This window comes from Aerococcus sanguinicola (assembly GCF_008726925.1).
Classification (GTDB): domain Bacteria; phylum Bacillota; class Bacilli; order Lactobacillales; family Aerococcaceae; genus Aerococcus.
Map to the genome: position 1 here is coordinate 115,343 of NZ_VYWO01000003.1, position 115,343 is coordinate 230,685.

A 115,343-nucleotide genomic window follows, 5' to 3' on the forward strand; every position below is an offset into this window, starting at 1 on the left:
GAATGCATAAAGTGAATGGAAGAGTCGGCCTTGGGGCTGGCTCTTTTTGTTTTGGGATTGGATTGGGGGAGTGGTGCTGGTGAGCATGCGTTCCGTCTTGAAAGTGATCGTTAAAGAGCCATGGCACCGGTTCGGGCCAAGGTCCCTCACCTAGCGAGCTTCAAAGGGCTCGTAACGGCTTACGCCGACGATCCCTAATTCACATCGCTTGCTTGTTCATGGCTAACGATCACTTTCAAGCTCCACTCCTGCTCACGAGTGAATTGCTGCCAAATCAAAAATTGGGTTTAAGTTGGGAGATGAATAAGTGAAAGAGTGCTAGGGAGATGCGTTTAATTTTTTTCTTTTCCTTCAAGATAATAGTTCTAGTTTATATATATATATATATATATATAAATTCAGTTTATTTTAATATAAATAAATACTATATTTGTTGACATGGGACTTTGAAACGTTTACAGTAAGTTTATAAGTTGAAGAGACGATGTGTTTCCGAGGCTTGTGACTAGTCTGAGGAGGAGTTTTATGAAAGATAATTTTGGACTCTGGCTAGGTTTGGCGTTTATCGTCGGGGTGATCCTGGGGCAGACGGTTGACAATATGCCGCTTGGGATTGGCCTGAGTCTTGCAATTGGTACTGGCATCGGAATGGGATTCGAGTCTTACGATAAGAGGGATGATTAAGTTAGCGTTGATTTAGAAAAAGGAGGCCCTATATGAAGGACCAAACGATGAAGGGGAAATTGAGCTTGAAATATGGTTTTTATGCCTATTTCATTATCTTTGCGATTACTATTATTGTAGATGGGATTTGGGAAGTTTCAGTATGTGCTGGACAGTTCTGCCAGTCATATTGTGGTCTTTGTCCTACAGAAGTTTTTGACTTACAATTTAATCGCTATCCTTCCCGCAGTGATCATTGCCCTGACTTTTTACTTTTTTATATTGAGAGACTGTGACTATTGATCCTTAGCGAAAAAGACAGTCAAAATTTGAAGAATCATTCAATTTAAGGAGGCACTATGAAGAAATTTATACTCGATGTGGTAATCCTTGCCCTAGCCTTTATTATTCAAAGTGTGCTAGGAAATTGGATAAATTTAGACAATCTTTTGGTCGATTTCCTTTCATTTGTGATCATCTTTGTAATTATTCGAATCTTGATGTCTAAAGCCTACGATTAAGAGCTTATCCTTATTTAATTACTATAAAATAAAAGCAGGCCTCCCAACGCATACCGTTAGGAGGCCTGTATAGCTATTAAGAATTAATATTCTCCTCTTTGACACTTAAATTAAGAAATCACTCAATCATGACATTTGAAAGCGCTTTTGTTTATTGCTATACTAAGTTTGTAAGATAGGAACAAGCAATGGTTGTTCTCAAGTCGCCTTGCTGTGTTACTAAGAACCGCTTATGGCGCTCACTGACTAGTCACTAACTAAGAAGGGGTGTAAGCTATGAAAAATCAAACCAAAAAGAATATTTACACGGGACTTCTTATGACGATGCTAGCAATATTGATTGCACATTCTACGGGTCCCAGCTATATAGCCGATAATGTGTATCTGGTTATCAAGTACATTATATTGGCTATTGGGCTCTATATGCTGGTCGAGCTTAGGAAGTTATGAGTCCTACTAATGTTAAGCGAAATAAACTCAGGAAAATTTGACGTCTTAATCCTATAATGTGGAGGTGTTAGTGAATTCGACAGGAATTTACTAGCATCTTTTTTGTGTATTAAACCTTATTATTAACAAAGCCCCCAAAAGCTGGTCAGTGCCGGGCTTTTGGGGGCTCTATTCATTGATAATGCTAGATGGACTTATTTCGCGCCATCAATAATCCCAGTGAAGCTGTCTACTTCAAGACTGGCGCCACCAACGAGAACACCGTTGATGTTGTCTTGGGAGAGGATTTCTTTGGCGTTAGCGGCTTTAACGGAACCGCCGTAGAGGATGCTGGCTTCTTTAGCCACATCTTCAGAGGTCAATTCAGCAATGACTTGACGGATTTCAGCACAAACTTCTTCAGCATCTTGGGCAGAAGCTGTTTTGCCAGTACCGATGGCCCAGATAGGTTCGTAGGCGAAGACAACGTGTGAGATGTCGTTAGCGTCTAGGCCTTTGAGGGCAGCCTTTAATTGTTCGGTGATGAAGGCAATGTATTCGTTGGCTTCACGTTGTTCCAAGCTTTCACCCACACAGAGGATAGGGGTCAACTTGTTGTCGAGGGCAGCTTTGACCTTGGCGTTGATATCTTCGTCAGTTTCTTTGAAGATTTCGCGGCGTTCGGAGTGGCCGAGCACCACATAGTCCACGCCTAAGTCGCTCAAGGCAGCAGGGCTGGTTTCACCTGTGTAGGCACCGCTATCTTCAGAGTAGCAGTTTTGAGCCCCAACTTTAAGGGCAGAACCTTGAGTACGTTCCACAGCATCAGCAACGAAGAGGGCAGGTGGGATAACCACAACGTCAGCGTCCACACTTCCGTCGACTTGAGCTTTCAAGTCATCGATGAAGCTTTTGGCTTCCCCTGCAGTTTTATTTAATTTCCAGTTTCCGGCAATAATTGTCTTAACCAATTTAAAATCTCCCTTCAGAAATTAAGTACACCTGTATTTTACCATTTTTGTCATGAAAACACTATGATAAAGTGAAAAAATTCTCATAGGGTGTGAGAGGATGCGGGAGAAAGGGACCTCTGGAGCAAAAGGACAGAGAGGGCTGAAAGCCTTCGACGGACTTTTGTGAAGAGGAGCCCTTTCTGCATCCTCGAGCCCGACTTGGATAGGGTGTGAGCAAAGGCCCTTAGAAAGGGATGACTGGAGGCAAAGCGGATAAGAGCGGCTTGAGCCGATCGTTCCACTTTGCTGAAGTCACTCCTTTTCTGCCTTTGCGAACCCGACTAGACAGGGGGTGAAGGAAAGCTGCCAGACCGAACCCGACTAGTAAGCAACAGAAATTTCGACCAAGCGAAATTTATGACGCCTAGTCTAAATTTTTTCTCATTCCGGTCTTCCTAGCAGGAAGTGTGATAGAATAGGGGAGATATGACCATTAGGGAGCGATAGAGAAGGAGAGCTTATGCTGAAGAACTTTATTTTTGATATCGATGACACCCTCTATGACCAGATGGACCCCTTCCGCCGGGCCTTGACCGAGGTCTTTCCCGACTTGGACCAGGACCGGGCACCAATCTGGTATAAAAAGAGCCGCTATATTTCGGATACGGAATTCCCCGGCCTGGCCTTCGACCCCGAGGGCATCAAGCAGATGCAGATCAAGCGGATCCAAGCGCCCCTGGCCGATGATGGGATTGCTATTTCCAGTGAAGAAGGCTGGGCCTTCCAAGAGGCCTACCAACGCTACCAAAAAGACCTGACCCTGCAGGCGGATATGCGCCAAGTCCTCGATTTAATTCAGGCAGCTGGCCAGCCCATGGGCGTTATTACCAATGGGGAGACCGCCAAGCAGTGGGCCAAGGTCGAGACCATGGGCTTAACGGCCTGGATTCCAGCAGACTATATCCTGGTGTCAGAAGAAGTGGGCGTGGCCAAACCGGAAGGCGAAATCTTTGATATGATTTGCCAGCGGATGGGGATTCAAGCCGAAGAGAGTGTTTACTTCGGGGATAACTTCAAGCATGACATGGTGGCCGCTAAGGAAGCGGGTTTCCACACCGTCTGGCTCAACCACCGGGACCGAGACTTCGATGGGGTAGCCAGCTATGTCGACCAGGAGTGTGCCGACTTCTCAGAAGTCCTCACTTGGGTCCAAAAAAATCTCAACTAAACCTTTACAAGCTCAGTCTAATCTGTTAAAATACGTACTTGTGAGTTATTGTCACGTATCAAACGATATTCCGCTAGCAGGTCTGCCTGCTATGAGTGTTTGTTGGAAGGAGAAAAAACATGAGTAAATTAATTGAAGCTATCACAAACGAACAATTACGTTCTGACATCCCAGACTTCCGTCCTGGTGACACCGTTCGTGTCCACGCTAAGGTTGTCGAAGGTGACCGCGAACGTATTCAGATCTTTGAAGGTGTTGTTATCAAACGCCGTGGCCAAGGCATCAGCGAAACTTACACTGTTCGTAAGATTTCAAGTGGTGTTGGCGTGGAACGGACTTTCCCAGTTCACACCCCACGTGTTGACCAAATCGAAGTGATCCGTCAAGGTAAAGTTCGTCGTGCGAAATTATACTACTTACGTGATCGTCACGGTAAGGCTGCTCGTATTCCAGAACGCCGTCGTAAATAGATCGATTGAATTGAAAGCAGTGGGCTTGTCCTGCTGCTTTTTTTGTCTCTGTTATTACTTGTAAAATGATCATCCTTGCGCTGGTGAACGGCTTGACCAAGAAGCAAAGCCCTCTCTTTGTAAGGCTTTTCCTTTTCAATTGAGTTGGGCTTTTGGCCTATGCTACAATGGAGGCAAAGGAGGTTGCGACAATGACTGAAGAATATACGACGACCAGTAATGAAGAGAAGGGTTGGGGTCACCGCTTCTTGGATATCTTGAAATGGCTTGGCCTGATGATCTGGGGGACCCTGCCCATGGGCTTAATGCTTGTGGTTAATGGTAATTCCCATAGATTTTCCTGGCCTGTGGTGGCTGGCTTGACCCTCTTAGTTTTGGCCTTTGCTTATGTGACCTATCGTTTTCTCTATAACTTCTATTACAAGCGTGCCCAGGGCAAGGATAACTTCGACCGCTTGGGCTGGAAGGACGTGGGGATTGTCTTCCTTTATTATATTGGGGTCCGCCTGGCAGTGGTGGTCTTGACCATGGCCAATCAAGCTGTCTATGAGACCGGGGTATCGGCCAATGACCAGATGCTCTTCTCAGGCGATCCAGACCTAATCTCTCCTATCTCTAACATTGCCTTCTTTATTATGATGGGCTTTGCGGTGCCTTTCTTAGAAGAATTGGTTTTCCGGGGCATCTTCCAGCACCTCTTCTTCAAGGCAGAAAGTTTCTGGTGGCCCCTGGTCTTGAGTTCGTTGATCTTCGGTCTCAACCACTTGTCCAGTAACATCATCGAGGCCCTCATGTATATCATCATAGGGGTCGCCCTCTACCTGGCCTATCGCCGGCGGAGGAATCTCAAGGATGCGATCCTTCTCCATATGATGAATAATGGTTTTGCGGCTATTATTCTCTTAGGCACTTACCTCTTCCAAGTCTTCGGCTAAGTGTCCAGCTCCCAGTCTGATCCGGCTGGGGGCTTTTTGCTTTCTTTATCAAATTGTACTAGTGGGCATCCGTTCCGTCTTGAGTTTGATCATCCGCTAGGCTCAAGTCCCCCCTTAATAAAGAAGCAAAGAATAGAAAAGAAAGCGCTTTTGTGGTAAATTAGAAGGGACAAGAATGTGTGCCTAATGAAAGAAAGGAAAGATCGCTTATGAAAAAGATTATCAACCAAGCGTCGGATGTGGTCGATGAGATGCTTTCGGGCATGGTCTGGGCCAATCCTAACTTAGAGCGGATTGAAGGAACGGGGGTGCTCCTGGCTAAGGACCGGGGCGACCAAGTTTCGGTGATCAGTGGGGGAGGCAGCGGCCACGAACCCAGTCATGCGGGCTTTATCGGGGATGGCATGCTGGCTGGGGCAGTCTGCGGTCAGGTCTTCACCTCTCCGACCTCCGACCAGGTCTACCGGGCCATCCAGGAAGCCAACCAGGGCCAGGGGGTCATGCTGGTGATCAAGAACTATTCCGGCGATATTATGAACTTCGAGATGGCCATGGAGATGGCTGAGATGGAGGATATTCCGGTGGGCAAGGTGGTTGTGGATGATGACATTGCCGTGGAAGATTCCGACTTCACCCAGGGCAAGCGCGGGGTAGCCGGGACAGTCTTGGTCCACAAGATCCTCGGCGCAGCAGCCCGGTCAGGCGCGAGCTTAGACGACTTGGTAGGCCTGGGTCAGGAAGTGGTTGACCATCTCTCTTCTATCGGCCTAGCCTTGTCCGGCGCCACTGTTCCAGAATCCGGCAAGCAGGGCTTCAACCTGGCCGATGACGAGATCGAATTCGGCGTGGGCATCCACGGTGAACCTGGCTATAAGCGTGAAAAACTCCAGCCCTCCCGCGCCATGGCCCAGGAAATGTTGGAGAAGTTGAAGGCCTACAATAACTGGCAGGCCGGCGACCGCTATGCCCTCCTCGTGAACGGCATGGGGGCGACCCCACTGATGGAGCAGTATATCTTCTTAAACGATGTCATGGACCTTCTAGCCGATGAGGGCCTAGACATTGCCTTCACCAAGGTCGGTAACCTGATGACCTCGATTGATATGGCCGGCATTTCCCTCACTTTTTTGAAGTTAGAAGATGGCTGGCTGGACTTACTTGAAGCTGATGTTGACGTGGAAGGATGGTAGACGAATGAGCCAAGAACAAGCTGTGCGTGAAGCCTTAGAACTTTTTAGCCAAAAAATTACAGAGAACAAAGACTATCTGTCTGAACTGGATACGCCGATCGGGGACGGGGACCATGGCGGTAACATGAAGCGGGGCGTGGATGGCCTCCAAGAGATGTTAGCGGGAAAGGAAGAGGCTTCTGTTGTTGACCTCTTAAAGACCGCCGCTATGGCCATGATGTCCAAGGTGGGTGGTGCTTCGGGCCCGCTCTACGGGACAGCCTTCTTAGAGATGTCCAAGGCCCTGCAAAGCCAAGAAGGTGACTGGGCAGGGGCTATCCAGGCAGCAGCGGATGGGATTGCCAAGCGCGGCCACGCCCAGGCCGGGGATAAGACCATGTTGGATGTCTGGCTGCCCGCGGCGGAAGCCCTCCAAGAGGGGGACTTGACCGCTGACCAGATTGATGGCTGGGTCCAAGCGACCGAGGACATGCAGGCGCGCAAAGGTCGGGCCTCCTATGTGGGGGAACGGTCAGTCGGTCATATCGACCCGGGAGCCATGTCCACATCTTACTGGCTCAAGGCCTTAGTGGAAGCAGGTGTTGGCCATGACTAGTGCAATCCTCTTAGTCTCCCATGTGGCAGACCTGGCCCAAGGTGTGGCAGCCCTCTTAGGGGAAGTGGCCCAGGATGTGGAAATCATCCAAGCAGCCGGTCTTGAAGACGGCGGGATTGGGACCTCTTTTGAACGGATCCAAGCCGCTATCGACCAGACTGAGGCCGACCAGATCTATGCCTTCTATGACCTGGGTTCGGCCAAGATGAACCTGGAGATGGTCCAGGAGATGACCGATAAGCCGATCACCATCTACGACACTGCTTTCGTCGAAGGTGCCTACAATGCTGCTGCCCTGACCCAGGCCGGCTTGAACCAGGAAGAAATGGAGAAGCAGCTGAAGGATTTAGTGGTGAAATAGAAATTTCCTGGAAATAGATGGTGCTAGTGAGCATCCGTTTCGTTTTTGAATTTGGTCCTTGAAGAGCCATGGCACCGGCTCGAGCCTCGGTCTCTCGCCTAGCAAATCTCAAACGGACCGTACGGCTGACGCCTACGCTCCGTAATTCGCTTTACTTGCTTTTTCATGGCTAAGGACCAACTTCAAAACTCCACTCCTGCTCACAAACCTAAAGTAAATTATTATTGTATAGCAGTTAGCTATTTCAAGTGTAATGAATGGAGAGGCTGCTCAAAAATGAATTGATAAAGATCAGGTAATTGTGCCTGGTTTTTATTGTGCATTTGCTTTGGGTGAGGAGCTGTTCGTTTTTGAATTTGGTCCTTGAATGCTTAGGCGTTCGAGCACGGCTGGTGCCGTCTCGTACTTTATCCGTACATCGCTTTGCTCCTACGGCTAAACACCACCGGTTCGGGCAGCTTCAGCTCTTGGAGCGAAGCGACTTAGAGATGAAGTTCAAGGCTGCGGCAGCAGCGTTGCTACATCCTTCTCACCTAGCAAATCTCAAACGGACCGTACGGCTGACGCCTACGCTCCGTAATTCGCTTTACTTGCTTTTTAAATGGACTTTTAGGAAGCTGTGGCTAGGTCTCAACTTTAAAGCTTCCCTCCTGCGCATCAGAACCTTACCAAGACGATCGCTTTAATCACGAGCTTGTAGTGAAAAGTAAAAAAGTGTCGCCCCTCTCGCTAAGAAGAGAAGGCGGCACTTTTTCTTGTTTCATTAAAGGCAAACGCGGGCTAAGAGGTCATCGAATTCGCGGACATCTACCTTGCGGCCCAGGCTGATCTTGATATGGCCAGCTCTGGTCCAGAGTTCGATTTCAGAAGTTAAGTCCAGCCGTCCCGCATTTTCTGTGGACCACATGGTGATGGACCGGTAGGGAAGGCTGTAGATTTCAATCTTTTTGCCGGTCAAGCCTTGGCTGTCGCGGACAATCAAACGCTTGTTAGTAAAGATCGCAATATCGCGGATGGTCTTAAAGGCGCGAAAGGCTTCTTCACCGGGCACGAGCATGCCTTGAATATCAGCTGGAACAGGCACTTCTTCGTTAAAAATCCAGGATGCCACTTCATTAATTTCAGACATAGGATCCTCCTTTTTTTTGCTTAAGTGTAACAAATTGTAAGCAAAAAAGCTAGGCAGGTCGCCTAGCTTTAATTGTCTAAGTGATGGGAGCTGAGAGGGCTCCCTCACACCCTATAGTCGGGTTCGAGGATGCAGAAAGGGCTCCTCTTCGCAAAAGCCCGTCGAAGGCTTTTAGCCTTCTCTGGTCTTTTACTCCAGAGGTCCCTTTCTACCGCATCCTCTCACACCCTTTTTTAGAATAGTTGCTTGTCGCTACCGAAGCGTTGGCCGAGGGCTTCTTGGGCCACTTGGTTGAGGTAGTTCCAAGTGTTGTCGTATTCGGGTTGGAAGAAGAAGTCGGCTAAGGCGAGGTCTTCTAGGGTCCAACCGGCGGAGATGGCAACGGATAGGGTGTTGATGTCACGAGCTAAGTTGATGGTGGACATGATTTGTGCCCCGACTAACTTGTGGTCATCCTTGCGGTAATGGATCTTCATGAAGACATCTTGGTCGTCATTCATAAACTTAGGTAGGACAGGGATTTGTAGGAATTTGCTTTCTACTTCGCCGTCTACCTCTGCCTTGTCGCAATCCTTAACTCCAGTTGCCGCAAAGTGGTAGTCGAAGAGGGCTAAGCCGCTGGTCCCGTTAACGCTAGGGGACTTGAATTTGTTTTCCCCAGCGATAATGTTTTGCGCAGCCATTACTGCTTGACGGCGGGCATTGCTGGCGAGAGCGATAGCCTTGCCTTTACCAGTTGGGGTGAATGGGATTTCGGTGGCATCCCCGGCAACATAGATGTCTTTAACAGATGATTCCAGGTATTCATTAACTTTCACGAAGCCCTTGTCATCTAATTCTAAAGTACCCTTGAGCCATTCGGTGTTTGGTTTCACGCCAACAGCGAAGAGAACTGTATCGGCAGGGTATTCGCCCTTGTCGGTGATGACTTTGGCAACTTGGCCATCTTTTCCTTCGATGGATTGGACGCATTCGCCGCCGTGGAAGTCAAGGCCTTTGTCAGCAGCATGGGCTTCGAGGACGTCAGTGAATTCCTTATCTAAGTAGGTCGGCAAGATGCGGTCTTGGCTATCGATCACTGTGGTCTTGATGCCAGCCTTGGTGAAGGCTTCAGCCGCTTCAATCCCGATATAACCGCCCCCAACGACAACGGCTTCTTTAGCATCCGCCATGCGTTCTTTCACACGGTCTGCCCAGTCACGGCCGCGGAGATAGTAAACATGGTCAAGGTCGGTACCTTCGATGGGCAGTTCAACGGGCACAGCCCCTGGACTTAAGAAAAGCTTGTCGTAGCTAACTTGGTGGTCACCTTGGTCATCTTTAACCGTAACTTCCTTGGCATCACTATCAATGGCAACCACTTGGCTATTGGTATAAGCATTGACTCCTTGTTTCTTGTAAGAGTCTTCGGTCGCATAGTGGAGGTCATCCAGATGGTCGGACTTGCCTTCTAAGTAAGACTGGATCCCACAAGAGAGGAAGGACATGGTGCTTCCGCTTTCATAGAGATCAATTTCGATGTCTTGGTCTGCCTTGAGCAGGGTTTGAACCATTTCGTAACCCGCATGGGATGTCCCAACAACAACAACTTTCATGATAACTCCTCCTTAAATTTTATTCTAAGTCCATGCTAGTACAAAAGGAAAAAATTCACAAGCAAAAGGCTTTCATTTGGAAGGGAATTTTCTTATTAATTCTAGACTTTTCGCTAAAAAAAGAAGGCCAAGCTATGCTAAGATAGGTGTAAGTGAACAAGCCATCAAAGGAGGAGCTTATGAACCATTTCCTGGAATACCTCAACAGTGACCAACTCGATTCTGAACTCTTTATTGAAAAGGCCCTTTATTCACTCGCCGCTATTCTCCTCGCCTTTGCCTTGATGAAAGGCCTCAAGTGGGCCTTGCCCAAGCTGGTAGATAGTGAGAATTTAGTTCAGCGAATTAGTCGTTTTAGCCGGATAGTGATTGTTTTACTGGCCTTTATTTTCATTCTTAGCCTCTGGTTCTCCCAGGCCAAGCTCTTGGGCATTATTATCCTGATTATCTTGGCCTTCCTGACCCTGGCCTCCCGGGATGTGATTGTGGACCTGGTAGCCTATCTCTATATTATCTTGCGCTCGCCCCTGGAAGTGGGCAGCGTCATTGATATCAATGGGGTCTCGGGGGAGGTGGTCGACCTGGACTTCCTCCAGATTAACCTGGCCGAAGTGGGGACCATGACCAAGGCGCGCACCCACACCGGCCGCTATATCTCGGTCCCCAACCGCTGGATCTTCGAACATGCTATCTACAACTACAACCACGATAGCCCCTATGTGGTGGTCGATGTCATGGTGCCCATTGATTACGGCCAAGATTTGGAAAAGGTGAAGAAAATTACCGCCAAGGTGGCCTATGAGAAGTACGAGGGCTTCCTCGAACAGTGCACCGAAGAAGAATTGGCCCTCTTCAAACGCAAGATGGACGGCTTGGAGGCCTCAACCAAGCCCCAAATCCGGATCGAATACGGTAACCGGTCCATGAATGTCTATATTCAATTCTTCACCCCCTATGATAAGATTGCCGTCAATAAGATGATCATGCAGAATGCCCTCTACTTCGACCTCCGCAGCCGGGGCATCCAAGTCACCAGCATGCAAGTTGTTAAATTTGAAGAATAGAGTGCGACAAAAGTCGTTCAGGTCTGAATCATTGGAAGACAAAGAAGCCGGCAGTAGCCGGCTTTTTCCAATGGGGAGGCCAGGGGCGGCAACCCACACTCGCCGGCCTCAATGGTGCCTTGGGCCTCCGGAAGATCCACATTATAAGTCCGTGTACTTTTTATTCTGCCCCCGGCTCTTGTCGATGGGGTATTTGATGGCATTTTTGGCGAGCTTGCGGGGGATGAGCTCGTTAACGTCGAGGTCCAGGTTGTCCGCCAGCATGAGGGCGTAGATGAGGACATCGGCGAGTTCATCTTTGATGGCCTCGATGTTTTGATTGCCTTCCTCCGCACTCTTCCATTGATAGATTTCCAGGAGTTCACTCGCTTCGAGCACCAAGGACAGGGCCAGGTCCTTCTCATTGTGGAACTGCCGCCAGTCCCGCGCATCACGGAAAGCGTTGATTTGGTCAATTAGAGTCATTGAAATCATCCTTTCTTTCTTCTATTATATGCAATTTCCTCAGCCGGGAAAAGTGAGGCCCTATTTTTAGGCAGGCAATTGCCAAGTCCTTAGCATTACTGGTAGAATAGGGGTACTCAAGCCTTTTGAATAAGGCAGCGCAGCAATTTGAAGGAGTGGGAGTGTCAAATCATGGATGAATTAATGGAAGAAATTTTAGTTTCTGAGGAAGACTTGCAGGTTCGGATTAAGGAATTAGCGGGTGAAATTGCAAAGGACTACCGGGATAAGAACCCGCTCTTGGTCTGTGTCCTCAAGGGGGGCATGCCCTTTATGGCAGACCTCATGAAGGCCATGGATATCCTCCTAGAGATTGATTTTATGGATGTGTCGAGTTATGGGGATGGCTTCGAATCGAGCGGGGAGGTCAAGATTGTAAAAGACCTCTCCCAGCCGGTTAAGGACCGCCATGTGATCTTTGTTGAGGACATTATCGATACCGGGCGGACCCTAACCTATCTCTACCAGGTCTTAGAAAGTCGCCAGGCTGCCTCCATTAAGACCGTGGCCCTCTTGGACAAGCCTGCTCGCCGGACCAAGGCCTTCGAAGCGGACTGGATCGGCTTTGAAATTCCGGATAAGTTTGTGGTCGGCTACGGCCTGGACTTCAAGGGCCAATTGCGCAACTACCCTCAGATCGCTGTCCTCAAGGAAGAAGTTTATAGCTAAAAATGTTAGCACCGGGTGAGTGGCCTGGTGCTTTTTTTTGCGTTAAAAGTTTATTTCTCTCGCGAGTCTTCGCACCCTATAGTCGGGTTCGGTCGCGCAGCTTCCTTGTCACTTCACAAGTCTCCGCCGCAGTCTTGCAGACTGCTCTGGTGACTTGCTCCAGTGAAAGGAAGCTAACCGCGCGTCCTCACACCCTGAAGTCGGGTTCGCAAAGGCAGAAAGGGAGTGACTTCAGCAAAGTGGAACGATCGGCTGAAAGCCGCTCTTATCCCTTTTACCTCCAGTCATCCCTTTCTAAACGCCTTTGCTCACACCCTATAGTCGGGTTCGACTTGGCATTTTTGATATAATTCTACAACTCTCAGTCTAGGTGAAATCATTTGATCTTTTGTTTTTCCAAACTGTCAGCTAATAATGCAAGCGAATTTTAGCCAGAAGCTTAATATTTTTTTATTAACAGGTCAATCATATTATTTTGGTGATACAGTTCTGAGCAGGAATGGAGCTTTGGATGTGACCATTAGCCATGAACTAGCAAGCGATGTGAATTACGTATAGTAGGCGTCAGCCGTACTATACGTTTGAAGCTCGCTAGGCGAGAGACCTTGGCTCGAGCCGATGCTGCTTTAGCCGTAGGAGCAAAGCGACATACGGATAAAGTACGAGACGGCCAACCGTCCTCGAACCTCTAAATATTTAATGGTCACATTCAAAGGCGAAATGGATGCTCATCGCTATTCAACCTTAACCCCGCATCCTCTCACACCCTGGTGCTTTTTGTTTGGTAGCGCTGTTTTTTTGGACTATAATAAAAGAAAAAAGAAGGGACGTGTGTGCAATGGGTTTATTTGATCAGGCAGGCGGTTTACTGGGAATGTTGACGGGTCAGGGGGACCAATCCAATGATTCCTTGGCCAAGCAAGCTAATGTGTCGTCAGGGGACTTTGGCAAGATTATGACCCTGGGCCTTCCGATGATTATGAAGGCGATTAACCGCAACAGTCAGGATAAGTCGGGGGTGGATTCCCTCAACCAGGCCCTCAATGACCACGATAAGGCTGACCAGTTCGACTCGATCGACCAAGCAGTTGAGCAGGTGGACCATGAAGATGGGGACAAGATCCTCAACCATGTCTTCAAGGACCAGAATGAAAAAGAAGGGATCATTGATAAGATCGCCCAGGCCTTGAATATGGACACTGCTTCGGTGAAACGGACACTGGTGGTTCTAGCGCCAATGGTTCTGATGTACTTGGCCCACCGCCGGAAATCCAATAATGTATCGGCTGAAGACATGGGCCAGGAAGCCGACCGCGCCTCGCGTGAAGTTGAAGGCCAGGCCCGGCAGGAAGGGGGCAGCCTCCTGGAGCGCGTTCTCGATGCTGTCACGGTGGATGAGAACCAGACAGAAGATGACAGCCTCTTGGGCAAGGTCATCGACAATGTGACGGTTGATGAAGGCGGCCAGGATAAGCAAGCGAAGCCATCAGAGGAAGAGGACGGTGGCCTCTTGGGTGGTTTGTTCGATAAGTTAACGAAGTAAAATAATCCTTATCCGAAAAAGCAGGCCCTATCGTCTGCTTTTTCTTTATTTTCAAAGCATAATCTGCCACAATAAGACTAGGTAGATGCTTTAGAGAGGGGGAGATGGATGGCCGAATTAAAGATTGAAGCGGTGCCTCTTGACGACGCCGCAGGCTTGTCCGAGCTGAGCCGGCTGTGTTATCTGGCGACCTTTGAGGGGACCTGTTCAGAGGCGGATATGTTGGCCTATTTAGACTCGGCCTACGCTCCTGAACGTCTGGGTCAGGAATTAGCCGAAGAGGATTCTCACTTTTATTATTTAAAGGAGGGGCCCGAGGTCTTGGGCTATCTCAAGCTCAACCAAAAAGACCAGCAGTCGGAAGTCCAGCCCCGAAACTGGCTAGAAATCGAACGCCTCTATATCCGCCCGGGACAGCAAGGGCATGGGCTCGGTTCTGTGCTTATGGACTTTGCCTTAAGCAAGGCAGAAGAGTGGGATTGCCCTTATATTTGGCTGGGAGTTTGGGAGCATAATCTTAAAGCCCAAGCCTTCTACAAGAAGTATGGTTTTGAACGGTTTTCCGAGCACGCTTTTGTGATGGGGGAGACGGTCCAGTGCGATTGGCTCCTCAAGCGTCCACTCGTGCTTGGTCAAGAGAAGGAGGAAGATGACAAATGAAAGTTGGATTTATTGGTTTAGGTGTGATGGGCCGGTCCATGGCTCGACATGTCCTCGACGGAGGCTATGACCTCTTTGTCTACAACCGGACCAAGGCCAAGGCGGATGACCTTGTCGCTGCTGGGGCCCACTGGTGCGACTCGCCCCAAGCCCTAGCTGGTCAAGTGGACCTGGTCTTAAGCATTGTGGGTTACCCGGATGATGTGCGTGATGTCTATCTCGGTGACCAGGGGCTTTTTGCGGGAGCGCATGAGGGCCAGATCTTTGTGGATATGACCACGTCAACCCCGGGCCTGGCCCAAGAATTAGCTCAATTTGGTCAAGACAAGGGCATCCAGGTTCTGGACGGGCCCGTGACGGGTGGCGATGTCGGGGCGCGCGAGGGCCGCTTGACTTGTCTTTTGGCCGGAGACCAGGCCGCTGCTGAGACCATCCGTCCGGTCCTCGATACTTTCTGCGCGGCTGTCCAGTACTTCGGCCAGGCGGGAGCCGGCCAGCATGCCAAGATGGCCAACCAGATTATGATTGCTTCGACCATGCTGGGAGTTATGGAAACCCTCGTCTATGCGAAGACAGCCGGACTGGATGTCCAGCAAGTCATTGATACCCTGTCCTCTGGGGCAGCAGGCAACTTCTCCCTGACCTCCTATGGCCCACGGATCCTCAAGGGCGATTACACGCCTGGCTTCTTCGTCAAACACTTCATCAAGGACCTTGGCATTGCCCTCGCCGAAGCCGACCGCATGGGCATCGACCTTCCCGCCTGCCAGATGGCCTATGACTTCTACCAACGCCTAGCCGACAAAGGCTATCAAGACGCCGGCACCCAGGCTTTAATCAAACTTTGGGAATAAGGGTGTGAGGGCGCGCGGTTAGAATTGGACCTCTGGAGCAAAAATCCAGAGAAGACTGCAAGTCTTCGACGGATCTTTGCGAAGAGGAGCCACTTCTGCGCGACCGAACCCGACTTCAGGGTGTGAGGGCGCGCGGTTAGAAAGGCATACCAAGTACCCGACAAGTCTAACAGAAGTGAAAGGTTGAGCTTTTGCCTCAGCCTTTTTTGTCATTATTCTATATTTTCAACTTTAATCTTTATCGCATGCAGCCTGCCATGCATTTATTAGGCTGAGCCGTGCCTAAATTTTCCCTTCCAGGCCCAAGTTCAAAAGCGAAAGGGATGCTGATTAGAGCTATTATAAAATAAAGATTAAAATCATTTCAAAAAAACTTAATTTTTCCGGCGAAATAGTTTGACAATTCGATCAGATTAGATTAAGATTAAAACATGAATTAAGAAATCACAGAAAGGGAGTAAGAGAAATGGACTTTATGACTTCGCAAAATAACATGCCAATGACCAGCAACTATCCTTGTTGTAACGATTTCCGTCATCTTGCTCTCTTATTATTATGCTAGCAGGCGCATATGTGGTTCTTAAACTAACATCTGCGTCCTATTTGCGTACAACAAAGGGAGCAGGTGGCAGGCACCTTGTTCCGTAACAAGGTGCCTTTTCTTTTGAAGTGATGAATTCCAAAAATGTGGAAAGGAAGAGACGAATGAAACAGATTGATTTTTTTGATACAACTCTCCGTGATGGGGAACAGACGCCTGGCGTGAACTTCAATACCCAGGAGAAAGTTCGTATCGCTAAACAATTAGAAGAATGGGGCATTGATGCCATTGAAGCCGGCTTCCCGATTTCGAGTCCTGGAGACTTCGAAGCGGTGAAGGCAATTGCCGATAGCTTAGAGACCACCACCACAGTTGGTCTAGCCCGCTGTCGGGAGAAGGATATTGAGGCGGTCCGTGATGCTTTAGTGAATGCCAAGTCCCCTTCGATCCACGTCTTCCTTGCCACGAGCCCTATCCACCGCGAGTTCAAGTTGAAGATGACCAAGGAAGAGGTCTTAGAGAACATTGACCACCATGTCCGCTATGCCAAGCAATACTTCGATAGCGTGCAATTCTCACCCGAAGATGCGACGCGGACGGAGCTGGACTTCCTAGCTGAAGCGGTCAACTGCGCCATTGAAGCCGGGGCAACCATTATTAATATCCCGGATACTACCGGTTACACCAACCCCAAGGAAATGGCCCAAATCTTCCAGCACTTACAAAAAGCTTGTCCTAAATTCAATGAGGTCATGTTCTCCTGCCACTGCCACAATGACCTAGGCATGGCAACGGCCAACGCTTTGGCTGCCATTGAGAACGGGGCCACCCGGGTGGAAGGCACCATCAATGGGATCGGTGAACGGGCAGGGAATACGGCCTTAGAAGAAGTGGCTACGTCCTTGAGAATCCGGGAAGACCACTACCAATGCACCACCCATATTAACCTTGAACAAACCAAACGCTTGTCTGACCTGGTTTCCCACTTGTCCGGGATGCCTGTGCCACGGAACAAGCCGATTATTGGGGACAATGCCTTCGCCCATGAATCGGGCATCCATCAAGATGGGGTCCTCAAGAATGCTTCAACTTATGAAATCATTACCCCTCAAATGGTGGGCGTTCAAACCAATGCCTTGCCACTGGGTAAACTCTCCGGCCGCCATGCCTTCAGCAAGCGCCTAGAGGACTTGGGCTTCGACTTATCCGAAGAAGATATCAAGTCGGCCTTCGCTAAGTTCAAGGTCTTGGCTGATAAGAAGAAACAGGTATCGAATGAAGATATCCGCTACCTGGTGCTCGGCCATGAAGACGAACAAGCGGCCGACTACAAGTTAGTTAGCCTCCAATTGATGACGGGGACTAATGGTATTCCATCGACTGTGATCCAAATTAAGGAGAACAAGGAAGATGCCGAAATCGTCACAGGCCAAGGGATGGGCAAGGGCCCAATCGAAGCGATCTTCAATACCGTGGACGATATCATGCAGGCTAATTCCCACTTGACCGACTACCGCTTGGAAGCCTTGACTGGTGGGATCGATGCCCAGGCTGAAGTCCATGTGGCGGTAGCCGACGAAAACGGCACCCAATACAACGGGAGCGGGATTGACTACGATGTGGTCACAGCCTCTGCCATGGCCTATGTCCAAGCTTGCGGCAAATTGAAGGCTGACCAAGCAACAAAGGAGGCCTAGCCCATGACGGATACGAAAAAAATTGTCGTCCTCGCTGGGGACGGGATCGGTGAAGAGATTATGGCCAGCGGCTTGGCCGTTCTGGATGCAGTGGCTGACCGCTACGGCTACCACTTTGACCTGGACCCTCAACCCTTTGGTGGGGCCGGGATTGATGCCAGCGGCCACCCTTATCCCAAGGCCACCCAGGAAGCCCTCCACCAAGCGGATGCCATCCTCTTAGGGGCAATCGGGGCCCCCCAGTACGAAAACTGCGAGGTGACTCCTGAAGCGGGACTCTTAGCTATGCGTAAGGACTTGGGCCTCTTTGCCAACTACCGGCCAGTCAAGGTGGGGGCTTCCCTAGCGGACCTCTCGCCCCTCAAGGCCGACCGGGTGAGGGGAGCAGACTTCGTGGTTGTTAGAGAATTAACCGGCGGGGCCTACTTCGGGGACAAGGTGGAGGGGACAGACTATGCTTCTGACCTCATGCCTTACCGCCGCGAGGAAGTGGAGCGGATTGCCCGCAAGGCTTTCGAACTGGCCCAGAGCCGGCGCAAGCACTTAACCAGTGTAGACAAGGCAAATGTCCTGGCCTCCAGCCGCTTATGGCGGCATACGGTGGAAGCCATCAAGGATGACTATCCAGAGGTGACGGTCAACCATCTCTATGTCGATGCGGCAGCCATGAAGATTGTCACCCAACCCCAGGCCTTCGATGTGATCTTAACTGAGAACCTCTTCGGCGATATCTTATCCGACGAAGCCTCGGTTCTCTCGGGATCTCTGGGCATGCAAGCTTCGGCTAGCCACGGGACAGTTGGCCCCTCGCTCTATGAACCCATCCACGGCTCAGCACCTGATATTGCGGGCCAAAATATTGCCAACCCCATGTCCATGATCCTCAGTGTGACGATGATGCTCAGACAGAGCTTTGGCTACAATGAAGCAGCTGACTTTGTGGAAGCATGTGCTGAAGACTTAATGGCCAAAGGAATAAAAACCAAGGATTTAGGGGGTGAAGCCAGCACGACAGCCTTTACCCAAGCCTTGTTAGACTTGATGAAAGGAGCTAAATAAAAAATGGGAAAAACACTCTTTGATAAAGTTTGGGACCGCCACGTCCTAGCCGGCGAAGAAGGCGGCTCCCAACTCCTCTACGTGGACTTGCACTTGATTCACGAGGTGACCACGCCTCAAGGTTTTGAGTCCTTGCGTGAACAGGGGCGGCCCGTTAGACGGCCGGACCGGATCATCGCAACCATCGACCACAATGTGCCAACCAAGGATGTCTTTAATATTCAAGATGAAATCAGCCGCCAGCAGATCGAAGCCCTGCGCAAGAACTGCGAGGACTTCGGGATTGAACTGAACGATATCGGGTCAGACGGCCAGGGGATTGTTCACATGATTGGACCGGAACTGGGAGCCAGCCAACCCGGTCGGACCATTGTCTGCGGGGACTCCCACACGGCAACCCACGGGGCTTTTGGTGCCCTGGCTTTCGGGATCGGGTCTTCAGAAGTCGAACACGTCCTTGCCACCCAGAGTATCTGGCAGACCAAGCCCAAGAAAATGGGGGTTGAAATCACCGGGAAGCTGCCCCATGGCACCTATGCTAAAGATATTATTTTGAAATTAATTGCCAGCTATGGGTCAGGCTTCGGGACGGGTTATGCGGTGGAATATTTTGGGGAAACCATTGAGAACCTGACCATGGAGTCCCGGATGACCATCTGTAATATGAGTATTGAATTCGGCGCCAAGATGGGCATGATTGCCCCTGACCAAACCACCTTCGATTGGGTGACAGGCCGGCCCGAAGCTCCCGAAAATATGGAAGCAGCCATTGCGGACTGGAAGGAACTGAAGACTGATCCCGATGCCCAATATGACGCCTATATCTCCCTCGATGTGTCGGACCTCAAGCCTTATGTGACCTGGGGGACCAACCCTGAGATGGGCGTGGCCATCGATGAGCCCTATCCTGAAAGCAATGGGAATGCGGACTATAAGCGGGCCTATGCCTATATGGATGAGAAACCTGGCATGTACCACCAAGATGTCCCGCTCCAACATATCTTCATCGGGTCGTGTACCAATTCCCGTCTGGCTGACCTGGTGGAAGCTGCCAAATACCTCAAGGGCCATAAGGTAGCCGATAATATTTCAGGTATTGTGGTGCCCGGATCCAAGCGGGTCAAGCATGCCGCAGAGAAGTTGGGGATTGACAAGATCTTTATCGATGCGGGCTTGGAATGGCGCGAACCTGGATGTTCCGCCTGCCTGGGCATGAACCCGGACAGCTACCCAGCCTATGAGCATGTTCTGTCGACGACTAACCGGAACTATGAGCACCGGATGGGGCAGAATGCTAGAACCCATTTGGCCAGTCCCGCAACCGTAGCAGCTTCGGCTGTTGCGGGTAAGATCGTTGACGTTCGCCAGATTGAACCTGCAGAAATCGAGGTGCCCGATGGAGCCTATTAGACAGCACACCGGCCGTGTCGTGCCGATGATGAAAGATAATATTGATACCGACCAGATCATGCCGAAAGCCTTTATCAAACGGATTTCCAAGTTTGGTTACGAGGACTTCATCTTCTTTGAACAGCGCTATCTGGATAAAGAAATGACAGAGAACCCGGCTTTTATCCTCAACCAAGAGGAATATGAAGGAGCCAGCATCCTCGTAGCTGGCGATAACTTTGGCTGTGGATCCTCGCGTGAACACGCGGTTTGGGGCCTCAGCCAGTACGGCTTCAAGGTCGTCATTGCTGGGAGTTTCTCGGATATCTTCTATATGAACTGCACCAAGAACTCCCTCCTGCCGGTGGTCATTGAAGACGATGCCTACCGCCAAGGCCTGGCTGAGCTCGACCCTGAGACAGCTATTGAAGTGGACCTGGAAGCCCAAGTCATTCATTCACCTTTAGGGGACAAACCTTTTGAAATTGATGAACAAATCAAGGACAAGTTCCTCCAAGGTCTGGACGACATTACCGAAACCCTGAAACACGAAGACGCTATTGCCACCTATGAGGCTGCAAACGACCATAAATACGACGTTTAACTAATAGAAAGAAGGATTACTATGACAGAGACAAAGAAAGTACATTGGGATGGCCAAACGAACCAGGAAGCTGTTGATATTCTTTTGGGTGAGGGTGGCATGATTGTTTCCCCAACCAAGGTGGGCTATATTATCGGGACCAGCGACAAGGAAGGCTTGGAACGTAAATTCGCCGTCAAACATCGGAAACGGAACAAACCAGGCGTTACCCTCTGTGGGTCTATGGAACAATTGAAGAGCTTGGCTAAGATGACCCCTGAAATCGAAGCCTTCTACCAACAATGCTGGGATGAAGACATCTTGATGGGCTGCATCCTCCCTTGGCAAGAAGAAGCTAAGGCTAAATACATGCCACAGGACGGGGCTGAAGAATTAGCCACCGACGTACGTGGGACCAGCTGCTTCGTTATCCGCTTCGGTGTCCCTGGTGAACAAATCGCCCATGAACTCTGGGAACGTGAAGGCCGTTTGATGTTCGCTTCCTCTGCCAACCCTTCAGGTAAAGGGAACCGCGGCGTGGTTGAAGGCATCGGCGAAGAAATTGAACAAGAAGCTGACCTGATCATCGAAGCCGATGACTACGTGGCGTCCATCCAACCGAACAAGGATGAAAACACCCGCTATGAACAAGGCGTGATGGTCTCCTTCGTTGAAGACGAATCCGGTGAACTCGTGCCAGAACAACATGGCGAACGTGACGTCACCCCAGCCCCAATCCTCATCCGCAAAGGCGTCTACAACGACCGCATCCTCCAAATCTTAGCCGACCACTTCAACAGCTGGGACTACCGCCACGGACATTATTATTAAAAAAGGGTGTGAGCAAGAGCGCTTAGAAAGGGATGACTGGAGGCAAAAGGGATAAGGCCGGCTCTAGCCGGTCGTTCCCTTTTGCTGAAGTCACTCCCTTTCTGCTCTTGCGAACCCGACTAGGAAGGGTGTGAGACTTGGCGGTTAGACTCGGATGATTGGAGCAAGTCAGAATAAGAGCGAAGCAGTCGCTCGTTTCTGACTTGTGAAATCACTCCGAGTCTGCCAAGTTGAACCCGACTAGACAGGGTGTGAAGGCTAGCGGGAGAAATAGACCTCTGGAGCAAAGAGCCAGAGAAGACTGCAAGTCTTCGGCGGATCTTTGTGAAGAGGAGCTATTTCTGCTAGCCTGAACCCAACTAGGAAGGGTGTGAGGGCGCGCGGGAGCTTCCTTTCACTGGAGCAAGTCACCAAAGCAGTCTAAAAGACTGCGGCGGCGACTTGTGAAGTGACAAGGAAGCTGCGCGACCGAACCCAACTAAGCCGATAAGTTCTTATTTTGAAAACAAAGCTGGGGTTAAGCTCCAGCTTTTTTAATTGTCCATGCTGAGTGTGTGCTCTGCTTTTAAAATGTCTTGATATTCGCGCTCGAACTTGCTAACGAGGGGCTACTTAGCAAGTCGCACAGTCCCAACTTTCTAACAAGAGCTCTATTAGCAAGTCGCACAGCCCTAACTTGCTAACGGAAGCTTACTTAGCAAGTCGCCGCCCCTCAACTCGCTAACAGGGGCCGACTTAGGACTAGAATCCTTATTCCAACATTTTTCTGGCCCTCTTCCCATAGAAATGTTATAATGAAAACGCTAACATTATTTTTAGAGGAGTGATGGGATGAAAACAATGGCATTATTAATTAATCCGATTGCCGGTATGGGGGGTCGGGCTGGCTTGAAGGGGACGGATGGGGCCGATATCTTACAGCGGGCCCTAGATCTGGGCGCCCAACCGGAAGCGGGGCTCAAGGCAGGCAAGGCCCTCGACCACTTGGCTGAAGTTGACGCGCCTGTTAAGCTCCTAGTGGCGGCCGGCGCCATGGGGGAGGATGCGGCGAAAGCGGCAGGACTAGATTATGACGTGATCTATGAACCAAGCGCTAAGGAGGCCCTAGAGACCCAGAAGGCCGATAGTGAAGCCTTCCTGGACGCAGCTAAGGCAGCCCAGCCAGACCTTCTTGTCTTTGTCGGCGGGGACGGGACAGCCCGGGATGTCTGCCGGAAGATTGGCTTGGACATTCCAGCCTTGGGTGTACCAGCCGGGGTTAAGATTTACTCCGCGGTCTATGCCAATTCCCCTGAGAGCGCCGGCCGTTTGTTGGCGGAATGGGCCCAGGACAGCCCCATGGATTATCACGAAACCGAGGTCCTGGACCTGGACGAAGCGGGTTTCCGCCAGGATGAGGTCGATATCCAGGTCTTCGGCTACCTCCGCGTGCCCCAGCACAGCCAGTTCATGCAGAACCTCAAGTCAGCCAGTCCCCAGTCGGATGAAGCTGCCCAGGAATCCATTGCCCTCGAAGTTCTCGACCACATGGATGACAATGCTATCTACCTGGTGGGCTCAGGTACCTCCACCCGCCATATTATGGACGAACTCGGCCTAGATGTGACGGTCCTGGGGGTTGATATCATCAAGAACCGCCAGCTCCTGGTCAAGGATGCCAATGAGCAGGAGATCCTGGATACCATCGAGGGTGAGGAAGATGTCCGTCTGATCGTAACTCCCATGGGCGGCCAGGGCTATATCCTCGGCCGGGGCAACCAGCAGCTCTCCAAGCGGGTCCTGGCCCATATTGACAAGGACAAGCTCACCATCGTAGCCACCCCCAGCAAGATCATGACCATCGGCACCAACCCCTTCCTCATCTACACCATGGACGACGCTATCGATGAGAAGTTCACCGGCTACTACAAGGTCATCACCGGCTACGGCCAATATTCCATGCACAAGGTTGAAGCCATAAAATAAAGAAAGATTAAGCTAATAAAGAAGCCTCTCTTCCCAATTCGACAAGTTCACTTGTCGAGATAAGGGGGAGGGGCTTTTTCTACGCTTAAAAATTAAGAAAGAATGAATCAAATAAAAAATGGCTAATATAATATGAATATAGACAAAATGATTTGAAAGCGTTTATTTACTTTGTTAAGTTTAAATCATATAGAATCCAAGAATATGAGAATATGGAGGACTTACTATGCTAAATAAAATCCATCAAAGCCTTTATCATTTACCTCGCTTTGCCAAATATTTCTATCTTATGGTATTGAGCGCAGCTGCAGTTAATTTCTTTATCGATGGCAAACAAAGCCTTATCAGCATACTAGCAGTGGGCATCTTAGCCTTTTTCAATTATTGCATATTATTTAAAGCAAAAGAATGATCTTGGATTCGCCAATTGCTAGCCTGGCACTTTAATTCATCGGCCATTAATCGATGGACGAGGGGATACCATGAGGCTACGGTTTGTGTTAGGATGAATAGAGAGAAAGATGCGTGAACACTTGTTAAGGAGGTATCCCAATGAACCCCAGAGAATTACTCGATACGCTATCCGTAGCGGCCAGATTAAAGGACACGACCCGACACTGTTATACAGAGGGAGGCCGGCATGAGAGCGTGGCTGAACACTCCTGGATGATGACTCTGATCGCCTTTCTTCTGATGGAGGAATTTTCGGGAGCGGACATGAACAAGGTGGTTCAGATGTGCCTCATCCATGACCTGGGCGAGTGCTTCACGGGAGACATTCCGACCTTTGACAAGGGGGAAGCGGACGAGGTCAAGGAGCAAGACTTGCTGAAGAATTGGGTGAATTCCCTTCCTGCTGCCACCGCGCAAGAAATGACGGCCTTATACCGTGAGATGGAAGAGCGCACCAGCCTTGAAGCCAAGATCTATAAAGCCATCGACAGTCAAGAAGCCCTGATCCAGCACAACCTATCTGACTTAGACACCTGGACGGACTTTGAGAAGTCCTTCAACTTAAGCTATGCCGATGACAAGGTTCAGTTCTCTGACTACATGACCCAGCTTCGGGAAGAAATCCGCAAAGACACCCTGGCTAAGCTAGGGGAGTGAGATATTTTAGCGTCAAGCCATGCTTGAGGAGGCAGCTATATGTCCAGAGAAATTTTAAGATCATTTTTACTTACCTTGCTGCATGCAAGTTTTTATCTTTCTCCTTTGCGCAGCAATTGAGAAGCTTCTTTCTATAGACATACCGTATATCCTCCAACTTATTCTTGCGAGTCTATATGTGTTCTGGCGATTGAAGCGAAGCCGTCTCGACCAGTCCAAAGAATAAGCCATCAATAAAAGGTGTTGGCCCGTCTTCAATGGAGACAGGCCGACACCTTTTTGAGTGCATGGTCTAATAGCTTTCAAAAGTTTTCGGAATGGCTTGGGGAGGGGTTTTTGCACGCTTAAAAAGTTAAGAAAGAATGAATCAAATAAAAAATGGCTAATATAAGTGGCATATAGACAAAATGATTTAAAAGCGCTTATTATTTATGTTAAGTTTAAAATGTAAAGTGTAACTTTGGAACCGAAAGGAGAAGAATATGTTAAAGAAGAAACTTTTAGTCTCAACTGCGGTTGCCGTTTTACTTTCACCAATTGCTGTAGGGAGCGCCACTAGTGTTCAAACTTATGCCAGTACAGTGGCTGAGGAACAAAATTATGGCCAAGTTACCTATTACAGTAACCAGCAGCTATTTGACGCCTTAGAAGCTGAAGGCTATGACTTGCGTGACATTTACACGGAAGAAGAGATCCAATTAGCTAAGGCTGAAGACATGTCACGTGCTGGTGTGACACAAGTCGTTTCAACAGGGCAATATACTTGGGATCTGTATCTATCGTCAGCTTATACAAAAGCTATTGCAGTAAGTGGTGATGTGGCAAGTACTGTTTTAGGCTTTTTAGGATTTGGAAAAGCTGGAGCAATTCTTGAATTAGGCACTTTACCATTGAATTCATTAGATACCAGCAAAGGTATTTACCTTAATTTAAAAAATGTAAACATCCCAGGTGGACAGCCAACGGTCACTATTACTGGATGGGGCTACCAATAAGAGGTGCAATAAATGAATAAATTGCATAAAAATTTGTATCAATTACCAGAATGGGTTAAATTAACAATTGTAATTCTTTTGTTTTTAATGAGTTACTTTTGGATATTAGAGCATAATCCATTTAGCAGTCGTATAATAGTTTCAATACTTGCTTTTGTTCTGGCTAATATATTAGGGATGATTTTTAGAAAACCAAGAGGTTAATTAATAAATGTGAGTAGGATTTTTTCTGAGAATAAAGTCCTACTCGCTATTTCTTATTATAATCATTTTTTCAATTCTTTGCTGAGCGAATGATTAGTTTTTTGGGAGGAGCATACCACTATTCTAAGTATTTTTTTGAAGATAGCTATCCAGCCAAAGCATTGGAGGACTTACTATGCTAAATAAAATCCATCAAAGCCTTTATCATTTACCTCGCTTTGCCAAATATTTCTATCTCAAGGTATTGAGCGCAGCTGCAGTTAATTTTTTTGTCGATGGCAAACAAAGCCCTATGAGCATACTAGCAGTGGGCATCTTAGCTCTCTTCAATTATTGCATATTATTTAAAGGAAAAGAATGATCTTGGCTTCGCCAATAGCTAGCCTGGCACTTTAATTCATCGGCCATTAATCGATGAACAAGGGGATACCATGAGGCTACGGCTTGTGTTAAGAAGCGATAAGAAAGATAAAAAATGGCTAATATAAGTGGAATATAGACAAAATGATTTGAAAGCGCTTATTATTTATGCTAAGTTTAAAATGTAAAGTGTAACTTTGGAAGCGAAAGGAGAAGAGGAATCTTTTAGCTTATATTTCCAAACGTTTAACTGATGATCTAATGAACAATATGTCTATCGTAGCTACCGGATCTATCGAAGGAGCTCCTGCTGAATACGGCCCACTGGTTAGCCCACTCAGCATTCGCTCACAGTAAGAAAGGACTGTTGACATGGTTAACTGGTTCAGCATACTTTTCTTTGTCCTCTCTGCTTCATTAACTTTCGCTTTTATTGAGTGGATTAAGAAGAAATATCTGTACAAAGATAAGGACCAAGACCAAAGACCAGACAATCAGGAAAAAGAAGATCAATAAAAAATACAAATAGATTAAGTTTAGCTCGAAGGTCATTCGATGGTTCGACCTTCGAGCGATTTTTATTTTTGTTGCAATGACGGAGCCGTTTCGACCAGTCAAGTGAATAATCCATTAATAAAAGAAAGATGGGATAAAAGTTCCGGCCTCTATATAGAATACGAACTATTCTTTAAAAACGTGCTCCAAAAGTCAGCCCTGACATCCACTTCACGAATTATGGAAGATCCTTTGACAAGGTTCTTCCATAATTCGCGGACAGTTGCTATAGCTGTTCGAAGCGAAGCGAGTTACAGATATAGTATGCGCTAGCTGATTCAGGGCTAATCGACTTTTGTCACACTCTCCTTTTTGACTGCATAATCTAATACTTTTCAAAAGCTTCCCGAATGGCTTGGGGGTCTTGGGTCTGGGTCAGGACAAGGCTCAGCAGGATCTTAGCCTTGCTTGGGGGGAGGCTGCCGGAAGGGATGAAGGGCATGCCCTCGTCGACGCTGGCTTCGTAGAGGGTCAGGCCGTTGCCGACCCGGGAGCTGCGGACGATAGGGGGGAGTTGGCCTTCATGGGACTTGATGTAGCTAGCCCAGTCCTGGCTGATATTGCCAGTGCCCACCCCAGCGAGGACGATGCCGTCTGACCGGTCCTTGAAGAAGTCTAGGATATCGGCTGAGGCCCCCACATGGTAGTAGGCGATGTCCACCCGGGGGAGTCGGGCCACTCCTGACAAGTCGAACTGGGGGCTGGCCTTAGTCGGGCCTTGGAGGAAGTAGGCCTGGTCTTCCCGCAGATAGCCCAAGCAGCCCAGGTCTCGGCTGTCGAAGGCTTGGGGACGGAAGTTGCTGGTCTTTTGGACCTCACGGCCGGCATAGATGCCATCGGAGAAGACGACCAGGGCTCCCATGCCCACCGCTTGTTCACTGGCAGCCAGGCAGATGGCCTGGTAGAGGTTCATGGGCCCGTCTGCGCTGCTAGCTGTGGCAGGGCGCATGGCCCCGGTTAGGACGAGGGTCTTGTCTGAAGGCGCGGTTAGATGAAGGAAGTAGGCCGTCTCTTCCAGGGTGTCTGTCCCGTGGCTGACTACGACCCCATCTACGGCGTCATCGGCCAAGATTTCTTGGACGCGCTGGCCCAGTTGGAGGAGCTGGGCATTGGTCAGGGACTCGCTGGCTACGGAGAAGATTTGTTCATAGGTTAAGTCAGCGATCCCATCCAGGGGCGGCAGGCCCTCCAGTAATTGGCTGGCGTCGAAGGCACCGGCCTGGTAGGAGGTGGTCTTGCCCGAGTCTCCAGCCGCTGAGATGGTGCCACCGGTTCCGATCACGTGAATGTGTTTTGTCATGATAAGCTCCTTTCGTCACGCTTTTTCTTCATTAAAGGCCATGGCCAGGGAAATGTCAAGTCGGCGGGCTGAAGGGCAGAAGAATAAAGCGGTAAATCGGTGGAAAAGCCTTATTTTTTGCCTTGGAGATGCTATAATAGCCCTGATGAATGAATGGAGGAGGATGGCTTGATGGGCGAACTGACCAAAGAAATTGAATTTTATCGCTTGCGGAAGGCGGAAGGGGACGAGGACCGGGCCAAGTCCTTGGAGAGTGTGGAGTGGGCCCGGGCTGTCTTGTCGGATCTGCCGCGCCACTACTATCTGGAACATGCCTTGGAGCTCTGGCCCCAGAATTTAGACGCCTTGGTCGCTCGCTTGGAAGGGGTGCCCCTGTCTTCGCGCTTTATTTATTTGGAGGCCCTGGTCAAGGAACATGCCCCCACTTATTTGAAGGGCCAAGACTTGACCTATGCGAACCTGGCCCAGCGTCCCTATCTCCGCCTCCTCCATGAACTGGCCGTGACCTATGCCGGCATGGGCCGCTATCATCTGGCGGCTGGCCTCTATGACCTCCTGCTCCAGGCGGGGCTTCTTGAGTGCTTTGAATTCAAGCGGGAGCTCTTGATGGTCTACTATCATACGGGAGACTGGGAGGGCCTGGCGCAAGTTTACCCGCATTTTGAGGCGGATGAAATCCATGAAGTCATCCTCCTGCCCTGCCTCTTGTTGGCCTATCGGACCGATCATTTGCTCTGGGCGGATTATTTCTGGCAGGAACTCGACCGGCTCAACTCAGACCTGGACGAATTCTTCAGCCAGGAGACCTGGCCCATTGAAGACATCATCGACCAACCGATGGGGACCGGCAAGTTGGTCAGCTACCTGACCAAGCACGACTACCAGACGCTGATTTTGGCCGCTAACCCCATCCTGCCTAGTCTTTTGACCGATGACTACAGCTATCATTACTTCAGGGACAAGGTCCAAGCTGACCAGGGGCCAAGCTTAAGCCTGGCTGACCTGGCGGAGGACCAGAACCTGGTCGAGGCTCTTGCAAGCTACCGCTGGGAACATGGGGGCAGCGACGAAGAGGAGGACTTCTGGGATTTTGTCGATTCCCAGGCTAGCCTGGAAGATCAGCCAAAAAGAGAGCCCAACCTAGAAACTCGGCAGCTCAAGCAAGCTGTCGGTGAGAAGCGCTATGCCTTGCTGGCAGAGGCGGGTTATAGGACTTGCGAAGACCTGGCCCAGGCAGAAGCCAGTGACCTGCTCGCCATCAAGGGGATTGGCCCCGGAACCCTTAACCGGCTCAGGGAGATGGGGCTGGATATCTAATGGGGAAGGAAAGGGCTGTTTTTAAATCGATTCACCGAGACCCTCTTGCCTGCAGGGTCTTTTTTGTTAACTGCTCGCACAGAAAGTTTAAGATAATGTAAAATCTTGTTTACTTTGGACGGGGCATTTGCTATGATTAGAATACAGTGGGGAAAATTAAAAAAAACTCATATTTCCACCCCGGTGGTTTTTTATTTTTAGGAGGATTGCTTATGACAAGTGAGCAGAAAAAGAAAAAATTAGGCCTTGTGCCGCGACTGATTATTGCTATTATTTTAGGGATTATTGCCGGCCAACTATCCTTTATTCCGGAATGGTTCCTAAGTGTCTTTGTTACCTTCTCCGCCATTTTTAGTAGTTTCCTGAACTTCGTCATTCCTTTTATGATCCTAGGTTTAGTGATCAAGGGGATTGCCGACTTGAGCGATGGGGCTGGGCGCCTGTTAGGGATCACTGCACTGACTTCCTACATTTCAACCTTAATCGCGGGTTCGATTGCCTATACCACCGCTATTACCCTCTTCCCCCACTTCATCACGGACTCCCTAGTCCAGAAGCTGAGTGAGGCAGGGGAGGGGCTGACCCCAATCTTTGAAATTCCCCTAGAACCTTTCTTCGATGTGACAGGCGCCATTATCTTCGCCTTCATGATGGGGCTAGGTATTTCTTGGTTACGGCAAAAAGGCCAGGGGGAAGCCCTCTATGAAGTCTTCAGTGACTTTGGCGAGGTGATTACCCAGGTCCTTGCTAAGGTTGTGATTCCCTTGCTTCCTATTTATATCTTCGGGAATTTCGCTAACCTCTCTTATACGGGATCGGTCTTCACCATTCTAAGTGTCTTCTGGAAAGTCTTCATTGTGGTGATTATCCTCCACCTGCTCTATATCAGTGCCATGTTTGTGGTGGCTGGTCTCTATGCAGGGAAGAACCCTATCCAGTTGATCAAGAACCAAATCCCAGGCTATATCACAGCTGTTGGGACCCAGTCTTCAGCTGCTACCATTCCCGTCAATATTGAATGTGCGGAGAAGAATGGGGTCTCCGAGGATATCCGGAACTTTGTGGTGCCGCTCTGTGCGACCATCCACTTGGCCGGCTCGATGATTACTATCACCTGCTGCTCCATGACCCTCTTGTTGATGTATGATATGCCCCATCCCTTCAGTATGATGCTCGGCTTTATCATGATGCTAGGGGTAGCCATGGTCGCAGCGCCAGGCGCACCAGGTGGGGCCATCATGTCGGCTCTGCCCTTCCTGCCCATGGTGGGGATTGTCTCAGATACTATGCAGCAGCTGATGATCTCCCTCTATATTACCCAAGATAGTTTCGGGACCGCTGCTAACGTGTCAGGCGACAACGCTATTGCCGTCTTTATTGACAAATTACACCAAGATAAGAAGTAACATAATTTCCCTACTGAAGAGTTCGCTTAGGCGGGCTCTTTTTTTGATTGCAATTTGGGAACATATGTTCTAGAATGGAGGGGAACACCTGTTCTATAGGAGGGAGTATTATGGAAGTTCATGATGATTATGTTTTTGACTATGAGAAAGAACCCAGCCGAGACATTCTCTGCATTGATTGCAAGTCCTTTTATGCTTCTGTGGAGGCGGTGGACCGGGGCTTGGATCCCCTGAAGGCCAAATTAGTGGTCATGTCCTATCCGCCAGATGGCCCGAGGAAGCGGGCTTCAGGCTTGATCCTGGCCTCTTCGCCAGCAGCCAAGCGGGCTTATGGGATCTCCAATGTATCCCGGGCGGGGGACCTGCCTTATCCCTATCCCGCTGACCTCTATATCGTGCCCCCACGTATGCGCTATTATATGAAGAAAAACCAAGAAATTAACCAGATCTACCAATCCTTTGTCGCAGCGGAGGACCATGCTGTCTACAGTATCGATGAGAGCTTCATGGACATCACGTCCTCTATGCGGCTCTTCAAGCAAAAGACAGCGGAGGACTTTGCGGCTATGGTCCAGCGGGCAGTTTTTGAACAGACGGGGATCTATGTCACCGTCGGCATTGGGGACAACCCCTTGCTGGCTAAGCTGGCCTTGGACAATGCGGCCAAGCACCGGGCGACGATGCGGGCAGAGTGGCGCTATGCGGATGTGCCCCAGACCCTCTGGCAGATCGATTGCCTGACGGACTTTTGGGGGATTGGCAAGCGGATGGCCCGCCATCTCCAGGCCCTGGGGATCCAGACCATTCGCGACCTGGCCCACAGCAACCCCTATCTTTTGCGGGATAAATTTGGCCGGCTGGGGGAGCAGCTCTATGCCCATAGCTGGGGGATCGACCGGTCTTTTATCGAACCCCTCCAGGCGCCAGCCAGCAAGAGTCTGGGCAACCATCAGATCCTCCCGCGAGACTATGACCAAGCCAGCGAAATCTTAACCGTCGTCAAGGAGATGGGCGAACAAGTCGCCACTCGTCTGCGGCGGGAGGGCTATAAGGCCCAGGGCTTGACCCTGGTTCTGGCTTATTCTAAGGCCTATTCTGCGCCGGACGGCAGGACCTTCCGCAGGGCTTCGGGACGTCTCTTAGCGAGCCAGCGCCGGGGTGAGATCCTGGACGTCCTCCAAGCCTTGTTTGATCAAATTTATGAGGGACAGCTGGTCCGCAGCTTGGGGGTGACCGCCTTTGACCTGGTAGAAGTAGAGTGTGAGCAGCTGTCGCTTTTTTCAGCTGCCCCAGAGACGGATGCCCTAGAAGCTGTCATCGATAAGATCCGTCAGAAGTATGGCTTCAAGAGCCTGGTGCCCGCTACCTCACTCTGTTCGGGTGCGTGTGCCATCGCCCGGTCCCAGTTAGTCGGCGGCCATGCAGGGGGCCTAGCTGGGATTGAGGATGTGGCAGCTGATGGTTAGGTCAGGCAAGCACTTTACGGACTACAATGCCTACCACGACCGCGGTTTCCAGTTGAAGTGGCGGACGGCCTTTGCCTTGGATGAACTCGTTCAAAGCATTGAGGGGAACATCGAAGAAGATCAAAAAAAGAATCCCAAAGAAGCCCAAATGTCCCCTGAAGCCATCAGCGCCGTCCTCTATGAGGCCTACTTCTACCACCGCCCCTTGGAAGTCCAACTGAACCGCTATGACCACTTGGGCCGGCTCTGGGACAAGCGCCAGGCTTACTTTAATGGTTGCTGGAATGCCTCCGGGCTCTGGCTCGGCGAGGACTTCTACCCCTGGGAGGCTATCCGCCACCTGCGCATCCTGCCGGCATCCAAATGGTCAAAATAAAGGTCAAAAAATGTCAATTAAAAGCTTGACCTTCTCTGACCAATAGGCTATAATAAGAGTATGCAAAGGAGTGATAAGATGAATAATATGGAAATGACAACGGCCATGCAAGAAGCCTTAGCTAATGCCCAACAAATTGCTAAGACGCGCCAACACCAAGAAATAACCGTTGCACATTTATTCAAAGCCATGGTAGAGCCAGGCAACTTCGCATACAATTTCTATCAACGTTTAAACATCGACATGAATGCCTTAGATGCAGAATTAGACCGTGAACTCGATAAAATTGCTAGCGTGAGTGGGGGGAATGTCCAATACGGGCAAGCTATCTCCAGGGGACTGGCAGAATTGATCCAGAAGGCCCAAGACTTAGCCGCTGAACGAGGAGATGACTACCTCGCAACGGAGATGGTGCTCTATGCGATCTTTGATTTGACTTATTTAGAGCTCAGCCAGTGGCTCAACCGCGTATCCAGTAAAGAGGCTGCCCAAGCCTTGATCGATGACTTAAGAAAGGGTGATCGTGTGACTTCCAAGAATGCAGAAGCTAATTATGAAGCTTTAGAAAAATATGGGGCTGACCTGACCCAACTCGCCCGTGAAGGCAAGATGGATCCTATTATCGGTCGGAACGAAGAAATCCGTGATGTGATCCGTATCCTATCCCGTAAGACCAAGAACAATCCCGTTCTTATCGGGGAACCAGGGGTCGGTAAGACGGCCATTATTGAAGGTTTGGCCCAAAGAATTGTGAAAGGGGACGTCCCTAGCAACTTAAAGGACAAGAAGCTGATCTCCCTCGATATGGGGGCGCTGATTGCTGGGGCCAAGTACCGGGGTGAATTCGAAGAACGGCTCAAGGCTGTCTTGAATGATGTGAAAGCCTCCGATGGGGAAATTATCCTCTTCATCGACGAAATCCATATGATTGTAGGGGCGGGTAAGACAGAAGGGTCCATGGACGCTGGTAACTTGCTCAAACCGATGTTAGCCCGGGGCGAATTGCACTGCATCGGGGCGACGACCCTGGATGAATACCGGGAATACATGGAAACCGACAAGGCCCTGGAACGCCGCTTCCAAAGAGTCCTGGTTAAGGAACCGACTGTGGAAGACACCATCTCCATCCTGCGTGGTTTGAGCGAAAGCTTTGAAAACCACCACCATGTCAAGGTCCATGACCAAGCCCTTGTTGCAGCTGCCCAATTATCGGACCGCTACATCACCGACCGCTACCTGCCAGACAAGGCCATTGACTTAGTGGACGAAGCCTGTGCGGAGATCCGGGTGGAAATGAACTCCATTCCAACCGAATTGGATATGCAACGCCGCCGCTTGCTCCAACTGGAAATCGAAGAAGAAGCCCTCAAGGAAGAAGAGGACGACTTTTCTAAACAACGCTTGGCTGAATTACAAGAAGAACTAGCCGAAGTCCGGGAAAAAACCAACCAATTAACCATGGAATGGGAAAATGAAAAAGCAGGGCTCAAGAAGATCCAAGACAAACGTCAAGAACTAGACGATGCCAAGCGGCAATTGGACCTAGCCCAACAAAACTATGACCTGGAAAAGGCGGCTACCCTCCAACACGGGACCATCCCAGCCTTGGAAAAAGAATTGAAGCAAATGGAAGAGGACTATGCCCAAGACATGGAAGGCCGGTCTAGCTTGGTTCAAGAAGCTGTGACCGAAGAACAAATTTCAGAGGTTGTCTCCCGTCAAACGGGAATTCCAGTCTCTAAATTAGCTGAAAGTGAACGGCAAAAACTCCTCGACCTCGATGACCGCCTCCACCAACGTGTGATCGGCCAAGATGAAGCCGTGGATACCGTCAGCAATGCGGTCCTCCGTTCGCGGGCTGGCATCCAAGACCCAGACCGTCCACTCGGTTCCTTCCTCTTCCTCGGACCAACCGGGGTCGGGAAGACCGAATTAGCCAAGGCCTTAGCGGAACAAATGTTTGACAGTGAAGACAATATTGTCCGGATCGACATGAGTGAATACATGGAGAAGGCGAATGTCTCCCGCTTGGTCGGTGCTGCCCCAGGCTATATCGGCTACGAAGAAGGTGGGCAATTAACGGAAGCTGTCCGCCGCCATCCTTATTCCGTCGTCTTGCTGGATGAAATCGAAAAGGCCCATCCCGATGTCTACAATATCCTCTTACAGATCCTCGATGATGGGCGTCTAACCGATGGCCAAGGCCGGACCGTTGACTTCAAGAACACCATTATCATTATGACCTCCAACCTAGGATCGGATATCCTCTTGGAAGACAGCGAATCAGGCCGTGATGAGATTTCGGAAGAAGCCCGTGACCAGGTCAAAGACCGGCTCCACAGCTACTTCAAGCCTGAGTTCTTGAACCGGATTGATGACATTATCTTCTTCAGCCCATTGTCCAAGGCAAATATGTCAGGGATTGTGGCTAAACTCTTGGACCAATTGAACCAACGTTTAGCTGACCAAAACATCCACCTCGACTACAGCCAAGACCTCTTACAATGGATTGCCGATGAAGCCTATGAACCCCAATTCGGGGCCCGTCCACTGCGTCGCTTCATCACCAACCATATTGAAACCCCACTAGCTCGGGCCATTATTGCCGGTGATGTCCAAGCAGGACAAGAAGTAGAAATCAAAGAAGCTAATGGCCAAGTCAGCTTTGAAGTAGAATAAAAACTAAGAGCGTGTGACAAAAGGCGTTGAGGCCTGGATCACTGGAATTGTTTTTAAGAGAACATGCTAACAGTCAATATTGACTGCTGGCATGTTCTTTTTTTATATTACCACCTGTTTGATTTATTAAGGATTTCCAGACGAAATACGCCTCAGTGTTCCAGGGTCAGGTCCCTTTCTCCCGCATCCTCTCACACCCTATCTAGTCGGGTTCGACTTGGCAGACTTGGAGTGATTTCACAAGTCTGAAACGAGCGATTACTTCGCTCTTATTCTGACTTGCTCCAATCATCCAAGCCTGACCGCCAAGTCTCACACCCTATAGTCGGGTTCAGGCTAGCAGAAAAAGCTCCTCTTCAGCAAAATCCGCCGAAAACTTTCAGTCTTCTCTGGCTTTTGCCTCCAGAGGTCTATTTCTCCCGCTAGCCTTCGCACCCTTGCTAAAGTGCTATTTGTTTTGTTTTCAAGGGCTTACTGGTAAGATAGGGTTAAAGGGATATTCTATATTTGAGAGAGGTGGTTTCTATGAAGAAGCAATTTTTAATTGATGAAGTCAGACAATTGCGAAAACAAGTTCAGGAAGAGGGGCAGGCCCTCTATGAGAGTTGGGAGCCCCAGACGATGCGGGAGGATTTTCGAGCTAGCGCCCAAAATTTAGCGGCCTATGCGGTCATGCGGCAGAGGGACTTGCGCCAGCTCCAGGAGAGCTTTGATAGGGTCGGCTACCAGGGGTTTCGCGGGATTGAGGCCAATGTGTTGCCAGGACTTGACCACTTAGTCCACCTGCTCCAAGATGAACCTATAGCCAATGAAGAAGCCTACTGGACGGACCTGGACCAGGAGCAGATGCATACCTATCAAGTCTTTGGCCTCCAAGCTGGCAAGCGGGCGCAGAACTTGGTCACCCTGCCGACCGAGGCTGGCCGTGATCCCCACTATGTCAGGGACTTAAGTCAATCAGGCATGGACCTGGCCCGGATTAATTGTGCCCATGACCAAGCGAAGACTTGGCAAGCTATGGCTGACCATATCCGCGCTGCCGAGCAAGCTAGGGGGCGGGCTCACCCGATTTACTGCGATCTGGCTGGCCCCAAAGTCCGAATCGAAGCCCTCTATACCAAGCAGCAGAATCCCCGGGTCTACCAGGGCGATCGTTTCTTTATTAGTCACGTCAAAGCTTTGGAAGATTTTCAAGGGCAGGATTTGGTTCTCTACACCTCCCACCAAGAGATCATTCAGTCCCTAGCCATCGGGGACCCGTTGGTGATGTATGATGGTGACCTCCTAGGCCATGTGGTTTCCCAACATGACCAGGGCCTAGTGGTAGAGGTTGACCGTGTACGCAAGGCCAAGGGACAAAAAATTAAGGCCAGCAAGGGAATAAATTTCCCTGGCCGGGATAGCCAGCTGCCTATCTTAACGCCGGCCGACTGCCAAGCCATGGCCCAGGTCAAGGACTTTGCCCGGGGCTACAACTTCTCCTTCGTCCGCCAGGTGGAGGATATTGTAGCCATTAAGCAGCAATTGGCTGAGGTCTATGGTGAAGCTGTCAGCCAGCACCCGCCTTTCTTTATCAAGGTGGAGACCCAGTCTATCCTAGAAAATCTCTTCCAGGTCTTGGTGGAAGCCAACCGCAGCCACCACGCCGGCTTGATGATTGCCCGGGGCGACTTGGCGGCTGAACTCGGCTTCCTCCGTTTGGCCAGTGTCCAAGAAGACCTGGTCGCTATCGCTCGAGCCGCTCGCATTCCCGTGATTTGGGCGACCCAAGTCCTAGAAAACATGGTCAAGACAGGCATTCCGACCCGGGCGGAAATGGCCGATGTCATGTTGGCTGGCCGCTGTGACCTCGTGATGCTCAACAAAGGGGACCATATCCAGGAAGGCATCCAACTCCTCAACCAGGTCCTGGACCAGTCCCGCCAGTATATGCCGGTGACCCCTTCACCTCTTCGTCCCCTTGACTTGACCCCTTAGCTCTTTTTACTTGCGGGCGCACCCGTGCTATACTAGGGGAGAAAAAAGGAAAAAAGAGGCGGTATGGGATGAAAACTTTATATTTAATGCGACATGGACAGACTCAGTATAATGTGGAAGGCCGGATTCAGGGCTGGTGCGACTCGCCCCTAACAGAGGAAGGGCGCGACCGGGCCAGCCAGGTCAAGGCCTATCTCCGGGATAAGGGCCTAAGGGACTGGGCTTATTTAGCGAGCTCTGACCTCAAACGGGCCCAGGATACCCTAAGCCTGGCCCAGGAGCCAAGAGGGGATTTCCACCAATTATCAGGTTTGCGGGAGGCCTGCTTTGGCCAGTATGAGAAGCAGTCCCGCGATAACTTGCCCCGGGAAGACTTTAACCGGCAGATCAAAGCTGCAGGCGGGGAGACCATTCCAGAAGTCCAGGAGCGCCTGATCCGCACCTGCTCTTATATCATGGACCAGATTGAAGATGGGGAGAAGGCTTTTGCGGTTGCCCATGGCCGTTGCATTCGACTCTTTGCGGATTATTGGCAGGCTAAGGAAGGCCGGCCTAAAGTAGGGGAGATTGCGAATTGCTCGCTTCTGGTCTTTAACTATGATGGCCAGGCCTTCACTCTCGAGGAGATTCTCGTCCCTTAAATTCTCTAGGCCTAGCCCTCGGCCTTCAAAATGCCTGAAGACCTATGTTATACTTAGGCTAAGAAATAAACGGAGGACGTGCCATGTTAAAAAAATTCCAACCGACCTGGATGTTGGATACGATTCTACAGATTAGTCCGGACCAGGCCCACAAGCACCACATCAAGGCCATCATCACGGACTTAGATAATACACTGATTCCATGGAATTCTGCCCAGGTTCCGGAATACTTGAAACAGTGGGCGGAGGAAATGACCAGTGCCGGCATTGAGATCTTGATCTTGTCCAACAACAACGGGCTCCGGGTAGCGGATGTGGCCAAGCAATTGGGTGTCCAGTACCTGGCACCTGCCTATAAGCCCCGGGCCTCTGGTTACTATTCTGCTCTCAAGGTCTTGGACTTGACCAAGGAAGAGGTGGCCTTTGTCGGCGACCAACTCCTGACTGATGTCTTTGGGGCCAACCGGGTGGGGATACGAACCATCCTGGTCAAGCCCGTGGTCAAGACGGATGGCATGTGGACCCGGGTCAACCGCGGCGTAGAGAAACCTTTGAAATATTTATTAGATAAATTCCATAAGAATTGGGAATGGAGGAATCAATTAGATGACAGATGAGTCATTGAAATGTATCGGATGCGGCGCTAGCATACAGACAGTTGATAAGAACCAGCGAGGTTATACACCCCAGTCTGCCTATGAGGCAGGTCTTGAGACCGGTGAACTGTACTGCCAGCGCTGTTTTAAATTGCGCCATTACAACGAGTTACAGGGGGTCACCATGAGCCATGATGACTTCCTCACTATCCTCAACAGTATTAGCGATGAGGATGCCTTGGTGGTCAATGTGGTCGACCTCTTTGATATCTCAGGCAGCCTGATCCCTGGCCTCAAGCGTTTTGTGGGAGATAATGAGGTCTTATTGGTCGCCAATAAATTAGACCTCCTCCCCAGTTCGGTGAAGGAAAGTCGCTTGAAGCACTGGGTCAAGACCTATGCCCGGTCCCAGGGTCTCGTTGTGGAAGAGGTGCTATTGACCAGTGGCCAGACCCTCTACCATGTCGATGAGCTCTTGGAAGCCATCGAAGAGAGACGCCAGGGCCGCAATGTCTATGTGGTCGGCGTCAGCAATGTGGGCAAGTCGACACTGATCAATAGTATCCTCAAGGCCACAGGGATTGCGGGGGACTTGATTACGACCAGTGTCTTCCCTGGAACGACCCTGGACTTGGTCGAGATTCCTTTTGACGAGAGGTCGTATTTAATTGATACGCCAGGTATTATGGAAGATGGCCAGCTGACCTCCCAGCTCTCGGCTGAGGGGCTCAAGCAAGTCATGCCCAAGAAACGGGTGAAGGCTCGGACCTACCAAGTTAATCCTGAGCAGAGCTTCTTTATTGGGGGCTTGGTTCAGGTCGACTACTTGGCAGGGGACCGCAACAGTTTCACCTTCTACCTGAGCAATGCCCTCAAGATTCACCGGCGGAAGCTGGAGGGGGCTCAGGCCTTCTATGACGACCATGTGGGTGAACTCCTGACCCCTAGCTTGCCGGAGGAAGTCGGCCGGGTGCGCCGTGAGTTCCAGCTCCAGGCCGGTCAAGACCTTGTTATTTCTGGTCTGGGTTGGCTCACCGTATCAGAGGATGCCCAAGTAGCCGTTTACAGTCCGAAGGGAATTGACGTTCTCGTCCGGGAAGCCCTCATTTAAGTTAAGGAGCGTGCAAGATGTTAAATAATAAGGAAAAGAAATACCTCAAAAAGATTGCCCAAAAAGAAAAAGCAATCTTCCAAATTGGTAAGAATGGCTTGACAGATGAATTGATCAAGCAGGTGGACCAGGCCCTGGAGAAGCGGGAATTAGTGAAGCTGAATATCCTCCAGAACTCCAGCGCGGAGGTCGATGAGGCCGCTCGCGAATTGGCCGCTGGCTTGCGGGCTGATATTGTTCAGACTATTGGTAAGACCCTGGTCCTTTACCGGCCGTCACAAGAAGGCAAAAACCAAAAAGTATCCGCCGATCTTAAGGCGTTGAAATAGGGGGCGAGCATATGGGAGAGCGTGACCAAGGCCTTGGCCTCGCACTAGAGCCACGCTTAGAAGAAGAGACAAGCAAGCGACGGCGGGTAGGGATCCTGGGCGGAAGCTTTAATCCCGTCCACCAGGGCCACTTAGTTATCGCCGACCAGGTCTATGACAAATTGTGCTTGGACCAGGTCTACCTGATGCCTAACTACCAGGCCCCTCATGTGGACCCCAAGGCCTTCCTGGATGCCGACAAGCGTTTGGCTATGTTAAACTTAGCCATTGCGGGCAATGACCACCTGGCTATTGAGACCCTTGAACTCGAACGCAAGGGCAAGTCCTATAGCTACGACACCATGGATATCTTGACCAAGCTCCATCCCGATACGGATTATTATTTTATTATCGGGGCGGACATGGTGGAATATCTGCCAACCTGGTATCGGATTGATGACTTGGTTGATATGGTGCAATTTGTTGGCGTCCAACGGCCAGGCTATGACTTGGCAACGGATTATCCGGTCCTCTATGTGGATGTGCCCGAAATGGCGATTTCATCGACCCAGATCCGCCAGGCTGTGGGACAAGGCCACAGTATCCGCTATCTCTTACCTGAAGCTGTGAGACATTATATTGAAGAGGAGGGCTTGTATCTTGAACCATGAAGAAATAAGCTATAAAGAAAACCTTATTCAAGTGAGCCGGGAAGAGCTCTTAGACCGAGCCCAAGCGCGCTTGTCTAAGAAGCGCTTCCGCCACCTAGTCGGGGTGGAAGAGACGGCTGTCCACCTGGCTGACCGCTATGGGGAAGACAAAGAGCGAGCCAGTATCGCGGCCTTGCTCCACGACTATGCCAAGGAGGCTAGCCCAGAAGAGCTCCAAGCCTTTGCTGACCATCCAGACTATGATCCCGACTGGCCAGAAGCAGGAAACGCCATCTGGCATGGCCCCTTGGCTGTTTTGATGGCCAAGCGCGACCTAGGCCTAGATGACCATCTGATTGAGCAGGCGGTCTGGAACCACACCCTGGGCAGTTTGGCTTGGACCCGCTTGGATAAGATTTTGTACATTGCGGACTATATTGAACCCAACCGCGACTTTCCAGGTGTTAAAGAAGCCCGGAAAGCCGCCGAAAAGTCTTTAGACCGTGCTGTGGATTATAAGATCCGGCATAGTCTAATGCATTTATTGGAAAGACGCCAAACAATCCACCCACAAACCATTGCCGTGTATAACCAGTGGGTAGACGCACATGAGGAGGATGCCTTTTAATGACAGCACAGAATACAGAATTACTAGAATGCGTGGTAAGAGCGGCGGATGACCGTTTAGCTAAGGACATTGTGGCTTTAGATATGGCGGGCTTAACGACCCTGGCGGATTATTTTGTGATTGCTACAGCCAATAATGAACGCCAAGTTAATGCCATAGCGGATGCGGTGGAGGAAGCGGTTTACAAGCATGGCTTCGATGTAAAACAGATTGAAGGCCGGCAAGCGGGTAAGTGGGTCCTGATTGATTGCCACGATGTCATTGTCCATATTTTCCAGGCGGATGAGCGGGAACGCTACAACTTGGAGAAACTCTGGCATGAAGCCCCTCTCTTGAACCTGAACGACTGGTTGAGCTAAGATGGCCGATAAGAACTACCAAGTCTTCCAGGAGGTCTATGACCTACTCTTTGATAAGTCCCTCTATCCGGCTTGGGCGGACTTCTGCCAGGAGGCCTTAGACCGCTACCTGCCTGACCAAACTTCCTATCGACTCATGGATGTGGCCTGCGGGGACGGGGAGTTTGCCCTGGAGATGTTGGAGCGAGGCTTTGATGTCACAGGCTATGACCTGTCCGAAGAGATGGTAAGCCGGGCCCAGGAGCGCTTGGAGGAAGCAGGTTATCCCGGTCGGATCTACCAGGGCAATATGTTAGAAGACCAGGCAGTCAGTGGCTTTGACCTGGTGACCCTCTTTTGCGACAGCCTCTGCTACTTGGAAAGTCCAGAAGAGCTGGCTCAGTGCTTTGCGGCCCAGGCAAGCCTTTTACAAGCAGGCGGCCTCTTTATCTTTGATATTCATTCGGCTTATCAGATGAACCAAGTCTACCCAGGCTACCAGTATATTGAAGAATGGGACGATGCGGTCTTTACCTGGCGGAGCGAACAGCTTCGGGGGGAGGGGACCATCGACCATGTCTTGAATATTTTTGTGGAAGATCCCCAAACGGGCAGCTATGACCGCCATGAGGAGCTCCACCGGGAACAAATTTTTCCTTTATCAGTCTACCAAGACCTGCTCCAAGCGGCGGGCTTTGTTGATGTGAAGCTTACGGCGGACTTCGCCTTTGAAGCGCCTGGGCCTGAGAGTCAGCGGCTCTTCTTTACTTGTGTGAAGGGGGAATAGGATGCGTGCGTGTGGCGTGATTGCAGAGTGGAATCCATTCCACAATGGCCATGCCTACCTCTTGCAGGAGGCACGAAGGCAGAGCCAGGCCGACCTGGTCGTGGCCGTGATGAGCGGCAACTACTGCCAGCGGGGGGAGCCAGCCATTGCCTCCAAGTGGGACCGGGCCTATGCTGCCCTAGCCAATGGGGCCGACCTGGTCGTGGAACTCCCGGTTTGGTGGGCCAGCCAGTCCGCTAATTATTTTTCCCAGGCCGCCCTCGCTTATCTCAGGGCCCTGGGCTGCCAGGACCTAGCCTTCGGGGTAGAAACAGCCGATTTTGAGCCCTATCTTTACTTTGCTTCTTGGCTGGCCCAGCACCCAGAAGCCCTAGACCAGGCTCGGCAAGCGGTGAGCCAGGCCAAGGCCAGTCATGCGGACCAAGAACTGACCGCTTGGGCCTATTTACTGGACCAGGAGGAAGACCTAGCAGGAATCCACTTAGACTTCGAGGGCCAGAGCAATAGCCTCCTCGCCATGGTCTATGCCTTGACCATTTACCGGGAGGACTTGCCTCTGACCCCCCATCCCATTCAAAGGCAGGGGGATGGCCACCGGCAGGACCAAGCGGTGGACCAACACTTTGTCTCTGGGACCTATTTAAGGCAGGCCCTCCAAGCCGGGGCGGTGGACGACTTAGCCGCCTATATGCCGGAAGAGATGCTGTCAGCCTTGGCCGGGCAGGCACACTGGCCCCGCCTTGAGGGCCTCTACCCCTATATTCGCTATTTACTTCTGGTCCAGGACCGGGAGACTTTAGCTCGAATCCATCTGATGGCAGGCGGGATCGAGGGGCGCTTGCAAGACTTGGCGCACAAGCACAAGAATTTGACGGATTTCCTAGCCAGTGCCCAGACCCGGTCCTGGCCGGTCTTGCGGCTCCAGCGCCTGCTCCTTATGTTGGCCCTGCAAGTTTCCAAAGCCCAGATCCAAAGCCTCCACCAGGGTCCCCAGCCCCTTTTCTTATTGGCTGCCAACCAGGCAGGCCGCGCCTATTGCCGGGAGATGAAGAAGCACTTACCCGCTAACTTTCGCTGGATTGGGCGAGTGGACCGAAAAGTGGCTCAGACCTGGCCCGAGTGGCTGGCAGCTGACCGCATCTACAGCGACTACTTACTCCAGACAGACCGGGACGAGAACTTTGGGCGCTGGCCCCTCAGTCTTTAAAAAATAATCATAGAAAGGGAGCAAGAAGAAAAAAATGACTTGTCAAGGAAATATCATTGACAAATGTCTGATGAGTCGGTATAATTTTTCTTGTTGCTTAATGGTGGTCAATCATGAAATGGTCATTTCAAGAATTACGAATTCAGGCGCAAGACCCTCTAGCTATCCATACTAGCATCGAAATCTCCGATGAGATGCAGGAACGTAGCGATGAGATCCTAGCCATGTCGCCCGTTAAGGTTGACGGCTTCGTGATTTATGAAGAGGCAACTGTATTGGCACAATTGCAAATAGCATTAGATGTGACGCTACCATCTTCACGATCCTTAGAGCCTGTCAATGTGTCGATGGCCTTTCCCATTAATGAGCGTTACTTGCCTAAGGGCATGGAAACAGATATCATTGATGAAGAGGCGGTTCTACAAATTGAAGTTGAAGGGAATTCAGTCGATCTCACACGAGCGATTGAAGACAACATCTTGCTCCATTTGCCGCAACAGCGCTTAACAGCGGAAGAAGCAGAGGAGCAAGAGCTTCCAATGGGCAAGGACTGGGATATGATGACGGAGGATTCTTACCGCTCAAGTCTTAAGGGCGAGGAAAAAATCGATCCGCGCCTTGCAAAGCTGAAGGACTTGTTTGCTGATGAAGCGTCTGAAGATTAAATGACGATATAGGAGGTGTGAATGATGGCAGTACCAAAGCGTAAAACATCAAAAGCAAAGAAACGTTCACGTCGTACACATTATAAATTAAACGTACCTGGCATGAACGAATGCCCTAACTGCGGCGAATTACGTAAATCACATCACGTATGCCCAGCATGCGGTTACTACAACGGTAAAGATGTGATGACTGAAGAAGCAGCTGAATAAGTTGATGAGAAAGGTTGGGACCCCCAACCTTTTTTTTGTTAGGGTGAGAGGGCGCGCGGTTAGTTTCCTTTCACTGGAGCAAGTCACCAGAGCAGTCAGAAGGACTGCGGCGGAGACTTGTGAAGTGACAAGGAAGCTGCGCGACCAAACCCGACTAGATAGGGTGTGAGCAAGAACGCTTAGAAAGGGATGACTGGAGGCAAAGGGGAAAAGAGCGGCTGTAAGTCGATCATTCCACTTTGCTGAAGTCACTCCCTTTCTGCTCTTGCGAACCCGACTACAGGGTGTGAGAGGATGCGGGAGAAAGGGACCTCTGGAGTAAAGGGCTAGAGAAGGCTGAGGGCCTTCGAAAGCCCTTTGCGAAGAGGAGCCCTTTCTGCATCCTCGAACCCAACTACAGGGTGTGAGGGTTAGCGGCCAACTATCCAACACTCAAACAGAAGCCCCAAGTGTGGCTTCACCCCGCGCAAGCCCCAAACACAGTCCCCACGTGTGGCTTTACAAGGCGAGCTTATGAGCAAGCCTCCGGACTAAGGAAGCCAATCGCATAAAAGGGCTGACAGACTTTTGCCACATTCCTTAGGAAAAGTATGCTAAAATAAAAGAAAAAAGACGGGGTGTTGCTAATGGAAGCTTTTACTTGGTTTGAAATTATACTCTATATCCTTCCCATCCTTACCATTATTCTGGTGGCTAAATATGGGAAGCCTTATTTGACGGATGGCAAGCACATTAACTTAGTAGTGATCGATGTGGTCCATCCTATTCTCTGGCTCTGCTTCCACCTCGTTTCCCAATTGGTCCTGCACTGGTCCTTCCTACCCATCGTCTTAGCCATTGTTTCCGTGCTAGCCCTGGCAATTCTCGCTATCCAGTTTCGGGACAATTTGCCTTTTACACCGGGACGTTTTCTCCGTCGCCTGTCGAATTTGAGCTTTATTATCGTTTTTTTACTTTATTACGGCTTTGTCTTCTACCGCATCTTTGCCTTGATCTTTGCCTAGACCCATCAGTTTAAAAGCTCATCTCAACAAGTAAATATAATCCTCACTAGTCTCCGACCAAGTAGCTCAAATGCTGCTCGGTCGGGGGCTTTTTTTGTTTCTTGCCCCTCAAACTTTAAACTTTTGTTTAGTCTCTTCCCTAAAGGGGAAAAATTGTGGAGAATTGTGGTGCAAAGTGGTAGATTATGGTAAACTTAACTTACTTTAGAAGTTAAATGGCTGAGAAGAGGCTTTAAAAAATGGGCTGAGGCTAAGGGTGACGATAAGATGTTAATGGGCGAGTACAAACATAATATCGATAGCAAGGGTCGTCTAATTATTCCAGCGAAATTGCGGGAAGAATTAGGGGAGCTTTTTGTGCTTACCCGGGGCCTGGATGCCTGTATCTTCGCCTATCCCTTAGCCAGTTGGGAACAGATCCAGGCTAAATTAAAGGACCTGCCCCTAGTCAAACGCCAAGCCCGGGCCTTCACTCGCTTCTTCTATTCTGCAGCGGTGGAAGTGTCTGTCGACAAGCAGGGCCGGGTCAACATTCCCCAGGTCTTGCTCGACCATGCCCAGATTGATAAGGCCTGCCAAATTGTTGGCGTGATGGACCGGGTGGAAATTTGGTCGGCTGAAACCTGGCAGGCCTACCAGGATGACCTGGATGATAGCTTTGAAGATATTGCTGAAGAATTATTTGACTTAGGTTTATAGAAGGAGGTCCTAGGGTGACAGAAGACTTTAAACATATTACCGTGCTCCGTGAAGAAAGCGTGGAGGCCCTGCAAGTGAAGGCAGATGGCATCTATGTGGATTGTACCTTGGGCGGTGGGGGCCATAGCCAGCTCATCTTGGACCGCTTGTCTGACCAGGGGCGACTCTATGCCTTTGACCAAGACCTGACTGCTATCCAGCATGCAGAAGATCGTTTCGCTGAGGAGATTGCCCAGGGCAAGCTCCACTTGATCCACCGCAATTTCCGCTATATCAAGGAAGAATTGGCGGACTTAGGTGTTCATGGTGTGGATGGGGTCCTCTATGACCTGGGCGTGTCCTCGCCCCAGTTGGACCAAGTCGACCGGGGCTTTAGCTACCACCAGAATGCGCCCCTGGATATGCGGATGGACCAGACAGCTGACTTGACGGCCGAAGAGGTGGTCAATGATTGGTCTTATGACCAGCTGGTTAAGATCTTCTACCGCTATGGTGAGGAGAAATTCGCCAAGCAGATTGCCCGCCAGATTGAGCATCGCCGCCAGGACCACCGGATCAAGGAGACGGCGGAGTTGGTCGAACTGATCAAAGAAGGCATTCCCGCTCCCGCCCGGCGCAAGGGGGGGCACCCGGCCAAACGGGTCTTCCAAGCCATCCGGATTGCGGTGAATGATGAACTTGGGGCGGTAGAAGATTCCCTAGAGGCGGCCTTGGACTTGCTCAAGCTTGGCGGCCGTATTTCCTGCATTAGCTTCCAATCCCTAGAGGACCGGATCGCTAAGCAGCTCTTCAAGGACGCTTCTACCGTTGACCAACCCCCAGCTAATATCCCCATCCTCGCCCAAGACCTAGAAGAAGCCTCTTACCGCTTAATTACCCGCAAGCCCATCTATCCTTCTAAGGAAGAATTGGCCCATAATTCGCGGGCCCAGAGCGCTAAATTGCGCGTTATCGAAAGAATCCATAACTAATCACACTCGTGAAGGGAGAAAAACAATGGGACTCTTCGCACTAGACCCAGAACAAGTACATACCGCCTATGCCATGCCAGCTGAGAAGGCAGCCCCCTTAAAAGACCAACCCGCTACCAGTCAGGGCCAGGTCCACTTGCTAGAGAAAACAAAACCGCAAGCCCAGAAAGGCTTCCTGACGACAGCTGATTGGATCAAGCTCGGCACCATGTTTTTGGTCACGGCTGCCTGCCTGATTTTTTTGGTCGGTAGCAAGGCCCAGTACATGCAGGCTGACCAGGAACTCAAGGGCATCCAAGCCCAAATTTCCGATGTGCAAAACAATAAAAATAATATCCAACAAAAGGTCAATGAACTCGGTAACTATGACCGCGTGATGGAGGTTGCTAAAGACCAGGGTTTGACCATGGATGAAGATAATATAAGGAATGTGGAAGAATGAGAACTAGTAAAGAGCAGAGAAAGCAGCGCCAGCAGTTTCTACATTGGATGCTCATTGCTGTGGCCGTCCTCTTCGCTAGCTTGATCTTGAGATTTGCCTTCGTGATGCTAGGCGGCCATGTGAACGGGGTTGACCTAGAGAAGAGCGCTCAAGCCATGTATCAACGAAGTAGTATCTTAACGGCTAAGCGGGGAACCATCTATGATATCGGTGGGAATCCCCTAGCCTTGGATGCTACTTCTTATTCATTGTATGCCGTCTTAACAGAAGCCTGGCAGGATGCGGAGCATGTGACGGACGAGACCCGGGACCACACGGCTGAGGTTTTGAGCCAGCATTTGGACCTGGACAAGGAAGAAATCTTAAAGATTCTCTCGACCAAGAATGTCAACCAGGTTGAATTCGGGAATGCCGGTTCTGACCTCTCCTATGCCCAGATGGATGCCATCCGCCAGGAAAATTTACCCGGTATTGAATTCCAAGAAACGCCCAGCCGCTCCTATCCTAATGGGGTCTTTGCCTCCCACTTGATTGGCTATGCCCAGTTCAAGCAAGCAGAGAATGCCATGGATGACCGCTTGGTGGGACAATTGGGCTTAGAGAAGAATAAGGACCAGGAACTCCAGGGCAAGAACGGCTATGTCAGCTTCAGTAAGGACAAGGAGACTGACCAAGAGAAGGAAGCAGCGGATGCCCAGATTGCGCCAGTCGATGGGCAGAACCTCTATACCACGCTGGATTCGCGCTTACAGACTTATTTAGAAACCCTGGTTAGCCAGGTGGATGAGACCTATAAGCCGGAGAATTTGACGGCCATGCTGGTCGATCCCAAGACGGGGAAGATTGCAGCAGCAACTCAGCGGCCGACCTTTAACCCGCAGACCCGGGAAGGCCTGGATACCATGTGGAAGAACCTGCTGGTGGAAGAATCCTTTGAACCGGGTTCAACTATGAAGGTGCTCACCCTGGCAGCCGCCATTGAAGAAGGGGTCTTTGATCCCAATGCTCCCTACATGTCCGGTGCTATCAGCGTAGATGGCGGGGTCATTCGCGACTACAACCATGTCGGCTGGGGTGTGATTAGCCAGCTAGATGGGGTGGCCCGGTCTTCCAATGTCCTCTTCGTCCAATTGGTGGGGGACATGGGCTATGACCGTTGGAAGGAATACATGTACGAATTTGGGCTCATGCAGAAACCGAATTCTGTCTTCAAGGAAGAAGTTCCCGGCTCGATGTCCTATAATTATGAGATTGAGAAGGCCTCGACCAGCTTTGGCCAAGGGCTCCGTGTCACGCCTTGGCAAATGGTCCAAGCCTTCACGGCGATTGCCAATGGGGGCGAGATGATGCGTCTCCAAGTCATTGACCGGATGGAGAACAGCCAGGGCGACTTGGAAGTAGTTCAACCTGAGAAGATTGCAGCTCCTGTCTCTAAAGAAACCGCCCAAAGGACCCTCCAATACCTCCGCCGAGTGGTCGAAGACCCTCAAGGAACGGGTCAGATCTACGCGGTGGAAGGGACAGAGATTGCCGCGAAGACAGGGACCGCTGAAATTTATGACACCGACAAACAAGCCTATCTGAGTGGCGGCTTTAACTACCTCTATTCAGTGGTTGGTTTTGCGCCGGCTGACAACCCGCAATACATCCTCTACCTCACCATTAAGAAACCGAAGATGGCCGGGGATGGCAAGCAACCCGCAGCCATGCTAGCGGATATCTTTGTTCCCCTATTAACACGGGCCTTGGATTATGCTAAGCTAGCTGAGACAGGAGGTTACGACCAGGCTGAGATGCTAGATGTGACTGGGAAGAATCCAGGCGCTGCCCAACAAGCCCTAGAGAGCCAAGGCTTCCTCAAGGTGGAGGTCCTAGGCAAGGGTAAGCAGGTGATCGACCAGTTCCCTAAAGCAGGAAGCAACTATTCCATGGCTAAGAAGGTCTACCTCTTAACCGATGACGATGTGCGCCTGCCTGACTTTACGGGATTGAGCCGCAATGAGAGCGAAGCCTTAGCCCAGCTCCTCGGCATCCCCGTTCGGATTGAAGGCGAAGGCCTCGTCGTCGGTCAGAGTGTCGATGTTAACACGCCAATCGAAGCGGTTGACCAAGTCCTCCTCCAACTCCAACAACCTTAAGTGATACTAAATGAAAGGATTTCGACATGCTATTAAGTTTCATTTTCTGCTATGCCATTACCACCCTAGCCATGCCTTTCTTCATCAAGTACATGCATAAGAAGCAATTTGGCCAGGCGATTCGTGAAGAAGGCCCGGCCTGGCACCAGGCTAAGTCTGGGACCCCTGCCATGGGCGGCCTGGTCTTCCTAGGGGCTAGCGTGCTGACGATTTTAATGATGAGTATTGTCCAACAGCATTGGTCTAATAGCGCCTGGGCCCTGGTGATTGCCCTGCTCTTCTTTGGCGGGATCGGCTTTGCGGATGACTTTTTGAAGATTTTCAAGAAACAAAACGAAGGCTTGTCCTCCAAGCAAAAGTTTGTCCTCCAGCTCCTGGGCTCAGCCCTCATGTCTTTTATCTTTGTGCTCTTCGGCCTGGAAGTAGAGCTTCCTATCTTCAACCTAGCCAGCTTGAGCCATCCTATCTTGATTTTTCTCTTTTTACTCTTTTGGATTACGGGCTTCTCTAATGCCTTTAACCTAACAGATGGTTTGGATGGCCTGTCATCGGGCTGTGGGATTATTTCCTTTATGGCTTACTTGGTTATGGCCCTTCAAGCAGGAGAGCAGGGGATCGCGCTCTTCTGCGTGACCATGATTGCGGCCCTGCTCGGCTTTATCCTCTTCAATGTGAAGCCAGCCAAGATCTTTATGGGGGATGTCGGCTCCCTCGCCCTAGGTGCCGTCCTAGCCGTCCTCTCTCTATTGATTGGGAACCCTTGGACCTTACTCTTTGCAGGCATTATTTATGTGGCCGAAACAGCCAGCGTGATCTTGCAGGTGGCTTCCTTTAAACTGACAGGCAAGCGGATCTTTAAGATGAGCCCCATCCACCATCATTTTGAGATGCTGGGTTGGTCAGAGTGGAAGGTTGACCTGGTCTTCTGGGCTGTCCAACTTATCGGTGCTTTGATCGCCATTGCGATCTTCTAGGAGGAAATTATGAACGAAACACGAGCAATTAGTCGAGAATCACTCCGAAACAAAAAAATCCTGGTCTTGGGACTCGCCATGACTGGGATGAGTGTGGTGCGCCACTTGAGGGACTTGGGCGCCTTTGTCACGGTTAATGATATCAAGCCCCTGGATGAGAACAAGGAAGCCCAGACCCTGATTGAAGAGAATGTCCGTGTCATTGCAGGTTCCCATCCGGTGGAATTACTGGAAGAAGACTTCGCCTTCATGGTTAAAAATCCCGGGATTCCTTACAGCAATCCCATGGTCCAAGCAGCCCAAGCCAAGGGCCTGCCGGTCTATACGGATATCGAACTTGTTGGCCAATTGACCGCGGCTGAAATCATCGGCATCACGGGCTCTAACGGGAAGACCACAACGGCTTCTTTGACCTATCAAATCCTAGAGGCAGCAACCGACCTGCCTGGAAAGAATTACCTGGCAGGTAATATCGGACTAGCAGCCCTGGATGTGGCCTTAGATGCCCAGGCCAGCGACCGCTTGGTGCTTGAACTGTCAAGTTTCCAACTGATGGGGACTTACCAGTTCAAGCCCAAGATTGCGGCCATTAGTAACCTCTACCCCACCCACTTAGACTACCATGGGAGCCTGGAAGCCTATTTAGAGGCCAAATGGCAGATTACAGCCCAGCAGGAGGCTTCGGATTACCTCATCTTGAATGCCGACCAGGAGATGCTTTGGGAGAAAAGACAGGAGACCCGGGCCCAAGTTATTCCGGTTTCCTTAACTGGCCAGTCGCAGGAGGGGGCTTGGTATGACCGAGAAGGCCAGCGTTTGATGTGGCGAAAAGAAGCTGTTTTGGACCGGGACCAAGTCTTTATTCCAGGGGACCACAATGTTCAGAATGCCTTGATCGCCATTGCCATCGCCAAACTCCTTGGGGTTTCGAATGCAGCTATCCAGGAGGCCTGCCAAGCTTTCCACGGGGTGGCCTACCGAATGCAATTTGTTTTAGACTGTGAGGGACGTCGCTTCTACAACGATTCTAAGGCAACTAATAATGATGCAGCTAAGACCGCTCTACGCAGCTTCCAAGCCCCCATTGTTTGGATTGCAGGCGGCTTAGACCGGGGCTTAGCTCTGGATGATCTCAAGGCTGAAGTCGGTCAGGTCAAGGCCATGGTGGTCATGGGTGAGACAGCAGATCGTTTTGCAGACCTGGCCAAAGACATGGAGATTCCTTATTTTTATGCCAAAAATATTGAAGAAGCAACGGACCTGGCCTTTGCCCAGAGCCAAGCTGGCGATGTGATTCTCCTCTCACCGGCTTGCGCTTCTTGGGACCAATACCTTAACTTCGAAATGCGTGGCGACCGCTTTGTCCAAGCGGCCAAGCGTTTAGCCCAATCACGACCAAAACAGTAAATTAGGAAGGATGGAAAGCATGCGCGTTGTCTTATCTGGTGGCGGAACGGGAGGCCATATCTATCCCGCTCTGGCCCTCAAGAAGAATATTTCAGCCCATTATCCCGAAGCAGAATTTCTCTATATCGGGACAGCTCAGGGCATGGAAGCCAAAATTGTGCCCGAACAGGGGATTCCCTTCAAGACTGTCAGGATCCAGGGGCTCAGGCGGTCACTCTCTATGGATAATATAAAAACGGCCTTTTACATGCTCCAGAGCGTCTCAGCTGCCCGCAAACTTTTGAAAGAATTCCAACCGGATGTTGTGGTCGGGACGGGGGGCTATGTCTGTGCCCCAGTACTTTACGCCGCATCTCATTTGGGCATTCCAACCGTTATCCACGAGCAGAATTCGGTGGCCGGGATTACCAATAAATTTTTGAGCCGCTATGTGGATAAGATCGCGATTTGTTTTGACCGGGTCAAGGCAGACTTCAGCCGCTATGCCCATAAAGTTGTCTATACTGGCAATCCACGGGCCCAGGAAGTCGCAGCGATTCAAGGCCGGGTCGACCTGACGGACTATGGTCTGGCCAATAACCGACCGACTCTGCTTATCTTTGGGGGGAGTCGGGGGGCCCAACGGATCAATGATGCGGTCATGGCCTCGCTTGAAGCCTTCACCAAGCGGCCATACCAGGTGCTCATTGCGTCTGGTGAAATCTATTATGAAGACTACCAGAGAGAATTTGACCACTTAGACCATCTGACTAATGTGAAGGTCGTGCCCTATATCAAAAATATGCCCCAGCTCTTTAATACCGTGGACCTGGTAGTCTGCCGGTCGGGGGCAACGACTTTAACTGAATTAACGGCCTTGGGCACACCCAGTCTGCTGATTCCGAGTCCCAATGTGACCGGTAACCACCAGCAGCGCAATGCCGAGTCTTTGGTCGATCACCGGGCAGCCAAGATGCTCTTAGAAGAAGACCTCAACAATGAACTCTTCCTCGAGACCATCGATGAACTGATGGCGGACGATATCCAACGGGTACAGATGAGCCAACAAGCCCGACTTCTGGGCGTGCCAGACGCTGCAGACCGTCTCCGCCGCGTCCTGGAGGCAGCCATTGAAGAAAAATAAAGCATAAAAAGGGGGAGAAGCATGGACTGGGAGAAAGAAAGACGACGTTATCAAAAGAAAGCACACCCCTCAAGGTCCCAGGTCAGAAGCCGGGGGCGCGAGGAGGGCCAAGACGCGCCGGCTGCTTCCCGCCAGTCCCAGGCTGATTCTGACAAGCAAGCGACCAAGGCGACTAGGCCCAACCAGCCAGGTCAGCCCAAGCCCCAAGCGAAAAAGAAGCAGGGCCGGCGGATTAAACTCTGGCGTTCGGCCAAAGATCAATTGGGCAAGCCGAGCCAAGCCAAGGCCAGGCCGCCCAGAAAGAAGCAGGCAGCCAAGGTCCCAGCTAAGACCCGCTGGACTTACTATGGCATCTTTATCTTCCTCTTATTCGTCGCCATCTACCTTGCTTCACCCCTTAACCATGTCCAAGGGATCCAGGTTCGGGGGAACCGGCAGATTAAGGAAGAGGACCTGGTCCGGGTATCAGGTCTCCATCCCAGCATGAGCCTCGGCCGAGTCGATGCCCTCCAAGAAACAGCCATGCAGCGGATTAACGCAGCCTATCCCCAGGTCCAGAGCGTCAATATCCAAGTTGATGACCAGCGCAATGTGCTTATCAATATCCAAGAGCACCGGGTCGTGGGTTATGTGAAGAAGAAAGACTTCTACTATCCGGTCTTAGAGAACCAGATTATCCTGGACAAGGCCATGGCTGAACCCGATAAAGAGCTGCCCCTTTTTGAGGGCTTTGACGATGGGCAAGTCTTAAAGCTGGCTGAGCAGCTCGGTCAATTACCAGACCGTATCCTCCAGCAGATTGTTTCCATCCATAACACCTCGACAGCTGATTATCCTAACCACCTGTCACTCAAGATGCGGGATGGGAATATCGTGACAGGCTTTATGCTGAAATTTGTGGACTATCTCCAATACTATGACCAGGTCTTAGAGATTCTGGACGGGCAGAAGGGCCTCTTGGATATGGACCTGGGCATCTTCTTTACGGAATTGACCCCTGCCAATAACCCCTTCGCTAGCGCGGAAGAGAAGGAAGCTTATGAAGCGGCCCATCCATCAGCGAGCCAGGCCGACCGTCAAGAAATTGAGGTCAAGGACAAGGAGGCGCCAGCAGAGTCTGGAAGCCAAGCGGACCAGTCTTCCAGCCAAAGCGGGCAAGGCTCAGCTGCTGGCACAAGCTCGTCGGCTTCTTCAGAGCCTAGTCCGACTCAAGCCGACCAAGCGCCAGCCCCTAACCAAGCGCCAGCAGCCAGTCAAGCGAGCGGGACCCCAAGCAGTAGCCAGCCTTCAAGTCAAAGCCAATAAGGGTGTGTTAAGCGTCACCTGTCCAGCGGTAGGAGCTAGTCTCCCGCCGCTTTTTTCTTGACAATGATCTGCTTTTCCCCTGGGGCGACTGCTTGTGATTGCTATCGATATTTCTGTATGGTAAACTTGATTATGATCTGATATCTATAGCTTCTATATGAAGAGAGCTTGCGAGCGGCTAGCTTTCTTTTCTTTCATTGATTTAGGAAAAGTTTACTGCTTTTGCTCCTTCATTTATGTTAAAATAGAAGCGATATAGACATATCTTGATTATTGATTAAAGAATTTGGAGGTTTCAATTACATGGTGCAACCAAAAGTTTATGCGAGTCTCGATATTGGAACCACTTCAGTAAAAGTTGTTGTTGCCGAATATGTGAACCAGCACCTGAATGTGATTGGTGTTGGAAGTGAGCGTTCAGAAGGTTTGAGCCGGGGTGTGATTGTGGATATCGACAAGACCGTCGAAGCCATTAAGCGTGCCGTTCAGCAAGCTGAGCGCAAGTCAAACTGTGAAATTAAGAACGTTATTGTTGGCGTACCATGTAATCAAGTGAACATAGAGCCTTGTTATGGGATGATTGCTGTGGCCAATGAGAACCGTGAAATTACGGACAAAGATGTCAACAATGTCTTATCTGCAGCTAAGGTACGCGCTGTTCCACCAGAACGGGAGATCATCTCTGTGATCCCGGAAGAATTCGTGGTGGATGGCTTTGATGGCATCCGTGATCCACGTGGGATGATTGGCGTTCGTCTAGAGCTCTATGCGAGCATGATTACAGGGACTAAGACCATTATTCACAATATTCGCCGTTGCGTTGAGAATGCGGGCTTGAATATTGCCGACTTGGTCGTTCAACCCCTAGCAACGGCAGCCGCAGCCCTATCTGAAGGTGAAAGAGATTTCGGAACGATTATTATCGATATGGGCGGTGGCCAGACCAGTGCGAGCGTAATCCATGACAACCAGCTAAAATTTGCTTATATTGACCAAGAGGGTGGCGAATATATCACCAAGGATATTTCCACAGTCTTAAATACAACCTTGGAAAATGCCGAGCAGATTAAGTTAGAATACGGCTATGCCGATTCCCGTCATACCAGTGAGAATGAATTCTTCCCGGTTGAGATTATCGGCAAGAAAGAACCTGCTAAGGTAGACGAACACTATCTTTCTGAAATTATTGAAGCACGCGTGATGCAAATTTTGGAAACGATTAAACGCGCTTTAGACCAAGTGGAAGCCTTTGATCTTCCTGGTGGCGTGGTGGTAACTGGTGGGGCAGCTGCCCTCCCTGGCGTGATTGAGCTCGCTTCAGAATATTTTGAAACAGAAGTCCGTTTCTATATTCCAGAGCATGTGGGCCTACGCAATCCGATGTTTGCCACTGCAGTCGGCCTGGTTGAATATGCTTCGGGCTTAGAGGAAATTTACCATGTCGCCCAAGGTTATAACTTCGATAACCGGACCCGGGATGCAGCTAAGCGGGAAGACCAAAGCTATACCCGCCCTCAAGTCCGCGCCCATGAGCCGGAAGTCGACCACCATGAGCCTCAAGCAGAGAGCGTTCCTGAAGCGCCTTATGCTGGCTATGAAGAAGAGGACCATGAAGTCGAAGTCAGAGGCACTCGCCAAGCAGCCGACAGCTCGGCTAAAGAAGGCAACGAAGGCTTCGCTGATAAAGTGAAGAGCTTTTTTGAAGATATCTTTAACTAAGACGAGTATTGATTCAGGAGGATAAAAGATGGATTTAGAATTTGACAATTTACAAGATTTTGAACGCGGCGCTAATATCAAGGTTATTGGTGTTGGTGGTGGCGGTAATAACGCAGTCAACCGCATGATCCAAGAAAACGTACGTGGGGTTGAGTTCATTGTAGCCAATACCGATACCCAGGCCTTAGCCCATTCCAGTGCAGATGTTAAGATTCACTTAGGGCCTAAGATTGCCCGGGGACTTGGTGCTGGCGCCCAACCAGAAGTAGGCCGCAAAGCAGCTGAAGAGAGTGAAGACCAAATCCGGGAAGCCCTCCAAGGCGCTGACCTGATCTTCATCACTGCTGGTATGGGTGGGGGGACCGGTACCGGTGCCGCACCAATCGTTGCTCAGATCGCCAAAGAAGAACTGGGCGCTTTGACGGTAGGGGTTGTGACCCGTCCTTTCACCTTTGAAGGACCTAAACGTGGCCGTTCTGCTGCGGAAGGGATTGCCAAGATGAAGGAACATGTGGATACCTTGGTGACCATCTCCAACAACCGCTTGCTCGAAATTGTAGACAAGAAGACTCCAATGCGTGAAGCTTTTGGCGAAGCAGACAATGTCTTACGCCAAGGGGTTCAAGGGATTTCTGACCTGATTACGTCACCAGGCTATGTGAACTTGGACTTCGCGGACGTACGTACCGTGATGCAAGACCAAGGGACCGCCTTAATGGGTATCGGTTCTGGTCAAGGTGAAAACCGTACAGCAGATGCTACTAAGAAGGCCATTTCTTCGCCATTACTTGAAGTGTCTATCGATGGGGCAGAACAAATCCTCTTGAATATTGCAGGTGGGGAAGACCTGACCCTCTTCGAAGCTCAAGATGCAGCTGATATTGTTTCCGCCGCTTCTTCTTCTGAAGTGAACATTATCTTCGGGACCACCATCAATGAAGACTTGGATGATGAAGTCATTGTGACTGTTATTGCGACTGGGATTGACGAAGAACGTCGCCATGAAGAAAAGAAGGCCAGCCGTCAAAGTTCTGCCTTTAAGACAGGAGCACAAACGACACCTAGCCGCGACTATGGCAACCGTCCAGAACAATTCGAACAGAAACAAACGCCAAGTCGTCCTGCTCGTCCAAGCCGTCAAGACAGCTATGATGCTTGGGAAGCGCCACGCGATAACCACCGTCCAGCTGCTGATGACTACAATACTTACAATGCGCCAAATGAAAGCTATGGCAATGAGTTAGGGGAAGATGAACTCGATACCCCACCATTCTTTAGAAAGCGTCGTCGGTAAGCATGACCTATCAAGATAATGTACAGGCCGTCCGGGAACGGATTCAAGCTGTGCAGCAGGAATCAGCCTTGTCCTCTAAGGATGTGAGGCTGATTTGTGTTTCTAAGTACCATTCGGTAGAAGAAAGCCTAGGCCTCTACCAAGTGGGCCTAAGAGATTACGCAGAGAATTATGTCGACGGTCTATTAGAGAAGAAGGCAGCCATGCCCGACGACTGCACCTGGCATTTGATCGGTCCCTTGCAATCGCGTAAGGTCAAGGACGTGATTAATGAAGTGGACTACTTCCATGCCTTAGACCGCTTAAAGATTGCCAAGGAAATCCAAAAACGGGCAGACCATGTCATCAAGTGTTTCGTTCAAGTGAATGTGTCGGGAGAAGCTAGCAAGTCAGGTCTAGCCCCTTCAGAATTGGAGGGCTTTATTAAGGACCTGGCTGCCTATGACAAGATAGAAATTGTGGGCTTGATGACCATGGCCCCTCACGATGCCAGTGATGAAGCCATTCGATCTTATTTTGGGGGCCTGCGTGACCTAGGCCAGGCTGTTCAAGCCCTGGACCTCGCCTATGCACCCTGCTTGGAACTGAGCATGGGAATGAGCTCCGACTATCCTTTAGCGGTGGCTGAAGGGGCAACATGTGTCCGCATTGGCTCAGCCTTGTATCAAGAATAAACGGGGGATTTATGGCATTTAAAGATTTTGTCCAATCAATTTTTATTAATGAAGACCAGGATGTATACGATAGCTATGACGAGGACCTGGCGTCAGATCCAGAAGGGGCTGCCCCCTTGGCTAGAGAAGAGACCAAGCCTGAGGAGGATGTAGAGATGGCTGACCAAGCAAAGAAGACCAATCAAAAATTAATTCGTATGGACGGAGGCCGGCAAGCCAAGCAGCAGACCATCCAAATCTTCCTGCCGCGGATTTTTGGCGAAGCCGAACGGATTGGCGACCTACTCTTAGAGGGTAAGGGTGTCATCTTAAACTTTGACCGCATGGAAGAAGCTGATGCCCGGCGCTTCATCGATTATATCGCTGGCGTTGTCTTTGCAATCCATGGCGATATGCAGCGGATTGGCCAGGATGTCTTCCTAGCTGTTCCAGCCAGTATCGATATCCAGGGGGTCTACGAAGATCAAATCGACCCGAGTCACTACCGTTATGCGTCCGACCGCCGTTATGATCCATTCAAGGAGGAAGAAGACATCCATGACTAATATCATTTGGTTACTACAAGAACTCATCCGCCTGTACAGCTTTGTTCTGATTATCTATGCCCTCCTCTCCTGGTTTCCAGGGGCAAGGGACAGCAAGCTGGGGCAGCTGATCAACAGCCTAGCCGAGCCTTATATCTCCTTCTTTGACTCCTTTATCCCTTCTCTTGGAGGGATTAGTTTCAATGTGGTGATTGGCCTGCTCGTGCTCCAACTCGCCCAGCGCGGTCTAACGATTTTTTACTAGCATCAAGCGGCCTGTCCTCATTCTTAGTGCTTAGGGCAGGCCTTTTTACTAGGGTTAGGCGTCAATTTTTTGCTGGAGCAATTATTATTCCGGCTAATTTTTAGCGATTTCTTTCCCCTGGGCTCAGTCTTAGTGTAGAATAAAAGAAAGACTGAAGAAAGGAGGGCTCCAATTTGTCTGGAGACCTATTCCAACATTTTCCAGCTGAAGAGAAATTATTCGTCGAACAAGTGCTGGACTGGCAGGGCCAGGTGCTTGACCAATACCGGCCTGTCTTGTCTGACTTTCTCGACCCAAGGGAGCAAGCGATTGCCCAAACGGTCCTTGGCCAAGACCATCCAGACTATGCCTATGCTTTATGGGGAGGCTATGACCGGGCGGAGCGCCAGCGCCTCCTCATCTATCCCACTTATCTGGAGCCAGAGCGGGCAGATTATGAGCTGGTCCTGGTTGAAGTAAACTATGCCAAGAAATTCAACCAGTTGAGCCACCGGCAAATCTTAGGTTCTCTCTTGGGCCAAGGGATTGATCGCAAGGCCTTGGGGGATATCCTCACAGATGGTGACCGCTGGCAGTTCATTACTAGCCAAGAACTCTTGCCCTTCTTTGTCCAGGAAGTTGACCGGGTAGGGCGGGCTAAAGTCGCCCTCAAGCAGACCGCCTGGACAGACCGGGTCATTAGCCAGGAGCACTGGCAGGAGCGAACTATCAGTGCGGCTTCCCTGCGCCTGGACCTGGTAGTGGCGGAGGCCCTTAAGCTCTCCCGGTCTAAGGCTAAGGACTTGGTCCAAGCCAAGGCCATTAAGCAGAACTGGCAGGTCCAAGACCGCGTCGACCGGGAAGTAGCAGTCGGCGATACCCTCAGCGTCCGCGGTTACGGCCGGCTCTATATCGACCAAATCCTAGGCCAGTCCAAGAAGGGCAAGGTCCGTTTGGCCATTCAGTACCTAGCAAATCAATGAAAAGAGGTTGATGAGAATGAATGCAAGTGATTTAAAAGATAAGACCTTCAAGAGTAAGTTATCAGGTTATGATAAGCAAGAGGTGGATAGCTTCCTCCAAGAGGTTCGCCACGCCATGGATAATCTAGAAACCCTGAACCAGTACATGCAGCAGGAAATCTTCGAGAAAAATGCCCAATTGGATGAATTCCGGGGCAAGGAGTCGGCCCTCAACCGGTCCATCGTAGTGGCCCAGGAAGCCGCAGATAAATTACGGGAAGAAGCCCTCAACGAAGCAGAATTGATTGTCAGCCGGGCGGAAGAATCGGCTAAGGAGCTCTTGACAGAGGCCGGGGAACGCGCTGTGGCAGTAGACACGGAGACCACTTACCTCCAACAACACGGTCAGGTGCTCAGAGGTCAGCTCATGGGACTCATTCACAACAGCCAACAGAGCTTAGAAGATGAACGTTGGGATAAGATCTTTACGGCGCGCGAAGAAGCCCGGGGCCAGTGCCCGAACTTGGAAGACTTGATTGCGGACTTGGACCTGCCTGTCCGCAATGACAAGGCAGCGGAAATCTTCGACCTGGCCAATGCCCAGGTGGACGAAGCCAAGCAGAAGGAAGAATTCTTCAACAATGACCAAGTGGCGGTCATGCCAGAGGAGGTCAAGGAAGTGCTCGAACCTGAAGATGTCCAGCATCTCACCCAGGGCCAAGCTCCTCAAGAAGAGCCTGCCAATTCGGAAGTAGATAGCTCAGAGTCCGATCAAGGCCAAGAATTCGTCTTTAAGAATGCGGATGAACCAGATTATTAAGCGGTCTGGGCTTGAAAGATGAGAAAAATTTTAGTATCATTAGCCATGTATATAAAACGAACGGAACAGGGTCTTAAGGGGCGCTTATCAGAGAATCTGCGGTAGCTGTGAAGCAGACTAAGCTAAGCTTAAGATCATCATCCGAATGAGGCTCTGCTGAAAGGAAGTAGGCAGAGACGTTAGCGGCGTTAACGCTTTGAGAGTTGCTTGCAACTAAATTTGGGTGGTACCACGATTGCTTCGTCCCTTGCGGATGAGGCTTTTTTTATGTACGGATATGGATCAAAGAAAGCGGGGAAAACACATGAAGATGAAAGAAACCCTTAATTTAGGGAAAACTAAGTTCCCAATGCGTGGGAATTTACCAGTTAAAGAAGTTGAACGACAAAAAGAATGGGAAGAACAGGATATTTACGGCAAGCGCCAAGCCTTAAACAAGGACAAGACACCCTTTGTCCTCCACGATGGCCCTCCCTATGCGAATGGGGCGATCCACATTGGCCATGCCATGAATAAGATTGCTAAGGATATTATTGTCCGCTCCAAGTCTATGTCCGGTTACCGGGCGCCTTATGTACCAGGCTGGGATACCCACGGCCTACCGATTGAACAAGCGGTAACGAATTCCGGGGTTGACCGCAAGGCCCTGTCCACTGCCGAATTCCGTAAGATCTGCGAAGACTATGCCTGGAAGCAAATTGAAGGCCAGAAGGAAGACTTCAAACGTTTAGGTGTTGCCGGGGAATGGGACCATCCCTATGTGACCTTGGATCCTAAATTCGAAGAAGAACAAATCCGTGTCTTCGGTAAGATGGCGGCTAAGGGCTTGATCTACAAAGGCAAGCGTCCGGTTTATTGGTCACCTTCTAGTGAGTCGACCCTAGCTGAAGCGGAAGTAGAGTACCGGGATGTGGAATCCCCAAGTATTTATGTAGCCTTTAAGTTAAAGGACGGCCAAGGAAAGTTACCTGAAGACAGCGAATTAGTGATTTGGACCACGACACCATGGACCCTGCCAGCTAACCTGGGGATCTCTGTCCACCCTGACTTTATCTATTCCGTGGTTGAAGTTGATGGCCATCATTTCGTCATTGCTAAGGAACTCTTAGAAGATGTGGCGGAAACTTTAGGCTGGGAAGACTACCGCGAAGTGGATGAAATCAAGGGGGCTGACATGGACCGCATGGTGGCCCAGCATCCTTTCTACGACCGTGATTCCTTAGTAATGGTAGGGACCCACGTGACTGCTGATTCTGGTACGGGGCTTGTCCATACCGCACCTGGCCACGGGGAAGACGACTTCTACATTGGCCAAGCTTACGGCCTAGATGCCCTCTCACCTATCGACGACCAAGGCCGCTACACAGACGAAGCCCCTGGCCTGGAAGGCATCTTCTATGAAGACGGCAATGAGAAAGTCCTCGACAAGTTAAAAGAAGTTGGCGCCTTGCTCCATGTTTCTTACTTTACCCATAGCTATCCTCATGACTGGCGGACTAAGAAACCTGTCATCTACCGGGCTACCCCTCAATGGTTCTGCTCGGTGGATAAGATCCGCGACCGCTCGCTTGAAGCTATTGAGAATGAAGTGGACTGGCTCCATCCTTCAGGTGAAAAACGCATCTACAACATGATTCGTGACCGCGGGGACTGGGTCATCTCCCGTCAACGGGTATGGGGCGTCCCACTGCCTATCTTCTATGCTGAAGACGGCCAAGAAATCATCACTGAAGAGACCATTAACCATGTGGCCGAACTCGTTGGGGAACACGGCTCCAATGTCTGGTTCGAAAGGGAGGCCAAAGACTTACTCCCTGAAGGCTTCAGCCATCCCGGTTCACCTAACGGACAATTCACCAAGGAAATGGATATCATGGATGTTTGGTTTGACTCTGGGTCGACCCATGCTGGGGTCTTAGGCACACGGGATAATTTAACCTTCCCAGCCGACCTTTACCTCGAAGGCTCTGACCAATACCGGGGTTGGTTTAACTCAAGCCTCTTGACCTCAGTTGCCGTTAACGACCAGGCACCTTACCGGGCTGTGCTCTCCCAAGGTTTCGTTAACGATGGGGAAGGCCGCAAGATGAGTAAGTCGCTCGGCAATACGGTGTCACCGAATGATGTCTGCAAGCAACGCGGGGCCGATATCCTCAGACTCTGGGTAACGTCTGCGGATACCCTCTATGATGTGCGGATTTCTGATGATATCCTGGGCCAAGTCTCCGAAGCCTACCGTAAGATTCGGAACACCATCCGCTTTATGTTAGGCAACCTGACTGACTTCAAACCTAGCGAAAATGGGGTCAGCTATGACAACTTGGATCCAATCGACCAATTTATGCTCAACAAGCTCAATGAATTGGTTAAAGCGGTCGAAGAAGCCTATGAGCGTTATGATTTCATGGCTATTTACCAAGGTATTCTCAACTTCCTCACGACAGAAATGTCCAGCTTCTACTTGGATTACTCTAAGGATGTCACCTATATTGAGCTCGCTGATAGTCCTGCCCGTCGGAAGATGCAGACCGTGATGTACCAAGTGGTTAGGGACTTAACCCTCCTCCTCACCCCTGTGATCCCTCATACGACGGAAGAAATTTGGCTCTACTTGGAAGAAGAGGCAGATTATGCCCAGTTAGCTGAATTCCCTGAAGTCAAAGACTACAGCAATAGCCAAGAATTATTAGACTTCTGGAATGCCTTCCTTGCCTTCCGTGACGATGTCAATAAGAGCTTGGAAGAAGCCAGAAATGCTAAATTAATTGGGAAGTCACTCGAAGCGGACCTCATCATCTATGCAGATGCGGACACCCAAGCCAAACTGGCCCAAGTAGGCGACCAACTCCGTACCTACTTGATTGTGTCACAAGTTGAAATCAAGCCGCTCGAAGAGAAGTCTGACCAAGCCCATGATTATGGCCACTATGCCTTGGAAGTCGGTCAAGCCGATGGCGAAGTTTGCCAACGCTGCCGGGGTGTTTACCCAAGTGTGGGTCAAATCCCGGAAGCACCAACACTCTGCCAACGCTGCTATGACATTGTCAGCGAACACTTCCCTCAAGCCTTAGTTCAAGAAGAGGAGTAGAGCCATGTACCAGGGAATTGTAAAATCTTATTCAGCCGATAAAGGTTACGGCTTCATCGACTTGCCACAGAATCCAGAAGAAGACAGCCTCTTCTTCCATGCCTCTGCCCTCCAAGGGGCCTTTAGCCAAGACCTACGACCCGGCCAAAAGCTCCGCTTTGAAATTGCGGAAGGGGAACGTGGCCCTCAAGCTGTCAATATCCAGCTTGCTTAAGTATAGGAAATAAAAGACTGCGCGAATCATAAAAGGTTCGCGCAGTTTTGTTGTGTAGAGTAAAAGTTTAAGCTGCTAGGTGAAAGCTAGATGCCCTTATCCTTGGTATAAGTGTTTGTGGATGGAGAGGCCTTAACCCACACTCGCAGGATTTGTTTGTGGGTTGGAACTTGTTAACCCACACTCGCAGCTTCTGTTTGAGTGTTAGATATCTATAGGCAGCTAAGCGCGCATCTTCTCACACCCTGTAGTTGGGTTCAGGCTAGCAGAAATAGCTCCTCTTCAGCAAAATCCTGCCTTGATAGAATCATTTGCTCTTCTGATTTTCCAAGCTGCTAGCTACTAAAACAAGCACGTTTTAGTCATAACTTTAAAAGCATTTACATTTGGCATTTTTACTAGCTTCTCAATCATACTGTTTCGGCGATATAGCTCTGAGCAGGAATGCAGCTTTGAATTTGACCATTAGCCATGAATTAGCAAGCGAAGCGAATTATGGATCGTAGGCGTCAGCCGTACGAGCCCAAACCTGTTCCAGAAGTCAGCTCTGACTCCACTTCACAAAGGTTGGCTGAACCTTTGACAAGGTTCTTCCAGCCTTTGCTCCAGTGGTTCAGAGCTTAACGACTTCTGTCACACTCTAACTTTGAGTCTCGCTAGGTGAGAGACCTTGGCTCGAGCCGGTGCTGCTTTAGCCGTAGGAGCAAAGCGACGTACGGTTAAAGTACGAGACGGCACTAGCCGTCCTCGAACTGCTAACCATTTAATGGTCAAATTCAAAAGCGAAATGGATGCTCATCGCTCTTCAGGTCTAAGCGCGTCCCTCACACCCTATAGTCGGGTTCGGTTGCGCAGCTTCCTTGTCACTTCACAAGTCTCCGCCGCAGTCTGTGAGACTGCTCTGGTGACTTGCTCCAGTGAAAGGAAGCTAACCGCGCGCCCTCACACCCTTTTTAGTCGGGTTCGAGGATGCAGAAAGGGCTCCTCTTCGTAAAAGTCCGTCGAAGGCTTTCAGCCTTCTCTGGCCTCTTACTCCAGAGGTCCCTTTCTCCCGCATCCTCTCGCACCCTTTATAGTCGGGTTCGCAAAGGCAGAAAGGGAGTGACTTCAGCAAAAGGGAACGACCGGCTGTTAGCCGCTCTTATCCCTTTTGCCTCCAGTCATCCCTTTCTGAACGCTTTTGCTCACACCCTTTGTAGTCGGGTTCGGTTGCGCAGAAGTGGCTCCTCTTCACAAAGCTCCGTCGAAGACTTTCAGTCTTCTCTGGATCTTTGCTCCAGAGGTCCACTTCTCCCGCGCGCCCTCGCACCCTTACAAAAAAAGGCCATGCCCTCGAGGCACGGCCTTCTCTTTTCTTAGCTTGTCCGCTTGCTTAAGCGAAGCGACGCATGAGCCAAGAAACTAAGATGACTAAGATAACGGCGCCGATGATGGATGGAATAATCGCAATTCCTCCCCAAACTGGACCGAAGACTGGTAGCAATTTACCACCAATCCAGCTGCCGATTAAACCAGCAACAATGTTACCAATAATTCCAAATGGGATATCTTTACCGGCAATCCATCCTGCGATTGCACCAACGATACCGCCCCAGATAAGTGTCCAAAGCATATGATTCATTCCTTTCCTTTTTTTATATCTTAATTATAATACATTCGTGTATTAGAGGCAATTTATAGGACTGGACCTAGGCCCGGCGCCGGTCCATGTCCTTGAGCAGGCTTTCTTTGAGCCGGTCTTCCATGGTGATGAGCCGGCCTTCTGCTTCTTGCCGCTTCTTCCGTCCTTCTTGTTGGATTTGGAAGGTTTCTTCGATGGTGTGGACCAGGCTCTTTTGCACATGTTCCAGTGTTTCGATATCGACGATTCCACGCTCATTTTCCCGGCTGATTTCCAAGCTTGATTGTTCCAGCATATCCGCATTCTGGCGGAGGAGTTGGTTGGTCGTGTCAGACACTGCTTGTTGGGCCTTGAGGGCGTCAGTCTGCCGCTGGAGGGAGAGCTGGATCGCCATTTGGTTCTTCCAGAGGGGGATGGCGGTGTGGACCGAGGACTGGATCTTCTCAGCCAAGGCCTGGTTGGTATTTTGGATCAGGCGGATCTGAGGGGCTTGTTGGATAGAAACCTGGCGGGTGAGCTTGAGGTCGTAGATCCGCTTCTCTAGCCGACTGGCAAATTGGCGGAGGTCAGCGAGTTCCTGGGCGACCATCTGATTATCCGCTGCCTGAGCTTCCTGGATCTTTGCTGGGATGATTTCTTCTTCCAACTCTTGGTACTTGAGCTGGGCTGCTGCGATATAGATATTGAGAACCTTGAAGAATTCATAGTTCTCATCGTAGAGGCCGTCGAGGTCCTGGTTATCCTTGAGCAGTTGGGCTTGGTGCTGGTCCAATTGGGTCGCAATTTGATCGACTTGGACGGCAACCTGTTGGAACTTCGCATTGGCCTCATAGAGAGAAAGTTTCGACCGATTAAAGAAGCGCTTGATAGGGTTACTTTCTTTCTGTTGGAGCTTGTTCAATTCGCTCTCATTTAAGCGGTCCATGAGTTGGCGCAAGCTGACTCCAATTTCGCCGGTATCCTTATTTCGCACTTGGTCAATCATGGCGTGGGAGAATTGGTTGAGTTTAGACTGGGCCTTGCTGCCGTAAGCGGTCAAGCCGGATAAGTTCTTTTCATCGATCATCTTGGCCATGGCCTGGGCTTGTTGCTTTTCTTTGTCGGATAGGCGGTCGAAGAGGCTGGCTTCTTGCTTGTGGGGACTTGCTTCGAGGCTATTGTCTTCTTGGTCAAGGGCAAAGGGCTGGGCCAATAAATCGTCGAAATCATTGGAAAAATTATTCTGAGTCATTAACAACACTCCTTCTATATACTGAGTTTGAGAAAGTCTTGGTAGGATGCTTTAATTTCCTGGTTGACCTGGTCGAGTCTGTCCCGGCTGGCCGCTCGTTCATCGGCGTCTTCCCCAGCAGAGTCTAAGGCTTGGTAGTGGCGGAGTTCTTTCTCCAAGTGGGGGAGAAGCTGATAGCGAAAGTCTGCTGAATCAGCTAGCAAGTGGGGCTGTTGCTGGATGGCATGGAAGTAGGCTTTAATCTGTTTGGAGTTAACCTGGTCTTGGGCCCGGTAGCGTCTGCTGTCCCTAGTCACCATGAGGGGGAGGATCCGTTCAATTTGATCCAGGCAAGCGGCCATCTCTTGGCGGAAGTAGTGGATGTCTTGGTCGCTAAGACCGTGGTCCTTATAGTGTTGGTAGTTCTTGCGCGAGATACGAGGGGCGCGTTTTTTAGCTTCTAGGTAGTAGCAGATGGCAAAGTTAACCAACAGAATACTGGCTAGGGTCGGCCAGAACTTGAGCTCTAAGCCCCAAGCCGCTAGAATGAGGAAGACATTGAAGGGACTGTAGAGGACCTGGTCCCAGGCTCTTTTGCATATTTTCTTCATTGAATCGCCTTCTTTACTAATTTTAATGGTATTATAACAAGGAATAGCCGCTAGCCCATCCGTCTTAGGGATGACTTTGCCTAGGGAAGGGAAGAGTGGATTTAGAAGAATTTTTATAATTTTCCATGTATAATATAAAGTGATATTTTTGTGAAAGGATGGTCGGTCATGGAATTCGGTGAAAAGACAGTAAGCAGTGAGGTCATTTATGAGGGCAGCTTGTTGACCCTGGAGAAGCAGGAAGTGGAGATCTTCAATGGTGAAAAAGCCAATCGCGAAATTATCCACCATGCACCAGCCGTTGGAGTCATTGCGGTGGATGAGGACCAGCGCTTGGTATTGGTCAAACAATTCCGCAAGGCCATTGAGCGTCCCATTCTTGAAATTCCAGCCGGCTTAGTAGACCCTGGTGAAGACTTCTTAGCTGCCGCCAAGCGGGAACTGGAAGAGGAGACCCAACTGCAAGCTGACAACTGGCAGACACTAGATAAGTTCTATGTGTCTCCCGGTTATTTAGATGAATACTTGCAGATCTATAGCTGCCAGGACTTGACCCCAGTCAGCAATCCCCGCCCCCAAGATGACGATGAACATATCGAAGTCTTCCGCATGAGCCTAGAGGAAGCCAAGGTAGCTCAGGCTAGTGGGGACATCTGTGATATGAAGACCATCTATGCCCTCCAATACTTAGAAAATAAAATCTTAAAGGAAGGAAAACATGGCTAAAGATCCTTTAATTACCCGACAGTCTTACCGCAAATACCAGAAGAAGAAAAGAGAAAAGGCCCTAGCAGAAGCCAAGCAGGAGGCGGGCCAAAGCTCCAAGCAAGCGCAGCAGAAGCCGCAAGCTAGGGAGGAAAAGCCGAGAAAAAAAGCCCAGCCGTCTTCCCAGACCAATAAGCGGCCTCAAACTAAGGCCAAGGCCAAAGCTGCCCAGTCCTCAGACCGGGGCAAGAGCTGGCACTGGCGTCAGGGTCAAGCTGCCCAGCAGCTAGATGATTCGACGACTGAAGAAGTGGAGCCCCGGCCGATTGACGACTACCTGAACTGGGGAATTGGGCTTAGCCTCTTAGGGATTGTCATTGTCACTCTAATTGCCTTATTTGTATAGGAGGTTCTAAAGAAATGAAAATTGCCATTGTTGCCGCCTTGTCGAAAGAAATTAGCTACTATTTGGATGCTATTCCAGACCTCGAAGCCTCTGAACGGGCAGGGGTTCATCTCTGGCACGGCCACTACCAAGGCCATGACCTGGCTATCGCCCAATGTGGCATAGGCAAAGTCAACGCGGCCTTAGCGACGACCTTAGTCGCCATGGAAGAGCCAGACCTGATTATCAATAATGGGTCAGCAGGGGCAGTAGCCAAGGACCTAGCTGTCGGCGACTTGGTCTTAGCCCAGGAAGCCGCCTACCATGATGTCGATATGACAGCTTTTGACCAGGCTTATGGTCAGATTGAAGGCCTGCCTGCTCGTTTCCAAGCAGATTCTCATTATCTCGCCCGCTTTGAGCAATGCTTGGCTGACCAGGGCGAAGCTGTCCGCCGGGGCCTCGTGGTCTCAGGGGATCGTTTCGTTGCTAGCCCTGCTATAGTGGAGGATATTGCCTCTAAGTTACCCGGCGCTCTCTGTACAGAGATGGAAGGGGCAGCCATTGCCCATGTGGCCCACCAGTTCGGCCGGCCCTTCCTCATTGCGCGCGTGATGTCGGATACGGCGGCGCAGGATGCAGCCATTGATTTTGATCAGTTTATCAGTGAAGTGGGCCCTAAGAGTGCCCGTCTCACTCTCGATTTTATCGGCAACTATTTAGAAGATTAGCCTTGACATTCTATTGAAAGATTGATAAGATAGCTTTTGTGTAAAATAATGCAGCACAGTTGAAGCAAGCTCGTCAACAGTCCTCCCACAATGGTGAAGCAAGTATCCGCGGCTGCAATAGGAGAAAGCCAAGGAGCGGACTGCACGAATGCGATCAACTGAATGACTTATTTTACTCCAATAATTAATTTATATGGAGGAATTCATCAATGTCACGTTATACAGGACCAACATGGAAAGTTTCCCGTCGTTTAGGGATCTCATTATCAGGTACAGGTAAAGAATTAAGCCGTCGCCCTTACGCACCAGGCCAACACGGACCTAACCAACGTCGTAAGAGCCTTTCTGAATACGGTTTACAATTACAAGAAAAACAAAAATTACGTTATATCTATGGGATGACTGAAAAACAATTCCATAACTTATTCGTTAAAGCTGGTAAAATTAAAGAAGGTAAGCTCGGGGTTAACTTCATGATCTTACTTGAACGCCGTTTAGACAACATGGTTTACCGCTTAGGTTTGGCTTCAACTCGTCGCCAAGCTCGCCAATTGGTTACCCACGGCCACATCTTAGTTGATGGCAAGCGCGTGGATATCCCTTCTTACTTAGTGGATGTTGACCAAGTAATCGGCGTTCGCGAAAAATCTAAAGAAATCCAAGTGATCAAGGATTCTGTTGAAGGTTTATACGGCCACGTCCCTTATGTATCATTCGATGAAGAGAAATTCGAAGGCTCATTAACACGTTATCCAGAACGTGATGAAATGAACCCAGATATCGATGAATCACTCGTCGTTGAATACTACAACCAATTATCTTAATTTTAAGCTTAATCGCTATAAAGGAGCTAGCCTGGCTGGCTCCTTTTTTGTCGGATAAAATCTTTCCAAGCGAGAAAGAAGAGGAGACCTGGGCCTTTTTATGGACTCTCCCTAGGCTTAGGGGCTTTTTTCTGCTATAATTTATGAGTATAAGAATGTAAGACATGATAAATTATTAATGAATTGGAGGAGCGAATGTGGAGCTATTAATCGCATTGCTCGTCGTGATTCTGATTGTGCTCATCGGCTATGGGATACTGTATTATTTAAGTAAGAAGCAGACCAAGACCAATCAGGAACTGGATGAGCAGAAGCAAGAAATCATGGCGATTCCGGTTGCTGACAAACTCTATACGATCAAGAATAAGAATGTAACAGGTAAAACCGGACGGGCGCTCGAGAATGAACAGGCCAACTGGCAAACCATCACCCAGTATAAGCTGCCAGAAATTGAAGCGGTTCTTGTCTCAGCCCAAGACGCGACAGATAAATTGTTCTCAAAAATCAAAGCTCGTCAAATGTCGGATAAGGCCGAAGACCTCATCCAGGAAGCGCGGACGGAAGTTGAGGGGATTAACCAACGTTTGGAGAAACTCCTAGACCAGGAAGCGGCCAATGCGACCTATCATGAAGAGCTCTATGACCGTTATGCTAAGATTCGCAAGCAATTGCTTGCCCATAGCTATGCTTACGGACCTTCCCAGGAAACTTTAGAGAAGAATTTATCTTATATCGAGTTAGATTTCACCAAATATAATGAACTAATGAATGATGGGGACTTCATCGGGGCCCATGAGATCCTCGAGCAGATCCAAGCGGACATTGAGTCCTTAGAGGGAATGATGGAAGAGATTCCAAGCCTCTTGACCCGGATCGATGAGGAATATATGGCCCAGTATGAAGACTTAAACCAAGGTTACAAGGCCATGCTCGAAGAGGATTACCGCTTCCCCATGGATGTGGATATTCCTGAAGAGATCAACCAAGTGGACAAGGTCATCACGAATGCCAAGGAAGCGATTGCCCGGGCTGATCTGGATGAAGCCCAAGCCATTATGGAACGAGCTGAAGTGCAGATTGACCGGACCTATGAGCTAATGGAAGCGGAACTTCGCGCCAAGCAGTATATTGGCGCCAACCAGGGGGCCATGCAGCAAGCCCTGACCAAGGTCCACCAGTCCAACCGCTACGCGATCTTAGAGATTGACCGGGTAGCGCAGAACTACCAACTCTCTGGTAGCGAAATGTCCCAGATGCGGGACTATGCCGACCAGATTGACCGCCTGCAAGAAACCATCGACTATAGCAACCAACAGGAAGGCAACCATACCATTGCCTATACCGATATGGAGACCCGCTACCGGGATAGCTACGACACCCTGTCTGAGATCGAGAAGGGCCAGTCAAAGATTGTTTCTTCACTCGCTGGACTCAAGCAACAGGAACGGGAAGCCCGCGACCAGCTCTACCTCTATGAGTTAGAACTCCGCAATATCAAGCGTAAGGTTAGCCAATACCACCTACCAGGTCTAGACGCTAGCTACTTGGACCGCTTCTTTGCCTGTGAGGATACCCTGGATGCTATGCGATCCAAACTCAACCGGGTCAAGCTGGATATGGATGAGATTAACCGTTTAAATCAAATAATTGCTGAGGATATTGAGTTTTTGGATACGGAAATCGAGAAAACACTCGACTATGTGCGCTTGACCGAAACCGCCATCCAATATGCCAACCGTTACCGGGCTAGTCATCCTGAGATTAACGATGCCGTGGACTACTCCCACTACCTCTTCAATGAGCGCTATGACTACCAAGGAGCCTACCAGGCGATTGTGGATGGTGTGTCGAAATTCGACAGCCAAGCCCAAAGCGAAATTGAAAAAATTTACCGCGCAGATAAGGCCAAGTATAATTATTAGAATCGTCAAGTTCCCTCTCCCGATCGGCGACATCTGGAGAGGGTTCACTGTTTTAAGAGAAAGGAAGCTAATGTCATGTCAAAAACGATTTATTTTGACAACAGTGCCACCACTAAGATTTTTCCAGAAGCAGCTGAATCCATGCTGAAGACTATGCAGACTTACTATGCCAACCCCTCCAGCCTCCATGCCTTGGGTAATCAAGCCCACCGCCTCCTGGAATCCGCCCGTAAGCAGGCGGCGACTATCCTAGGCTGCACACCAGAAGAAGTCTTCTTCACGGGTTCAGGCACAGAATCCGATAATTGGGCGGTCAAAGGGACCGCTTTGGAGAAGGCAGGGGCTGGCAAGCACTTGATCACGAGCCAAGTCGAACACCCGGCCATTATGAATACCATGCACGCCTTAGAGAAACAGGGCTTTGATGTGACCTATTTACCGGTGGACCAAACGGGCAAAATTAACCCAGAAGACTTGAAGTCGGCCATCCGTCCCGATACCACTCTAGTTTCGATCATGGCCATCAATAACGAAATTGGCAGCCAGCAGCCCATTAGCCAGCTTGCTGAAGTATTAGAAGACTATCCCAGCATCCACTTCCATGTCGACGGGGTGCAGAGTTTCATGAAGACACCACGTCCTTTGATCCACGACCGGGTCGATTTAATGAGTTTTTCAGCACATAAGTTCAATGGGCCCAGGGGATGTGGTATCCTATATAAGAAAGCTAACCGGCAGATCCTCCCCTTACTCGATGGTGGGGGACAAGAGCACTTGCTCAGAAGCTCGACGGAGAACCTGCCCGCTATTGTAGCGACGGTTAAGGCCATGCGCTTGACCCAGGAAGGAGCAGCTGAGGAGAAGCTTAGACACCAAAGCTTCCAAGACCGTCTCCGTCAATTCTTGGCCGAAGAAGCCGACCAAGTCACTGTCTTCAGTCCCGAGGATGGGGCAGCCCATATCTTGTGCTTTGCCCTCAAAGGTGTCCGCGGAGAGGTGATGGTCCATGCCTTGGAAGAAGAGGGGATCTATGTATCAACGACCAGCGCCTGCTCTAGCCGGAAGAGCCAACAGGGGTCGTCCACCCTAGCGGCCATGCCGGTCGATCCAAGTCTTGCCCGCTGTGCCATCCGTCTGAGCTTCGGCCAGGATAACCGGATGGACGAAATCGAAAGCTTTATTGCCGTCTACCGTCGTTTGCTTCACAAATTCGCCAAAATTCAATAGGAGGTCCTATGAAAAAAATTATTATGATCCGTTATGGGGAATTGTCCATCAAGGGCAAGAACAAGCGCCGCTTCATCCGCATACTATCGGATAATATCAAGCGTGCCCTCTATGACTATCCCCAAGTCAAAGTGAGCCAACAACATGATTTTATGTTTCTTCACCTGGATGATGCCCCCCAAGAGCTCGTCCTTGAACGCCTGCAGGACGTCTTCGGCATCCAATCCTATAGCCCGGCTTTGTCTATCGAACGCGACTTTGACAAGCTAAAGGAAGTTGCCCTTGACGTAGTTGCCCAGGAAATGGCCAAGTCAGAAATTAAGACCTTTAAGATTGCTACGTCGCGCTCGGACCATTCTTATCGCTTAGATACCAATGCCATTAACCGGGAACTCGGCGCTCATGTGGGGGCAGCCTATCCCGAGCTCAAGGTCCAATTAAAGCAACCTGATCTAAGCTTAAGAGTGAAGGTGCGCGAACAGGACTTCCTCCTGTCAACGGACTGGCTGCCTGGACTGGGTGGCCTGCCAGTGGGTTCGAGTGCCAAAGCTGTGCTCATGCTATCGGGGGGGATTGATTCGCCAGTAGCCGGTTACCTAGCCATGAAGCGGGGCATCCGGGTGACGGCCCTCCACTTTGCGTCGCCTCCCTATACCAGCCCCCAAGCCCTGGAGAAGGCTAAGAAGTTAGCGGGCAAGCTCAGCCGCTTCTCTGCTTGGATTAACTTCTTAGAGGTACCTTTTACCGAAATCCAGGAAGAAATTAAAGAAAAAATCCCTAAAGAATATCTGATGACGGTAACCCGGCGGATGATGTACCGGGTAGCGGATGCCTTGCGCGACCAATATGACGGCTTAGCCATTGTTAATGGGGAATCGGTAGGGCAAGTGGCTTCTCAAACTTTGGAGAGTATGTACACCATCAATGACGTCACATCGACGCCTATCCTCCGCCCCTTAGTGACCATGGATAAGCTTGAAATCATTGATATTGCTGAAAAGATCGATACTTATGATCTGTCTATCCTACCTTACGAAGATTGCTGTACGGTTTTTGCCCCTCCATCTCCTAAGACCAAGCCCCACTTGGACGAGGTGGAATACTTGGAGCAGCGTTTGGCCATTGATGAGCTCGTTCAAGCAGCTGTTGACCAGACGAAGTTTGAACGGATTGAGTGGCAGGACCAGGTGCGAGAAGCTGAGCATTTTGCAGATGAATTTGAAGATTTGTTGTAAAATAGGAGTAGACTAAGAGAGTGTGACAAAAGTCGGGAACAAAAAAAGACTGGGATCTTCCCAGTCCTTGTGTGTTAGTTAGGTTCGTAAAGGCAGAAAGGGAGTGACTTCAGAAAAGTGGAACGATCGGCTTGTAGCCGCTCTTATCCGCTTTGCCTCCAGTCATCCCTTTCTAGGCGCCTTTACTCGCACCCTTTAGTTGGGTTCGCAAGAGCAGACTTGAAGTGCTTTCGCAAGTTGGGAACGTGCAAGCGTGGCTTGCCCTTATCCCAACTTACTCCAAGCATCCAAGTCTAAACGCTCTTGCTCACACCCTTTAGTTGGGTTCGGGCTAGCAGAAATAGCTCCTCTTCACAAAGATCCGCCGAAGACTTGCAGTCTTCTCTGGCTCTTTGCTCCAGAGGTCTATTTCTCCCGCTAGCCCTCACACCCTTACCTTTACCCGGCGTAGTAGCCGTAGAGTGCCATGGCGGTGGCGAAGACCACGGAGCCGATGATCGCAATGAGTCCGATCCAGATTAAAATTTGGCCGCGACGTTTTTTCTTCTTTTTCTTATCGTACATTTTTGATTTTGGCATGTGCTGTGGCATAAGAAACCTCGCTTTCTCTTGTAAGCTGTACGCTTTTTATTATAGCATAGGGATATATGAATTGCTTAAGGAATATTTTTCACAAAAACTAAATACTATGGAGATGGAGTGTGAATGGAATGAGTGAAGAAGCAACACGCGTATTAATTATTGAAGATGAGAAGAATTTGGCTCGCTTCATTGAATTGGAGTTGAAGTATGAAGGTTATGAAGTCCAAACTTGCTACAATGGCCGCACGGGGCTCAAGGCTGCTCTAGAAGAAGACTGGGACATTATCTTACTGGATCTGATGCTGCCAGAGATCAATGGGGTGGAAGTTTGCCGCCGCTTGCGCCATGAGAAGACAACCCCTGTCATTATGATGACGGCCCGCGATTCGATTATCGACCGGGTTTCAGGCTTGGACCAAGGGGCAGATGACTATATTGTTAAGCCTTTCGCGATTGAAGAGCTCCTCGCTCGGATGCGGGCCTTACTCCGTCGCATCAACATTGCGGAGAGTGAATTCCAAGTGAAACAAACCAAGCTGACCTTCAAGGATATCACAGTGGAAAAAGAGAACCGGATTGTCCACCGGGGGGACGACATTATCGACTTGACCAAGCGCGAATATGAGCTCCTGGTCACCCTGATGGAGAACGTAAATGTCGTCCTCTCCCGCCAGGAACTCCTCAACAAGGTTTGGAATTATGAAACCGAAATTGAAACCAATGTCGTGGATGTTTATATCCGTTACTTGCGCAATAAGATTGACCGCGAAGACCAACCTTCTTATATCCAGACAGTACGCGGCACGGGCTATGTCATGAGGACGGAACAATGAGATTAGATAATCAACCTGATGACCAAAAGAAGAAAAAGCGAATTTCACTTTTTTGGAAATGGGGGCTCTGCCTATCAGGGATTATCTGGCTCATCGCCATGTTGGTACCAATTGCCATTGTGATCTTAAGTCCAGGTGAATTGGTGGTTTCTTTTGGCTTTATAGCCTTTTTCCTCCTCTTTGCTTCGGGGGTTGCCGGTTTCCTGACGGCGTCTTGGATGCTCCAACCGATTCGCGATATTAAATTTACTCTGGATCAAATCAGCTTTAAGAGCATAGCGGATACCCGGGTCCTTATTCGTGACAGCCAGGATGAGCTGACCGATATTTCCTTGGGGATCAACCAACTTCTGGATCGGATGACCCATTACATTGACCAGCAAGTTCATTTTGTCGAGGATGCTTCCCATGAGCTGCGGACGCCAGTGGCTATTGTCCAGGGCCATTTGAAGATGCTCAACCGCTGGGGCAAGGATGACCCGGAAATCTTACAGGAATCCATCCAGTCAGCCTTGAGTGAGATTGAGCGGATGCGCGGCTTGGTCCAAGAGATGCTTGACTTATCACGGGCCGGCCAGGTCGAGATCCACTACCAGGATGAGGCGGTGGATGCCGGTATGGTCGTGGAGGAGGTCTATGAGAACTTTAAGATGCTCCACCCTGATTTTACCTTTATCTTGAATAATGAGCTCTCTAAGCCCTATTATGTGGCCATTAACCGCCATCATTTAGAGCAATGTCTGATTATCTTGATGGACAATGCGGTCAAGTATTCAACGGATACGCCCTTGATCCACCTGACCGTTTCGACCGATGTTGTTCGTTATGTGGAAATCGCTGTCCAAGACTTTGGGGAAGGGCTCTCTAAGGAAGACCAAGATAAGATCTTTAACCGCTTCTACCGGGTTGACAAGGCCCGGTCCCGCGAAAGAGGGGGCAATGGCCTCGGCCTCCCGATTGCCCAGCAGTTGATTGAAGGTTACAAGGGCCAGCTCTTTGTAGAATCCTCCTTGAATAGTGGGTCCATCTTCCATATTCGCCTGCCCTTGGCTGAAGAAGTAGACGACAAGGTGCGGACGGAGGATAGTGAGCTATCAGCCCCTGGCGAAGACTAATCGTTAAAACAAAAATGCCTTAAAGCAGCTTACTAGGTCTGCTTTAAGGCATTTCATTTTAGCTTGATTTAAGCTTTATTGACGTTTTTGCTTGCCGGCGTTCCGTTGTTTTTTCGGACGGTCGCTGACTTGGCGTGGCTGGTCTGCCTTGGCACTTTGGGTAACGTCCTTAGCTTGAGGTCTTGGACTGGACTTCACCTTAATTGGGTTCTCCTTCATCTCTGCTTCAATCCGTGCGGTAATCCGCGGCCGGTAAACGAAGTTGGTGTAGAGGGACTGGAGGACACCCCAGAGCGCTGACACAATGAAATAGAGGGTCAGACCGGCAGGGGCGCTGAAGACAATGAAGCCCATCATCACTGGCATCATAAACATAGACATCTTCATTTGGGCCCGTTGCTCTTCTGGAATCCCTTGGAGGGAAACCCAGGACTGTAGGGCATAGAGGGCAATCGTGATGATAGCGAAGAGTAGGCTAGGCTCTCCCAGTGGAATCCCGAAGAAGGTATAGGCCTTGATTTCAGGACTGGTGCGGATTGCCGCATAGAGGCCTGAGAAGATCGGCAATTGGATAAGGAGAGGCAGGCAGCCCTTCATCCCACCGAGCATGGAAATGTTGTTTTCCTTGAGAAATTCTTGCTGCTCCATGGCCAGGCGCATCCGCTCTTCGTCACTTGCGGCGTTCTTTTGCCGCTCCTGCATTTCCTTCATATAGGGTTGGAATTCCTTCATCCGTACCGAGTGTTCCATGGTGGAATTCAGCTGGCGCATGGTGAGTGGCAAGAGGACCAAGCGTACCAAAATGGTCATGGTGATAATGGCCAGGCCATAATTGCCATTAAAGATATCAGCAAACCAATTGAGTAAGCGGTTGATCGGCATGGCGAACCAACGGAAGCCAAAACCGTCCGGATTATTCGGGTTGGCACAGCCAGCTAGTAAAAGCGTACTAGTTAGCGTCAAGGCAAGCAGCTTGGCCCGCTTGCCTGTCAATGAGTTAAACAATATGTCACGTCCTTTAAACTTTGATAAAAAACTTACCCTATTATTCTATCGAAACTAGCTAGTGATTTCAATAAAGCGTTTCAAAAGAATCTTTAAAATCTAAGTCTTCTTCTGCGATAAGGTCGACCTGGTCAATCCGGGCATAGGGATTGGCTTCCTCAAGGGCTTGGAGGAAGTCTTCCCGGGTCTGGGCATCGGCTTGGAGGACCAAGCTCACACTACCGTCTGCTTCATTTTTTACCGAGCCGCCTAAGTCCCACTGGCGGGCTAATTGGCTGCAATGGAAGCGGAAGCCGACCCCTTGGACCCGGCCGCTGATACGAAGTTTACTGGTTAACATCTTCTAACCTCCTTTCTTTAATCATAGCATGCTTCCTGTGCGAGGGGGAATAGGAGAGACGGAAAACTTTCTTGCTAGAATTAATCCTGGCTCAGAGGCTGCGTAAAGCTTCAAAATTGTATATAATATATGGTGTACCATCGTCGAAGCGACGACTTTAGAAAGGATGTTGTCAGAAGTCAATGGCAAAAAGAAGAAGGAAAAAAACAAAAAAACGTCCATTTAAACGTGAAGCCATTGCGCTGGGGCTTCTCGTGCTTACTTTATTCGGTATCTTCCGCTTAGGCTTTGTGGGCCGGCTCCTAGCCCAGCTTATGCGCTTGTTGGTCGGCGAACTCTATTTGCCTGTATTTGTCGGCCTGGCTTTGGCTATGGCTTGGCTGATCGTAAGCGGTAAGGGCCTAGAAGTGCGCAACCGCCTAGCCCAAGCCTGTCTCTGGCTCCTTCCCTTGTTAGCTCTTATCCTACATTCCTGGTATTTCTCAGCCTTTGCTGCCCAGGGCCAGTCTTTGATTAATGTGACTTGGGCTCTGGGAACGGAGGCTCTAAGCCAGGACAGCTTCAGTCAGAGCCTAGGGGGCGGGATGCTCGGCGCCCTGCTCTACACGGTCTCTTACTTCACCCTGGGCCAGATCGGCACTTATGTCTTGATTTTCATTGCCATCTTGGTCTTGCTCTGCTATGTGATGAATATTACTTGGCAGGAATTTTTGGAAGGCATCCAGATGCTGTGGAGTGTCTTTACAGACTGGTTTTCCCGCTTCCTAGCCGACAGCAAGGAAAGCCTACAGAAGCAGTCTGAAAGGCGGCAGACCAAGGCCCAGACAGAGGCCAAGCAAAGGAGCGACAAGCCAGCTAAGAACCGCATCCGCCCGAAAAAAGACCGTGCCGACCAAGCGACCCAGCCGGCAAGTCGGGAACCAGTAGAAATTGTCGGCCTGTCTTCTCCTAAAGACCAGGAATCTAAGGCAAGAAGCAAGCCCGCCAAACAGGAAGCTGGGGGCCAAAGTCCCGCTCCCCCTCAAAACATTCCCCTAAAGTTCGACTTTGAGGAGGAAGAAGAGGATGACCATGAGGACTTGAACCACATGCAGATGGAAGCAGAGGAGGAGAACCCCAATTACCGCTTGCCCCAGCCCGAGCTCTTGAATGACCGTGAAGAGACGGACCAATCTGGTGAGTACAGTGTCATCCAGCACAATATTGAGAAGCTAGAAGAAACCTTTGAGAGCTTCAATGTCGACGCCAAGGTGGTCAAAGCCAATCTTGGCCCTGCTGTCACCAAGTTTGAAATCCAGCCGGCTATTGGGACAAAGGTAAGTAAGATTACCAATTTGGCTGACGATATTGCCTTGGCTTTAGCAGCTAAGGATATTCGGATTGAAGCCCCAATTCCAGGCAAATCAGCAATCGGGATTGAAGTGCCTAACCAACAAGTCAGTCTGGTTTCCTTGCGTGATAGCCTGGAGCATGCGCCGAAGTCTTCCAAGCTCTTGGAAGTGCCCTTGGGACGGAGCATTGCCGGTTCAATCCAGATGGCGGACCTGGCTAAGATGCCCCACCTCTTGGTCGCTGGCTCTACCGGGTCAGGGAAGTCGGTCTGTATCAACGGGGTGATCATCTCCATCTTGATGAAGGCCAAACCCCATGAAGTTAAATTAATGATGATCGACCCTAAGAAGGTGGAATTGAATGTGTATAATGGGATCCCCCACCTCCTGACCCCAGTGGTAACCAACCCCCGCAAGGCAGCCCAGGCCCTCAATAAGATTGTGGCTGAGATGGAGCGGCGCTATGAACTTTTTGCCGAAACAGGGGCCCGCAATATGAAGGGCTATAACCAACACATTCGCGAAAAGAACCGGGAAGAGGGGACTGAGGACCCCTGCCTGCCCTATATTGTTGTGATTGTCGATGAGCTGGCTGACCTGATGATGGTCGCTTCCAAGGAAGTTGAAGCAGCGATTATCCGCCTAGCTCAGATGGCCCGGGCGGCAGGTATCCATATGATCCTCGCCACGCAAAGGCCTTCTGTGGATGTCATCACAGGGATTATCAAGGCTAATGTGCCCTCGCGGATTGCCTTCGCTGTGTCGAGCGGGACCGATTCGCGGACCATTATTGACCAGAACGGGGCGGAGAAGTTGCTAGGACGCGGGGACATGCTCTTTATGCCCATGGGTGAAGGTAAGCCGATCCGGGTCCAAGGGGCCTTTATTGATGATGATGAAGTGGAACGCGTCGTTGACTTTGTTAAGTCCCAGCAAGAAGCCAATTATGTGGAAGCCATGATGCCAAGTGAGCCTAGCGAAGATAATCCGGCTGATGAGCTCGATGAGATGTGGCCGGAAGCCCTGGAATTTGTCAAGACTCGGGAAACGGTCTCGACGTCTATGATGCAGCGCCGTTTCCGCATCGGTTATAACCGGGCGGCCCGGCTCATTGATGATATGGAACAGCGCGGGATCGTGGGTCCAGCTAATGGGTCGAAGCCGAGGATTGTGAATATATCCGAAAGCAGTGAAGCGCCTTCGGAAGCTGATTAAAGGAGATAAGCCATGAATTTACCCAATAAATTAACTATATTTCGTATTCTATTGATTCCCGTATTCCTGGTCTTAGTGGAATTGCCCTTGGACTGGGGAACTTGGCATTTTTTAGGCAGTCAGATTGACCCGCATTTGTTTCTAGCGGCCCTGGTCTTTATCTTCGCCAGTTTTACCGACTGGCTGGACGGCTACATTGCCCGCCGTGACCATTTAATTACCAATTTCGGTAAGTTTGCCGATCCCATTGCAGACAAGATGCTGGTCGCTACGGCCCTGATTGAGCTGGTGAGCCTGGGGAGAGCGCCTGGCTGGGTAGTCAGTCTCATCTTGATGCGGGAACTGGCAGTATCTGGCCTGCGTTTGATCTTGGTCCAGGAAGGGGAGGTGATGGCGGCGAAATTTATCGGTAAGGTGAAAACCATGACCCAGATGTTCTCTGTGATCTTCCTCTTGGTTGATGATGCGCCCTTTGGCTTCTTACCTTTCTCCCTAGGCCAGGTCTTACTCTATCTTGCCCTCTTCTTTACCCTCTACTCAGGCTTTGACTATTTCGTAAAGAACAAAAAAGTATTTAGCGATGGCCTCTAAGCCTTCCCTATAAAAAATAAAAAGTGATTAGGTCAAGCTCCTAGTCACTTTTTTATCCCTTGAGGTCGTTTAAGCTAAGCTTATTAAGAAAATTTGTTAGAATAAAAGTGAATTTTTAAATCGATGGTTTATATATGATTGAGGAGGAAAAAAATGAAAGCGGAAATTATTGCCATTGGGACCGAAATTTTAATGGGACAAATTGTTAATACCAATGCCCAATTTTTGGCCCAGCAGCTGACCGAACTGGGGGTGGGACACTATATCCAAACGGCGATTGGTGACAATCCGGACCGCTTGGCAGCCGTTACCAAGCAGGCTGAAGAGCGGTCAGATATTATTATTTATTGTGGCGGTATCGGCCCTACCCGTGATGACTTGACCAAGCAAGCCCTGTCTGCTTACTTGGACGAGCCCTTGGTCTATGATGAAGCCAACCTAGACCGGGTCCGTCAAGACTTTAGCCGACGCCAGGCGCCTATGTCGGACTTGAACAAGCGGATGTCCTTGTATTTTAGCGGGGGGAGAAGCCTCAAGAACCCTGTTGGCCAAGCTGTGGGCACAGCCCTCCTCAAAGCGGGCAAGCTCTACCTGGTGCTGCCTGGTTTTCCTAAGGAGATGCGGGCGATGTTCCTGGAAGAGGCCAAGCCCTTACTTGTAGACTTTACTGCTGGGGAGAGGCGGCAAGTCCTGAGCTCACGGTATTTGAATTACTATGGTTTAGGTGAATCGCAACTGGCGGAGCTCTTGGATGACCTCATTCAAAAGCAGGCAAATCCTACGATTGGGACCTATTCCAAGAACAATGTCCTCACCCTGCGCTTGACTGCTAGCGGTCCCGATGAGTCAACAACCGAGGCCTTATTAGATGACCTAGAAGCAGCAATCAACGACCGGATCGGGGCCTATTACTATGGCCAAGGTCTGGATTATATGCCCAGCCAGGCCTTGGTCCAAGCGCTCAAGGACCACCAGCAAAGCCTATCCCTTGCTGAGAGCCTGACCGGCGGCATGGCGGCAGCAGCGATTGTGGATAGCCCGGGTGCCTCTGAAATCTTTGAAGGGGGCGTGGTGACTTATAGCCTCCAAGCCAAGCGTGATGTCCTGGGTGTGCCCGCAGAGCTCTTAGAGAAAGAGGGAATGGTCAGCCAAGCCTGTGCCCAGGCCATGGCTGAGAAATGCCGCCAGCTCTTCCAAACAGACTATGCCTTAAGCTTTACGGGGGTTGCCGGTCCCGACCAAATGGAAGGCCAGGACGTGGGAACCGTCTTTATCGGTCTAGCGGGGCCTGGGGGCTGCCAAGTCCACCGCCTTCATTTGTCCGGTCAACGTGAGAATATCCGCCGGTCTGCGGTTCACGCCGCCTGCCTCGCCCTGATTAAGCACTTAGATTAGAACAACTGTTCGCTTTTTGCTTGCTATTTGAGCAGAAGCCCGCTACAATATAGCTAGAGTAAATGTACGACAAGGAGGAAGTACTGTGAGTAAATCCAACAACGATTCCAACCGTCAAAAAGCCCTTGACGAAGCCCTCAAAAAAATCGAAAGAAATTTTGGTAAAGGGGCCATTATGAAGTTAGGTGACACCGCCGACCAGAGAATTTCAACCGTGCCGAGCGGGTCCTTGACCCTAGACATCGCCTTAGGAGTGGGCGGTTATCCTCGGGGCCGGATTGTCGAAGTCTACGGCCCAGAATCTTCAGGGAAAACAACCGTTGCCCTGCACGCTGTGGCTGAAGTCCAAAAACGTGGAGGTATTGCGGCCTTTATCGATGCGGAGAATGCCTTGGATCCTGAATATGCCAAGCACTTGGGGGTAAATATTGATGAATTACTCCTGTCTCAACCGGATACGGGTGAACAGGGTCTGGAGATTGCCGATGCCTTGATTTCATCTGGGGCCATCGATATTGTTGTCGTTGACTCCGTGGCCGCACTCGTACCGCGGGCTGAAATTGAAGGGGAGATGGGGGATGCCCATGTGGGACTCCAAGCCCGTCTCATGTCCCAAGCCCTGCGTAAATTATCAGGGACGATTAATAAGACCAAGACCATTGCCATCTTTATCAACCAGATTCGCGAGAAGGTAGGGGTCATGTTCGGTAACCCTGAAACAACACCAGGCGGACGGGCTCTGAAGTTCTATTCCACCATCCGCTTAGAAGTCCGTCGCGGCGAACAATTGAAAGCCGCCGGGGACGTGATCGGTAACCGAACTAAGATTAAAATTGTCAAGAATAAGGTAGCCCCACCTTTCCGGGTGGCAGAGGTCGACATCATGTACGGCCAAGGAATTTCCCAAGCTGGCGAATTGGTTGACCTAGCGGCTGACCTGGATATTATCCAAAAATCTGGCTCTTGGTATTCTTACGGCGAAGACCGGATCGGTCAGGGCCGGGAGAATGCTAAGAATTTCTTGCTTGAAAATCCTGACATCTTCCAAACAATTGACCAGCAAGTCCGGGCCCATTACGGCTTCGGCGCTGAAGCTTCAGAAGCTGACTCAGAGCAAGAAGAAGCTAGTGGCCAAGCGGCTTTAGATGTTGACGACGAAAGCAGCAAAGAATAAGCGACGAAACGTCTGGGTCCAAGAGCCTGGGCGTTTTTGCTTGGTCAAGGCTAAGTCAAAGAATAATTGACAGATTAGAAACAAAAATATACAATATATATTAGGTGTAAAAGTTTACACTGAGTAAAAATATTTAAAGTATTTAAGACTACAATTAAATAGAAACGGAGGTGAACTATGCAGTTTACAGGAATAGCCTTCGTTATCGTTGCTTTAATTGTTGGCCTTTTAGTCGGGAACTATGTTGGAGACAAGAGACGCAAAGAACGGATGGAAGCCGAATTAGCTGAAGCCGAACGCTCAGCCCAGGATATCCTCCGCCGTGCGGAACGTGAAGCCAAATCCCAACATAAAGAAATGATTGTCGAAGCGAAGGAAGAAGCCCAAACTTATCGAACGGAAGCTGAAAAAGATTTAAAAGCTGATCGTGATGAACTTAAACAACGTGAGAATCGTCTCAACCAGCGGGAAGAAAGTTTAACCCGCCGCGAAAGCTCGCTCAATAATAAAGAGGATCAGCTGAACTCCAAAGAACAATCCTTGCGTGACCGCATGACCAATCTTGAAGAGAAAGAAGCCCATGCGGACCAATTGATCCAAGAACGTGAAGAAGAAGTTCAACGAGTATCAGGTTTAAGCCAAGAAGATGCCAAAAACTTGATTTTATCTGAAACAGAACGTGAATTAAGCAATGAAGTTGCGATTAAAATTCGTGATGCGGAACAGGAAGCCCGTGAAAAAGCTGATAAGATCGCCAAATCGATTATCCTTCAAGCCATTGAAACCAGTGGGGCGGATACTGTATCTGAAAGTTCAGTAACAGTTGTCCACTTACCTAATGATGATATGAAGGGTCGGATTATCGGTAAAGAAGGGCGGAACATCAAGACACTGGAATCCTTGACGGGGATTGACTTAATCGTTGATGATACCCCAGAAGCCGTCGTCTTGAGTGGTTTTGACCCAGTTCGCCGAGAAATTGCTAAGATTGCCCTTGATGCACTGATTGCAGATGGCCGCATCCATCCTGCTCGAATTGAAGAAGCAGTGGAAAAAGCCCGCAAAGAAATGGATACCCGTATCCGAACCATTGGGGAGGATACTGTCTTTGACTTAGGGATCCATGACATGCACCCTGACCTGATTAAGTTGGTCGGGCGCTTGAATTATCGGACCAGTTATGGGCAAAGTGTCCTAAGCCACAGTATTGAAGTGGCTAAATTAGCCGGAACCCTGGCTGGGGAACTCGGCTTGGATGAAGCCTGTGCCAAGCGTGCCGGTCTCTTGCATGATATCGGCAAGGCCGTGGACCATGAAATTGAAGGGACCCACGTTGAGATAGGGGTCGAACTGGCCCAACGTTACCATGAAAGTGACTTAGTAATCAATGCGATTGCTAGTCACCATGGCGATGTTGAAGCTGTTTCACCAATCTCAGTCCTCGTTGCTGTGGCAGATGCCTTATCGGCAGCGCGACCAGGCGCTCGGTCGGAATCGCTGGAAAATTATATCCAGCGCTTGCGTAGCTTGGAAGATATTGCCAACCGTGTTGATGGTGTCAGCAAGTCCTATGCCATTCAAGCAGGTCGTGAAATCCGCGTGATGGTCCAACCTGACCAAGTGGATGACCTTGCAGCAGTGAAACTTTCACATGACTTAGCGAAGCAAATCGAAAAAGAACTTGACTATCCAGGTCAAATTAAAGTAACGGTAATCCGTGAAAAGCGTGCCGTAGACTACGCACGTTAGGTTGTATTACCCCTTAATTTGCAGCAAAAAGAGCTTGGGATTTTCCAAGCTCTTTTTCAATTTTTATATTGGATTGATTTAATAAATTATGATAGTGGGGTATCCCTTTCTGGGCGCCTTTGCTTACACCCTTTAGTTGGGTTCGGTCGCGCAGCTTCCTTGTCACTTCACAAGTCTCCGCCGCAGTCTGGTAGACTGCTCTGGTGACTTGCTCCAGTGAAAGGAAGCTAACCGCGCACCCTTACACCCTTTAGTCGGGTTCAGGCTAGGCAGAAATAGCTCCTCTTCACAAAAGGCCGTCGAAGGCTTTCAGCCTTCTCTGGTCTTTTGCTCCAGAGGTCTATTTCTCCCGCTAGCCCTCACACCCTGTGTAGTCGGGTTCGAGGATGCAGAAAGGGCTCCTCTTCGCAAAAGGCTGCCGAAGCTCTCCGAGCTTCTCTAGCCTTTTACTCCAGAGGTCCCTTTCTCCCGCATCCTCTCGCACCCTCACACCCTTAACCTTCTGCTTCTTCCATTTCAGCGGTCAGGTTGTTGTAGTCAATATCGTTGTCCATAAAGTCGGCATAGTTTGTCGCAAAATGTTGTTCCAAGCTTTCGATGGTTTGGATTTGGACCTTGGCATCGGTCACAATATAGTCGAGAATGTGGCCGCCAAAATCACGGGCATCATTAATGAAATGGCAGTGGAAACCGCCCTTGGCTACGCCATCATACAGGTAGGGCGTATAGATACCAACTGCTGTTCCCATGACATCGTAGCGTTCAAACTCCGGTTGGACCCGGGTGGCCTCGACTAAGCGAGGATAAGGTTTCTCTTGCTTGGGCACGGCACGGGTATGGACATAGTCAAAGTGGCCGTCAATCCGAATGACAGAGAAGACATTGCGGCTTTGGACCATTTGCCCAATTTCTGTCCGCATCTTCTTAAGCGTGGTTGGTCGCTTAATCTCTTCGAAAGCATTGGGTTCAAAAAAAGTCACCGCAGCATAGGGACTCGTCAGCTCTTCTTCAACCTCGACCACTTGCCCAGAGGATTGGATCTGGTAGGCCTGGCCGTCGACCATGATGAATTCACCATCGAAGGCATGGAAGGTGCCTAGGCCGGTATCGCCATGCTCGAGGAGCTCGCCGAAGCGGATGCTGCCGTCAAAGAGCCCCGCCATCAAATCACCGAGGCTCTGGTGTTGGAATAATTTAGACATATAGACTCCTTTCATTAAATGGGGCGGAAGCCAGAGAAGACGAGTTTCTTGTAGCCTAAGAAGCGGAAGAGGCCAATCTCCCAGTCGCCCCGGTCAGAGAGACGGATGGACCGGTGGAGGAAGATGGTGACGGGCCCCGCTTGATAGCTCTTATAGTTTTCCGGATGGTCGGGCTGGCCGCGCTTGACCTCTGGCTCGAAGTTACTGGCTTCACAGCAAGAATTGAATACAGACTGGGGGTATTCCACCCGTAAAGCACGGATCCCCTCAGCTTCTAAATAAGCTTGGGCTGGCTTGGAAATCATCGCATCCTCCTTTATTTTCCTTAGTCATTTAGGCTTATTTTAGCACAAGGGACGAAGCCATGGCAAAAAAATGGAGGCCCAGAAGTCTTATTCTAGGGCCCCGTAAATTTTGTCTATTTGTTGAGGAAGCTAGTGCTTAAAATTTAATATCAATGGCTTGGGTTTTAATCATTGGATCCACGGCAGCTACATCCATCGTCCTAGCAGTGGTCATTTGTAAGGAAAAGCCCTCAAAGTCTTCAGTTGCTAGGACAACTCGCATGACTTGGTCAGAAGGATTTTCAATTCTCCCACTTTTGTTAGTTCTTCAGGCTTGTTTTCTTTACTTTCTTCCTGCCTGGCGCTTTCTTAGCTTGATCTCCACAAGAAAAAATTTTACTTTTCTTGTGCAAAAGATTTGCTTTTTTTTTTGGCTCATATGTTGAAATAAAAGTGCAAAAGCTGACTTGTTTAATGTTTAACTTATAGTCATTACTCGGAAAATATAAAGGAAGAGTGATTGAAATGCCTCATCGTCTACTACACTTCTTATATGTACTCTTCGTGGCTTTTGTAACCTTAGCATGGTTCTATTTCTGTAAACACCTAACTTTAAAAGGCTTTTGGTCACAGTTCTTCAAAGTAAGAGATGACGATGATAATGACTCTGACGATTAAGTGGCCTTGTCTTCTTTTGATAGGGATAGTTGGATTAGATGGATGAAAACAAAAGCAGCCTGGCAGATTGACCTGCTGGGCTGCTTTTTTATGGATTCTATTGATCTCTTAATTTAGCTAGCTAAATTAAAAAAAGTTATAGAAATTCGAGTAAAAACTAGCTCTTATTAGACCTTACGAGCCTTTAGTAAGTGCGACAAAGGCTGACAAATCAACACTGGTCTTTATTAGCCCTCACTAGCTTTCACAAAAAGGAGACGAAGGGATTCGAACCCTCGTGCCGGTAGTCACCGACAAGTTGATTTCGAGTCAACCGCGTTATGACCTCTTCGCTACGTCTCCATAGAATAAGTACAAGAATTATCTTAACTCGAATTGCTTAGAAATTCAAGGGGAAATTGTAATGGGTATGGTGAGCAGTGCGCTTTTCCCAAAATAGTCTGGCACCTGCCTAGGCGGCCTGGAAGGATTTGTGTTAAAATGGGAAGATGAATCGTTCAGCCAAGCCCGTTCTCGCTTGGAAATCACAGACTAGATATAGATACAAGCAAAGGAGTGCAAGATGGTTCAAAAGAAGAAAACGCCTATGATGGAGCAGTATGATGCCATGAAGGCGAAGTATCCCGATGCCTTTCTCTTTTTTAGGCTGGGAGATTTTTATGAATTATTTAATGAGGATGCCTTGAAGGCGGCCCAGCTCTTAGAGATTACCTTGACCAGTCGCAATAAGAATGCGGAAGATCCGATTCCGATGTGTGGCGTTCCCTACCATGCGGCGGGGGACTATATCCGCCAACTGATTCGTTTGGGCTATAAGGTAGCCATTGCTGAGCAGATGGAAGATCCCAAGCAGGCCAAGGGGATGGTCCGCCGGGAAGTGATCCGCTTGATTACACCTGGGACCTACCTGGAAGAAGGGGGCCAGCAGACCAATAATTATATTTGTTCTCTGATTAAGACGCACTCGGCCTATGCTTTAGCCCACAGTGACCTGGGGACAGGGGAGCTGCAGGTCACCCAGCTGAACAATTTGGAGGGCCTCTTGACTGAATTTGCCCAGCTCCAGCCCAGCGAATTGGTAGTTGAGGCAGAGCCGGAGTCAGAGCTCTTAGACAAGCTAGAGCGCCTGGCTTCCTTTACCCTGTCTGTTTATGCGCCGGACCCAGCATCTATCGAAGACCAGGGCCATTTACTGGCCGCGATTGAAGCTGAGGATGAGCGCACCGCCTTGAGCTTGCTTCTGGCCTATGTCCAAGCGACCCAGTTCCAGATGGTGGACCACTGGCAGGCGGCCCAGCACTATGAAGTGGACCATTACCTGCACTTGGACCACTATGCCAAGCGTAACTTGGAATTAACAGAATCGATTCGGACCCGCCAACAGGCCAATAGTCTCTTAGCCTTCCTCAACCAGACGCGGACAGCCATGGGCGGCCGGCTCTTGCGTCAGTGGCTCGACCGGCCCTTAATTATTGCCAAAGATATTGAACGTCGGCAGGATTGTGTGGCTGATCTCATGGACCAGTATTTTGTTCGCTTAGAGATCCAAGAACAGCTCAAGGGAGTTTATGATCTGGAGCGCTTGGTGGCTAAGATTTCTATGGGCAGTGTCAATGCCCGTGAACTTCTCCAGCTCAAGCAATCTTTAAGCAAGGTGCCAGCCCTTGTCCATAATCTTCAAATTTTATTGGGAGAGGATGAAAGCCGTCAAGCCCACTGGCAGCCGGTCTTAGAGAGCCTCACCGCCTTGCCGGAAGTGGTCGACTTGATCGACCGGGCCATTGATCCTGACGCCAATGTTCAGATTACAGAAGGTAATATTATTCGCGACGGCTTCAATGACCAACTTGACCACTACCGGGATGCCATGCGCCACGGTAAGGCCTGGATCGCCCAGCTCCAGGCGGACGAGCGCAAGCGGACAGGGATCAAGTCGCTCAAGGTCGGTTACAATAAGGTCTTCGGATACTATATCGAGGTCACCAAGGCCAACCTCCAGCTCCTGGATGCCCTGGAGGAGAATAATTACGAACGCAAGCAGACCCTGGCCAATGCGGAACGCTTTATCACGCCTGAATTAAAGGAGATGGAAAGAACGCTCTTGGAAGCGGAAGATAAGTCCATCGATTTGGAATACCAACTGTTTATCCAGGTGAGAGACCAGGTCAAAGGCTGCAAGCAGGACCTCCAGGCTCTGGCTAAGTCGGTAGCTAGCCTGGACGTCTTGCAGAGCTTTGCCCAGATCAGTGAGGACCATCAATTCGTCCGCCCCGAAATTTCACTGGAAGACCGCAACTTGGAGATTATCGACAGCCGCCACCCCGTCGTGGAAGCGGTCATTGGCAAGGACCAATTTGTGCCTAATTCGATTGTGATGGATGAGGCCACCAATGTCTTGCTGATTACAGGGCCCAATATGTCCGGGAAGTCGACCTATATGCGGCAGCTCGCCCTGATTGTCATCATGGCCCAGATGGGATCTTATGTTCCTGCTAAGTCAGCTAAGATGCCGATTTTTGACCAAATCTTTACCCGGATCGGGGCAGCGGATGACTTAATTTCAGGCCAATCCACCTTTATGGTTGAGATGTTGGAAGCTAACCAAGCTATCCAGTATGCGACAGACCGCAGCCTTCTTCTCTTCGATGAGATTGGCCGGGGAACCTCGACTTATGATGGGATTGCCTTAGCCCAGGCCATCTTGGAATACCTTCATGACCACTTAGAGGCCAAGCTGCTCTTCTCCACCCACTACCATGAGCTAACCAGCCTGGAAGATCGTTTGCCTGGCCTGCGCAATATCCATGTGGGGGCCAGTGAGAAGGATGGGGAACTCGTCTTCCTCCATAAGATTTTCCCTGGACCAGCTGACCGGAGTTATGGGATCCATGTGGCTAAGTTGGCTGGTATGCCAGCCAGTCTATTGGCGAATGCCAAGCAGATTCTAAAAGAACTCCAGGAAGGTCAGGCAGGCGAGCAAACGGGACAATTGAGCCTCTTCAGTGTAGCCGAGACTCGTCCAGCCCCCGAAGATCCCAAAGCGACCTGGGTGATGGACCAGTTGGACCAGGTAGATATTAACGAAACAAGCCCCATCCAGGCTTTTGAAATTTTGCGTAAGCTTCTGGCGAAAGTGGAAGGAGACGATTAAGCATGGGAATCCAACTCTTACCGAGTCAGGTGGCTGACCAGATTGCAGCAGGGGAAGTGGTCGAACGTCCGGCTTCCGTTGTCAAGGAATTGGTAGAGAATGCCATCGATGGCCAGGCCACAGAGATTGAAATTCGCGTGGAAGAGGCCGGCTTACGGAGTATCCAAGTGATTGATGACGGGATTGGAATTGCTGCAAAGGAAGTGGACCTGGCCTTTAAACGCCATGCCACGTCTAAGATCCATCAGAGCCAGGATTTATTCCGTATCCATTCGCTGGGCTTTCGCGGGGAGGCCCTTCCTAGTATTGCCTCCGTTTCCGAGATGACCCTGGAGACCTCAGATGGTGAGACGGGGTCTTGGGTCTACTTGCAGGCAGGGGAAGTGGTAGACCGGCGGGAGAGCCACCTCCGTCAGGGGACCTCTGTCTTAGTAGAAAACCTCTTCTACAATACGCCGGCACGCTTGAAGTATATTAAGAGCCTGCCTACTGAACTCTCCCATATTTCCAATATCATTAACCGCCAGGCCTTGGGGCACCCCCAGATTCGTTTCCGCTATTTTAATGAAGACAAGCTGGTCTTCGAGACTAATGGGAAGGGGCGACTCCAGGAAGTCTTGGCGGCGGTTTATGGCTTCAAGCAAGCCCGGGAGATGTATCCCTTGGAGGCCGAGAGCTTGGACTTTAACTTGGCGGGCTATGTGTCACCGCCGACCTTGACCCGGGCCAGTAAGAATTATATCTCGCTCTATCTGAATGGCCGCTATATCCGGAACTACAAGCTGAACCAAGCGGTGATTGATGGCTACCGGGAGAAGCTGATGATTGGGCGCTATCCGATTGCCGTGATCCATATCGAAGCCGACCCCCAGCTCCTCGATGTCAATGTCCACCCCACCAAGATGGAGGTGCGAATCTCCAAGGAGGACGTCCTCTATGACTTAATCAGAGAGAGCTTGGACCATATCTTCCAACCCCTCCAGCGGATTCCAGAGGCGGACCAGCCCCTCCAATATACTGAAGAGTTGAAGCCAGAAACTTTCCGCTTGGAGGAGACTTATGAGCAGGGTGAACTTCCCTTGTCCAGCTCGCAAAAGCCAAGCCAGCGTCGTGGTGACATTGAGCCAGCCAGCCGACCGATACGAGGGGCTAGTCATTCGGAGGAAGAAGCGCTTCAGCCAGCTAAGCAAGTTCTTAAGTCCGAAGCAGCTGAAAGCAAGGCCCAACCGGCTTCTTCAGAAACCGTTCAAGCCTCGATTGAGGAGCGGCAACATAAGCACAGTGAGCAAGAAGTCTGGCGGGATGTGGACCGGATTACACGGATCGATGCGGACCAGTCTGACCAATCCCCGCGCTTCCCTGACCTGGACTATATCGGCCAATTGCACGGGACTTACCTGCTGGCTTCCGATGCCAGTGGCATGTACCTGCTGGACCAGCACGCCATGCAGGAGCGGATCAAATATGAATACTACCGGGACCATATTGGCTCTTACGGAACGGCCATGCAGGAGTTGTTGATTCCTGAGCTCTTTGAATTTACCCAGGATGAGATGCTTGAAATCCAACCCCTCCTGCCTAAATTAAAGGAGATGCAGCTCGACTTCGAGCTATTTGGTAGCCGCACCTTGCAGTTGTCGGCCCATCCCATTTGGATTCGATCGGACCAGGTCCATGAGACGGTGGAGGAATTGATCCAATTGGCCTTGACCGATAAGTCAGCCAGTGTGAGCAAGTTCCGTCAAGCGACCGCTATTATGATGAGCTGCAAGCTGTCCATTAAGGCCAACCACTACTTATCCGATGACCAGGCCAAGCAACTCATTGCAGACCTGAGCCAGTGTCAGAATCCCTTTAACTGTGCCCATGGGCGCCCTGTCTTGATCCATTACTCGACCTATGAGATTGAGCGCTTGTTCAAGCGCATCCAGGATAGCCGCTAGACTCGGGCACAAACGTTCGCATTCTACAAGCTTTATGTTAGAATAAAAGAGAAAGAGACTTAAAGGAGTGACCAAAATGGACCAAGCAAATAAAGAAAAACGTTTGAAAGAATTAGATGATATCCAATACCGGGTGACCCAAGAGAGTGGAACAGAAGCCCCTTTCTCAGGAAAGTATGATGACCACTATGAGAAGGGAATCTATGTGGATATTGTAGACGGAAGTCCGCTCTTCGCATCAACGACTAAATTTAATGCAGGATGCGGCTGGCCTTCTTTCTCCAAGCCTTTAATTGAGGAAGAAATTAAGGAAAATACCGATACCAGCCACGGCATGGTGCGGACAGAAGTGCGTAGCCAAGGGGCAGATTCCCACCTGGGCCATGTCTTTAACGACGGGCCGAAAGACCAAGGGGGCCTGCGCTATTGTATCAACTCAGCAGCCTTAGACTTCATTCCTTATGAAGAAATGGATGAAAAAGGCTATGGCGACTATAAGAAGTTTGTAGAATAGGAGCATCCAGCAATGTATGCTTACTTTAAAGGAAAAATTACCAGCATTTTACCGAATGCTGTCGTGATCGAAGTGAATGGGATTGGTTACCAAGTGATTATGGCCAATCCCTATCGCTTTTCTAGTCGACTAGGGCAAGAAGCGACCATCTGGCTCTACCAGTCTGTTAGTCAAGATAGCATCCGCCTCTATGGCTTCAGCGATGAAGCGGAGAGGGACTTATTCTTGCACTTGATTTCAGTGTCTGGGATTGGCCCCCGAAGTGCCTTGTCAATCCTCAGCTTGGGCGACCACCAAGGTTTAGTCCGGGCTATTGACCAGGCGGATAGCCAGTTTCTCACTAAGTTTCCAGGGGTAGGGAAGAAGACGGCCCAGCAGATTATCCTCGACTTGCAGGGCAAATTGACCGGTGCCAGCCAAGGTCAGGACCAGCCAGACCAAGCGGCAACCAGCCAGGCCAATCCCATTGCCCAAGAACTCGAGGAAGCCTTAGACAGCCTAGGCTATGCCAAACGTGATATCCAGCGGGTGGTCAAGCAAATGGACTTTGATCAAGTGGCCACCACTTCGGAAGCCATCCGCCAGGCCTTGCGCTTGATCACGGCTCGCTAGTTGAGAAGAGATAAGACAGGATGAAAGGAGACTTTCGATGGCAGAGCGTATAGTAGATGAGAATAACCAAGGCCTAGATGAGGAACGCTTTGAAGGTTCGCTCCGTCCCCAGTACTTAAGGGATTATATTGGGCAATCTGCCCTCAAGAAAGAACTGGCCGTCTATATCCAAGCCTGCCAGGCCCGCGACGAGTCCTTGGACCATGTCCTCCTCTACGGCCCGCCCGGCTTGGGGAAGACTACCCTGGCCTATGTGCTAGCCAATGAACTGGAGGTCGGTGTCCACACGACGAGTGGGCCGGCTATTGAGAAGACAGGGGACTTGCTGGTCTTATTGAATGAGATGGCCCCCGGCGATATTCTCTTTATTGACGAGATCCACCGCATGCCCCGGGTGGTTGAAGAGATGCTCTATTCCGCCATGGAAGACTTTCGCGTGGACATTATTGTGGGGCAGGATACGGAGGCCCATGCCATCCAATTTGACCTGCCTCCTTTCACCTTAATGGGGGCAACGACCCGGGCGGGGGCACTCTCAGCCCCTCTGCGCGATCGCTTCGGCATTGTCAAGCAATTGCGCTATTACAGCCCCGAAGAGCTCAAAGCCATTGTTCAGCGGACCAGTCAGGTGCTGGCTAGCCCAATCGATGACCAGGCTAGCCAGGAAATCGCCTTGCGGTCAAGGGGGACACCGCGGATAGCTAACCGCTTATTGAAGCGGGTCCGTGACTTTGCCCAGGTCTTTAATGAGGACCAACGTATTGACTTGGCCATCACCCGCAAGGCCTTGGAGGTTTTGGAAGTTGATGACAAAGGCTTGGATGCCGTTGACCGGAAGATCTTAGAAACCATGATTTATTACTACCAAGGAGGGCCGGTGGGTTTATCCACCATTGCAGCCAATATTGCAGAAGACCCCCTCACTGTCGAAGATATGTATGAACCCTACCTGATTCAAAATGGCTTCCTCCAGCGGACACCTAGGGGCCGGATCGTGACCCCCCTAGCCTATAGCCATTTAGGAATTGAAATCGAAAGCACGTAAAAAAGGAAGCGAATGGAATGACTTTAAAAACATCAGACTATGATTATGACCTGCCCGAAGAACTGATTGCCCAGACCCCGACCAAGGACCGCTTAAATTGCCGGCTCTTGACTCTGGATGCCCAGACAGGCAAGTACGCTGACCATGTCTTTGCCGACTTGCTAGATATCTTGGAAGCCGGCGATGTCCTCGTCCTCAATGATACCCGCGTCCTGCCTGCCCGGCTCTTAGGGACCAAGGAAGAAACAGGAGGCCATGCGGAGCTCTTGTTATTAAATAATATAGAAGGGGACCGCTGGGAAGTCCTGGCTAAACCAGCCCGCCGACTCAAGGAGGGAACGGTTATCCAGTTCGGCGACGGTCAACTGAAGGCCAAGGTGGTTAAGGAATTAGACCACGGCGGCCGGGAGATTGACTTTCTCTATGACGGCATCTTTATGGAGATCCTAGAAGCCCTAGGTGAGATGCCCCTGCCCCCTTATATCAAGGAACACTTAGACGATCCAGACCGCTATCAAACCGTTTATGCCAAAGAAAATGGGTCAGCAGCTGCTCCAACGGCGGGCCTGCATTTTACCGAGGACTTCCTAGACCAAGTCCAAGCCAAGGGCGTCGACCTGGCCTATCTGACCCTCCATGTGGGCTTAGGTACCTTCCGACCAGTCAGCGCTGATGACTTGACGGACCATGAGATGCACTCTGAATTCTACCGCCTGGACGAAGCCAATGCAGAGAAGATTAAGGCCGCTAAAAGCGCGGGCAAGCGGGTAGTCGCTGTCGGGACAACCTGTATCCGTACCCTGGAGACTATCGCCCAAAAATTTGACGGTCAGGTCCAAGCTGATTCCGGTTGGACATCTATTTTTATTTATCCCGGCTTTGATTTTAAAGTTGTGGACGCCATTATTACTAACTTCCACTTGCCTAAGTCAACTTTAGTTATGTTGGTGTCTGCTTTTGCGGGCCGCCAGCATGTGCTAGAGGCTTATCAGCACGCTGTAGAAGCCGCTTACCGCTTCTTTAGTTTTGGTGACGCTATGTATATCCAAGGTCCCCAATACCAGGGTGACGATTTGTAATTGATCAACGATTAGGGAAAGGAGAGAGCTTATGTTTGCCCCCCTGCATGTCAATAGTGCCTATACCTTACTCAAGAGCCCCATGTCCCTGGCTGACTATGTCGCTTTAGGCAAAAAATTAGGCTACCAGGCATTGGGCTTGGCCGATGTCAATGTCCTTTATGGCGTCTGCGAATTTTACGACCTCTGCCAGGCAGCTGGGCTTAAGGCTTTGATTGGCTTATCCTTGCAGCTTCCTTCAGAGCTCTTGGGCCAAGGCTTTGAAGAGTATGTGGTCTATGCGAAGAACCAGGCGGGCTACCAGGTCCTCATGCAATTATCCACCCTAGCGAAGACCGAACGCTATGCAGAGGCCTTAGAGCTTCTGCAGACGGCTAATGATGACCTGGTTGTTATCTTATCCGCTGTCTATGGCCCGCATATGGCGCGCCTCAAGCAGAATCAAGACGCTGAAGCTCTGGCCTGGTGCCAGAGCTTTAAAGCACATTTTAAGCGCGATAACCTCTATATCGGGGTAAGTGCCCAGGCCTTTGACCGCTACCACTTGCCGCGGATTAAAGATCTGAGTCAAAGCACAGCTTTGGACCTGGTCGCCTTGCCCTATCTTGCCTATCTGGAGACAGAAGATTACTTCTACCAAGAGCTTCTAGCCGCGATTGACCGCAACCAAGCCTTGGAAGATATTGCCGCAAGCCAGGAGATCCGGGGCCCACACTTTCTCAAGTCAGCAGTAGACTGGCGGGCTGAATATGAGGAAATTGGCTTGGCGGATACGGTAGATCGTTTGGCCGAACTTGTGGATGAGCTTGATGTAGAGATGGTCTACCATAAAGAACTCTTACCGCGCTTCCCTTTAGCAGAAGGGGAGGATGCCCAGTCCTATCTCGGTCGGCAGGCGGCCCGGGGGTTGGCTGAACGGCTGGGTGACCAGCCAGATTTCGAGGCCTACCAAGACCGCTTAGCCTATGAACTCCAAGTCATTCACCGCATGGGCTTCGATGATTATTTCTTAATTGTCTGGGATATTATGCGCTTTGCCCGGGCTTCTAAGATCACGGTTGGACCTGGCCGGGGCTCAGCCGCTGGATCCTTAGTGGCCTATGCGCTCTTCATTACCCATGTCGATCCGATAGCTAATGACCTGCTCTTTGAACGCTTCCTGAATCCCGAGCGCCACAGCATGCCTGATATCGACCTCGACTTCCCTGATAACCGCCGCCAGGAGGTCCTCCACTATGTTTATGAAAAATACGGTGCAGACCATGTGGCACAGATTGCTACCTTTGGAACCTTTGCGGCGCGTAAGGCCCTGCGTGATGTCGGCTCTGCTCTAGGCAAGAACCAGGCAGAAATTAGCACTTGGGCCAATCAAATCCAGGGGCAAGTCAGCCTGTCAGAAGCCTACCAAGGCTCGAAGGACTTCCAGCATTTGCTTAGAGAAACAGAAGACGGCAAGCTCTGGCTCCAGGCAGCGCTCAAGCTTGAAGGCCTACCCCGCCATGTCTCGACCCATGCGGCGGGGGTCTTGATCAGTGACCGACCTCTTGTAGCAGACATCCCCCTCCAGCAGAATGCTAACAATGAGATCCTGCTCTCCCAATTCACGATGGGGGAGGTGGAACGGATTGGACTCTTGAAGATTGACTTCTTAGGATTGATCAACCTGAGTATCCTCCATGATGTGAAAGCCGCAGCCGAGAAGTTGGGCTTCAAGAATTTGGACCAAGCCTTAGCCCAAAAGGATGATCCCGCTGTCTACCGGCTCTTCCAAGAGGCCGACACGCTGGGGGTCTTCCAATTTGAATCGGATGGGATCCGTAATGTCTTGCGCCAGGTGAGTCCTGAATCGATGGAAGACCTAGCGGCCGTCAATGCTCTCTTTCGGCCGGGCCCCATGAAGCAGATTAACCACTTTGCCCGTCGCAAGCATGGCCAGGAAGCCATCAGCTACCCCCATGAGGACCTCGCCCCTATCTTGGAGGGGACTTATGGGGTCATGGTCTACCAAGAACAGGTTATGCAGGTGGCCCAGAAGATTGCGGGCTTTAGCCTGGGACAGGCTGATATCTTGCGCCGGGCCATGGGTAAGAAGCAGCAGGAAGTCCTGGATGGCCTCCATGATCAATTTATTGCTGGCGCCCGGGACCAGGGCTATGCGCCAGCTTTGGCTGAAGAAGTCTATCACTATATCGATGCCTTCGCCAATTACGGCTTCAATCGCTCGCATGCCTTCGCTTATTCCTACCTGGCCTATGACCTGGCCTGGTTTAAGGTCCACTGCCCGGCTGCCTTTTACTACGGCAACCTCCGCCATTCTAGTATCCATGATAGCAAGGGCAAGCAGCTCTTAGCAGAAGCCCGGGCGGCAGGGATTAAGATTCTTTTGCCGAGTGTCAACCGGTCCTTTATGCCCTTGGACCTTGTCGACCAAACTAGCCTGCGACTGGGTCTATCCAATATCAAGAGCCTCAGCCGGCCAGTGAGTCGTGGCATTATCTCGGAGCGCCAATACGGCGGGGCTTACAAGGATTTGATGGACTTTGTCAGCCGCTTGGACCAAGCGGGGGCCCGGGAGAAAGTCTTAACTGCTTTAGCCTTATCGGGCGCCCTCGATGACTTTGGCTATAACCGGCGGACCTTAGTCGAAGATGCCCTGCCTAAATTACTGGACCACCGCAAGCTCTTCGGCCAACAGGACCAGCAGAGTCACTTGGACCTGGGCATGGCGAATGACTACCAGGCTCTCTTTGCCCCAGTGATTGAGGAACAGGAAGAGTATAGTGATTCTGAACTTATTCAACAGGAGATTGACTACCTGGGCCTCTGCCTGAGTGTCGATCCCTATGCGGCCTGGAAAGATTTCTACCGGACGGGCCAAGTTCAGGCGATCAGCGAGCTGAAGCCCAAGCAGACGGTCCAGGTCATCGGTGAAGTGGTCCATGTTAAACGGATTCAAACCAAGAAGGGCCAGCCCATGGCCTTTCTTGAGCTCCAGGATGCTAGCGGAACAGTTAATCTCACCGCTTTTCCCCAGACTTATATTCGTTATGCGGCCTTCTTGCGGGACAAGCAGCAGCTGGCTGTTCGCGGTAAGACAGAAGAGCGCCGGGACCAATTGCAAGTCTTAGTGGACCAGGTCCACCCCCTAGACCAGGCTTACTATCAACAGTTAAAGGATCAGGCCATCAAGCAAGGAAGGGCCGGGGCCTACCACATCGAAGTGGCTAACCAAGCGGCAGCCTCAGAGAAGAAGGCGGCGCTACTGGCTTTGGTCAAGGACCAGCCGGGGATCAGCCCCTTGCACTTTATCTTCAAAGAAGAGGGGACGCATTATTGGTTAGGTCCGCAATTTGCCCTGGCCCACAGCCCCCAGGTCCTCAGCTCCCTAGAAGAGATTTATGGGGGAAAACATGTCATTCTAAGCTAAGAGCTTCTTGAAAAAATAATAAATGGGGCGACATTCTTTGAAAAAAATGTTAAGATAAAAATGTATGAATTAATTTTTTGAAACGAGGTGTCCAAGTGGTTAAACGTATTGGCGTTTTAACAAGTGGTGGTGACGCACCAGGGATGAATGCCGCGATTCGTGCTGTCGTTAGAAAAGCAATCTACGATGGCAATGAAGTTTATGGTATCCGCTATGGCTTTCGTGGACTAGCAGAAGGCGATATCTATCAAATGGGAATTGATGATGTCGGCAACTTGCTGTCGCGCGGAGGGACCATGCTGTACACGGCACGCTATCCTGAATTTGCTGAGAAAGAAGGGCAAGAGAAGGCCATTGCGCAATTGAAGAAATTTAAGATTGATTCTTTGATTGTGATCGGTGGGGACGGTTCCTTCATGGGGGCCAAGGCTCTAAGTGAGCAAGGTTTTCCAACCGTTGGAATCCCAGGTACCATTGATAATGACATTGCCGGGACGGATTTTACCATCGGTTTCGACACAGCCTGTAACACCGTCATTGAAGCGGTCGATAAGATTCGCGACACGGCAACCAGCCATGAGCGTACCTTCATCATTGAAGTGATGGGACGCAATGCAGGAGATATTGCCCTCTGGACGGGGATTTCTTCTGGGGCTGAGAAGGTCATTATTCCTGAAATTGGTTTTGATATGGACCAGGTTGTCTCTGATATCAAGGCAGGTCGGGAACGGGGTAAGAAGCACATTATCATTATCCTCGCTGAAGGCGTGATGTCTGCCAATAAATTCATGGACCAACTCTCGACTTATGGGAACTTCCACAGCCGGGCCACTGTCCTCGGTCATATGCAAAGAGGGGGCGCCCCTTCAGCCCGCGACCGTGTCCTAGCAACCATGTTTGGTTATCGAGCCGTAGAGCTTCTCAACCAAGGCCATTCAGGTATCTGCCTAGGCATCCGTGGCAATGATATTGTCTACGGGGATATTTCCGAAGTCTTGAACCGGGAAAACCACACCCCATTGATGGAATTGTATGAAATTAACGGTGAAATTTCTTATTAAGCCGTCTATAATGTCTAATCGTTCAAAGGATTAAAGCAAAAAGGAGAACAAAAATGCAAAAGAACACAAAAATTGTTTGTACTATCGGCCCAGCTTCTGAGTCAGTTGAAACTTTGGTTCAATTAATGGAAGCGGGCATGAATGTCGCTCGTTTGAACTTCTCACACGGTTCTCATGAAGAACATGAAGCCCGGATTAAGAACATCCGTGAAGCTGCCAAACAAAGTGGTAAACGTGTGGCCCTCTTACTGGACACCAAGGGCCCTGAAATCCGTACCCACAACATGGTAAACCACGAACCTGTTTTACTGGAAAAGGGAACTACGGTTTCTATCTTCTCAACAGAAGTGGAAGGGGACGCGACTAAGTTCTCAATTACTTACCCTCAATTGATCGATGATGTTCATGTGGGCTCCCATATCTTGGTTGATGATGGCCTTGTTGACCTACTTGTCACTGACATTAACAAAGCTGATGGTGAAATCGTGACTGTTGTTGAAAATAGCGGCATCATCAAAGATAAAAAAGGTGTCAATGTGCCAGGCGTTTCCATCAACCTACCTGGGATTACAGATAAAGATGAAGCTGATATTCGCTTCGGTCTGGAACAAGGCATTGACTTTATTGCGGCTTCCTTTGTCCGTAAACCAGAAGACATTCTAGAAATCCGCGAAATTTTAGAAGAAACAGGCAACGAAGATGTTCAAATTCTGCCTAAGATTGAAAACCAAGAAGGCGTGGACAACATCAAAGAAATCATGAACGTTTCAGACGGCTTAATGATTGCCCGCGGGGACTTAGGGGTTGAAATTCCTGTTGAAACTGTTCCAATCGCCCAAAAAGATATGATTGAGCTCTGCAATAGCTTAGGTAAGCCTGTCATTACAGCAACACAAATGCTTGACTCTATGCAACGGAACCCACGTCCAACCCGGGCTGAAGCTTCCGACGTTGCCAATGCAATCTATGACGGGACCGACGCCATTATGTTATCTGGTGAAACAGCAGCTGGGGACTATCCAGTAGAAGCCGTTCAAACCATGAACCGGATTGCCTTAGCAACAGAAGCACAAATCGCAGCCCACACAGATGGTGTCCTACCTAACCATGTGGAACGCGGCGACCATGCCCAATTAGATGTTGCTGAAGCAATCAGCCAATCCGTGGCTTATACCGCAAGCAACTTGGGTATCCGTACCATTGTGGCTGCTACAGACTCCGGTTTCACCGCTAAGATGATCTCTAAATACCGTCCAAATGCGACAATCTTAGCTTTAACCTTCTCAGAAAGTCGTGCGAACAAGCTCATGCTTTCGAGCGGGGTAGAACCTATTGTAGCTGAACGTCCAGCAACAACCGATGATATGATGATCTTAGCTGCTAACCTAGCCAAAGAAAACGGCTATGCCCAAGACGGCGATAAGATCTTAGTAACCGCTGGTGTTCCTGTCGGTGAACGCGGCACGACCAACTTAATGAAGATTCAAATCGTTGGCCGTCAAATTGTTCGTGGCCAAGGTATCGGCGAGAACTCAGCTGTCGGCCATGTGGTCCTAGCTAAAGATGCAGCTGAGGCTAAGGAAAAAGTGACAGCTAACTCAGTTCTAGTAGTGAAGACAACGGACGAATCTTACAATGATGTTATTAGCCAGGCTAAGGCTGTTATCGTTGAAGAAGGCGGCGTGACTAGCCATGCTGCTGTCCTCGGGATCAATACCAATACCCCAGTGATTGTTGGTGCTGAAGGCGCTTGTCAAGAAGTGACAGAAGGCCAATTAGTCACAGTTGATGCCCGTCGCGGTGTGGTTTATGAAGGCGGCGACGCTTAAATTCAGTCAGTTGATTGAGAGAATTTTGCTTGTTGGGTCATCCAATGAGCAAAATTCTTTTTTTTATGGGATCTGGTCGCCCGTCCAAGCTTTAAAATATGCTAGAATAGAAAGCGTATGAGATCGAACACGATTCGACCACAGAAAGAGGTAGACCATGAATAGATATTTAGGAAGCCTGCTGACAGGCATTGTGACCGATGAAAATGACAAATACTTTTTTGTGCAAAAAGATGGCTTAGCTTACCGCTTAGACAAGGACCAGGCCGGTAGTCTCCAAATAGGGGACACGGTCCGCGGTTTTGTCTATGAAAATAGCCGGAAACACTTGTGTATGACCTTGGACCTGCCAGCAATCCGCCAAGGACGCTATGCTTGGGCTGAAGTGATTTCGATTAAGCCTGATCTGGGGGTCTTTTTGGATATTGGCTTGCCCGATAAGGACATCGTCTTGTCCCTGGATGACCTGCCCCAAGAGAAACAGCTCTGGCCCAAAAAAGGGGCCAAGCTCTTTGTCCGTTTGGAAGTGGATAAGAAGGACCGGCTCTGGGCTAAGCTGGCAGATGACCAGGTCTTCCAGCAGATTTCTAAGCGCCTATCCCCCCATACCTCCACTTGGAACAATAAGACGGTCAAGGCTCGGGTCTACCGCTGTAAATTTGTGGGGACCTATCTCTTGACGGAAGACTACTACCAGGCCTACATCCATGAAAGTGAACGTTATGAAGAGCCTAGTCTAGGTGAAGAAGTTAGTGCTCGCGTTATTGGGGTAGGCCAGCACGGAAATTTGAATCTCTCCCTCAAGCCCCAAGCTTATCAAGTGATTGGCGAGGATGCTCAGATGATCCAGGCCATTCTAGAGCGCCAGCCGGACCACTTCCTCCCTTATAATGATAAGAGTCGACCGGAAGATATCCGCCAATTCTTCAACCTATCCAAGGCCCAGTTCAAACGGGCGCTCGGCCATCTTATGAAAGCCGGCCGCTTGCGCCAGGATCCAACAGGGATTTACCTGGTGAACAAAGGGGATGAGGACTAGTGGCGACCGATCAATTTCAAGAACTGAAGGCTTCAGTTCAAGCTTCAGGCTTTAAGCTGACGCCCCAACGTCAGTCTACCCTGCAGGTCTTGATTGAACAGAGTGACCAGTTGCTCAGTGCCGAGCAAATCTACATGTACACCCGAGAAAAGAATGAATCCATTGGCCTAGCCACTGTTTACCGGACTTTAGAGATTTTGACCTCCATCCAGGTAGTCAGTAAGGTCATGGGGTCTGAAGGTTTGGCCTACTATAGTTTGATTAACCGCCAATCCCAGCATGCCCCCCACCACTTAGTCTGTATCCACTGTGGCCGCATAATTGAAATCAATGAAGACTTGCTAGATGCCGTGGAAAAAGAAGTTGAAAAGAACTTCCACTTCAAGGTAACCAACCACCACTTAGTCATCCACGGCCTCTGCCAAGACTGCCAAGAAGGGGACCTGCTCGATGACCAATAAGGAAATTTTAGAAGATTTTCTCTTGACCCTCAAAGTCGAGGAAGGCCTAGCGGACAATACCATCAAGAGCTATGCCAATGATGTCAAGCACCTGGACACCTGGATGCAGGGTCAAAATATCAAGACATACTCCCAACTGCAAGCTGCTGACATCCGACGCTATCTCAAAAGCAAGAGCGACCAGGGGCAAAAAGCAACGACGATCAGCCATTTGATTTCGACCTTGCGCCGGTTTTTTAGCCACCTGCTCTTAAGCGGACAGGTTGACCAGAATCCCATGGAGAAGATTGCCCTACCTAAGAAAAGACAGTCCCTACCGACTGTCTTGACCATGGATGAAGTCGACCGCTTGCTCCAAGCACCTGATATCGGGACGGCCCTGGGTCTCAGGGACCGGGCCATGTTGGAACTCCTCTATGCCTCGGGGCTCCGGGTGAGCGAACTGATCCATCTCAAAGTGACCGATATCCATTCGGAATTAGGTTTCTTGCAGAGCCTGGGCAAGGGGGATAAGGAACGGATTGTACCCCTAGGGGAGGTCGCTGCTGATTGGATCGGCCGCTACCAGGACTATGCCCGGCCCCAATTACTCAAGGCTAAGGAATCAGACCTGCTCTTCTTGAACCACCATGGGGGAGGGATTAGTCGGCAAGGGGTTTGGAAGCGGATCAAGGCCTATGTCCAAGAAGTCGGCATCCAAAAAAATGTCAGCCCCCATACCCTACGCCACTCTTTTGCCACCCATATCCTGGAGAATGGGGCAGATTTACGGGTGGTCCAAGAACTCTTGGGGCACAGTGATATTTCCACCACCCAAATCTATACCCATATCCATGCCCCCCACCTTAAAGAAATTTATGCTAAGGCCTTTCCGCGGTCTTAGGCTTAAAAAATTAAGCAAAAGAAAAGCCTTAAGCTAAGCGTCATAGCTGCTTAGCTTAAGGCTTCTTTTCTATATTTAGATTTAAGGATTGATTTCTAAATTATCTAAGTTAAGGTCTGGTGCGACACTGGCAAAGTCTTTGTCAGTAGAATACTTGAGTTCCTTGGTCTCGCCATTCTTCAGGACGTCAATTTTTTCGCTTTGCTTATCGACTTCCTTGCCCTCTTTGTCGAGGAACTTGATGGTGATGGTAAAGTTCGCTAAGTCAGCACCTGTTGAATTGGATAATTGGCCGCTAATATTGGTTTGGCCGTTGGCATCCTTGCTACCTTGGAAGCTCAATTGGTTGAGGTCTTCTTGGAATTTCTTCAGGATTTCCGTCCGTTCTTCGGCCTTGGCCTTATCTTTTTTGATCTGTTCTCGGTCTAAGGCTAAGTCATCTTCCGAGCCCTCGGGGAGGACATAGCGCTTGTCTTTAGAGAGTTCTTTGAGATAAGCGACCCGTTTGTCATAGTGGTTCAGATAGTTTTCGAGGTCGTCGTAGCCCAATTGGTCGGTATCTAGGGCTTCTAAACAAGCCTTGACTTCTTTGAGGTAGTTTTGAACCGTTTCACCGAGCTTGGGATCTTCGAAATCAGCATTTTCATACTGTTTTAAACCGTTTAACTCCGTTTCAAAGATAGCCTTGAAAGACTTGGTGATGTCATTTTCATTTTCAACCTTCTTCATGGTTTCCGTCCGGTCCTGCCAGGTTGAAGCCAGGTCGGCGAAGAAGGCATCGTCCGTTTTTTGGACTTGGGAACACCCAGCTAGGAAAATAAAAAAGGCTAGGCCGATGATGGATAAGAATTTACGCATTAGGAATAACCTCCACTTCTTTATGTCTTATATTAACAGAAAATACTTTAAAGCGTTAATATTTTACGTTAAATTTCTGCTTTTCCCCAAGCTCTGTTAGAATAGAAGGAGACGAAAGCTCGCTTCACTGAGAAAGGGTGCCATTATGGAAAAAATAGATAAATTACAAAGCTTAATTGATCAGAGCCAGAACTTAGTCTTTTTTGGCGGGGCAGGGGTGTCGACTGAGAGTGGTATTCCTGACTTCCGCTCTTCAGAAGGCCTCTACAGTAAGGACCAAGAGAGGCAGATACCAGCTGAAGAAGTGATCTCCCACCACTACTTCATGGCCCATCCGGAAAGCTTCTTTGACTTCTACTTTGAACACTTGGTCTTCCCTGAAGCCAAGCCTAATCCTGCCCACCGCTACCTCGCAGACTTGGAGGCCAGGGGCAAAGAAGTCACAGTGATTACCCAAAATATTGACGGCCTCCACCAGAAGGCAGGGAGTCAAAAAGTAATTGAATTACACGGCTCGGTATGGCGGAATTATTGTATGGACTGTGGCCAGGCCTATGACTATGAAGACCTGCTTCGTGACGAGTCAGGCATTCCCCGCTGTCAGAAGGACCAGGGCATTGTGCGGCCGGATATTGTTCTCTATGAAGAGAGCCTGGATGCCAGTGCGCTAAGTTCGGCTGTCCGGGCCTTGGGAGAAGCGGACTTGCTGATTATTGCTGGCACTTCCTTAGTGGTTTATCCGGCAGCAGGCTTGATTAATTACTATGCTGGCCAGGACTTGGTCTTAATCAATAAGAGCCCCCTCCAAGTTCCAAAGAAACAATCGCTCACGGTCTTCCAAGACGCAGTGGGCCGGGTCTTTAGTCATTTGGATTAGTTTCGTCAGCGGCTAGAACTTCTTTCTGCCGTTCACGGGACAGGCGCATGATTTCCTGGTAGAGGGCTCGGACACTATCGGCATTGGCCGGGTCCTCCAAGCCCTGGAGCACATGGTCAATCACGGCTTGCTCGCGGTCAGCAACAAAGATGTCAGCCCCTTGAGTGGCTTTGAGCCGGGCAATGGCTTCGCTGACCTTGAGCCGGTCTTCATAGAGGGCAACAATTTTTTGGTCAATTTGGTTGATTTTCTGTCTTTCTTGGTCTAGGGACATGCTTTCACTCCTTTTTTAACTTCATTCATTATAGATAAAATTTGCTGTTCTGACAATTACTAGAACTAGAAAGGCCACAATGAATTTATTATTTGCCATTAACCATTCGTTTCTCTATCAGATGTTAACGACGCTGACTTCGGTTATCGAGAATAGCCAGTCGGAAGTCGAGGCGGTCTATGTTTTGCACAAGGGAAAGCTGGAAGGGGAGGGCCAAGTCCAAAAACTGGCCGCCAAATTTGCCTTTGACCTTCACTTGATCAACATGGACAAGGCGGATTTTAGCCAGGCTCCGGTTTCTAAGCGCTATCCTGAAACGATTTACTACCGGCTTTTAGCCCAGGACTTTTTGCCTGCTGACTTGGACCGTATCCTCTACTTGGATGCGGATATTCTCTGCATCAATGACTTGACCGAGCTCTACCAGTTAGACCTAGGCGATAACCTATACGCGGCAGCTAGCCATTCCCGCTTGACCCGGCTGTCCGATGAATTTAACCGCGTCCGGCTCCAGCGGGAGGATGGCGGGGCCTATTATAATTCGGGGGTGCTCCTGATGAACCTGCCAGCCTTGCGCGACCAAGTCCAGGCAAAAGCTATTTACCAGTACATTGCTTCTCATTACTACCAGCTCTTCTTGCCTGACCAGGATGTTCTCAATGCCCTCTATGGTCACCAGGTCTATGCCTTGCCTGACCAGGTTTACAATTATGATATGCGCTATCAGAAGACTTATGAATTAATTTCTGCCGGGGAATGGGACGACCATTGGGTGATTTCCCATACGGCTCTCTTGCACTTTTGCGGTAAGCGCAAGCCCTGGGATCCTAACGCTAATGATAAATATGCCCTGCTCTACCAGCACTATTGGCAGCGGATGCGTCGGTATTTGAGTGAAGAAGACTTGTAAAAATTGCAAGATCTGTGATAATATGTTAAAGTTTCGTTAATTAAATTTTGACTTTTAGATTGGGAGAGAACATATGCTAACACCATATATTCCAAAGTATAAGAAAGTGGCTATGGGCTTACTCTCTTATATTCCGCGCTTCAAAGACTATGATGAGATGAGTAAGGAAATTGCAAAAGTCGAATCGGGCTACCGGTCGCTCTATCTCTACAAGGACCCATCGTCTGATAATTACCATGCCTTAATTGCCTTTGATGAGGACTTGGAAAGTCAAAGCATTATATTGCGCTATGTGGCCGTCATGCCGTCCTTTAGGGGAGAGGGCTTGGTTTCTCGCATGATAACGGAAGTCAGTGAGCTTTTCCCTCAGCGCAATTTCTCAGCTTCCATTGAGATGTCTGATTTTTTCAAGAAGTGGAATTTAGAGATGCGCCAGGCCAATGCCGATCATTCAACGGAGGAAGTGTCAGACCTTTAAATGGAAGAAAAGAAACAGCTTGAAGCGTATCCAGCCTCTGCCTTGAGGCTGGATTTAGCTAGTTTTGAGGGGCCCTTGGACTTGCTCTTACACTTGATTAAGACTTTAGAAGTCGATATCTTTGATATTCCCATTGTCCTGGTAACTGAACAGTACCTGGCCTATCTAGAGGATATGAAGGAATTGGAATTGGACTTGGCTAGCGAATATTTAGTGATGGCGGCTAGCCTGATTGAGATCAAGTCTAAGATGATGCTTCCCCAGGCCAAAGAAGAAGCTGAAGAGGAAGAAGACCCGCGGGATGACCTGGTCCAACAGTTGCTGACCTACCAGCAATACCAAAATATCAGCCAGCTCTTGGAAGAGAAGCAGGAAGCCCGGCAGTTAGAATATCCTAAGGCAGCTAGCGACCTCTCGCAATGGCAGGTCAAGTTGCCCTTGCCTGAAGGGGCTTTTGACCAAGAGGACTTGCTAGCCGCTCTGCGAAAAATGATGCGCCGCTTAAAGAATCAAGCGCCGCTCGAACGCCAGGTCCAGGCAGAGACTTACACGGTCCAGGAAGCCATGGATGACCTCCTCTCAGCCTGTCCTGAGGGGCGGGTGGTTTCCTTCTATCAAATAATCCTCGAGGGGCCCCTAAGCCGCGAAAGGATAGTGACCCTCTTCTTAGCCGTCTTGCAGCTGGTCAAGCGAGCAGAGATTAGCTTTGCCCAACGGCCAGGCCAGGCTGATATTGAGATCCGACGAAATGAGGTGGGCTGATGACAGCCATGCAAGCTATTGAAAGTTTATTATTTGTTGCAGGCGACCAAGGCTTGGACTTAGAAGAGCTGGCTCACTTGCTCGACTTATCGATTGATCAAACCCGCTATGCTTTGTTGAAGCTGGCTGAGAAGTACCAGTCTGACCAGGAGTCAGCCTTGAACTTATCCTGGGTTAACCAGCGCATCCAATTAGTCACCAAGGCAGAGTTGGCTGAAGTTATTAAAGTCTATGCCCGGTCCCCATTCTCGGTTAAATTATCCCAAGCTGCTCTGGAAACCTTGGCGATTATTGCCTACCAGGCTCCCATCACGCGGATGGAAATTGACGATATCCGAGGGGTTCAATCGTCAGCCATGATCCAAAAACTTCTCCAGCATGACCTGATCGAAGAGATGGGACGTAAAGAGGGGCCAGGCCGTCCCATTATTTATGGGGTGAGTGATTATTTTTACCAATATTTTGGCTTAAGTTCTTTAGACGACTTACCCGACCTAGCCACTGTCCAGCCTGAGGAGCCCGAACAGACCGCCTTATTCGATGCGGGGGACCTGGTTGACTAACGACGGGATACTGAATTTGCTTAAAGGAGATTGACTATGGAAAGATTACAGAAAGTTATTGCACATGCTGGGGTAGCCTCACGCCGGCAAGCAGAAAAATTGATTACAGCTGGCCGGGTCAAGGTGAACGGTGAGACCGTGGTTGAATTAGGAACCGAGGTGTCCCGCCATGACCGCGTAGAAGTCGATGAGGTTCCTATCTACAAAGAAGAACCCAAGTACTTTGTCCTCAACAAGCCAACGGGCGTGATTTCAGCGGTAGAAGATGATCGTGGCCGTCCTTGCGTCACGGATTACTTTCCTGAGGTGGAAGAACGGATTTATCCCATCGGCCGTCTAGACTACAATACGAGCGGGCTCTTACTGTTAACCAATGACGGGGAGTTCGCGAATCTCTTGATGCATCCTAGCCATGAAGTGGCCAAGGGCTATATTGCCAAGGTCAATGGCATTCCCAGCCGAGAAGACCTGCGCCGATTAGAGAAGGGCGTGGTCATTGACCGTAAGAAGACCGCTCCAGCCAAGACGCGTCTCATCAAGCTTGAAGAGGCTAAGGACTATGCTGTCGTGGAAATCGTTATCCATGAGGGCCGCAACCGCCAAGTGCGTAAGATGTTCGATGCCATCGGTCATTCCGTACAAAAATTGCGTCGGGACTTCTACGGTAATGTCTACCTGGATGACTTAAGACCCGGTCAATCACGCGTTCTCTTACCCTTTGAAGTTCAAGAGCTCAAAGCCTTGGCAGAACAAGGAAAGGAGAAATAGAAGTGAATGCTAAGAAGTTAATGTTTACGGCCATTATGGGCGCTCTAGCTTATCTCTTAATGTTCTTTGCCTTTCCCATTCTTTTTGCCCTGCCTTTTTTAAAGATTGATTTTTCCGATATTCCATTATTACTGACCACTTTCCTCTATGGGCCGCTCTCTGGGGCCTTGGCGGCTTTAATCCGGACCCTCCTCCACTATATTCAAACAGGTGGGGACGCCGGCTATCCGATCGGGGATTTGGCGAGTTTCCTGGCCAGTTTGGCTTATATCTATCCCATTTATTACCTCTTGAGGGGCCACTTACAAGTCCTTAAGTCCAAAGAGCGCCACTTGCCATGGCCTAGACTGATCCTGATTTACGGCCTGGCCACCCTATCGCTGACCCTGGTAATGGTGGCCTTGAATTACTTTGTCCTAGCCCCCTTCTATTCAGCAGTCATGAACTTCCCCATTAATGATATGGTCCACTACCTCCTCATGGGGATTGTACCCTTTAACCTCGTCAAGGGCGTCTTAGTATCTATCGTGGCCCACTTCTTCCTGGGCCGCCTCCTACCTATCCTAGACCGCTGGCTCTGAGACACTAGGGGAAGGAAGCAGACAAAGAAAAAGCTTTCCGTTATAATGGAACTGAAAAGTCCGATAACGAAAAGCTTTTTGTTTATTTAGCCTTTGCTCCGCTGGATAGCACCAGTGGGACAGTGGGTCAAAGCCTGGCGGAAGGCTTCCAACTGGTCGGCTGGGATCTGGGCCTGGTAGGGCTGGTCTGAATCTTTGAAGTAAGCAATGCCTTCATCGTCATAATCAAAAACTTGCCCAGCCTTTAGCTGGCAAATCCCACAGGCAATGCAGGCTTCGGGGATAATGTGTCCTTGCATAGTCAATCACCTTTCTGGAGGGAGTTACGTGAACGAAATTCTTGTTAAAGTGGTAAAGAGCTGCCTAGACCTGCCAGCTAATTCGACCTACCAGGTGCTTGTAGGCAAGCGGACCCCATCGACGCTTTATTTTGCGCTTAAGCATCAATTGGCGGCTTATTTTGGCCTCTTCCCCCAGCTCAAGAAGGCGGACTGGGGCCAAGTCTTAGCTGGTCAGTCGGCCTACCAGGATTATTCTAACACAAAGCCTGCTTTCTTGGCAGACTTGCTTGACTTTCGCCAGGGCATGGTCTTTCCGCCCTCCCGGCAGAAGCGCTACGAGGCCTACTTGCTCCTCGTCCAAGCCCTGTCCCAGTTGGCCTATAAGCAAAGCCGTTATGTTACGGTGACCCAGGATTGGGAAGTCCAACAATTTGTCAAACTTTATTTGAGTAAACTTAGCCCGCTTGACCGAGAGACTGTTCTAGAAGCTTTTTATCACGAATGGGGGAAGATGTTGGACAGCTGGCCTCAGGACCAGGCGGACTTCTTAGTTAGCCAGTTTTCCGGTCACGACGCGCCTGCCTTAGCGGCTGAAGACTGTTTGGACCTCGTCCACGGTCGAGAATTTGACTTGGCCCGGCGCTATGTTTTGGGCCGTTTGGACCAGAGCCTCCAAGACTCCGCGACGCTTCCTTATCTGACTTATTTTAAGAGGGGGCTCGACCGTCGCTTTCCGGCTTGGAAACCCTCGGCTGATGTTACCTTGCAGGCCTTGCTTCAGGGGGCTAGTCTTAAAGAACTCCAGGACAAGCGGGGGCTCAAGGCGTCCACCTTGTATGACCATTTGATTGAAGTAGCGGTCTTTGACTGTGAACTCCTCCTGCCTTATTTGAGCCAAGCCCTGGGCCGGTCTCCTGCTAGCTTTTACGCAGAGCCAGCACCGGAAGACTATGCCGCTTTTCAGGACCAGTACGAAGGTCAAGCTTTTTGGCTCTACCGGGTCTGGCAGATCGCTAATCTCAAAGGGAAAGGAGCGGTGTCTGACCGTGCGTGATTTTCAGAAGGAATTAGAGACTTACTTTGCTTGGGACAAGTTTAAGCCGGGCCAGTTGGAAGCCTTAGAGAGCCTTGAAGCTGGCCAGCATGTCATGGCCTTAATGCCAACAGGTGGGGGCAAGTCCCTGATTTACCAGCTCTTTGCCCAGAAAAAAGAGGGGCTAACGGTGATTGTCTCCCCCTTGATTGCCTTGATGCAGGACCAGCTGGCCCAACTCCAAGTCCGGGGCTTCAAGGGAGCCATGGCCTTAAATAGTTCCTTGACGGCACCAGCCTTTAACCAAGCCTTGGCACAATTAGGGAGCTACCGCTTCCTCTTTCTCTCGCCTGAAATGATCCAACAGGCCCGGGTTAAGTCCCGACTCAGCCAGTTGAAGATTGATCTCTTCGTCGTGGATGAGGCCCACTGTATCCTCCAATGGGGAGTGGACTTCCGCCCAGAATACTCCCAGCTCAAGGCCTTACGCCAAGACTTAGGATACCCTTTGACCCTGGCCCTCACCGCCACAGCTAGCCCTGCCGAATTGCGCGATATCCAGAGCTATCTCTTTGCCCCTGAGGAAGTAGTGGAGACCTTGAAGCTTCCTCTCAACCGGCCCAATATTTTTTATGATTGTGAAGTCTTGGACCAGGCAGACAAGTTAGACTTCCTCAGCCAGCAATTAAGCCGCCTGCCCAAGCCAGGGGTTGTCTATGTCCACCAGAAGGCAGAACTTGAAGAATTGAGCCAGACTTTCCGGGCCCAGGGTTTCAATGTAGCGGCCTACCATGCCGACCTGCCAGACAGCCAACGTTTCGCCATCCAGGAACGCTTTCTTGCCCATGCTTTGGATGTGATTTTTGCGACCTCGGCTTTCGGTATGGGGATCAACCAGTCCGATCTCCGCTTTGTGATCCACTACCACCTGCCTTTTTCGCTCAATGAATTGAGCCAGGAGAGTGGGCGAGCCGGTCGGGATGGCGAGCAGGCCTATCACTTGATCTTGGTGGACCAGGAAGAGAAGCGGCGCTTGCTGTATTTTAGGCAGCATCCAGAGGAAGAGGCGGAGAGCTTCTTGCCGCTACTCGCCCAGGCCTTTAACTTAAATGACCAGGGCCTAGACCAGCTCTGCCGCGGGGTCGACCAAGCGGTGGCAGCCCGGCTACGGTTCTATCGCTTTCACTTTAAAGATTACAGCCAGGCCCGCCCCCACTATCTCACTTATATCAAGAAAAAACAAGCGGCCCTGGACCATTTACTGGGCTTGGTTGAGGGCCAGACTTGTTTGAGGCAAGGGCTTCTGGCTTATTTTCAAGCGCAGGAGCCGGTGGACTCGGACTTTTGTTGCAGTCGCTGCCAGCCTAACTTTGAAAGTTTGGCCCCCTGGCAGGCCTTCTTGGAATCAGGGCAGAGGGTTTCCAGTCCAGGTAGAGTCAAGTGGCAGGACCGTTTGCGCCAATTATTTAGGCAGGAATGACCAAGGAATTTAAATGACTTTTCTGTCATAAAGTGATACAATTTTTTTAAATGAATTGGAAAGGATTGACCCGCAATGAGCTTACGCGATAAGTTTAAACAGTTTAGAAATCGTCCTTCAGATGATTTGGACCAGGAGGACTTCGACTACGAGGACTACGATGAAGTCGACGACTATGACTATGAGGACCTAGGAGATGAGCCCGAAACGAGTGAATTCAGCGAAGAGGGTGACCAGAACTTTGGTGAGTATGAGAACTTGAAGAAACGCCAGTATTCGCGTTCAGCCCGCAATCCTAAGGGCCAAGATGAGAAGATTTCGCCCTTCGCTAAAGTGTTGACCTTCATTCTCTTAGTGATGGTGATTGTTCCCTTGATTATTACGGTTTATACGGCCAACCAGAAGAAGACCGTTGAGCCCCAATCAACCGACCAAGTGATGGTGTCTAAGACCCAGAATGTTTCGGCTTCTAAGGCAGAAGAAGAGAGCCGGAAGAAAGCATCCGAATCAAAGGCTAAAGAAGAAGCTGAGAAAAAATCAGCATCGATTGCTTCTTCCGAGCAAGCAGAGAGTGCCAACCAAGCTAGCCAGTCAGCAGCTGCATCAGCTAGCATTGCTGCCCAACAACAGCAAGCCGCCCAAGCTTCTGAACGGGCTTCACTGGCCCAGTCTTCAGCGAATGCCCAACAGAACCAACAAGGGCAAAATACAGCCGGCACATCGGGGACCTATACCGTTCAAGCTGGGGACAACCTTTACCGGATTGCGGTCAACCATGGCATGACCCTCGACCAATTACTGCAAGCTAACGGGCTCAGTGCTAACTCTAACATTGCTCCAGGAACTGTACTTAGGGTACAGTAATGAGGAAAGGAGCGCCTGAATTGACTCAAAATTTTCAAATTGCAATCGATGGTCCAGCTTCTTCGGGCAAGTCAACCTTGGCTAAGCGTCTGGCCCAGCACTACGGCTATATCTACTTGGATACGGGAGCGATGTACCGGTGCTTGACCCTAGCTGCCAAGCGCGCTGGGATTGGGCCTGAAGACCTGGCCCAGCTTGAAGAGCTCTTGGCTTCAGTGGAGATTACTTTCCAAGCCTCGGACCAGGGCCAGTTGGTTTATTTGAATGGTGAAGACGTGAGTCGGGCGATTCGGGAGGACCAGGTATCTAACCTGGTCTCTTATTATGCTGCCATCCCCATGGTCCGCCAGGAAATGGTCAACCGCCAGCAGGAAATCGCTAGCAGTGCGCCTGGTATTGTCATGGATGGCCGCGATATCGGCACCGTGGTCCTTCCCCAAGCCCAGGTGAAGATTTACCTGCTTGCTTCCGTCCATGAGCGGGCCAAACGCCGCTACTTAGAGAATTTGGACCGCCACTATTCGGACCAAAGCCTGGAAGAGATTGAAGAAGAAATCCGCCAGCGCGACCACTATGATATGAACCGGGAGGAGAGCCCCTTGCGTCCGGCAGACGATGCCATCGAGCTCGATAGTTCCCAACTGACCATCGAAGAGGTCCAAGCCAAGCTAATTGCTATTATTGATGAG

General features: G+C 50.1%; 114 protein-coding genes and 1 tRNA gene (2 of these 115 running past the window's edge). 98 read left to right on the forward strand and 17 right to left on the reverse strand.

The genetic code is table 11. The features are described 5' to 3' along the window. The 3 genes from F6I03_RS05805 to F6I03_RS05815 form a co-directional block, all read left to right on the forward strand. Positions 1-10: the 3' portion of an MIP/aquaporin family protein gene (locus tag F6I03_RS05805; RefSeq protein WP_070626161.1), read on the forward strand. 701 nt of this gene lie to the left of the window's left edge; only the last 10 of its 711 coding nucleotides appear in the window; the start codon falls outside the window, past its left edge; it ends in the stop codon at positions 8-10. Positions 11-525: 515 nt separating this feature from the next. Further along, positions 526-684: a glycine zipper family protein gene (locus tag F6I03_RS05810; RefSeq protein ID WP_141737816.1), complete on the forward strand. Its 159-nt coding sequence runs from the start codon at positions 526-528 to the stop codon at positions 682-684. Positions 685-716: 32 nt separating this feature from the next. Then, positions 717-959, forward strand: coding sequence for a hypothetical protein (locus tag F6I03_RS05815; RefSeq protein ID WP_070430053.1), 243 nt, complete (start codon positions 717-719; stop codon positions 957-959). A gap of 869 nt (positions 960-1,828) precedes the next feature. On the opposite strand, the gene tpiA is transcribed toward F6I03_RS05815, so the two are convergent. After that, positions 1,829-2,584 carry a triose-phosphate isomerase gene (gene tpiA / locus F6I03_RS05820; protein ID WP_070430052.1) on the reverse strand — a complete coding sequence of 252 codons (756 nt, stop codon included), beginning with the start codon at positions 2,582-2,584 and terminating at the stop codon, positions 1,829-1,831. Between the two features lie 92 nt (positions 2,585-2,676). Between tpiA and F6I03_RS09985 the strand changes: the two genes are divergently transcribed. From F6I03_RS09985 to dhaM, 7 genes are all read left to right on the forward strand, one after another. Further along, positions 2,677-2,730 (forward strand): hypothetical protein, encoded by a 54-nt coding sequence (locus tag F6I03_RS09985; RefSeq protein WP_371326173.1) that lies wholly within the window; start codon positions 2,677-2,679, stop codon positions 2,728-2,730. 356 nt (positions 2,731-3,086) lie between these two features. After that, a complete protein-coding gene (locus tag F6I03_RS05825; RefSeq protein ID WP_070430051.1) occupies positions 3,087-3,794 on the forward strand; it encodes an HAD family hydrolase in 708 nt (235 codons plus the stop codon). 119 nt (positions 3,795-3,913) lie between these two features. Further along, positions 3,914-4,264: a 50S ribosomal protein L19 gene (gene rplS / locus F6I03_RS05830; RefSeq protein WP_070430050.1), complete on the forward strand. Its 351-nt coding sequence runs from the start codon at positions 3,914-3,916 to the stop codon at positions 4,262-4,264. Between the two features lie 191 nt (positions 4,265-4,455). Further along, positions 4,456-5,199: a CPBP family intramembrane glutamic endopeptidase gene (locus F6I03_RS05835; RefSeq protein WP_070430049.1), complete on the forward strand. Its 744-nt coding sequence runs from the start codon at positions 4,456-4,458 to the stop codon at positions 5,197-5,199. 209 nt (positions 5,200-5,408) lie between these two features. Then, entirely contained in the window at positions 5,409-6,389 is a 981-nt protein-coding gene (gene dhaK / locus F6I03_RS05840) for a dihydroxyacetone kinase subunit DhaK (RefSeq protein WP_070430048.1), read from the forward strand. 4 nt (positions 6,390-6,393) lie between these two features. Further along, the gene (gene dhaL, locus F6I03_RS05845; protein ID WP_070430047.1) at positions 6,394-6,984 is read left to right on the forward strand and encodes a dihydroxyacetone kinase subunit DhaL; all 591 of its coding nucleotides are present in this window, start codon (positions 6,394-6,396) and stop codon (positions 6,982-6,984) included. Further along, positions 6,977-7,345 (forward strand): dihydroxyacetone kinase phosphoryl donor subunit DhaM, encoded by a 369-nt coding sequence (gene dhaM, locus F6I03_RS05850; RefSeq protein ID WP_070430062.1) that lies wholly within the window; start codon positions 6,977-6,979, stop codon positions 7,343-7,345. The genes dhaL and dhaM overlap by 8 nt, the downstream gene beginning before the upstream one ends. 763 nt (positions 7,346-8,108) lie before the next feature. Here dhaM and F6I03_RS05855 read toward each other — a convergent pair. Together F6I03_RS05855 and F6I03_RS05860 are read right to left on the reverse strand one after the other, a co-directional pair. Beyond that, positions 8,109-8,474, reverse strand: a complete 366-nt coding sequence (locus F6I03_RS05855) for a PH domain-containing protein (RefSeq protein ID WP_070430046.1) — start codon at positions 8,472-8,474, stop codon at positions 8,109-8,111. 233 nt (positions 8,475-8,707) lie between these two features. Continuing rightward, positions 8,708-10,069 carry an FAD-dependent oxidoreductase gene (locus F6I03_RS05860; protein ID WP_070430045.1) on the reverse strand — a complete coding sequence of 454 codons (1,362 nt, stop codon included), beginning with the start codon at positions 10,067-10,069 and terminating at the stop codon, positions 8,708-8,710. A gap of 179 nt (positions 10,070-10,248) precedes the next feature. Here F6I03_RS05860 and F6I03_RS05865 point away from each other — a divergent pair, with 179 nt between their 5' ends. Beyond that, positions 10,249-11,133: a mechanosensitive ion channel family protein gene (locus tag F6I03_RS05865; RefSeq protein ID WP_070430044.1), complete on the forward strand. Its 885-nt coding sequence runs from the start codon at positions 10,249-10,251 to the stop codon at positions 11,131-11,133. A gap of 141 nt (positions 11,134-11,274) precedes the next feature. Here the strand turns inward: F6I03_RS05865 and F6I03_RS05870 are convergent, their stop codons facing one another. Continuing rightward, the gene (locus F6I03_RS05870) at positions 11,275-11,598 is read right to left on the reverse strand and encodes a nucleotide pyrophosphohydrolase (protein ID WP_070430043.1); all 324 of its coding nucleotides are present in this window, start codon (positions 11,596-11,598) and stop codon (positions 11,275-11,277) included. A 171-nt stretch (positions 11,599-11,769) separates the two neighbouring features. Between F6I03_RS05870 and hpt the strand changes: the two genes are divergently transcribed. The 15 genes from hpt (at position 11,770) to F6I03_RS05945 (ending at position 26,098) form a co-directional block, all read left to right on the forward strand. Continuing rightward, positions 11,770-12,306: a hypoxanthine phosphoribosyltransferase gene (gene hpt / locus F6I03_RS05875; RefSeq protein WP_070430042.1), complete on the forward strand. Its 537-nt coding sequence runs from the start codon at positions 11,770-11,772 to the stop codon at positions 12,304-12,306. A gap of 838 nt (positions 12,307-13,144) precedes the next feature. Continuing rightward, positions 13,145-13,849, forward strand: a complete 705-nt coding sequence (locus F6I03_RS05880) for a DUF937 domain-containing protein (protein ID WP_150983086.1) — start codon at positions 13,145-13,147, stop codon at positions 13,847-13,849. A gap of 108 nt (positions 13,850-13,957) precedes the next feature. Then, positions 13,958-14,509 (forward strand): GNAT family N-acetyltransferase, encoded by a 552-nt coding sequence (locus F6I03_RS05885; RefSeq protein ID WP_070430040.1) that lies wholly within the window; start codon positions 13,958-13,960, stop codon positions 14,507-14,509. Continuing rightward, on the forward strand, positions 14,506-15,363 hold the full coding sequence (locus F6I03_RS05890) for an NAD(P)-dependent oxidoreductase (RefSeq protein ID WP_070430039.1): 858 nt from the start codon (positions 14,506-14,508) through the stop codon (positions 15,361-15,363). The genes F6I03_RS05885 and F6I03_RS05890 overlap by 4 nt, the downstream gene beginning before the upstream one ends. A 705-nt stretch (positions 15,364-16,068) precedes the next feature. Further along, on the forward strand, positions 16,069-17,601 hold the full coding sequence (locus tag F6I03_RS05895; protein WP_150983087.1) for a 2-isopropylmalate synthase: 1,533 nt from the start codon (positions 16,069-16,071) through the stop codon (positions 17,599-17,601). Between the two features lie 3 nt (positions 17,602-17,604). Next, positions 17,605-18,660 carry a 3-isopropylmalate dehydrogenase gene (leuB, locus tag F6I03_RS05900; RefSeq protein ID WP_070430037.1) on the forward strand — a complete coding sequence of 352 codons (1,056 nt, stop codon included), beginning with the start codon at positions 17,605-17,607 and terminating at the stop codon, positions 18,658-18,660. A gap of 3 nt (positions 18,661-18,663) precedes the next feature. After that, positions 18,664-20,070 (forward strand): 3-isopropylmalate dehydratase large subunit, encoded by a 1,407-nt coding sequence (gene leuC, locus F6I03_RS05905; RefSeq protein ID WP_070626163.1) that lies wholly within the window; start codon positions 18,664-18,666, stop codon positions 20,068-20,070. Beyond that, the gene (gene leuD, locus F6I03_RS05910) at positions 20,057-20,653 is read left to right on the forward strand and encodes a 3-isopropylmalate dehydratase small subunit (RefSeq protein WP_070430035.1); all 597 of its coding nucleotides are present in this window, start codon (positions 20,057-20,059) and stop codon (positions 20,651-20,653) included. Before leuC ends, leuD begins: the two co-directional genes overlap by 14 nt. Positions 20,654-20,674: 21 nt before the next feature. Then, on the forward strand, positions 20,675-21,463 hold the full coding sequence (locus F6I03_RS05915) for an L-threonylcarbamoyladenylate synthase (protein WP_141737815.1): 789 nt from the start codon (positions 20,675-20,677) through the stop codon (positions 21,461-21,463). An 831-nt stretch (positions 21,464-22,294) separates the two neighbouring features. After that, positions 22,295-23,428: an ATP-NAD kinase family protein gene (locus tag F6I03_RS05920; protein ID WP_070430556.1), complete on the forward strand. Its 1,134-nt coding sequence runs from the start codon at positions 22,295-22,297 to the stop codon at positions 23,426-23,428. A 226-nt stretch (positions 23,429-23,654) separates the two neighbouring features. Further along, the gene (locus tag F6I03_RS05925; RefSeq protein ID WP_070626258.1) at positions 23,655-23,840 is read left to right on the forward strand and encodes a hypothetical protein; all 186 of its coding nucleotides are present in this window, start codon (positions 23,655-23,657) and stop codon (positions 23,838-23,840) included. Between the two features lie 140 nt (positions 23,841-23,980). Continuing rightward, a complete protein-coding gene (locus F6I03_RS05930) occupies positions 23,981-24,538 on the forward strand; it encodes an HD domain-containing protein (RefSeq protein WP_070430557.1) in 558 nt (185 codons plus the stop codon). Between the two features lie 482 nt (positions 24,539-25,020). Further along, positions 25,021-25,533, forward strand: a complete 513-nt coding sequence (locus tag F6I03_RS05935; RefSeq protein ID WP_210383781.1) for a hypothetical protein — start codon at positions 25,021-25,023, stop codon at positions 25,531-25,533. Between the two features lie 12 nt (positions 25,534-25,545). After that, complete coding sequence (locus F6I03_RS05940) at positions 25,546-25,737, forward strand: hypothetical protein (protein WP_070430558.1); 192 nt, start codon at positions 25,546-25,548, stop codon at positions 25,735-25,737. Positions 25,738-25,912: 175 nt separating this feature from the next. Further along, positions 25,913-26,098 carry a hypothetical protein gene (locus tag F6I03_RS05945; RefSeq protein WP_070430559.1) on the forward strand — a complete coding sequence of 62 codons (186 nt, stop codon included), beginning with the start codon at positions 25,913-25,915 and terminating at the stop codon, positions 26,096-26,098. A gap of 879 nt (positions 26,099-26,977) precedes the next feature. Here the strand turns inward: F6I03_RS05945 and F6I03_RS05950 are convergent. Beyond that, on the reverse strand, positions 26,978-27,952 hold the full coding sequence (locus F6I03_RS05950) for an asparaginase (RefSeq protein ID WP_070430560.1): 975 nt from the start codon (positions 27,950-27,952) through the stop codon (positions 26,978-26,980). Between the two features lie 171 nt (positions 27,953-28,123). On the opposite strand from F6I03_RS05950, the gene F6I03_RS05955 reads away from it, so the two are divergent. From F6I03_RS05955 to F6I03_RS06125, 35 genes are all read left to right on the forward strand, one after another. Next, on the forward strand, positions 28,124-29,269 hold the full coding sequence (locus tag F6I03_RS05955) for a helix-hairpin-helix domain-containing protein (RefSeq protein WP_070430561.1): 1,146 nt from the start codon (positions 28,124-28,126) through the stop codon (positions 29,267-29,269). Positions 29,270-29,481: 212 nt separating this feature from the next. After that, complete coding sequence (locus tag F6I03_RS05960; RefSeq protein WP_070430562.1) at positions 29,482-30,675, forward strand: dicarboxylate/amino acid:cation symporter; 1,194 nt, start codon at positions 29,482-29,484, stop codon at positions 30,673-30,675. Between the two features lie 110 nt (positions 30,676-30,785). Continuing rightward, entirely contained in the window at positions 30,786-32,141 is a 1,356-nt protein-coding gene (locus F6I03_RS05965) for a Y-family DNA polymerase (protein WP_070626260.1), read from the forward strand. Further along, the gene (locus F6I03_RS05970) at positions 32,134-32,517 is read left to right on the forward strand and encodes a hypothetical protein (RefSeq protein WP_070430564.1); all 384 of its coding nucleotides are present in this window, start codon (positions 32,134-32,136) and stop codon (positions 32,515-32,517) included. The genes F6I03_RS05965 and F6I03_RS05970 overlap by 8 nt, the downstream gene beginning before the upstream one ends. Before the next feature lie 78 nt (positions 32,518-32,595). Beyond that, positions 32,596-35,196, forward strand: a complete 2,601-nt coding sequence (gene clpB / locus F6I03_RS05975; RefSeq protein WP_070430565.1) for an ATP-dependent chaperone ClpB — start codon at positions 32,596-32,598, stop codon at positions 35,194-35,196. Positions 35,197-35,721: 525 nt separating this feature from the next. Next, on the forward strand, positions 35,722-37,173 hold the full coding sequence (locus tag F6I03_RS05980; protein WP_070430566.1) for a pyruvate kinase: 1,452 nt from the start codon (positions 35,722-35,724) through the stop codon (positions 37,171-37,173). Between the two features lie 68 nt (positions 37,174-37,241). After that, a complete protein-coding gene (locus F6I03_RS05985) occupies positions 37,242-37,814 on the forward strand; it encodes a histidine phosphatase family protein (RefSeq protein WP_070430567.1) in 573 nt (190 codons plus the stop codon). An 83-nt stretch (positions 37,815-37,897) separates the two neighbouring features. Further along, positions 37,898-38,431, forward strand: a complete 534-nt coding sequence (locus F6I03_RS05990; protein ID WP_070430568.1) for a YqeG family HAD IIIA-type phosphatase — start codon at positions 37,898-37,900, stop codon at positions 38,429-38,431. Next, positions 38,421-39,521, forward strand: a complete 1,101-nt coding sequence (gene yqeH / locus F6I03_RS05995; RefSeq protein ID WP_070430569.1) for a ribosome biogenesis GTPase YqeH — start codon at positions 38,421-38,423, stop codon at positions 39,519-39,521. The genes F6I03_RS05990 and yqeH overlap by 11 nt, the downstream gene beginning before the upstream one ends. A 17-nt stretch (positions 39,522-39,538) precedes the next feature. Then, positions 39,539-39,850: a ribosome assembly RNA-binding protein YhbY gene (yhbY, locus tag F6I03_RS06000; protein ID WP_070430570.1), complete on the forward strand. Its 312-nt coding sequence runs from the start codon at positions 39,539-39,541 to the stop codon at positions 39,848-39,850. Positions 39,851-39,861: 11 nt separating this feature from the next. After that, entirely contained in the window at positions 39,862-40,500 is a 639-nt protein-coding gene (locus F6I03_RS06005; protein WP_070430571.1) for a nicotinate-nucleotide adenylyltransferase, read from the forward strand. Next, positions 40,490-41,107: a bis(5'-nucleosyl)-tetraphosphatase (symmetrical) YqeK gene (yqeK, locus tag F6I03_RS06010; protein WP_141737841.1), complete on the forward strand. Its 618-nt coding sequence runs from the start codon at positions 40,490-40,492 to the stop codon at positions 41,105-41,107. Before F6I03_RS06005 ends, yqeK begins: the two co-directional genes overlap by 11 nt. After that, positions 41,107-41,466: a ribosome silencing factor gene (gene rsfS / locus F6I03_RS06015; RefSeq protein ID WP_070430572.1), complete on the forward strand. Its 360-nt coding sequence runs from the start codon at positions 41,107-41,109 to the stop codon at positions 41,464-41,466. The genes yqeK and rsfS overlap by 1 nt, the downstream gene beginning before the upstream one ends. 1 nt (position 41,467) lies before the next feature. After that, positions 41,468-42,232, forward strand: coding sequence for a class I SAM-dependent DNA methyltransferase (locus F6I03_RS06020; protein ID WP_070430573.1), 765 nt, complete (start codon positions 41,468-41,470; stop codon positions 42,230-42,232). Position 42,233: 1 nt separating this feature from the next. Beyond that, positions 42,234-43,439, forward strand: a complete 1,206-nt coding sequence (locus F6I03_RS06025) for a nucleotidyltransferase family protein (protein WP_070430574.1) — start codon at positions 42,234-42,236, stop codon at positions 43,437-43,439. Positions 43,440-43,552: 113 nt separating this feature from the next. Then, positions 43,553-44,104, forward strand: a complete 552-nt coding sequence (locus F6I03_RS06030) for a YceD family protein (RefSeq protein ID WP_070430575.1) — start codon at positions 43,553-43,555, stop codon at positions 44,102-44,104. Between the two features lie 24 nt (positions 44,105-44,128). After that, positions 44,129-44,314 (forward strand): 50S ribosomal protein L32, encoded by a 186-nt coding sequence (gene rpmF, locus F6I03_RS06035; protein ID WP_083272321.1) that lies wholly within the window; start codon positions 44,129-44,131, stop codon positions 44,312-44,314. Positions 44,315-44,940: 626 nt separating this feature from the next. Next, on the forward strand, positions 44,941-45,318 hold the full coding sequence (locus F6I03_RS06040) for a DUF3397 family protein (RefSeq protein WP_070430576.1): 378 nt from the start codon (positions 44,941-44,943) through the stop codon (positions 45,316-45,318). A 267-nt stretch (positions 45,319-45,585) separates the two neighbouring features. Beyond that, positions 45,586-46,017, forward strand: a complete 432-nt coding sequence (gene mraZ, locus F6I03_RS06045) for a division/cell wall cluster transcriptional repressor MraZ (protein WP_070430577.1) — start codon at positions 45,586-45,588, stop codon at positions 46,015-46,017. 14 nt (positions 46,018-46,031) lie between these two features. Then, positions 46,032-46,988: a 16S rRNA (cytosine(1402)-N(4))-methyltransferase RsmH gene (gene rsmH, locus F6I03_RS06050; RefSeq protein WP_070430578.1), complete on the forward strand. Its 957-nt coding sequence runs from the start codon at positions 46,032-46,034 to the stop codon at positions 46,986-46,988. 25 nt (positions 46,989-47,013) lie between these two features. Continuing rightward, positions 47,014-47,430 (forward strand): cell division protein FtsL, encoded by a 417-nt coding sequence (ftsL, locus tag F6I03_RS06055; RefSeq protein WP_070430579.1) that lies wholly within the window; start codon positions 47,014-47,016, stop codon positions 47,428-47,430. Next, on the forward strand, positions 47,427-49,568 hold the full coding sequence (locus tag F6I03_RS06060; protein ID WP_070430580.1) for a penicillin-binding protein: 2,142 nt from the start codon (positions 47,427-47,429) through the stop codon (positions 49,566-49,568). Before ftsL ends, F6I03_RS06060 begins: the two co-directional genes overlap by 4 nt. A 26-nt stretch (positions 49,569-49,594) precedes the next feature. Continuing rightward, entirely contained in the window at positions 49,595-50,542 is a 948-nt protein-coding gene (gene mraY, locus F6I03_RS06065; RefSeq protein WP_070430581.1) for a phospho-N-acetylmuramoyl-pentapeptide-transferase, read from the forward strand. A gap of 9 nt (positions 50,543-50,551) precedes the next feature. Then, the gene (gene murD, locus F6I03_RS06070) at positions 50,552-51,949 is read left to right on the forward strand and encodes a UDP-N-acetylmuramoyl-L-alanine--D-glutamate ligase (protein WP_150983088.1); all 1,398 of its coding nucleotides are present in this window, start codon (positions 50,552-50,554) and stop codon (positions 51,947-51,949) included. A gap of 19 nt (positions 51,950-51,968) precedes the next feature. Then, positions 51,969-53,072 (forward strand): undecaprenyldiphospho-muramoylpentapeptide beta-N-acetylglucosaminyltransferase, encoded by a 1,104-nt coding sequence (gene murG, locus F6I03_RS06075; protein WP_070430583.1) that lies wholly within the window; start codon positions 51,969-51,971, stop codon positions 53,070-53,072. A 21-nt stretch (positions 53,073-53,093) separates the two neighbouring features. After that, positions 53,094-54,377, forward strand: coding sequence for a cell division protein FtsQ/DivIB (locus tag F6I03_RS06080; protein WP_070430584.1), 1,284 nt, complete (start codon positions 53,094-53,096; stop codon positions 54,375-54,377). A 303-nt stretch (positions 54,378-54,680) separates the two neighbouring features. Continuing rightward, positions 54,681-56,096, forward strand: coding sequence for a cell division protein FtsA (gene ftsA, locus F6I03_RS06085; RefSeq protein ID WP_070430585.1), 1,416 nt, complete (start codon positions 54,681-54,683; stop codon positions 56,094-56,096). A gap of 28 nt (positions 56,097-56,124) precedes the next feature. Further along, the gene (gene ftsZ / locus F6I03_RS06090) at positions 56,125-57,390 is read left to right on the forward strand and encodes a cell division protein FtsZ (protein WP_070430586.1); all 1,266 of its coding nucleotides are present in this window, start codon (positions 56,125-56,127) and stop codon (positions 57,388-57,390) included. 2 nt (positions 57,391-57,392) lie between these two features. Continuing rightward, the gene (locus F6I03_RS06095; protein ID WP_070430587.1) at positions 57,393-58,064 is read left to right on the forward strand and encodes a YggS family pyridoxal phosphate-dependent enzyme; all 672 of its coding nucleotides are present in this window, start codon (positions 57,393-57,395) and stop codon (positions 58,062-58,064) included. 11 nt (positions 58,065-58,075) lie between these two features. Then, positions 58,076-58,609: a cell division protein SepF gene (locus tag F6I03_RS06100; RefSeq protein WP_070430588.1), complete on the forward strand. Its 534-nt coding sequence runs from the start codon at positions 58,076-58,078 to the stop codon at positions 58,607-58,609. Next, entirely contained in the window at positions 58,602-58,853 is a 252-nt protein-coding gene (locus F6I03_RS06105; protein WP_070430589.1) for a YggT family protein, read from the forward strand. The genes F6I03_RS06100 and F6I03_RS06105 overlap by 8 nt, the downstream gene beginning before the upstream one ends. A 173-nt stretch (positions 58,854-59,026) precedes the next feature. Further along, positions 59,027-59,815 carry an RNA-binding protein gene (locus F6I03_RS06110; protein ID WP_070430590.1) on the forward strand — a complete coding sequence of 263 codons (789 nt, stop codon included), beginning with the start codon at positions 59,027-59,029 and terminating at the stop codon, positions 59,813-59,815. Between the two features lie 16 nt (positions 59,816-59,831). Next, entirely contained in the window at positions 59,832-60,614 is a 783-nt protein-coding gene (locus tag F6I03_RS06115) for a DivIVA domain-containing protein (RefSeq protein ID WP_070430591.1), read from the forward strand. A gap of 304 nt (positions 60,615-60,918) precedes the next feature. Further along, positions 60,919-63,702: an isoleucine--tRNA ligase gene (ileS, locus tag F6I03_RS06120; protein WP_070430592.1), complete on the forward strand. Its 2,784-nt coding sequence runs from the start codon at positions 60,919-60,921 to the stop codon at positions 63,700-63,702. Between the two features lie 4 nt (positions 63,703-63,706). After that, positions 63,707-63,916, forward strand: a complete 210-nt coding sequence (locus F6I03_RS06125; RefSeq protein ID WP_070430593.1) for a cold-shock protein — start codon at positions 63,707-63,709, stop codon at positions 63,914-63,916. Positions 63,917-65,288: 1,372 nt separating this feature from the next. On the opposite strand, the gene F6I03_RS06130 is transcribed toward F6I03_RS06125, so the two are convergent. From F6I03_RS06130 to F6I03_RS06140, 3 genes are all read right to left on the reverse strand, one after another. Continuing rightward, positions 65,289-65,537, reverse strand: coding sequence for a GlsB/YeaQ/YmgE family stress response membrane protein (locus F6I03_RS06130; RefSeq protein WP_070429985.1), 249 nt, complete (start codon positions 65,535-65,537; stop codon positions 65,289-65,291). Between the two features lie 67 nt (positions 65,538-65,604). After that, entirely contained in the window at positions 65,605-66,768 is a 1,164-nt protein-coding gene (locus F6I03_RS06135) for a toxic anion resistance protein (protein ID WP_070429986.1), read from the reverse strand. Between the two features lie 14 nt (positions 66,769-66,782). Then, positions 66,783-67,358, reverse strand: coding sequence for a 5-bromo-4-chloroindolyl phosphate hydrolysis family protein (locus F6I03_RS06140; RefSeq protein ID WP_070429987.1), 576 nt, complete (start codon positions 67,356-67,358; stop codon positions 66,783-66,785). Positions 67,359-67,526: 168 nt separating this feature from the next. Here F6I03_RS06140 and F6I03_RS06145 point away from each other — a divergent pair, with 168 nt between their 5' ends. From F6I03_RS06145 to thiI, 7 genes are all read left to right on the forward strand, one after another. Next, positions 67,527-68,084, forward strand: coding sequence for an NUDIX hydrolase (locus F6I03_RS06145; RefSeq protein WP_070429988.1), 558 nt, complete (start codon positions 67,527-67,529; stop codon positions 68,082-68,084). Beyond that, positions 68,077-68,469: a hypothetical protein gene (locus F6I03_RS06150; RefSeq protein WP_070429989.1), complete on the forward strand. Its 393-nt coding sequence runs from the start codon at positions 68,077-68,079 to the stop codon at positions 68,467-68,469. Before F6I03_RS06145 ends, F6I03_RS06150 begins: the two co-directional genes overlap by 8 nt. A gap of 14 nt (positions 68,470-68,483) precedes the next feature. Continuing rightward, positions 68,484-69,179, forward strand: coding sequence for a 5'-methylthioadenosine/adenosylhomocysteine nucleosidase (locus F6I03_RS06155; RefSeq protein WP_070429990.1), 696 nt, complete (start codon positions 68,484-68,486; stop codon positions 69,177-69,179). Between the two features lie 209 nt (positions 69,180-69,388). Beyond that, positions 69,389-70,003, forward strand: coding sequence for a 30S ribosomal protein S4 (gene rpsD, locus F6I03_RS06160; protein ID WP_067972024.1), 615 nt, complete (start codon positions 69,389-69,391; stop codon positions 70,001-70,003). Between the two features lie 197 nt (positions 70,004-70,200). Continuing rightward, positions 70,201-71,925 (forward strand): septation ring formation regulator EzrA, encoded by a 1,725-nt coding sequence (locus tag F6I03_RS06165; RefSeq protein ID WP_070429991.1) that lies wholly within the window; start codon positions 70,201-70,203, stop codon positions 71,923-71,925. A gap of 75 nt (positions 71,926-72,000) precedes the next feature. After that, positions 72,001-73,152, forward strand: a complete 1,152-nt coding sequence (locus tag F6I03_RS06170; RefSeq protein WP_070429992.1) for a cysteine desulfurase family protein — start codon at positions 72,001-72,003, stop codon at positions 73,150-73,152. 8 nt (positions 73,153-73,160) lie between these two features. Beyond that, complete coding sequence (thiI, locus tag F6I03_RS06175; RefSeq protein WP_070429993.1) at positions 73,161-74,387, forward strand: tRNA uracil 4-sulfurtransferase ThiI; 1,227 nt, start codon at positions 73,161-73,163, stop codon at positions 74,385-74,387. Positions 74,388-74,825: 438 nt separating this feature from the next. Here the strand turns inward: thiI and F6I03_RS09780 are convergent, their stop codons facing one another. After that, positions 74,826-74,966, reverse strand: a complete 141-nt coding sequence (locus tag F6I03_RS09780; protein ID WP_168160449.1) for a hypothetical protein — start codon at positions 74,964-74,966, stop codon at positions 74,826-74,828. A gap of 131 nt (positions 74,967-75,097) precedes the next feature. Here F6I03_RS09780 and F6I03_RS06180 point away from each other — a divergent pair, with 131 nt between their 5' ends. Together F6I03_RS06180 and F6I03_RS06185 are read left to right on the forward strand one after the other, a co-directional pair. Next, a complete protein-coding gene (locus F6I03_RS06180) occupies positions 75,098-75,802 on the forward strand; it encodes a response regulator transcription factor (RefSeq protein WP_070429994.1) in 705 nt (234 codons plus the stop codon). Next, the gene (locus tag F6I03_RS06185) at positions 75,799-76,917 is read left to right on the forward strand and encodes a sensor histidine kinase (protein ID WP_070429995.1); all 1,119 of its coding nucleotides are present in this window, start codon (positions 75,799-75,801) and stop codon (positions 76,915-76,917) included. Before F6I03_RS06180 ends, F6I03_RS06185 begins: the two co-directional genes overlap by 4 nt. A 75-nt stretch (positions 76,918-76,992) precedes the next feature. Here the strand turns inward: F6I03_RS06185 and yidC are convergent, their stop codons facing one another. Both yidC and F6I03_RS06195 read right to left on the reverse strand, forming a co-directional pair. Further along, entirely contained in the window at positions 76,993-77,922 is a 930-nt protein-coding gene (yidC, locus tag F6I03_RS06190; protein WP_070429996.1) for a membrane protein insertase YidC, read from the reverse strand. Positions 77,923-77,989: 67 nt separating this feature from the next. Continuing rightward, positions 77,990-78,262 carry an acylphosphatase gene (locus F6I03_RS06195; protein ID WP_070429997.1) on the reverse strand — a complete coding sequence of 91 codons (273 nt, stop codon included), beginning with the start codon at positions 78,260-78,262 and terminating at the stop codon, positions 77,990-77,992. 182 nt (positions 78,263-78,444) lie between these two features. On the opposite strand from F6I03_RS06195, the gene F6I03_RS06200 reads away from it, so the two are divergent. The 5 genes from F6I03_RS06200 to rny all read left to right on the forward strand — a co-directional run bounded on the left by F6I03_RS06200 (position 78,445) and on the right by rny (position 85,717). Next, on the forward strand, positions 78,445-80,808 hold the full coding sequence (locus F6I03_RS06200; RefSeq protein ID WP_070429998.1) for a DNA translocase FtsK: 2,364 nt from the start codon (positions 78,445-78,447) through the stop codon (positions 80,806-80,808). 12 nt (positions 80,809-80,820) lie between these two features. Further along, positions 80,821-81,399: a CDP-diacylglycerol--glycerol-3-phosphate 3-phosphatidyltransferase gene (gene pgsA, locus F6I03_RS06205; protein WP_070429999.1), complete on the forward strand. Its 579-nt coding sequence runs from the start codon at positions 80,821-80,823 to the stop codon at positions 81,397-81,399. A 153-nt stretch (positions 81,400-81,552) separates the two neighbouring features. Then, positions 81,553-82,794 carry a competence/damage-inducible protein A gene (locus F6I03_RS06210; protein WP_070430000.1) on the forward strand — a complete coding sequence of 414 codons (1,242 nt, stop codon included), beginning with the start codon at positions 81,553-81,555 and terminating at the stop codon, positions 82,792-82,794. A gap of 85 nt (positions 82,795-82,879) precedes the next feature. Continuing rightward, complete coding sequence (gene recA / locus F6I03_RS06215; RefSeq protein WP_070430001.1) at positions 82,880-83,968, forward strand: recombinase RecA; 1,089 nt, start codon at positions 82,880-82,882, stop codon at positions 83,966-83,968. Between the two features lie 177 nt (positions 83,969-84,145). Beyond that, entirely contained in the window at positions 84,146-85,717 is a 1,572-nt protein-coding gene (gene rny / locus F6I03_RS06220; protein ID WP_070430002.1) for a ribonuclease Y, read from the forward strand. Between the two features lie 494 nt (positions 85,718-86,211). On the opposite strand, the gene budA is transcribed toward rny, so the two are convergent. From budA to F6I03_RS06235, 3 genes are all read right to left on the reverse strand, one after another. Next, positions 86,212-86,919, reverse strand: coding sequence for an acetolactate decarboxylase (gene budA, locus F6I03_RS06225; protein WP_070430063.1), 708 nt, complete (start codon positions 86,917-86,919; stop codon positions 86,212-86,214). Between the two features lie 14 nt (positions 86,920-86,933). Then, a complete protein-coding gene (locus tag F6I03_RS06230) occupies positions 86,934-87,224 on the reverse strand; it encodes a CC/Se motif family (seleno)protein (RefSeq protein WP_070430064.1) in 291 nt (96 codons plus the stop codon). Between the two features lie 909 nt (positions 87,225-88,133). After that, positions 88,134-88,223, reverse strand: a tRNA-Ser gene (locus tag F6I03_RS06235). A 220-nt stretch (positions 88,224-88,443) separates the two neighbouring features. On the opposite strand from F6I03_RS06235, the gene mutS reads away from it, so the two are divergent. From mutS to xerD, 12 genes are all read left to right on the forward strand, one after another. Next, positions 88,444-91,032 carry a DNA mismatch repair protein MutS gene (mutS, locus tag F6I03_RS06240; protein WP_070430065.1) on the forward strand — a complete coding sequence of 863 codons (2,589 nt, stop codon included), beginning with the start codon at positions 88,444-88,446 and terminating at the stop codon, positions 91,030-91,032. Positions 91,033-91,034: 2 nt separating this feature from the next. Further along, positions 91,035-92,975: a DNA mismatch repair endonuclease MutL gene (mutL, locus tag F6I03_RS06245; RefSeq protein ID WP_070430066.1), complete on the forward strand. Its 1,941-nt coding sequence runs from the start codon at positions 91,035-91,037 to the stop codon at positions 92,973-92,975. A gap of 76 nt (positions 92,976-93,051) precedes the next feature. Further along, positions 93,052-93,489 (forward strand): peptide-methionine (R)-S-oxide reductase MsrB, encoded by a 438-nt coding sequence (gene msrB / locus F6I03_RS06250; RefSeq protein ID WP_070430067.1) that lies wholly within the window; start codon positions 93,052-93,054, stop codon positions 93,487-93,489. A gap of 12 nt (positions 93,490-93,501) precedes the next feature. Then, positions 93,502-94,101 (forward strand): Holliday junction branch migration protein RuvA, encoded by a 600-nt coding sequence (gene ruvA, locus F6I03_RS06255; protein WP_070430068.1) that lies wholly within the window; start codon positions 93,502-93,504, stop codon positions 94,099-94,101. Between the two features lie 37 nt (positions 94,102-94,138). Further along, on the forward strand, positions 94,139-95,146 hold the full coding sequence (ruvB, locus tag F6I03_RS06260; RefSeq protein WP_070430069.1) for a Holliday junction branch migration DNA helicase RuvB: 1,008 nt from the start codon (positions 94,139-94,141) through the stop codon (positions 95,144-95,146). A 17-nt stretch (positions 95,147-95,163) separates the two neighbouring features. After that, on the forward strand, positions 95,164-96,225 hold the full coding sequence (queA, locus tag F6I03_RS06265; protein WP_070430070.1) for a tRNA preQ1(34) S-adenosylmethionine ribosyltransferase-isomerase QueA: 1,062 nt from the start codon (positions 95,164-95,166) through the stop codon (positions 96,223-96,225). Positions 96,226-96,256: 31 nt separating this feature from the next. After that, positions 96,257-99,652 carry a DNA polymerase III subunit alpha gene (locus F6I03_RS06270; protein WP_070430071.1) on the forward strand — a complete coding sequence of 1,132 codons (3,396 nt, stop codon included), beginning with the start codon at positions 96,257-96,259 and terminating at the stop codon, positions 99,650-99,652. A 95-nt stretch (positions 99,653-99,747) separates the two neighbouring features. Further along, complete coding sequence (pfkA, locus tag F6I03_RS06275; RefSeq protein WP_083290467.1) at positions 99,748-100,713, forward strand: 6-phosphofructokinase; 966 nt, start codon at positions 99,748-99,750, stop codon at positions 100,711-100,713. 53 nt (positions 100,714-100,766) lie between these two features. Beyond that, positions 100,767-102,542: a pyruvate kinase gene (pyk, locus tag F6I03_RS06280; protein ID WP_070430073.1), complete on the forward strand. Its 1,776-nt coding sequence runs from the start codon at positions 100,767-100,769 to the stop codon at positions 102,540-102,542. 157 nt (positions 102,543-102,699) lie between these two features. Further along, complete coding sequence (locus tag F6I03_RS06285; RefSeq protein WP_070430074.1) at positions 102,700-103,581, forward strand: S1 RNA-binding domain-containing protein; 882 nt, start codon at positions 102,700-102,702, stop codon at positions 103,579-103,581. Then, positions 103,581-104,042: a Fur family transcriptional regulator gene (locus F6I03_RS06290; protein ID WP_070430075.1), complete on the forward strand. Its 462-nt coding sequence runs from the start codon at positions 103,581-103,583 to the stop codon at positions 104,040-104,042. The genes F6I03_RS06285 and F6I03_RS06290 overlap by 1 nt, the downstream gene beginning before the upstream one ends. Then, complete coding sequence (gene xerD, locus F6I03_RS06295) at positions 104,032-104,925, forward strand: site-specific tyrosine recombinase XerD (RefSeq protein ID WP_070430076.1); 894 nt, start codon at positions 104,032-104,034, stop codon at positions 104,923-104,925. Before F6I03_RS06290 ends, xerD begins: the two co-directional genes overlap by 11 nt. Positions 104,926-105,006: 81 nt before the next feature. Here xerD and F6I03_RS06300 read toward each other — a convergent pair whose 3' ends face one another. Beyond that, positions 105,007-105,783 carry an FxLYD domain-containing protein gene (locus tag F6I03_RS06300; RefSeq protein WP_070430077.1) on the reverse strand — a complete coding sequence of 259 codons (777 nt, stop codon included), beginning with the start codon at positions 105,781-105,783 and terminating at the stop codon, positions 105,007-105,009. Between the two features lie 145 nt (positions 105,784-105,928). Here F6I03_RS06300 and F6I03_RS06305 point away from each other — a divergent pair, with 145 nt between their 5' ends. Continuing rightward, positions 105,929-106,660: an NAD-dependent protein deacylase gene (locus tag F6I03_RS06305; protein ID WP_191622028.1), complete on the forward strand. Its 732-nt coding sequence runs from the start codon at positions 105,929-105,931 to the stop codon at positions 106,658-106,660. Here F6I03_RS06305 and F6I03_RS06310 read toward each other — a convergent pair. Further along, positions 106,644-106,934, reverse strand: coding sequence for a chorismate mutase (locus F6I03_RS06310; protein ID WP_070430079.1), 291 nt, complete (start codon positions 106,932-106,934; stop codon positions 106,644-106,646). The genes F6I03_RS06305 and F6I03_RS06310 overlap by 17 nt on opposite strands. Positions 106,935-107,013: 79 nt before the next feature. Between F6I03_RS06310 and F6I03_RS06315 the strand changes: the two genes are divergently transcribed. The 6 genes from F6I03_RS06315 to F6I03_RS06340 all read left to right on the forward strand — a co-directional run bounded on the left by F6I03_RS06315 (position 107,014) and on the right by F6I03_RS06340 (position 110,996). Further along, on the forward strand, positions 107,014-107,844 hold the full coding sequence (locus F6I03_RS06315) for a glycosyltransferase family 8 protein (RefSeq protein WP_070430080.1): 831 nt from the start codon (positions 107,014-107,016) through the stop codon (positions 107,842-107,844). Between the two features lie 73 nt (positions 107,845-107,917). Further along, the gene (locus F6I03_RS06320; protein ID WP_070430081.1) at positions 107,918-108,322 is read left to right on the forward strand and encodes a hypothetical protein; all 405 of its coding nucleotides are present in this window, start codon (positions 107,918-107,920) and stop codon (positions 108,320-108,322) included. Further along, on the forward strand, positions 108,323-109,084 hold the full coding sequence (locus tag F6I03_RS06325) for a segregation/condensation protein A (RefSeq protein ID WP_070430082.1): 762 nt from the start codon (positions 108,323-108,325) through the stop codon (positions 109,082-109,084). After that, positions 109,084-109,647: an SMC-Scp complex subunit ScpB gene (gene scpB, locus F6I03_RS06330; RefSeq protein ID WP_070430083.1), complete on the forward strand. Its 564-nt coding sequence runs from the start codon at positions 109,084-109,086 to the stop codon at positions 109,645-109,647. The genes F6I03_RS06325 and scpB overlap by 1 nt, the downstream gene beginning before the upstream one ends. Positions 109,648-109,683: 36 nt before the next feature. Then, a complete protein-coding gene (locus F6I03_RS06335; RefSeq protein WP_150983089.1) occupies positions 109,684-110,415 on the forward strand; it encodes a pseudouridine synthase in 732 nt (243 codons plus the stop codon). Positions 110,416-110,417: 2 nt separating this feature from the next. Beyond that, positions 110,418-110,996, forward strand: a complete 579-nt coding sequence (locus tag F6I03_RS06340; protein ID WP_224788497.1) for an ECF transporter S component — start codon at positions 110,418-110,420, stop codon at positions 110,994-110,996. Between the two features lie 86 nt (positions 110,997-111,082). Here the strand turns inward: F6I03_RS06340 and F6I03_RS06345 are convergent, their stop codons facing one another. Beyond that, a complete protein-coding gene (locus F6I03_RS06345; protein WP_070430085.1) occupies positions 111,083-111,295 on the reverse strand; it encodes a ferredoxin in 213 nt (70 codons plus the stop codon). A 28-nt stretch (positions 111,296-111,323) separates the two neighbouring features. Between F6I03_RS06345 and F6I03_RS06350 the strand changes: the two genes are divergently transcribed. From F6I03_RS06350 to cmk, 4 genes are all read left to right on the forward strand, one after another. Then, the gene (locus F6I03_RS06350) at positions 111,324-112,331 is read left to right on the forward strand and encodes a hypothetical protein (protein WP_070430086.1); all 1,008 of its coding nucleotides are present in this window, start codon (positions 111,324-111,326) and stop codon (positions 112,329-112,331) included. Beyond that, positions 112,324-113,790, forward strand: a complete 1,467-nt coding sequence (locus F6I03_RS06355) for a RecQ family ATP-dependent DNA helicase (RefSeq protein WP_191622029.1) — start codon at positions 112,324-112,326, stop codon at positions 113,788-113,790. Before F6I03_RS06350 ends, F6I03_RS06355 begins: the two co-directional genes overlap by 8 nt. A gap of 75 nt (positions 113,791-113,865) precedes the next feature. Continuing rightward, the gene (locus F6I03_RS06360) at positions 113,866-114,654 is read left to right on the forward strand and encodes a LysM peptidoglycan-binding domain-containing protein (RefSeq protein WP_070430088.1); all 789 of its coding nucleotides are present in this window, start codon (positions 113,866-113,868) and stop codon (positions 114,652-114,654) included. A gap of 20 nt (positions 114,655-114,674) precedes the next feature. Further along, positions 114,675-115,343, forward strand: partial view of a (d)CMP kinase gene (gene cmk / locus F6I03_RS06365; RefSeq protein ID WP_083290469.1) — the 5' portion only. The gene runs 30 nt beyond the window's last position; only the first 669 of its 699 coding nucleotides appear in the window; its start codon is at positions 114,675-114,677; the stop codon falls past the right edge of the window.

Coding starts and splice junctions, on each gene's coding strand:
- rsfS (WP_070430572.1), top strand. CDS start 41,107: ATGACAGCACAGAATACAGAATTACTAGAATGCGTGGTAAGAGCGGCG.
- mraY (WP_070430581.1), top strand. CDS start 49,595: ATGCTATTAAGTTTCATTTTCTGCTATGCCATTACCACCCTAGCCATG.
- F6I03_RS06060 (WP_070430580.1), top strand. CDS start 47,427: ATGAGAACTAGTAAAGAGCAGAGAAAGCAGCGCCAGCAGTTTCTACAT.
- F6I03_RS06230 (WP_070430064.1), bottom strand. CDS start 87,224: ATGATTTCCAAGCCAGCCCAAGCTTATTTAGAAGCTGAGGGGATCCGT.
- murD (WP_150983088.1), top strand. CDS start 50,552: ATGAACGAAACACGAGCAATTAGTCGAGAATCACTCCGAAACAAAAAA.
- mutL (WP_070430066.1), top strand. CDS start 91,035: ATGGGAATCCAACTCTTACCGAGTCAGGTGGCTGACCAGATTGCAGCA.
- F6I03_RS06145 (WP_070429988.1), top strand. CDS start 67,527: ATGGAATTCGGTGAAAAGACAGTAAGCAGTGAGGTCATTTATGAGGGC.
- leuD (WP_070430035.1), top strand. CDS start 20,057: ATGGAGCCTATTAGACAGCACACCGGCCGTGTCGTGCCGATGATGAAA.
- F6I03_RS06005 (WP_070430571.1), top strand. CDS start 39,862: ATGGGAGAGCGTGACCAAGGCCTTGGCCTCGCACTAGAGCCACGCTTA.
- F6I03_RS05895 (WP_150983087.1), top strand. CDS start 16,069: ATGAAACAGATTGATTTTTTTGATACAACTCTCCGTGATGGGGAACAG.
- F6I03_RS06170 (WP_070429992.1), top strand. CDS start 72,001: ATGTCAAAAACGATTTATTTTGACAACAGTGCCACCACTAAGATTTTT.
- F6I03_RS05920 (WP_070430556.1), top strand. CDS start 22,295: ATGAAAACAATGGCATTATTAATTAATCCGATTGCCGGTATGGGGGGT.
- rplS (WP_070430050.1), top strand. CDS start 3,914: ATGAGTAAATTAATTGAAGCTATCACAAACGAACAATTACGTTCTGAC.
- F6I03_RS05945 (WP_070430559.1), top strand. CDS start 25,913: ATGCTAAATAAAATCCATCAAAGCCTTTATCATTTACCTCGCTTTGCC.
- rpmF (WP_083272321.1), top strand. CDS start 44,129: ATGGCAGTACCAAAGCGTAAAACATCAAAAGCAAAGAAACGTTCACGT.
- F6I03_RS05890 (WP_070430039.1), top strand. CDS start 14,506: ATGAAAGTTGGATTTATTGGTTTAGGTGTGATGGGCCGGTCCATGGCT.
- F6I03_RS05870 (WP_070430043.1), bottom strand. CDS start 11,598: ATGACTCTAATTGACCAAATCAACGCTTTCCGTGATGCGCGGGACTGG.
- F6I03_RS05960 (WP_070430562.1), top strand. CDS start 29,482: ATGACAAGTGAGCAGAAAAAGAAAAAATTAGGCCTTGTGCCGCGACTG.
- F6I03_RS06025 (WP_070430574.1), top strand. CDS start 42,234: ATGCGTGCGTGTGGCGTGATTGCAGAGTGGAATCCATTCCACAATGGC.
- F6I03_RS06335 (WP_150983089.1), top strand. CDS start 109,684: ATGGAAAGATTACAGAAAGTTATTGCACATGCTGGGGTAGCCTCACGC.
- F6I03_RS05825 (WP_070430051.1), top strand. CDS start 3,087: ATGCTGAAGAACTTTATTTTTGATATCGATGACACCCTCTATGACCAG.
- F6I03_RS05860 (WP_070430045.1), bottom strand. CDS start 10,069: ATGAAAGTTGTTGTTGTTGGGACATCCCATGCGGGTTACGAAATGGTT.
- yqeH (WP_070430569.1), top strand. CDS start 38,421: ATGACAGATGAGTCATTGAAATGTATCGGATGCGGCGCTAGCATACAG.
- F6I03_RS06305 (WP_191622028.1), top strand. CDS start 105,929: ATGGAAAAAATAGATAAATTACAAAGCTTAATTGATCAGAGCCAGAAC.
- mraZ (WP_070430577.1), top strand. CDS start 45,586: ATGTTAATGGGCGAGTACAAACATAATATCGATAGCAAGGGTCGTCTA.
- F6I03_RS05970 (WP_070430564.1), top strand. CDS start 32,134: ATGGTTAGGTCAGGCAAGCACTTTACGGACTACAATGCCTACCACGAC.
- budA (WP_070430063.1), bottom strand. CDS start 86,919: ATGTCTAAATTATTCCAACACCAGAGCCTCGGTGATTTGATGGCGGGG.
- F6I03_RS05930 (WP_070430557.1), top strand. CDS start 23,981: ATGAACCCCAGAGAATTACTCGATACGCTATCCGTAGCGGCCAGATTA.
- F6I03_RS06320 (WP_070430081.1), top strand. CDS start 107,918: ATGCTAACACCATATATTCCAAAGTATAAGAAAGTGGCTATGGGCTTA.
- dhaL (WP_070430047.1), top strand. CDS start 6,394: ATGAGCCAAGAACAAGCTGTGCGTGAAGCCTTAGAACTTTTTAGCCAA.
- F6I03_RS06195 (WP_070429997.1), bottom strand. CDS start 78,262: ATGTTAACCAGTAAACTTCGTATCAGCGGCCGGGTCCAAGGGGTCGGC.
- thiI (WP_070429993.1), top strand. CDS start 73,161: ATGAAAAAAATTATTATGATCCGTTATGGGGAATTGTCCATCAAGGGC.
- F6I03_RS06105 (WP_070430589.1), top strand. CDS start 58,602: ATGACTAATATCATTTGGTTACTACAAGAACTCATCCGCCTGTACAGC.
- F6I03_RS06135 (WP_070429986.1), bottom strand. CDS start 66,768: ATGACTCAGAATAATTTTTCCAATGATTTCGACGATTTATTGGCCCAG.
- xerD (WP_070430076.1), top strand. CDS start 104,032: ATGACCAATAAGGAAATTTTAGAAGATTTTCTCTTGACCCTCAAAGTC.
- F6I03_RS06210 (WP_070430000.1), top strand. CDS start 81,553: ATGAAAGCGGAAATTATTGCCATTGGGACCGAAATTTTAATGGGACAA.
- msrB (WP_070430067.1), top strand. CDS start 93,052: ATGGACCAAGCAAATAAAGAAAAACGTTTGAAAGAATTAGATGATATC.
- F6I03_RS05865 (WP_070430044.1), top strand. CDS start 10,249: ATGAACCATTTCCTGGAATACCTCAACAGTGACCAACTCGATTCTGAA.
- F6I03_RS05925 (WP_070626258.1), top strand. CDS start 23,655: ATGCTAAATAAAATCCATCAAAGCCTTTATCATTTACCTCGCTTTGCC.
- F6I03_RS06155 (WP_070429990.1), top strand. CDS start 68,484: ATGAAAATTGCCATTGTTGCCGCCTTGTCGAAAGAAATTAGCTACTAT.
- mutS (WP_070430065.1), top strand. CDS start 88,444: ATGGTTCAAAAGAAGAAAACGCCTATGATGGAGCAGTATGATGCCATG.
- F6I03_RS06200 (WP_070429998.1), top strand. CDS start 78,445: ATGGCAAAAAGAAGAAGGAAAAAAACAAAAAAACGTCCATTTAAACGT.
- F6I03_RS06180 (WP_070429994.1), top strand. CDS start 75,098: ATGAGTGAAGAAGCAACACGCGTATTAATTATTGAAGATGAGAAGAAT.
- F6I03_RS06020 (WP_070430573.1), top strand. CDS start 41,468: ATGGCCGATAAGAACTACCAAGTCTTCCAGGAGGTCTATGACCTACTC.
- ileS (WP_070430592.1), top strand. CDS start 60,919: ATGAAGATGAAAGAAACCCTTAATTTAGGGAAAACTAAGTTCCCAATG.
- F6I03_RS05935 (WP_210383781.1), top strand. CDS start 25,021: ATGTTAAAGAAGAAACTTTTAGTCTCAACTGCGGTTGCCGTTTTACTT.
- F6I03_RS05940 (WP_070430558.1), top strand. CDS start 25,546: ATGAATAAATTGCATAAAAATTTGTATCAATTACCAGAATGGGTTAAA.
- leuB (WP_070430037.1), top strand. CDS start 17,605: ATGACGGATACGAAAAAAATTGTCGTCCTCGCTGGGGACGGGATCGGT.
- F6I03_RS05835 (WP_070430049.1), top strand. CDS start 4,456: ATGACTGAAGAATATACGACGACCAGTAATGAAGAGAAGGGTTGGGGT.
- F6I03_RS06270 (WP_070430071.1), top strand. CDS start 96,257: ATGTTTGCCCCCCTGCATGTCAATAGTGCCTATACCTTACTCAAGAGC.
- ruvB (WP_070430069.1), top strand. CDS start 94,139: ATGGCAGAGCGTATAGTAGATGAGAATAACCAAGGCCTAGATGAGGAA.
- F6I03_RS06125 (WP_070430593.1), top strand. CDS start 63,707: ATGTACCAGGGAATTGTAAAATCTTATTCAGCCGATAAAGGTTACGGC.
- leuC (WP_070626163.1), top strand. CDS start 18,664: ATGGGAAAAACACTCTTTGATAAAGTTTGGGACCGCCACGTCCTAGCC.
- F6I03_RS05965 (WP_070626260.1), top strand. CDS start 30,786: ATGGAAGTTCATGATGATTATGTTTTTGACTATGAGAAAGAACCCAGC.
- F6I03_RS05915 (WP_141737815.1), top strand. CDS start 20,675: ATGACAGAGACAAAGAAAGTACATTGGGATGGCCAAACGAACCAGGAA.
- rny (WP_070430002.1), top strand. CDS start 84,146: ATGCAGTTTACAGGAATAGCCTTCGTTATCGTTGCTTTAATTGTTGGC.
- F6I03_RS06325 (WP_070430082.1), top strand. CDS start 108,323: ATGGAAGAAAAGAAACAGCTTGAAGCGTATCCAGCCTCTGCCTTGAGG.
- F6I03_RS05815 (WP_070430053.1), top strand. CDS start 717: ATGAAGGACCAAACGATGAAGGGGAAATTGAGCTTGAAATATGGTTTT.
- F6I03_RS06100 (WP_070430588.1), top strand. CDS start 58,076: ATGGCATTTAAAGATTTTGTCCAATCAATTTTTATTAATGAAGACCAG.
- F6I03_RS06185 (WP_070429995.1), top strand. CDS start 75,799: ATGAGATTAGATAATCAACCTGATGACCAAAAGAAGAAAAAGCGAATT.
- F6I03_RS05985 (WP_070430567.1), top strand. CDS start 37,242: ATGAAAACTTTATATTTAATGCGACATGGACAGACTCAGTATAATGTG.
- F6I03_RS05990 (WP_070430568.1), top strand. CDS start 37,898: ATGTTAAAAAAATTCCAACCGACCTGGATGTTGGATACGATTCTACAG.
- rpsD (WP_067972024.1), top strand. CDS start 69,389: ATGTCACGTTATACAGGACCAACATGGAAAGTTTCCCGTCGTTTAGGG.
- pgsA (WP_070429999.1), top strand. CDS start 80,821: ATGAATTTACCCAATAAATTAACTATATTTCGTATTCTATTGATTCCC.
- ruvA (WP_070430068.1), top strand. CDS start 93,502: ATGTATGCTTACTTTAAAGGAAAAATTACCAGCATTTTACCGAATGCT.
- F6I03_RS06130 (WP_070429985.1), bottom strand. CDS start 65,537: ATGAATCATATGCTTTGGACACTTATCTGGGGCGGTATCGTTGGTGCA.
- clpB (WP_070430565.1), top strand. CDS start 32,596: ATGAATAATATGGAAATGACAACGGCCATGCAAGAAGCCTTAGCTAAT.
- ftsA (WP_070430585.1), top strand. CDS start 54,681: ATGGTGCAACCAAAAGTTTATGCGAGTCTCGATATTGGAACCACTTCA.
- dhaK (WP_070430048.1), top strand. CDS start 5,409: ATGAAAAAGATTATCAACCAAGCGTCGGATGTGGTCGATGAGATGCTT.
- F6I03_RS05810 (WP_141737816.1), top strand. CDS start 526: ATGAAAGATAATTTTGGACTCTGGCTAGGTTTGGCGTTTATCGTCGGG.
- ftsZ (WP_070430586.1), top strand. CDS start 56,125: ATGGATTTAGAATTTGACAATTTACAAGATTTTGAACGCGGCGCTAAT.
- F6I03_RS06360 (WP_070430088.1), top strand. CDS start 113,866: ATGAGCTTACGCGATAAGTTTAAACAGTTTAGAAATCGTCCTTCAGAT.
- queA (WP_070430070.1), top strand. CDS start 95,164: ATGACTTTAAAAACATCAGACTATGATTATGACCTGCCCGAAGAACTG.
- F6I03_RS05955 (WP_070430561.1), top strand. CDS start 28,124: ATGGGCGAACTGACCAAAGAAATTGAATTTTATCGCTTGCGGAAGGCG.
- F6I03_RS06345 (WP_070430085.1), bottom strand. CDS start 111,295: ATGCAAGGACACATTATCCCCGAAGCCTGCATTGCCTGTGGGATTTGC.
- murG (WP_070430583.1), top strand. CDS start 51,969: ATGCGCGTTGTCTTATCTGGTGGCGGAACGGGAGGCCATATCTATCCC.
- F6I03_RS05950 (WP_070430560.1), bottom strand. CDS start 27,952: ATGACAAAACACATTCACGTGATCGGAACCGGTGGCACCATCTCAGCG.
- F6I03_RS06040 (WP_070430576.1), top strand. CDS start 44,941: ATGGAAGCTTTTACTTGGTTTGAAATTATACTCTATATCCTTCCCATC.
- hpt (WP_070430042.1), top strand. CDS start 11,770: ATGGATGAATTAATGGAAGAAATTTTAGTTTCTGAGGAAGACTTGCAG.
- F6I03_RS06140 (WP_070429987.1), bottom strand. CDS start 67,358: ATGAAGAAAATATGCAAAAGAGCCTGGGACCAGGTCCTCTACAGTCCC.
- F6I03_RS06115 (WP_070430591.1), top strand. CDS start 59,832: ATGAATGCAAGTGATTTAAAAGATAAGACCTTCAAGAGTAAGTTATCA.
- F6I03_RS06310 (WP_070430079.1), bottom strand. CDS start 106,934: ATGTCCCTAGACCAAGAAAGACAGAAAATCAACCAAATTGACCAAAAA.
- F6I03_RS06095 (WP_070430587.1), top strand. CDS start 57,393: ATGACCTATCAAGATAATGTACAGGCCGTCCGGGAACGGATTCAAGCT.
- F6I03_RS05855 (WP_070430046.1), bottom strand. CDS start 8,474: ATGTCTGAAATTAATGAAGTGGCATCCTGGATTTTTAACGAAGAAGTG.
- dhaM (WP_070430062.1), top strand. CDS start 6,977: ATGACTAGTGCAATCCTCTTAGTCTCCCATGTGGCAGACCTGGCCCAA.
- yhbY (WP_070430570.1), top strand. CDS start 39,539: ATGTTAAATAATAAGGAAAAGAAATACCTCAAAAAGATTGCCCAAAAA.
- F6I03_RS05980 (WP_070430566.1), top strand. CDS start 35,722: ATGAAGAAGCAATTTTTAATTGATGAAGTCAGACAATTGCGAAAACAA.
- F6I03_RS06150 (WP_070429989.1), top strand. CDS start 68,077: ATGGCTAAAGATCCTTTAATTACCCGACAGTCTTACCGCAAATACCAG.
- F6I03_RS05885 (WP_070430040.1), top strand. CDS start 13,958: ATGGCCGAATTAAAGATTGAAGCGGTGCCTCTTGACGACGCCGCAGGC.
- F6I03_RS06030 (WP_070430575.1), top strand. CDS start 43,553: ATGAAATGGTCATTTCAAGAATTACGAATTCAGGCGCAAGACCCTCTA.
- F6I03_RS06315 (WP_070430080.1), top strand. CDS start 107,014: ATGAATTTATTATTTGCCATTAACCATTCGTTTCTCTATCAGATGTTA.
- F6I03_RS06080 (WP_070430584.1), top strand. CDS start 53,094: ATGGACTGGGAGAAAGAAAGACGACGTTATCAAAAGAAAGCACACCCC.
- F6I03_RS05880 (WP_150983086.1), top strand. CDS start 13,145: ATGGGTTTATTTGATCAGGCAGGCGGTTTACTGGGAATGTTGACGGGT.
- scpB (WP_070430083.1), top strand. CDS start 109,084: ATGACAGCCATGCAAGCTATTGAAAGTTTATTATTTGTTGCAGGCGAC.
- ftsL (WP_070430579.1), top strand. CDS start 47,014: ATGGGACTCTTCGCACTAGACCCAGAACAAGTACATACCGCCTATGCC.
- F6I03_RS09780 (WP_168160449.1), bottom strand. CDS start 74,966: ATGCCAAAATCAAAAATGTACGATAAGAAAAAGAAGAAAAAACGTCGC.
- pyk (WP_070430073.1), top strand. CDS start 100,767: ATGCAAAAGAACACAAAAATTGTTTGTACTATCGGCCCAGCTTCTGAG.
- F6I03_RS06300 (WP_070430077.1), bottom strand. CDS start 105,783: ATGCGTAAATTCTTATCCATCATCGGCCTAGCCTTTTTTATTTTCCTA.
- F6I03_RS06285 (WP_070430074.1), top strand. CDS start 102,700: ATGAATAGATATTTAGGAAGCCTGCTGACAGGCATTGTGACCGATGAA.